Below are 115,343 nucleotides of genomic sequence, written 5' to 3' on the forward strand. Positions count from 1 at the left end.
AATGTTTTTTGATAAGTCAACAACGAGTTTTAACAACGTTTTTTATTATCAACACACCCTCGCTCGAGTGCTTAATTAATATACCGCTTTTCATAATGTTCGTCAACTGCTTTGTTTTCGAAAATTTTTCCGAGCATTTACTGCACCTTCAGTAAATGAAAAAAGCGCTCCATGATAGCTGACTATCACGAAACGCTTTCGTTCCATCTTATTAGAATAGGGCCAATTGATTTTCATCCGGCATGCCAGCAAGCACGCCATTCTCATCTAAGTAATCCATCAACGTCTTTGACACACCACCACGCTGTGCAAGATCTTCCTTTGACAGGAATTCACGTTCAGCACGCGCAGCAATGATCCGCTTCGCAACGTTATCACCCAGACCAGGCACCGCATTAAACGGCGCAATCAACGTATCACCATCTAAGACCCACTGCTCTGAGTCAGACTTATACAAATCAACCATATTGAACTTAATGCCACGCTCAAGGGCTTCATTAGCCAATTCAAGCACAGTCAATAAATCCTTATCCTTAGCTGAAGCTTCATTTCCCATTTTTTTGATTTCTTGAATTCTTGCCTTAGTTGAATTCAAACCACGTGACATGGCAACGATATCAAAGTTGCTTGCGCGCACTGAGAAATATGCCGCGTAATACAACGTCGGGAAGTATACCTTAAAGTAGGCAATTCGCAACGCCATCAAAACGTAAGCGGCCGCGTGAGCACGCGGGAACATATACTTAATCTTCAATCCTGACTCGATATACCACTCCGGTACGCCAGCTGCACGCATTTCGGCTTGGTACTCATCTGAGATTCCCTTACCCTTACGTACCTTTTCCATAATCTGGAATGATGACTCTGGCTGTACCCCGTAGTTAATCAAGTCGGTCATGATCTTGTCACGCGTTCCGATAACCGTACCGATTGTCGCAACCCCACGTTGAATCAATTCATCCGCATTACCACGCCACACGTCAGTTCCGTGAGACAAACCAGAAATTTGTAGCAATTCAGAATAGTTCTTCGGGTGTGTTTCCTCCAACATACCACGAACAAAAGCCGTTCCAAATTCAGGCACACCCAACGTACCTGACTTCGAGAAGATCTGTTCTTCATCTACGCCAAGGGCTTCTGGTGATGAAAATAGACTCATCACCCCTGGATCATTCATCGGAATCGTTTGCGGATCAATGCCGGACATATCCTGTAAGGCACGAATCATTGTGGGATCATCGTGACCCAGGATATCCATCTTCAGGATATTATCGTGAATTGAGTGGAAATCGAAGTGGGTCGTCCGCCAAGTGGCTGACAGATCATCGGCCGGGAACTGAATTGGTGTGAAATCAAAAATTTCCATATCGTCCGGCACAATCAAGATACCAGCCGGGTGCTGACCGGTAGTCCGCTTAACCCCAGTAGCGCCCAAAGCCAACCGTTCAATTTCTGCACCTCGGAAACTAACATCATGATCACGCTCATACGCCTTTACGTATCCAAACGCGGTCTTATCCGCCACCGTCGCAATCGTACCGGCACGGAATACATTGTTCTCACCAAACAAAGACTTCATATAGTTGTGAGCAAATTGCTGATAGTCACCAGAGAAGTTCAAATCAATATCCGGCACCTTGTTACCCTTGAATCCCAAGAAGGTTTCAAACGGAATGTTGTGTCCATCCCCAATCAACTTTGTCCCATCAATTGGACTCAACTTTTCAGGCAAATCATAGCCAGACTCGTACTCACGTGGATCAACGAATTCCACATAGTCACCAGCGACACTACGATAGTGCGGTGGCAAGGCATTCACTTCAGTAATCCCGATTAACAGGGCAATTAGTGAAGAGCCCACCGAACCACGAGATCCAACCAAATAACCATCTTTATTTGACTTAGCCACCAAACGTTGCGCAACCAGGTAAATAACCGAGAATCCGTTAGAAATAATTGAACGTAATTCTTGCTCAATGCGGGCTTCGACGATTTCAGGTAACGGATTTCCGTACAAACGGTAGGCGGTGTCATATGACTTCTGCCGCACTTCATCATCTGCGCCAGGCATGTTAGGTGGATAATTTCCACCCTTAATCGCCTCAACATCGTCAATCATGTCAGCCACAACGTGTGTATTATCAATGACCAACTTTTTAGCTAGCTCCTCGCCCATCCAAGCAAAGTCATCCAACAACTCCTGTGTCGTTCGGAAGTGCATATCTGGCAATGAATAACGATTCAAGGGATTAGCCCCACCTTGTGAGCTAATCAAAATCTTACGGTAAATGGCATCCTCGGGATTGAGATAGTGTACATCCCCCGTCACAACCACCGGCTTACCCAATTCATCACCGATTTGTACTGCTTGCATCATTAGCTCACGCAGGCGGGCTTCATCTTGAATAAGTTCAGCTTCCAAAGCCGGTACATAGTTAGCTGATGGTTGAATTTCAATGTAATCGTAATACGTCGCCTTTTCCTTGGCTGCCGCATACCCCTTCTGCATCAAGGCTTCCCAGAATTCACCAGTGTTATCCCCAGTACCCAGCAACAAACCTTCCCGGTATTTATTCAATAGTGAACGTGGCACACGTGGCACACGCTGCAGATACTTGGTATTTGATTCTGAAATCATCTTATAAAGGTTCTTCACCCCAGTTTGCGTCTGAACTAACACAATCGCATGATTTGGTCGACCGTGACGCCAAGCATCATTGTCCATCATGTGGTCATTCAATTGATCCGCATACTCAATGCCATACTCTTCACGCGCTTGCTCCAAGAAAACGCGGTTCAAATGACCCGTTGTTTCCGAGTCAAAGATGGCACGGTGGTGTTGTTCCAAAACAATGCCAAAGTGCTTAGCCAACGTATTCAAACGATATGACCGCATGTTTGGGTACAAGAATCGCGCCAAAATCAACGTATCAATGACTGGGTTTGTAATTGGTGCTAATTGATGACGGGCATACCCTTCTTGCATGAAGCCCATATCAAATGTCACATTGTGTCCAACCAAAACTGCGTCGCCGTAGAATTCACGGAATTCTTCAAAGACTTGTTTTTCGGGTTTTGAACCGCGCACCATGTCATCTGTAATCGACGTCAAATCTACTGTTGTTTGACTCAATGGGAACCCAGGGTCGATAAACTCTGAGAACTCTGCAATCACATTCCCTTTAACCATTTTGACGGCTGATAATTCAATCACCTTGTCATAAACTGCTGACAAACCAGTCGTCTCCACGTCAAAGACCACAAATTCAGCTTCATCAAGTTTCGTGTGATCAGGGTTAAAGATGATTGGCTCACCATCTTCAACCAAATTCACCTCAACCCCATAAATCATTTTGATGTCATTCTTAGCAGCTGAAGACGCCGCTTCTGGGAATCCTTGCGCACCAGCTGTATCAGTAACAGCGATTGCATCCATGCCCCACTTAGCTGCTTGCTTCACGTAATCGCCAATCCCATTTGTGGCATCCATCGTCGACATCACAGAATGCGTATGCAATTCAATTCGCTTTTGTTCACCTTCATACGGATCGAGACGTGGCGCATGCTTGATAATTTCCATATCATACGCCGTCATCGTCAAATCACGCACAAAGTCATCTTGTTGAATTGGACCACGGGCACGAATCCATGTGCCAGGCTTCATATCAGCAAAGAACGCTTCATCATTTTCATCGCGTGAGAACTTCTTCAAGATAAACGAACTCGTGTAGTCGGTCACCTTCATCGTTAGCAATTGACGCTCAGACTTCAACACGCGGACTTCCACATCAAAAACATATCCTTCGACAATTACAGAACGTTCTTCAGTCTCAATATCGCCCATCTTGGTGATTTCTGCATCTGCGGCAATTTTACGACCCAATGCACCTGGATTATTACCACCACCGCCACCATTACGTGGGGCTGATTGGCGTTGCTTTGCCGCCTGCTCAATTTGAACCTTCGCCATCTCGGCTAACTGTTGATCTTGCGCAGCGCGTTGTGCCATAACCTGAGCATGTGATTCGGCTGCCAACTGTTCATCAACCAAAATGTTGAACGGTAGTTGATAACCAACCCCCAACTTTTTATAGGTTCCTTCAATAATTGGTAACCCTGTTTGCCGCGCATAGTTGGCCCAAACAGCGGTATCGAACGTTAAGTCTAATTGGTTACCAGCGATTTGTGGCAACACATGTGCAAACGCCTGCCGGAAAGCGCCCGGTTCGTTTTGATGCTGTTGCAGTACCCATGTCCAATAATCCACAATTTGTTGTGCCGTTGGTTGTTCAGTTAAATGCAGCTGATAAGTTGTTTGCGCAATATTGGCAAACGCCGTCTGCATCCGGGCAACCAAAGCAGCCATCTCCTGCACTGGAGGTAACTGAGGCATCTCAAAATGGAATTGCCAGATTTTCGATTGCTTGTGCACAGCAAGCTTGGTTAGCGCAGTTTCCTGCAAACTTGCTGGGACTTCCTCATATTGCAATTGCTGCAACAATGTTTGGAATTGTTCTTGTGCGGTCAACGCCATGGATAGGTACTCCCTTCTCTCATTTTCACAGTCTGCAACTATTATACCCTCTTCTGATTACAGGACGATAACTAAAACAAAAAGACCGCTAGTGAACAACACTAACGGTCTTTTCGGATCGCGGTAAATGGGCTTTTACCGCGTTCTATTCTGATGACATGTCTCGCACATCATCGATTTTTAAGGAGTAGGTTGCAGGTTGGTTAAACCTGCGGGTTATGAGTAGTTTTTATGGGCTGTTGACTGGATATCTCTGTATCCCTTATCAACAGTCATAATCATAACGACCCAAACTTAAAATAAGAATAAAGTCGCCTTCAGTTTAAAAATGGGTAAACGCTAAAACAGTCAAGACGGCAATGATGCCCCATAAGAACTTACGCATCGTCATCTCCCCTTTCACTTATCATTCATACAATAAGTATCCCAGAAAAATGTGCCCATTTTATGAAAGCGATTTCGCGCTAACTTTTTCTTAATAAAAAAGCCGAGGTAATTCCCCGACTTTCACGACAGCTAAGATTAAGCTTGTGCATCCACTTCAGGTTGCAACAAGATTTGTAGCGTTGACACCAATTCTTCAGTGCGGACTTCAATCGCCTCATCAGCCTTACGCAACTTCACTTCAACGATCCCTTCGCCGGCCTTCTTACCAATCGTGACACGAACTGGCAAGCCAATCAAATCTGAATCATTGAACTTAACACCAGCACGTTCGTTACGGTCATCAACCAATACTTCGTAACCAGCTTCAACCAGCTTATCGTTCAACTCATCCGTCAAAGCACGTTGTGTTTCATCTGAATACTTCATTGGTACCAAGTGCACGTCCCATGGTGCAACAGACGTTGGCCAAGCCAAACCGTTTTCATCCGCATTTTGCTCAGCAATTGCAGCCAACAAACGTGACACACCGATACCATATGATCCCATAATGACATCTGCTTGGCGACCATTAGCATCCAAAACTTGGGCACCCATTGACTTTGAGTAACGTGTGCCCAACTTAAAGATGTGGCCAATTTCAATACCCTTTGTAAACTTCAAGTGACCCTTACCGTCAATAGCCAAGTCACCTTCACGGGCCGTACGTACATCTGCCACTTCATCAATGCGGAAATCACGGTCAACATTTGCGTTCAAGTAGTGGAAGCCAGATTCGTTTCCACCGACCGTCACGTTAACCATGTCAGTTACCCATTCGTCAGCGATGATCTTGACATCCTCACCAACACCGACTGGGCCTAATGAACCGAATGGTGCACCCAAAATTGATTGGGCTTCTTCTTCCGTTGCCATACGCAATTCATCAGCGTGCAAGTAGTTTTGGACTTTAACTTCGTTCACTTCGAAGTCACCACGAACCAAAATCATCACTGGTTCACCATCAGCGTACATAAACAACGTCTTGACCAATTGATCAGGCGTCGTTTGCAAATAGTCAGCCAACTCATCGATTGTCTTGACTTCAGGCGTTGCAATCTTTTCCAAATCAGCCATTTGTGCGTGTGACTTGTTTGGCGTGTACAAATCCTTCGCCATTTCCAAGTTAGCTGCGTAATCTGATTCATCTGAATAAGCAATGATATCTTCACCGGCTTCGGCAGGTGCTGAGAATTCCTTTGAGTCAGAACCGCCCATTGCCCCAGCATCACCCACGATAACACGGTAATCCAAGCCAATTCGGTCAAAGATATTGATGTATGCTGATTCCATGTTCTTGTATGACTCGTCCAAACCATCTTGATCCACAGAGAATGAGTATGCATCCTTCATGATAAACTCACGACCACGCAAGACACCAAAACGTGGTCGGTTTTCATCACGGAACTTAGTTTGGATTTGGTAAACCGTCAACGGCAAACGCTTGTATGACTTGATGTCATCACGGATCAACGTTGTCATCGTTTCTTCGTGTGTCGGTCCCAAAATCATGTCGCGGTCATGACGATTCTTCAACTTAAACAAGTTTGGACCGTATGTCTCATAACGACCTGATTCTTGCCACATTTCAGCTGGCAAAAGCATTGGTGCTGACATTTCAATCGCATCAATCTTTTCCATCTCTTCACGAATAATGGCGTTGATCTTGTTCAACACACGTTGTGCCAATGGCAAGTATGCGTAGACACCAGCAGAAACTGGACGCATGTAACCAGCACGCAACATCATTTGGTGCGAGATAACTTCTGCATCAGCAGGCGTTTCGCGCAACGTTGGAATAAATACCTTTGACTGTTTCATTGGATAATAACCTCATCCCTATTCTTAGCGCACAAAGCGCACTTTAAAAATTCTTATATTATAGTAACACATATCATCGGGCCCGCGGTTTACAATTCGGGGTCATTTCAGCTGATATATAAAAAGGACCAGCCAATTTGGCCGATCCTATTAATTCATTAGTGTTCACTTGAAGAAATATCGAATAATGTCGTTTCCGGTAACGGCAATCATCAATACGAACAAGAACGCAACACCCGCTAACGTAACAGCCGTTTCAACCCGTTCTGGTAGCGGACGTCGCACAACCGCTTCGACCGCATTCAAGAGCAACTTACCACCGTCCAATCCTGGAATTGGTAGTAGATTCATCATGCCCAAATTAACTGAGAGCAATGCTGTAAATGACACAATTGCCAAGAAACCATACGAGCTTACTTGCTCAGTATTCTTATAAATAGCGACTGGGCCGCCTAACTTATTCAGCGAGAAACCTTGAATCAAATTCTGAATCGCACGGAATATCTGCGTCATGGCTTGGCCGGTCGCACGGAAGGCATATTGGACACGCGGTACAAAGGCCTTAGTCGTTGTCGGCGTCACCCCAATCTGTCCGACCAGCATGCCACCATTTTTAACGGCTTTCGGCGTCAGCGTTGTCGTCTTCGATTGGCCGTTTCGCTCATACGTGACCGTAGTCTGCTCTTTTGGCAAAGCTTGAATCGTCGTTTGCATTTTCTGCCATGACGACATTTTCACGCCATTGATTTTTTCAATCGTATCGCCTTTTTTCAAACCAGCCGTCGCTGCCGGTGAGTTCTGCGCAACATCTTGCAACGTTGTCGTTGTCACTCCCGGCATAGCGAAAGCCAAGCCCATGAACAAGACGACCGTTAGAATAAAGTTATTCATCGGTCCGGCAAAGTTAATTAGGGCGCGTTGCCAAAGTTTGGCCGATTCAAAGTGCGTATCACGTGGGGCAACCAACACTTCAGTACCATCAGCTTCGATGACCGACGCTTCATGATCAACCGGCAGTTTAACCAACGTTTGATCATCGTCTGCCCAGTAACCTTCCACAAACATATCGTCAACCAAATCAACCCGATTAACGGTTAACGCACGACCACCAACCAATTCAGTCTGATCAGACAAGTTTAAGCGGGTTACCACCCCATCTTGCTGCACGACCACAATTGTCATCCCCGGCCGAATTGTTTCTTCTTCAGCCTCAGCACGACCAGCCATCCGCACATAACCCCCGACTGGCAACACACGAATCGTGTACGTCGTCCCGTTACGCCGGGTTTGAAACAGCTTAGGGCCCATGCCGATTGCAAATTCACGGACACGGACACCTGCCTTTTTGGCAAAATAGAAATGTCCAAATTCATGCACAATCACTAAAATACCAAAGACAATAATAAAAGTAATAATCGTTGTCATAATTTCTCCAGCGTTCCCTTTTCAATAGGCCCTAGTATACAACAAAACCCTGGCCGATACGTTAAAATCGCCCAGGGTTTTACTATTTTCTATTAGTTTAGCAAGCCAAACAAGAACATCAATGGCAAAACAATCAACATTGAATCAAAGCGATCCAAAATACCACCGTGGCCTGGCAATACCGTACCAGAATCTTTCACCTTGTAGAAACGCTTCAAGCCAGACTCAATCAAATCACCAAATTGTCCTGCAACTGACAAAATGATGGCAATAACGACCATCACTGGCCAGCTATATGCTTGTGGGAAGAAGACTAGGTAAACGGCTGCTGCAATGACAGCTACAACTGTCCCGCCGATTGAACCTTCCCACGTCTTATTAGGTGAGATGGTGGTCAGCTTGTGCTTACCAAGCTTGCGACCAATCATGTAAGCACCTGAATCCGTAATCCAAACAATTAGGAAGGCGAACATCAAGGTGTCCAACCCGGCATTGCGGGCAGCGACCATCATGCTGAAGCCCATGCCGACATACATCATCGTCAAAGTAAAGACGCCGGCATCCTCAAAGCTGAACTTATTCTTGGCAATCACCGTGTGTAACAACATTAACAAAATAAAGATGTACAACAACGATGTCCGGTGCAAGGCGATTGGTGCATGGATATTATCCCATAGCGTCGCTGGTAGCGTCATTACTAATGCACCCAGCATCGTCAATATTGCACCAAAGTCAACCAACAACGTCTTACGCATCAAGACGACTTCACTCGCTGCAATCACTGCCAACAATGAGGCCGCAGCTTGAATCCACAAGCCCCCGGCAATCAAAATCGGCACAAAGATAATCAGAGCCACAACGGCTGTGATAACACGTGTCTTCATTATTCCACTCCTACTTCTTATCGCTTTGATTTTCAGCAATGCCACCAAACCGTCGATCACGAGCTTGATACATTGCTAATGCCTTTTCAAAGACCGCTGGGGTTACCTCAGGCCAATGTTCGTCAATAAAGACAAATTCGGCATACGCCAGTTGCCAAAGCAAAAAGTTCGACAACCGCATTTCACCACTCGTTCGAATCAAGACATCCGGGTCAGCGAATTCACCCAATGGCGCCGTCATCAGCGCAGCATCAATCGTTGCATCGTTAATTTCTTCCGGTTGTAATTCGCCCGCAGCGACCTGCGCAGCAATCTGTTGCACGCCAGTCACGATTTCGGCACGACCACCATAGTTTAAAGCAAAATTTAGCACCATGCCGGTGTTATTTGCCGTCTGGGCAATGGCGTCATTAACCGCACGTTGCGTGTCCGCTGGTAATTGGTCAATGTATCCCATTACGTTTACACGCACATTTTTTTCGATAAGTTCTGGGACAAACGTGTCAAAAAACTTACCGGGTAGCTTCATCAAAAAGCCAACTTCCGTCTCAGGTCGCTTCCAATTCTCTGTTGAAAAAGCGTAGAGCGTCAATACCTTAACACCCAAATCACTGGCTGCCTTGGTAATATCTTTCACTACTTCCATCCCGCGTTGGTGACCAGCCACACGTGGTAAATTCTGTCGCTTGGCCCAGCGACCATTACCGTCCATAATAACTGCAACGTGGTTTGGGATTCGCGTCTTATCTAATTGTGGCAATTGATCCGTTACGACCGTTTTTTGCTTTTTGAAAAACACGATGCTTCCTCCGCCTCTATAAATGTAAAATACGTGACTGGCTTAAAGTCACGTATGTCAATCCGTCTTATTATAGCAGTTTGTCACATAGCGTGTACGGTAAAATTCCCTGCTTTAACTATTACTTATCAAAAACAGTCTCATCATCGTAAGCACCCGCTAGTAACGCTTCGATAGTGTCTAACACACCATTATGATTGTTATCGTTAACGGCAAGATTTTGCACGCGGACCTTCATGAAGTCTTCTGCATTCGGCATCACAAATGGATACTTCACATAACGCAACATCTCCAAATCGTTACCGTTATCACCAAAAGCAGCCATCTCTTCAGGCTTAATATCCCACTTAGCGGCCAATTGTTCCAAACCAGTTCGCTTATTTACGCCAGGCGCCAAAATATCAACCGAGCCGAAACCAGATCCGGTTGTGTGAAGCTCTTCGCCAAAGACCTCGCGCAATTGTTGCACGTGCTCATGAACATCAACCGAAGGATCCCACACTAATGAGAAACGGAAGATATTGTCGTCAACATCCATAAACTTTTCAACTTGGTGGACAGTTGGGTAGAACGTCTTGACCGCCGCAATCATTTCTGGCGTCGCGTGGTTTGACACATAGGCGCCATCATTACCTGACAGGATAATCAAATTATCCATATTAGCATGTGTCTCACTATTCCATTGCATCACGCGTGCAATCTGGTCGCGAGACAATGACGATTCGGCCAAAACCTCATTATTGTGCGTAATCAAAGCCCCGTTATCCGAAACATACGTAATGCGGTCGGGGTTGACCGGCTCAAAGTATGATCGTAATTGCTTGTATTGATTCCCACTCGCTGCAACAAATCGGATGCCCTTCTCATCTAATTGATCAAGCAAATCTTCCATCCGGGCATAGTCGAATGTGCGGTCATCCCGCAACAATGTCCCATCCATATCTGTTGCAATTAACTTAATTGTCATCGTTCCCATTTCTCCTTTGCTTTGAAAATAATGAGCTTACTCAATACGTAATTAGAGACCACCACGAATACGTTTTGAATAATATTCCATAACATATCGTTTTGGTGGAGCAGACTCGTTCCGAACCACAAAATCGCCATACCGATTAATCCAGTTGCGATTCGCGCAACATAAAACTTAACGGCCTCATTTAGCAATTCACGGAAACCGTGTGCCTGACTATCAAAGACCCACACACGATTTGTTAAATAGGCAAACAGCACCGTGAAGAACCAGGCAATGACGTATGCCACCATAATTGGCATCTGGGTTAAGCGCAACCCACCATACAAAATGATATTAAATACCGTGGTTAAGCCACCGAAAAACAAGTATAAAATTTGGGCGCGATACTTAGTAAAAATTGTCATGACTGACTTCATCAGTAAACTCTCAACTCTCTAGGACATAATTTCGTCACATTTTTATCTTTAAAGCATTATAACAAACTGCCCCGTAATCCGGTTAGTTTGCTACAATTATGTAGTTAGATTTTACAAATTGCCTTAACTCAGCTTGAGTTGGCAGAATAAATATCAGTGAAAGGAGTTCTCATGGCGAACGATTATCAAAATAGTCTTGCCCGTCTTAATCAATTGGCAGACAATCCCACGTCAGCGTCATTCACCAGCTTGGATAATGTTCATCCCCAAACCCGAACAACCCAGCGTAGACAAGACAACCGCCCGCAATGGCAGCAAATTCAATGGGTCTCAATTTTGATTGCAGTCCTATCGCAACTTGCAATTTGGTGGATTTACCCAGCAATCTACTCAAAAAATTTAGCAGGTGGCCAATGGCAACACAATCCACTACTGATGACCTATAGTGTCATCTTGGCCCTGGCCATCTTTTTAACTTTTAACCGTGGGTTCTCACGTTGGTTAAACTTTGGCGTTATTTTAATTCCAATGGTGTTCCTGTACTTTCTCTATCAGCAGGTCACTATGCAGCAGATTATTTTGTTAGCGCTGCTGCCACTTGCATTGCTCCTCATTAATCTCAAATGGTTAAACCTACAAAACATCTTAGGCTTGGTGCTATACTCTGGCATCGCCACCCTTGCCTTGCCGGTTGTGATTTTCTATCAGCAAAACACCTTCCTGACAGCGCCTTTCATTTGGAGCTTGTTACCATTGTTATTTAGCTATTTGTTCTACATGAGCAGTATTTTTGTGACCACTGGACGCGACAAACGGGCGACTTCATTAGCCTTTGGCATCATTTTATTGTTAGATGTGTTGACCTTGCCTTGGAATCCGTGGACGTTGTTAGCCATTATGATCATCGTCTTTACCTGGATGGTGTTAATCAATCTTAATCTCAAGGCTAAGTACCGGATGGGCGTCTTTTCATTGCTCCAAGCAATTACCGTCCTGGTTATCTTCTTGCAACAGAAATAACGCTTAATACTATTAAAAGCCGCAAATCACCCGATTCAATCGAGGATTTGCGGCTTTTAAACTATGTACTGAATGGTTGCATGTTTCATATAATGCCATTCATCTCATACGCCGTTAGTCTGCATCTTCCTGTTCACTCATTGCAAAAAGTGGCTTTTTTAGCCGGTAGACAACCACTGCCAACAAATTTCCGGCCAACAACATCCCAAACAAGAATTGGTACGGATGGTCTTTAACAAAATTGACTGGCATCATCGCAGTTGCCTCAGTACGCCCGGCGTTCACATCCCGGGCCCAACGACGCTCGCTTAACTCTGGTGTTTCCACCGCCCCGACAATCACGGGCTCATCATGTTCATTTTCTGACACTGACACATCCGTCACCTGGGTAGGCTTTGTTTGCCCATCCGGAACTGACACAATTGGTTCGGCATGGTCCGTTTCCGTCCCAGCCAAATTCGACAACGTCTCTTTGATAGATTGTATAACATTTGTAACAATGCTCTGATTATCATCAGTAGTCACATCCCGAGCCGCCACCAGCGTACTGGTCATCAACGATTTCTGCGATAAAATCGTGCTGGCCTGAATGGTCCCGCCATTGACTGCTACCCCTATATACACCGTCATCAATAACGTTGCGATCAGAGATGCCGTCCTTATTTTTTTCATCACTTCATACTCTCCTCTGTAACAACGAACAATGTCCAGTCGTAATCATTGCCTCCCAGTTACTGCAGAAAGTTACATGTTTTACGCTGTTCATTCACGATAAAAATATTGTACCGATGATTTTCTTCTAATTTAGGGCATTTGTTTGCGTTTTGTATGTCCGAACTATCGGATTTTTCGCTTTTTCCATCTGTTTTCCATGCCTATTTCGTGAATGTCCGACGGGTGGGATTTTTTCACAAGCGAGCGCCAGTATTTTGTACAATCAATATGCATATTACATATATAAAAACGCATGCCCACGCTAATCGTAGGCATACGTTTTACTTATGCTTTGTAATTCAATTTCTCATCCGCCACAGCATACCACGCTGCAACACGATCGCTGACCTTGCCGTCTGGGAAGTAAGTTGGATACCAATAGTTAATCATATCCATATCATCCACATGCGACTCTTCATCATTCATCCAGCTATCACGGAATGTCACGACACCAGTTTCGCGATTAATCTTGAACCGTGTCACCAATTGTTGACCATTAAAGTGCAAATACAATTGTCGCATACCGGCCTCGCCTGGGAATGGCTCTGAAGCCAGTTCGGCAGTGGTTTCAGATAGTACTTGCGTGGCTCGCTCACCCAAATATCCATGATCGGCCATTGCCCGCAAAACAACGGCAACAGTAATCTCACGGTCAGACCGTTCTGCTAGAAATGCTTTGTAATCAAACATGATGTAAATCCCCTCTTATCTCATGAAGTCTTTTCTTCACGGATAATAATAGCACTTGTCAGCAGCGATAGGAAAAATTAGGCCCCCAAATTGTACTTGTGCCAACCGTTTTATACCAAAATATATCATCTAGATTCCCACCCCAAAACAAAAAGCACCAGCCATCATGGTCAGTGCTTTAAACGTTATTTTAGTATGTTAGCGCAAGAAAACGTACTTTGTCCAAAATTAATAACATCGCCGTTTGCGTTGCTTCATAGTGCTTCATTTGGTCTTCCGAACCATATTGTTCGTTAAAACCAGCCAAGCCCCCTTTTATGAACGCCAATTCATATTCTGAAATCTCTTCGAACGTCTTCGTGAATTCATCCCACAAATCAGTTTGATCTTCTTGGTCTTCCAAAAAAAATTGGATAAAACGGGCATCCGTATAGCCCATGCTGAATTGCACCCCAATTTGAGGCGCAATTTCATGCTGGTTCTTGATGTGCAAGAAATGGTGCTCCGTGTTCCAGCGAATCCGCTCAATTGCCTTCAAAATTGTCTTGTTCATTGCCATCACCCTCATTTAAGCTGTTATTACTTTGCTAGCAACGGCAAAACCCAGGTCGTCCACGCCCAACTAATTGGCATAATAAACAGCATCGCTGGAATCATGTCAGCCGTCGGGAACATGCGTACCTTAATCATTCGGAACCCCGTTGCTAACATAAGGGTACCACCAACCGCCTTAAAGTCAATTATCATGGCTGGCGTCGTGAGTGGATAGATTACTCCGGCCAACAAAAACAGAATCATCAACACAACGAACTGCGGTACGGCAATCAATGACACAACAAAGCCTAAGTTGGCTGCAAAAATAGCACCGGTGAAGAAATCCAAAATCGACTTTGTAATCAAAATGGTGGCATCCCCAGTCATCCCGTTCACCAACGCTCCATAAATACCGGTGCCAGATGAAACAAACAACACAATAACGGTTAACAAGGATGCCGAAAACTCTTCTTCTGAAAGCGTCTTGTTTGCTGGGACAAACCGGGCAATGATGCGTTGCATTTGGAACGCTCCCCGGTTAATCCACGCACTCACATGCAGGAGCAACCCAACCGCGGTTCCAATAATCAAAGCAAAAATAACCGCGGCCATATTTTTGGTCGGTGCAATCGCGATGATCCCCATCGTCATCGACGCCAGACCAAAAATCATATTAATCTCAGTTTTAAACTTTTCTGATAAGTATTTACCACCAACACCACCAACAATACCGCCAATTAATACGGCTAGTGCATTAACAATAACTCCTGTGGGCATATAACGCTCTCCTCTCAAAAATCACAATATATCCAATATATACCCATTTTGATAGAATTAGCAAAAAAAGCGGTACAGCTAGCTTTCACGACCTGTACCGCTATTGATTAATCTTACTTTTCAAAATCGTCTGACGTCATTGATGCGTTGTACAAAGCCACCACATCAGCTGGTGTCATTGGCACATAACCATTGTCCAAACCGAACGTTACCGCTGATTCAGCCATTTCTTGGAAGTGTTCATCGTTAGTGATTTCAACACCTGGCAAGTTTGTTGGTACCTCCAATGACTTAACCCAGTCATACGTTGCTTGAATAGCCTTTTCAGCCACAACTTGGTCGTCATCATCTTGAATTGACCAGACATTCCGACCGAAGCGGGCAAACTTTGCCACTGTCTTATCAGACAAGACAAACTTCATCCAACGTGGTGTCAAAATACCCAAACCGACACCGTGAGTAATGTCATAGAATGCTGACAATTCGTGCTCAATTGGGTGCACCGTCCAAGCATTTTGCTTACCTGATCCAACCAAACCATTCAATGCCATCGTTGATGCCCACATCAAGTTTGCACGTGCTTCATAGTTATCTGGCGTTGCCAATGCAATTGGTGCCCACTTAATAACCGCACGGTATAGGCCTTCGATTTGACCATCTTGAATATCCGTATCGTTCGCTTGATCGAAATATTGTTCCGTCAAGTGTGAGAAGATATCGATTGATCCAGCTGCCGTTTGCCACTTTGATACTGAATACGTCAATTGTGGATCCAAGAATGAAACAGCTGGCGTGTTTGGACCAAACGTCCCAATCTTTTGGTTCGTCTCAGGGTTTGAAATCACTGATGCCCAGTTCATCTCAGTTCCAGTGGCTGACAACGTCAAAATATCAACCAATGGCAATTGATCGATGGCGTAACGCTTATCCGCATCCAGCACCAAGTCCCAAGGATCACCCTCGTAGAACTTAGCAGAAGCAATCACCTTTGACGCATCGATAACAGAACCACCACCAACGGCCAACACAACGTCAACATTGTGTTCCTTAACAAGGCGTTGTCCTTCACGAACTGAGTCAATCTTTGGGTTAGGTTCGATACCTGACAACTCAACAACATTCAAGCCTGACAAAGCCTTCATCACACGTTCATACAAACCTGAGCGCTTGATTGAACCACCACCGTATGCCAACAAGACATTTTGTCCGAATTGCGCAACCGCATCATGCAGCTCCGTATCAATGTGATTCTTACCAAAACGAATGTCTGTCTTATTCACAAAACGAAAATCTTCCATGGATAGCATCCTCCAAATAAGTTGTTATTTTTCTCATTTATACCTAATACTATACACCCTTAACCGATTAATTGTTACCGTTTTCACGAAAAATTCTAGTTACAGCGGTCTTTTTCATTTGCACTAGTTTTCCTGGCAGTGATAAGGTAGATAAGTTGTTTTTCACGTTACGCCTTTTACACGCAACGTTCAGTTAGATAGAAGTGAAAGGAAGTTCCACCCTATGTCCACACAGACCGAGCGGTTATTTAATCGCCCATTTACGCAATTGTTTTTGATTCAGTTACTTAGCATGGTGACCTTTTATAGTTTGTTTGTTGCCATCAGCCCCTATGCCGTGGCAACCTACCACGTCAGTACCGCGACGGCTGGTTTAGTTGCCGGCATGACGATTATTGGGACAATGATTGCTCGTATTTTTTCTGGTCTCATCACCCAGCATCTCACCGCTAAGCAAATGACCATTCTTAGCATGGCAATCCTCTTACCTTCATTGTTAGCCTACCAACTCGAATTAGGCATCGGTTATCTCCTATTTGTTCGTTTCTGGCAAGGAATTGCGGTTGGGTTTACTGGGACCGTCACGAACACCGCCGTTGTCCGCGTTATTCCCGAAGCGCGCCGCAGTGAAGGCATTGCCTACTTCTCGTTAGCGACAATTTTAGGAACCGCATTTGGCCCATTTTTGGCGCTATTGATCACGCAATACGTGTCTTACCACATCCTCTTCTGGTTGGAAGCTGTGATTGCTTTAATTGCTTTGTTTTTCTCGTTTATGCTCGACGGCGATAAAATCGCGATTGACCGCGGTCATGTAGATGCCAAGACGTCCATTTTCAGTCAGCTATTAGAGCCCCGTGTTTTCCCAATTGCCTTAACGATGGCCTTTGTGGCGCTGGGATACGCTGCCTTGCAAGGTGACTTGGCCTTCTTTGCCAGTTCGTTACACTTGGTGACGTTTGCTTCATATTTCTTCTTGGTCTACGCTTTTGTGATTTTGCTCTCTCGTCCGTTCATGGGCCGGTTAATGGACCAACATAACGAGAACTTCGTCATTTATCCAACCCTACTCGCGACTGCTTTAGGTCTGTTCGCAATTGCCCGAATGCACTCTGGTTGGGGCATGTTGCTCGGTGCCGTACTAGTCGGCCTGGGCTTCGGTAACTTCCAATCAGCCATTCAGGCGACCGTTACCAAAGTGGTGGCTTCCGACCGCTTAGCGCAAGCCACTTCAACCTACTTCATTTTCTTTGATATGGCCCTCGGTTTTGGCCCATACCTACTCGGCTTAGTAGTGCCAACCCTCGGTTACCGTGGTTTATTTACGATGGTTGCCCTATTCGCCATCATCGGCCTGCCACTATACTACCTGGTGCACGGACGCCACATTCAAAAATAAGCAATACAAAAACCCGCCATTCAATTCGAATAGCGGGTTTTCATATTGCCTATTATTTAATCAGACCGTGCTTCACAAGATAAGTTCGGGCGACTTGGGCCGCCTTCTTGTGTTGCACCGTAACTTGATAATTCATTTCAATCATATCTTGGTTGGTAATCTTACCAGATAGCTTATTCAAACTCTTCGCAATCCCTGGATACTTTTGTAACGTTTTATCGTTGACCAACGGTGCGCCCTGATAAGGTGGGAAGAAGTGCTTATCATCTGCCAACGTTACCAAGTGATCTTGTTTCAACTGTGGGTCCGTCGTGTAAGCGTCCGTCACATCGATTTGCTTATTAGCTAACGCTTCATACCGCAAACTCGACTCCATTTGCACGATGTTCTTGAAGTTCAACCCATACGCCTTCTTTAGTCCAGGATAGCCATCTGACAACTTGTAGAAATCCGGGTCAAAACCAGCTGTCATCTGCGCACTTTGACGTAATAAGTCTGAAGTTGTCTGCAAGTGATAGCGCTTGGCATCAGCTTGACGAACCGCCAAACCATACGTATTCTCGTACTTCATTGGTTCCAATAAGTCCAAGTTGTGTTGCTGCTTAATCAACGTCTTCGCTTGCTTGTACGCTGTCTGCTTATCGTGTGAAATTGACCCCTTAACCTTTACTAACGACTGTAAGACCGTCCCCGTAAATTCTGGGTACACATCCACTTGGCCACCTTGGAGCGCCTTAAAAATAAAGGTCGTCCCCCCAAAGTTTGGCTTCAATTGGACATCCATTTTGGGGTTATCGGCTTGAATCAGGTCTTTATACATATTAATCAAAATTTCTGGTTCGCCACCTAACTTACCAGCGATTGTAATCGTTCCTGCTGGTTGGTTAATTGCCCGGTAACCCGCAAAACCACCGATAATGACGATTGCACCGACTAACAGCACCCCAATTCTGCGGACTGATAGCTTACTCAACAAGCGAATGCCCCATGAAAAAGCCAATGCCAAAACCGCCGATAAAATAGCCCCAATCAACAATTCAGCATTATTATTCGTCTGAATTCCCAGCATGATAAAGGTACCCAAACCACCACCGCCAATTAGGGCAGCCAACGTGGCCGTTCCAATAATCATGACCATCGCGATTCGCAACCCAGACATAATCATCGGTAACGCCAATGGTAATTGGACCCGGAATAATTTGAAGCGCTTCGACAACCCGAAGGCATCCGCAGCTTCTAACAAAATTGGATCAATCCCTGTCAATCCCGCATAAGCGTTTTGAAAAATCGGCATAATGGCATATAACACCAACGCAATTACAGCTGGTACCGTCCCGATACCAACCAACGGAATCAACGCCCCTAAAATGGCAAGACTCGGAATGGTTTGAATAACACCCGCTACCTGCAAAACCCACTCGCCAGCACGACGATGATTCATCAACGCAATGGCCAGTGGCAACGCAATCACCGTCGCGATGACAATTGCCATCAATGATAAGAGGATGTGTTCCCGCAAAGCCGTCAAAATATCACCAGACTGGGTCGTTAAAATGTGCATCATATCATTAAACATTCGTCACTACCCCCTTGCGACAAAACGCAATAAATCAGCCGTTGTCAGACTGACATCCGCCACTGTCACAGTATCATGCGTCAACAATGCCTCTGACAGCGTTGCAACAGAATCAGTTGGCACCAATGTCATCGTGGCTGGCGTCGTTATTGCTTGTCCGAAACCAGCATCCAAGACGTCTTGAATAAGTGCAATGCGTCGTTCACTAAACAACGTTTCCACCAATTCGTTTGCGGGATGTGTCGTAATTTCTTGTGGTGATCCGACTTGTTGCAACACACCATCATACATGACACCAATGCGATTTCCCAAACGTAGCGCCTCACCCATGTCGTGGGTCACAAACAAAATCGTCGTCCCTAAATCTGCGTGCAATTCTAGCACCAAATCTTGCAAAGAGCGTCGTGACAAAGGGTCTAATGCACTGAACGGTTCATCCATTAAAATAATATCTGGTTCGGCCGCTAACGCCCGGACAATGCCGACCCGTTGTTGCTCACCACCAGATAATTCATTTGGCATGCGTTGCGCATAATTTGTATGGTCTAATCCGACCCGGTCCAACAGCTCATTCACCCGCGTTTGCCGGTCAGCCAATGTGACCCCGCTAGCTTCAAGCTGAATCCCAGCATTTTGAAAAATCGTCATGTTCGGAAACAACGCCGAATTCTGTAGCACGTATCCAATGCCACCACGGAGATCTTCTAATTTATAGTCAATTGCCCGTGTGCCACGCACATTGGTATCGCCATCTGTCGGCTCCACCAAACGATTAATCAACTTTAAGGCCGTTGTTTTCCCACTACCACTTGGCCCAACTAAGACGAATAGTTCACCTGCATCAATCGTCAAATTCAAATCATTTACCGCCGCTTGGCCTTGGTAAATCTTCGAAATATGTCGAAACTCAATCATCTCATCCACACCCACTTTCCGTTAATCAGTACTCTGATAGTACCGCTAACTCAATTTTCTTACAAATGATTAGAGAAATTCTAATTTGTCAGTTGTCATTTCTTCATATTACAAGACTTGCATCCTCCCAGCAAACCAGTAGAATTGGCACCAAAGGAGCGTGAACATTATGCCTAAATATGATCAAGATGAACTACGAAATCGTTTGACCCCCGAACAATATGCTGTAACGCAGGAAGCGGAGACCGAGGCACCCTTTAACAACCAATATGACGCTTGGTTTGATGACGGGATTTACGTTGATGTCGTTAGCGGTGAACCCTTGTTTAGCTCAACTGACAAGTACGACGCTGGTTGTGGTTGGCCTTCTTTTACCAAACCCATTGAAAAAAAGCGGGTGAAGCGCCACCTCGACACCTCGCACGGTATGTTCCGGACCGAAGTGAAATCTGCTGATGCCGACTCGCACCTCGGCCACGTCTTCACTGATGGCCCAATGGCTGCCGGCGGTCTGCGCTACTGCATCAATTCAGCTGCGATGCGTTTTGTACCCGTCGCCGACCTTGAAAAGTCTGGTTACGGTGAGTACAAATCATTATTCGAGTAAGTAAAAGAGGTTGAGACGTCATTATCCGTCTCAACCTCTTTTTTTAATTTTCTACTTATTGAAGAACACGGTCGAAATAATATACAACACTGCCAAGTGACTTGGATAGAAAATGTAGAAGAACCACTTATCCTTGCGTCCTTGCTTACCGTTATACAACGCCAGTAGTGGCACCGCAAAGATCATCATCCACTGGATATCTGAGAAACCATGTTGTGCACTTTGGAAAAGCATCCACAAACTAAAGGCAGTATACAACAATAAGGCCACAGCTCGCTTTTCCCGGAAAATGTGGAAAATCAATGCCAACAGCAAGAATACGACGCCACCCTCAATATTCATCAAATTCGGTACCGCCACCATATAAATCCGCATTGGCAAGACGTTTCCTGTTGCTGCAAAGCTCAGCATCACAGCCATTAAAGCCGTTGACCCAATTAAATAAATAATCCCCAACATGCTCCAGGCAAAGGCCTTCTTATTCGCAATCGGGTGCTTCAAGCCATCCCAAATCCACATCACCATCACGCCCAAAAACAGCGTGCCGAAAATTGCATTCATCAATACAACGTGTTCATTTGGCAATTGCGTTTGCAAGATAACTTCCATCACGCTGGTAATCCAAAACCCAATCAGAAGGTTACGCATATAGCCAATCCGACTGTGTGTGTAATGGAACCCTTCCGCTGCCAAAAACAGGAAAATCGGCGCGACCACGCGGCCAAGCATTGTCATCCATTCCGGTGCACCAACGTATGCAAACATCTGGTGAATGTGGTCCGAGACCATCAAAATAATACCGATCACTTTTAGCGTAAAACTTGTTAGACCATAACGTTCTTGTAATTTAGCAAGCATTGTACATCCCCTCAAAAATAACTCTTATTAACCAACACACAATACTATACGTTATCTAATATCGTTTGGCAACACAAAAGAGTCATTTCAGAAAAAGGTACGTGCACTAGATAGCATCAACAACTGCCAATAACTCGAGTAATGCCAACGCAACTTCGCTCCCCTTGTTACCGGCCTTACCCCCAGCGCGATGTTGTGCTTGCTCAAGTGTATCAGCAGTTAACACACCAAATACCGTTGGTACACCAGTCTTCAAGCCAACTTGGGCAATTCCAGTCATTGCCCCATTAATCACCAAATCGTAATGATCAGTCTCACCACGAATAACGGCGCCCAGCGTGACAATGCCATCATACTTAGCGGTGTTCGCCACTTTCTCGGCTACTAGTGGAATTTCAAATGCGCCGGGCACGATGTAAACATCGATATTTGCCATGTGCACCCCATGCATCGTCAATGCCTCTTTTGCCCCCGCTAGCAGTGGGTCAGTGATTAGCGTATTAAATCGACTCATCACAATGGCAATATGACGTCCTTCGTGCTTCGTTAGCGTTCCTGTAACTGTTGTCATCTGAATTTACTCCTTTTAAATCATGTGTGAAAACTTATCGCGCTTCGTGGCCATGTATCCGGCATTGACTTCATTAACGCCGACAATCAATGGCACGCGCTCAACCACTTCAATTCCGTGCTTGGCTAAATCATCAATTTTGGCTGGATTATTCGTCAATAAACGTACTTTTTGATAACCAGCATCTTTTAAGATTTGGGCAGCCTGGGCATAATCGCGTTCATCAGGTTGATGGCCGAGGTGTTCGTTCGCTTGGAACGTATCATAGCCATTTTCTTGCAACACATAGGTACGCAACTTTTCAGCGAGTCCAATACCACGCCCTTCTTGACGCAGGTAAACAACGGCGCCACCCTGCTGATCAATCTGGTGGAGCGCTTCGTGTAGTTGTGGCCCACATTCGCATCGGTATGACCCCAACACCTCACCGGTTAGACACTCGGAGTGCAATCTAACTAATGGCACTTCATCTGTCGTCACAGTACTTTGAATTAACAAATCCGGTTCACGGCCAGCCACTGTATAATCCGTTACACGAAATTCGCCGTACGCGCTTGGCAGCTTAATCGTTGGCCCCATCCGATTTGGTCGTTCCACTAACGCTTGGCGGTACGCAATCAGTTCCGCAATCGTCAATGTCACTAATTTTTCCGATGATGCCACATCAGCCAACGCCGTTTCACGTGCCATCCGACCATCTGCGTCTAGAATTTCTATAATAAAGGCGACTGGTGGTACCCCTGCCAACTTAGCCAAATCAACGGCTGCTTCCGTGTGACCAGCTCGTGCTAACACGCCATCAGGAACGGCAACTAACGGAAAAATGTGGCCTGGGCGTTCAAAATCTGTTGATTGCGCTGACAGATTTGCTAATTCCCGCAATGTCTGCGCCCGATCGACCGAAGATACACCCGTTGTCGTCCCTTTATGGTCAACGCTCACCGTGAACTGCGTCCCAAATTTTTCCGTATTAGTTGCGACCATTTGCGGGAGTTGTAATTGTGCCGCTCGTTCGGCAGACATCGGTGCGCACAACACGCCACGCCCAACGCGTAAAGCCCGGTTAACGTTTTCAGTTGTTGCAAATGAGGCTAACCCCACTAAATCGCCCTCATGCTCACGCTGGGCATCGTCCGTTAAAATAATCAATTGGCCTTGTTTAAGCGCCGTAATTGCGCGCTCGACACGCTGTCGGATTTCTTGATTCATTTTGTTTACTCCTTCGTCAAATACTTCGCTAATACATCAGTTTCCAAATTAACGACGTCACCGGTTTGAACAGTACGCAACATCGTATGCGTTAAGGTATGCGGAATTAACGCAATCACAAACGCCGTCGCACTAGCCGTCACGACCGTCAAGCTCACACCATTGACCGCAATTGACCCTTTCGTAACAATTTGGTGCATCAGCCCCTGGTCTGCCGGAGTAATCGTTAAATAGACTGTTTCGTCAGTTTGTGACATTGTTGTAATCGTTCCAGTCCCATCAACATGCCCTAACACAAAATGACCATCAAACCGATCACCTGCCCGTATGGCTTGCTCTAAGTTAACGACTTCACCAACCTGATAGTCTTGCATCCGGGTGACAGCCATTGTTGGCACCATGACATCAAAAGTGGCCTCGTGATCGTTATATGTCGTAATCGTCAAACAAACGCCGTCCACCATGATACTGTCGCCTAGTTTTGCGTCTGCAAAATAAGCAGATGCTGTTTTAATCGCTAAACGGCGTTCTTTTTCATTTCGCTTAGTCAAGGCGACCACTTGCCCAACTTCAGATACGATTCCTGTAAACATTACTTCGCCTCCCTGTAAATGACTTGATGTAGCGCATTACCAACACGTGTCTGTGTTGCAACGGGGCCCTGATTGCCCACCACGCCTTTAATGCCAGTTCCTAACACAGCGTCCGTTTGGTAAATATCAAAACGTTGCCAGAGATTAGTCGCTAGAAAGGCACGCACTAGCGCTCCGCCGCCTTCAACCAGCAATGATTGGATGCCACGTTGTCCCAAATCATCCAACAACGTGTCTAGTTCACCGTCGAAAGACACCGCTTGTGGCACCTGCTGGGCAAACGTGGTGTTTGTCGTATAAATCAACGTCCGATCATCAAAAAAGGCCGGATGATGTTGCAAGCGCCCCCGCCGATCGACAATCACGCGCCACGGTTGTTGGTGTGTGATTGGGACATGGCGCACGGTCAGTTGTGGTGCATCAGTTAAGGCCGTCTCGCTGCCAACCATAATGGCACTCATTTGGGCACGTTACTGATGAATCGCCACATTCGCTTGGTCATCAGTTAATTTAGTGGCTTGTCCCCGTTTGGCAGCAATAAACCCATCGATGCTTTGTGCTAACTTCAGCGTGACATAGGGCCGTTGCGTTTCAAAAAAATGATGAAAGGCTGGGTTTAGTGCCGTACTACCTTGCTGGTTAAGCAGTGTGACTGCGATACCAGCCTGCTGTAATTTGGCAACACCACGGCCACTGACGTGCGGATTAGGATCGCCTTGCCCAATTACAACCCGCCCCAACTTCGCCGCCACGAGTGCATCTGCACAAGCACCGACCTTACCGACGTGCGCACACGGTTCTAACGTGACATACATCGTGGCCCCAACCAGATCCGCCTGATGTTCCACCTGATTCATCGCCGCGACCTCCGCATGCTGATGACCAAATTGGTGATGGTACCCTGTCGCGATAACGGCGCCATCCTTCACTATAACCGCCCCAACCCGCGGGTTTTCCCACGTTGCGGCCGGATCAGCTTGTTGCGCGGCTTGATACGCCAACTGCATCATTGTTAAATCATCCATGTTTCCCCTAACTACTCCGGGTAGTAAAAAAGCCCCAAGTCTGCTATATCAGCAAACTTGGGGCTGTTGCCAGGACCGATCAGGCTTTGATCGGTCTGACACCTCGTTTTGGGTATCGAAAAAACTGCGTAAAGGGGCCAAAAAAATAAGCCACTAACGCGATAAATTTTGATATCTTCTCCCATCCAGACTTTACTGTCGGTTGCAGATTCACACTGCATCAACCGGATTGCTTAATCACAACCCAGGTCACGGACTGAGGCATACGCCATCACCGTCGGTCGGGAATTTCACCCTGCCCCGAAGATTTATTGATTATTTATTTAACACAGCCATCATACAGTTCTCATGAATAATTTGTAAACCCTTATTTTTTGACGCACCTAACAAAAAGTACCGGCATGACCCCTAAAAAGCAGTCATACCGGTACTTCAACGTTATTCGTTATTTTTTAAATTAGTTAACCGCGACCCGTCGTTAACTTCAAGCCAACAGCTCCGATAATAATCATACTAATAAACAAAATGCGCTTCCAATCACGGGACTCGTTGTACAGCAACATGCCGGCAATTGTCCCACCAGCGGCCCCAATTCCGGTCCAGATTGCATATCCGGTACCCATCGAAATATCACGCAAGGCCAGCGTGAGTAAGCCAATGCTAAGTGCCCCGCCTACCGCCATACCAGTAGCGGCCCACCAGGCGCGTCGTTTCTGCCACTCATTAATCATGATGACACCTGACACTTCCATCAAGCCTGCTAAGACTAAAAATACCCATGCCATTACGCCTTTTCCTCCGCCAATAATTTCAGACCAATAATGCCGCCTAATAAAATGACCAAGAAAACTAATTCCGCGATTGTCATACCATCACCAAATGCGACCCAGCCGGTCACCACCGTTGCCACGGTACCAAGGCCGACAAATACTGCGTAGGCGGTGCCAACCGGGAGTTGTTCGCTAGCTGTTAAAAACAGTAACATTGACAATCCTAATGCAATTAGCGTTGCAACCCACATCAATGGGGTGTGCGCATGTTTAATACCCACAACCCAACCATCTTCAAAACCAATTGCCAAGATAATCTTGAGCCACGGATTCTTTAACATGCTTTTGCTCCTAATCACTTACTTAATGTGATTATTATACTAGTTTCTGTGCCATTTCGGATAATTTTGGCCGGAATAACAGAACAGTGCTGGTCAGCTTAGTAAACTTTGCGCTCAACAACGCTCATACGGTGCACATTATTTGAATGCGCCCGCGCAAACATTTCAGCATTACTAATGGTATTCGTTTCGTAAAAATGCGTGCCTAATTGATCACGAACCACGTATGTTGTCATTCCCTGTTTCATCATATCCCCCTACTTACCGAACCGTTCCGCCAAAGCTTGCTCATCTGGATGAAAATAGTGATAGCGCGAAACTGGTAAATAAGCCTCATCGCCCCCAATTTCGATTTGCTCCCCTTCATACACTGGCTTACCATCGTGAATACGTAAATTCATCGTCGCTTTCTTAGTGCCAAACGAATCCAACGTCTTCATTTCTTGTAACTTATCAGCAAAAATCAGCAATGCTTCAGACCCTGGAAAGAGCCGATTTGAAAAATCATTTTTCAAGCCAAACGCCATGACAGGAATGTCCAAATCATCGACCACATTTGCCAACTGAATGACCTGTTGGCGCGTCATGAATTGTGCTTCATCAACCAGGACGATATCTGGCAACTTATCAGCCGACGTGACTAACGCCATTAAATCATCCGTATCATGAATGATGCCAGCTGTCTCACGCAACCCGATACGCGAGGATACTTCGCCAATCTTTGTGCGATCATCCAGTGCCGACGTCAATAACAATGGGCGACGGCCTTGGATTTTATAGTTGTGTGCCACTTTCAAGATTTCGATGGACTTTCCCGAAGCCATCGTGCCATATACAAACGTTAATTGCGACATCCAACTCACCTCAAAAACTATTTTTAACTCGATTTAGTTTACGCGCTTTTGCCGATTTTGCAAGCGCCGTTACCAAACGATAAACCGGACAATTTTCACGAATGTTCGCTTTTGAATTTCAAAAACCGCTTGACATGGTTGGCTTATCGCCAGGCTCCCGCTTAAATAACGAACATAACTTTCCGTTAGGTTGATGAACATGAAACACTTCCGAACAAAAAAGACCGCCAGATATACCAGCAGTCTTTTAGCGTTTATTTAAATTTCAGCTAGCGTAGCGGAGTGGCGTTCGCCATCAAAGTAACGATCCAAACCAGTCACAAATGGTGTCTTATCAGTGGCCACTGCTTCAAACAGAGTCCAAGCTGCTTGCAACTTGCGGGCATCCACATCCCCGAACACTGCTTCGATATCAGTCGTTGTCAGACCCAACACAATATTGGTCACCTTGAGCAAACGCTCTTGCAGCGTATCGTTTGCCAAGTATGCCCGTGCTTCATCAGCATCAGCCAGCCCATAGTAAACCGCGCGTTCGCTGGTTCCCAAGGCCCGTAATTGTGGGAACACCCACCACATCCAGTGTGAGTCCTTTTTACCCGCCGTTAATTCATCTACTGCCGTTTGAAAACTATTGGCCTCGTCTTGCGCTAAAATAAATCGCTTGATATCGTTTGCTAATGCTTCATCCATCACATGTCACCTCATCCGTATTTTGACCCTATTCTAGCACATAATTAGCCCTGTCTTATTGGCGAGTGTCCGACAACTGTTGATAGTCGGTAATGTGTTGCAATTGTTTATGCGTCACCTCATCCGCCTGCGGAGACAGAATCGCGCTCATAATATTATGCCCGTTCATGCTGTGACCCAGGCCAAGTGCATGCCCTAATTCATGCGCCAGTGTTTTAGTTAATGTATTCTGATTGGACAGCGTCAAGATATCACCTGACACGCGCAACTCACCCGACTGTGAATTCATCCATGCCAGTGCATGGGTTCCTGAATCCGTCCCTTCGTCCCCCATCTCACCGGCACGAACAATCACATCCGCATTCTGCGTCACGGGGACTAATTTAATATGAATTTGCTGATCAGATTGTTGGCGCCAAAACTTAATTGCACCGTGCAACGCCTTTTCAACATTTGGGGTCGTCGTTTGAAAATCACTGGTCATGATCGCGACGGTTAGCTCATCATTGTGGCCAACATACATGCCATAACTATCGCTTGTTGGTCCAAATTTACCGGCCTGCCGTAATTGTTGATTTTCCCGGTCGGCCTGCGTAATGGTCACGTCATTTAACTGACGGCGACGCGACTGATAATTAATCGCGTTCATGATAGGTTCGATACTACTACCAAGCGACCCAAACACCAGCAACAAAATAATGGCCGTATAAACAATCTTGCGCCATCCCCGCCGTTTCCGTGGCTCAGGTTGCGGGGCAGCCTGTTCATTAATGCCATACAGTTCATAAATTTTGCGGTCTAATTCATCATCTGGCACGTGTCACACCCCCTCCGAGACACTAATCATAGGTCGTTTGCTGCCATCACGGCGTTAAAAAGGTTCCCCGTGTATGGGCTGCTTGATATCCTACCCTTAATTCTACTGCCGTATCGCACCCGTTTTGGTTATTTTAGGCAACCTTTTTGAATATTCTCCCCAGCAATACGCGCAAAAAAAGAGAACTGTTTATAACCAGTTCTCCTCGTTTGTTATTATGCGTAATTTTTTAGATATGAAATTCCCATCGCACCTGGACCAGCATGGGTTGATTCGATTGGCGTCGTTTCTGCAATATCAACAATCGCCTCTGGGAATTCATCACGTGCCCGGGCAGCTAATTGCTCGGCCTCTTCAGCTGCATCCGCGTGTGAAATACCAATCACTGCAATGCCGTTCGGCTCGGCGTGCATCCGCTCGAAAATCAAATCTTGATATCCCTTAATCGTTTTCTTACCGCGGCCCTTGACTTCCATCGTAATTTTCCCCAATGGTACGTGAGCGCCCAGCTTAATATCCAGCAATGTGCCAATTAGCCCAGACGCCTTCGACAAGCGCCCTCCAGCGACTAAATTCTTCAGTGTCGTCACCGTCAAATACAATTCAGTATTATCCTCAACACGTTGTAATTCGGCCAAAATCTCATCACGCGATGCCCCAGCCTGGGCCATCCGGCCGGCTACCAAAACTTGCGCGGCCAAAGCCCGGTCGATGTAGTTAGAATCGCAGACTACAATGTCATGGGGCACCAAGCGTGCTGCTTGTTCAGCCGCCTGAACTGTCCCAGACAAATGGTGCGTCAAATGTAGTGAAAGGACTTCGACGTCTTCTGGTACTGTTTCGTAAACTTCCGTAAACGCCCCCAACGAAGGTTGCGATGTCGTTGGCAAATTTTTAGATGCGGCCATCTTCTCAATAAATTCACTTGGCGTGATTGACACCCCATCGTGATAAACAGTGCCGTCGATCATCACGGTAAGCGGCACAACTGAAATATCGTACTGCGCGACTTCTTCAGGCGTCAAGCGTGCTGTTGAATCGGTAATAATTTTTACTTTAGTCATCTCGTTTCCCCTCGTTACTAAATATTTGTAAGTTAATTCGTTTTCAAAACTTATTCATCTAGTATCTAAAACTATATCACATAAAGTCCGATTTTTACAACGTTTTTTGTAAGCAAAACCTAGCAACCCACTTTTAAAAAATACGTCAGCACTAAAAACCACCTGATTCGCGCACGCGCCTAACCAGGTGGTTTTTAAATTGTCATTATTAGTACGGCATCTCAATAGCGTCGAGCACGGCCATATCGGCAGCAGTAATCTCAAAATCAACATCCGCATTTTGCGCCACATACTCAGGGTGGTTAGCCTTTGGTAGTGGCAACGTCCCTTTGGCCAACGCATACCGAATCGCCAACTGCGCGACAGAACGATCATAGTGTGCCGCAATTTCCTGCAGTTCAGGCATGCGGAGCAAACGACCCGTTCCAATTGGGCTGTACGCTTGTACTAGCAACCCATTGGCTTCCGTAAACGGTTGGTTCACGTCTTGCGTCATGCCAATGTGGTAAATAATTTGGTTAACAACTGGCTTAATTTCGGCCGCATCCAGAATGTTCTTCAAGTCCTCGTTATTAAAGTTGGACACCCCAATACTCTTGACCTTGCCAGCCTTAACTGCGTCTTCCATCGCACGCCAAACCGCCAAGTTTTCCTCGTAGTAATTATTGCCGGCTACTGGGCGCACGTTTGGCACAGCCATTTGATTCCATGGTCGTGGGGCGTGGATCAACAGCAAATCAATATAATCAGTTCCCAACGCTGCTAACGACTCATCAATTGAGCGGGCCGCATCTTGATAGTTCTTAATGCTGGCATCAATTTTCGTTGAAATCGTCAATGTTGCGCGATCAATGCCTGATTCAGCAATTGCTGCGCCAACCGCATCCTCATTTTGATACATTTGGGCGGTATCAACGTAAAGATACCCGGCCTTTAGGGCAGCAGCCACTGAATCGTGGGCTTGTTGCTTGGTTTGTTGCCACGTTCCTAAGCCGACCTTAGGAATCTGAATCCCATTATTTAACGTGTATGTTTCATGCAAAAATGACATTTCCTTACACCTCGTTACCTTCATTATTCATTGACTGCTTTAACTACAAGCATCATGATACGCCGTCAGGTAAAGGTGGGCTGAAAAAAGTCAGGCTTGCTGATATTTTGCCAAATACGCCTGCAAATAGTGACCGGTCACACTCTCAGGACTGACTGCTAAATCAGTTGGCGTGCCACTGCCCACAATCTGGCCACCATGTGTGCCACCGCCAGGCCCCAAATCAACAATCCAATCTGAGTTAGCGATGACCTCCAAGTCATGTTCAATCGTAATAATCGTCGCCCCGCGCTTTAACAGCAAGTCGAACACGTGCAACAAATTTTCAATATCGAGGGGATGCAACCCCACTGATGGCTCATCAAAAATAAACAGACTGGTTTCCTGCTTCTGATGAATCTGCGTGACCAGCTTCAAACGTTGGGCCTCGCCACCAGATAGTTCAGGCGTACTTTCACCCAACGTCAAATAGTCCAAGCCCAATTCTGATAAGGCGGTCAACGTCTTCAAAATTTTCGGTTCATCTTGGAAAACTGTTAGGGCTTCCGTTACGGATAAGGCCAACAAATCAGCAATCGTGTAGTCATGCCACTTAACATCAAGCACGTCTGATCGATAGCGGGTACCTAAACAAGTTGGGCACACTTCAGTCACGTCAGGTAAATACTGCACGTCCATCGTGATTTGGCCGACTCCGCCACACGTTGGACAAGCCCCAGCCGCGTTATACGAAAAATCACTTGCCGTGAATTGCCGTTCCTTAGCCGCCGGTAAGGCCGCATACATTTTACGCAAGTTATCCAAAATATTTGTGTACGTCGCAACTGTTGAACGGGCATTCTTGCCGACTGGTACAGAATCAACCATCACAACTGTCTGCACGCCACTGTTATCTAAGGCCTGAGTACCATCTGGTAACGCGCGTCCCTCATTTTGAGCCACAATACCAGGGGCCAGCAAATCCAGGATTAACGTCGTCTTGCCGGCGCCACTCATCCCCGTCACACTGGTTAAACGATTCTTTGGGAAGCGGGCAGTAACGTCATGTAAATTATTTTTCTGCGTGACGGCAATCTCGATGCTACCTTCATCAAATAGTGTCTCACTTGGTGCTAGTGTACGCGTCTGCGCTTGCGCCTGACCATTCAAATATGGCGCCACCAAGGTCGCCGATTGTTTAGCAGCGGCCACATCGCCAGCGAAAATAACTTCACCGCCATGTTCACCAGATCCTGGTCCAATCTCGATGACATAATCGCTCGCGCCGATCACTTCCATATCGTGATCAACCACCACCAGTGTATTGCCTTGTTCAAGCAGTGTCTTAAATATCCGAAGTAGACCAGTCACGTTTTCTGGGTGCAGCCCAACAGTCGGTTCATCAAGTACGTACAGAACGCCCGTCGTTTCATTGCGAATCGTCCGGCCTAATTGAATACGCTGCAATTCACCAGTTGATAAGGTGTTACCGGCCCGTGAAAGCGTCAGATAATATAAGCCCAGTTGTGTTGGGGCATCCAGTAATTCCAATAATTCATCGACCAACTTTTGCCCCATTTTTTGCATGTCGATCGGCAATGTGGTGGTTAACTCGCGGGCAAAAGTTACCAAATCTTCAATCGTATAATCCGACAATTCCGCAATATTTTTATCGCGCAAGTGTTGGCTCAGCAACGCCGGATTAAACCGAGTTCCATGGCAAGTTGGGCAGGTTTGAAAGGTATAAAACTGATTCAACCGCTTAATCGTGCGCTCATTGGTACTGCTTTTCATACTATCTGCAATTGCATTATAGGCATTCTCAAAGACTGCGTGGTCCATGTGAAACACCTTACCACTCTTACTTGGAATGTTAATTTCATATTCCTGTCGATCACCGTGGAGGACCTGGTCTTGCTGCTCTTTGGGTAAATCTTTGTAGGGCACATCAATATTGATACCCGCTGCTTCCGCTACCAAGGGCATGAATGTACGGCCTGGTGTCCGCCAAGCGTTCACGGCGCCATCGCGAATCGTCAATTCCTCATTAATCAACAACGCTGGATTGATTTCTCGCACTTCCCCCGTTCCTTGGCAAGTTGGGCAGGCACCAGCTGAGTTAAACGCAAAATCTTCTGCCCCATATGGCATGAAATGCACGCCACAGACTGGACAGTCCATTCCTGTCATATCAGCATCCATCGCTACCGCTAGGGTCGGACCAATGCGGTGACCATTCGGACAGACCATTGAACCGAGTCGTGAAAACATCAAGCGCAACACATTTAACGCCTCTGTCATGGTCCCGACTGTTGACCGAATATCCGGTACTTGCGGCCGTTGGCGTAACGCTAAGGCGGATGGCAAATGTCGGATTGACGTCACATCAGCCTGATTTGATTGACTAATACGGCGTCGTGTATACGTTGATAGTGCATTAAGATACCGGCGCATCCCCTCGCCGTATAACGTCCCCATCGCAAGTGAACTTTTACCAGAACCACTCCGCCCGGTAATCCCAGTCATTTTCCCCAATGGAATATCAACATCAATATTTTTTAGGTTATTTGTTTTCGCCCCACGTACTTCAATCGAAAATGCCATGTTCATCCCCCACATGATTAATTACTTATTTTTTATATGCTCATTGTATCACGTGATCCAGAATCTACTGAGCCGAAACTATGCAAAAAGAGGCTGGGACAGAAGTCTCTGTCTCAGCCTCAAAAGCGTCTTTCGTCTCACGCTCTTTTCATGATTAGTTTTTAGATAAGCGATTAGTTAAGAACACCGCTGGCATGATAATCAACAATGACAGGCCGGCCGTCCAGGCGAATCCTGTTTGGTAACCGGCGGCAATACTGGTGTGCGTCGTCATATAACCAGCGACAATTGTTGCAATCACAGCTGAACCAAATGCACCACCAATATTTTGGAACGTGCGCGACGCGACAGAAATCGCACCCGAATCGCGCTTATCGCCACCGACAAAGGCATCTGTCATCAAAGGTGATAAGATGCCACCCGCACCAATACCGCGTACAAATAAGATAACCGCAACCAACCAATAGGCCGTCTTACCATCAAAGTAAGCGAACGGTATCGTGCCGACCAGCGTAATTGCCAAACTTACAATCGTCACGTAACGGGCGCCGATGCGATCAATCAACTTACCAACAATTGGTCGCGCAACAAGCATACCAACGCCCTGTGGAATCAATGAAAGACCAGCGACAATCACTGAATCACCACGTAAGTTTTGGAAGAACAATGGCAATAGCAACATCGCCCCGTTGGTTGCAACCCCACCAACCACCATGCCGACCATAGCGGCAGTAAAGTTCTTACGCGTGAAGAGACGAATTGGCAAGATCGCATGCTCACCCTTGAAATGCGCATACACGCCGTAGACCACCATCAAAGCAACTCCGGCCAGCACATAAGCGACTGTGGTGGCATTCGTAAAGTCACCCTTTGTACTAGCTTGCACGATACCATAAATAATGGTTGATGAAATTGCAGCAAGCAACGTCACCCCGACAACATCAAAGCGAGCCTGACGATTCTTTGCTTCAAATGTTGGTAATTTCCAAGCAATCAAAATTGTTGCCAAAATGACAATTGGCACATTGATGTAGAAAATCCAGCGCCATGACGCATACTCCAAGACGATACCGCCGATAACTGGCCCCAAAATCGGTCCTAACACAATTGGCAACCCAACCACAGCCATCAACCGGCCCATCGCTGCACTACCAGCCAGGTCCACTAACAGCGTCGTCAACAATGGCGTCAGCATACCAGCGGCTGCGCCTTGGAACAAACGGAACACAATTAAACTATCGATGTTCCAAGCCAAGGCAGAAGCCAACGAGAATACGCCAAACGCAATTTCGGCTGCTAAAAATACCCACTTGCCACTAAACCGGTTGACCAACCAACCGGCAAACGGTACCGCAACCGCTGTCGCTAGGACATACCCCGTAATCACCCACTGGATTGTTGAGAGACTGGCTCCAAAATCACGCGCCAAGTCATTCACCGCGATGTTCACCATCGTTGCATCAAGCATCGGCGCAAACGCACCGAGCACTAATACCCACGCCATGTTCACGACATGCTTTGGCAATGCTGTCGTTTTCTTCTCGTCCATTTCATTTACCTTCTTTTACACTTTGTTTCTTTTTAAGGTACACCGTGTACCTATCGGACAAAAAGTATTATAAACGTGCGATTTTAAAAACGCAAGCATTTTAGATACAACATGTATCTTATTGATTGATAGTCGTGTAAAATAAAGGCATACAAGCGCTTTGGAAGGATGGTAATTTGCTATGGCAACACGTAAAACTGGGGATGACCTCACCAACGTTATTTTTACTGTGACCCGCGACATTATGGCGGCTGAAGGTTATCAAGCCGTCACTTTCGCCCGGATTGCACGTGAATCTGGGACTTCTCGGACTGTGCTCTACCGGCGCTGGTCTTCACCGTTCGCCCTAATGACCGAGGCAATTCAAGCCAAGGCGCACGAAGTCCAAGGGACTTTGGTTGACGCTGATTTTAATACCGGCTCACTACGGGGGGACTTAATTGCGATGTTAACACGCTACAAGCACTCGGCCGATATTATGGGGCGCACCTACAATCGCGCTATTTTGGGAGAAGTCAGCAAAGAAGACAATCAGGATGTCACCACTTTTCTGGCCCAACTGAAACAATCAAACCTCTTCATCATGGAGCGCATCTTATCAAAGGCGCAACTGAACGGCGAAATCAATAACACCACCACGGACTTGGTGAAGTTAATGCCATTTGAGCTACTTCGCTATCGCTTTTTAATTAGTGACGAGCCGATTACCGATGATTTTATCGCTGAAGTCGTTGATGAAATCGTCTTGCCCGCAATTATGCAACAGCAACCACATGCCTAATTAAAAATCCCGTGTTAGCCAAAAACAAGCTAACACGGGATTTTTGCCATTACAACGGCTTTATCAATTCAATTCGATCCATAATGTGGCTCAAATATGACGCCACATGCTGGTCTTGGGCTACTTTGATCAGGTCAACCAGTTCGTCAAAGCGGTCTTTCGTCAGTTCACCCAGTGCCCGAGCATTATCTAAGTAGGCAATTAATAATTGCAAAGCAAAGTACGCTTGACGCATTGTGTAGCGACCAAATAATTCACTTTCAATCAGCATTACGAAATTATCATCAGTCAGCGCCGTGATGGCTTGCTGCCACTGACCACCGGCGGTTTCCATCAAGTCGCCTAACATCGTTTCAGTCCAGCGTAACTGATCCGTTGCCAGTAGGTCACCGAGTTGCATTTGCAGCTTCTCGATAAAAATCGTGACTTGCGCATGATTCATTTCACGCAAATCAGCTGACGGCGTACTCATCAAAACCGGCAACTTTTTAAGTTCTGGTACCGGCGCCTGATCACGCACAATTTGTTGCAAACGCAATTGATCAGCGAAAGCTACGTGTCCCTGCTCATCACCCTGCAGGACCGGACCTAATACATCATTCACCTGTTGCATCCAAACTTGTACGTGCCGTTGCGCCTCGCGCTCGGGTTCATACACAAATGACGTTGCAATGTTCTTAACCATCTGAGCCTTTGTTTGCCCATACAACGCATCTAACACAGCTAACTGCGGGTTGTGCGCCAATGTCGCTTGCCAGTGACTAAAATCATAGTCGGCTTGCCAATCTGGATCCAAACTCTTCAAAAAGAACGGCTCCATATATTGGTAAAACAAGCGTGCATCTTGATCCTTTAACTTCAGTTGCTGGAAGAAGCGCTCATTTTCCAAGTAATCCCACAAGCCGCCAAAACCACGGCCAACCGAGACAAACTTTTCTTGACCTGCCTTGCTGTCCCAGTATTCATCTGCAAAGACATCCAAGGCATCTTTATCATTCAAATTAATCCCAACCGCCATTGCAGCAGTCGCAACACGCTTATCCGCCGAAAAGTACCCGGGATAGGTCGCTTCATGCTCGAACTGCCAAGCTAATTGTTGGACAGTACCGGCAAAGTCAGTTGCATCAACCGCCACAACCGGCGTCGACGCAATCAATGCTGTTAACGCATCTGGCAAGGCGTTTATCTGGTCAGGTGTTAACACAACGGTTGGCACAAAATAGTTAAATAAAATCCGCTTCAAGCCAACCGTCGTCCACTTGCCAACTGGTTCATGGGCAATTTTCTGCATCATACCAATAAACAATGGCAACAAGGTATCTGTCATATCGCGTTGGACGTCGGCAGACAATGCTTGAAAAGTTGCATTGGTGGCTACGTTCGCCATCAACGGTGCGATGGCGCGATTAGGTCGTACCTCATCAGGATCATCTGTCGCCACCATCTGGTTCGCCAACTCTTTTCGATAGGCCACTAATTCATCGCGAACCCAATCGTCAGTCACGGCTGCGGGTAAATCTGGTTGCACCATACCACTGTACATTAAGGATTCGAGCAAATCTGCTGTCATGCCAATGATGGTTGCATCATCTAGTCCTTGGAATTGCTCGTGTGAACCGATGGTAAACGTCAGTCCAAGCAAGACATCATCAATGCCCCACGCAATCGTTGGCTTATTCGTCACCAAATAAATATCATCCAAAATGGCCGCACTCATCTTTTGCGCATCCGCCCACTCGGTCTGCTTGGCAAACGCCGCTGACAATTCCCGGAATTGTTGGCGATTACGCTTCAGCGTGCGCTGATTAACTGGCCCAACCGCATTACCGGCCGTGGACAATCCTGCGCGCACCTCATCCACAAGTGATTCGTCAATAAAACCATCTTGATCTAGTTTGAGTTGCATGATGTTACTGATCTCCTTATGACTTGTTCTTTATTGGTTTGAATTATACACCAGTGACCAATCAAACAGGCGAAATCAGTTGACGGCTTGCCCCTTTCGATAAACTGTCTTTTGACCAGTTAACACAGTGATGTCGGTTAATGGATTAGCCGTTACGATAATAAAGTCAGCTTGCTTGCCAACGGTAATGCTGCCAACCTTGTCGGCAACCCGCAATAATTCAGCAGCATTTTGTGTGGCCGACAGTAACGCTTCAGCTGGCGTCTGACCGGCAGCAACCATATAAGCAAGTTCCTGCGTTGATCCATGACGAAAATCATTAAACGGAGTGCCCGCATCCGTTCCCATAACCAGTCGAACCCCCGCCGAAATTGCCCGCGCAATGCTCTGCTGATGACTCGCAATCACAGCCTTATTCTTCTGATACATCCAAGCTGGCACCGCTTCTGGATGTTGATCGATCGCGTGTGGGGCGCCAAATGTCGGCACCACTGCAATGTCAGCGGCTAACAATTGTTCAATCGCTTCGTCATCAAGAAAAATCGCATGTTCGATTGAATCAACACCAGCTAAGATGGCGTTTTTGATACCTTGATTGCCCTGGGCATGGGCTGCAACTGGGACATTTCGATGATGCGCTTCTGCTACGGCAGCAGCCATTTCTGCCACGCTTAGTTGCACCTGGTCTGGTTGCTCGCCATCACGACTGGTCACACCACCAGTGGCCATCACCTTAATTGCGGTTGCACCAGCTTTAAGTAACTGACGAGTCGCACGGCGCACCTCGTCCGGGCCATCCACTTCGCGGGCAATTCCCGCTGACCCATGGCCACCAGTCATCGTCAACGCGGGACCACTGCCAACAATCAACGGGGCAGTAATCGTCCCTAGTTGTTCAAGTCGCGCTAACGACAAATCGATGTTGGCAAAGCTACCAACATTTCGAATCGTGGTGACCCCATCTAGCAGTAGATCTCGTAGATTCTTTTGGGCAAAGACGGTTACTTCCGCCTCCGTCATGTTCGTCAGCGCAGGTGATTGGTCTGCAGCGACCAAATCCGTCACATGCGTGTGCGCATTGATTAAACCCGGTACCACGTACTGACCGGCCAAAGATACTGTTTCATCGGCCGGTGTGTCTGGTGTCACAAACACACCCTGTGTCGTATCCACCGTAAATGATTGGGCAACAAACTGCCCCGCTTGAAAAATAGCACCGTCTGTATATGTAATAATTGCCATTTGCTAATCTCCTATTTCTTGTAAACCGACTTTAAGTCAAGTGTGCCAACTGGATTTTGAATCACCCCACTAACCGTCGTCCGTTGTAAGGTTGGCAATGATTTATAGCCCAACACAATGACCGGCGCATCACGCTGTAAATACCCATCCGCTTTTTTCAAATCCGTATAACGTTGTTCAGGTTGGTCTGCATGTTGGTTGTCAGCAGTCGCCAATAATTTGTCATAAGCCGCATTTTGGTATTTCACAATATTCAGCCCTGAGGTTGTGGTAAATAAATTCAAAAAGCTCATTGGATCACCATAATCGCCACCCCATGACGTCAACACCATATCGTAGTTTTGTGATAACTGCGCTTTTACACGGGCTGCCTTGGGCTCAGACTTTATCGTCACTTTTAATGCTGGTAACTGGGTTGTTAATTGTGATTGGATATATTGCGCTTCCTTCTTCGACTGATCATCGTCGTCGGAAAGCAAGGTCAACTTAAGTTGTTGACCGGCCAATTCTTTTTGCGCCGTTCTAAAGAACTTTTGCGCTTGTTTCGCTGAAACCGTATTTTGTGACAGTGATGCGTCCTTGGCAAAATCACGCGCCGTTTTAGGATTACGGGCAACGCCATCCGGGGTAAACGTCTGGCCTTGTCGCTCAGAACCAGTCAAAACGCGTTTACTTAATTCAGTGCGATTAATGCTTAGTTGTAACGCCTTGCGTAAGGCCCGGTTTTGTAGCAACTTATTCTGCTGATTCAAGCCAATGAAATCCGTGCGGCCTGTTTTGATAACCTGAAAATCTGCTTTGTGTTGACTGGCTCGCACTTGATCAGCCCCCAAGACTGTATAATCAACATCCCCAGCTTGATATAAGTTATAGCCGGTTGTTGTATCCTTTATCGTGCGAATGGTAATTTTCTGCGTGCGAACTTGTTTTTGGTCAACATAGTGATCATTTTTCGTTAGGGCGTAGGTCGTGTTCGACCCATTCCATTGCTGCAGGACAAATGGCCCATTAGAGATCGAATTGGCGGCTGACGTGCCATATTTAGCCCCCACCCTATCTTCAAAGGCTTTGTTTTGTGGAAAAAAAGCGGTACTTGTCAGAATACTGGGCAATGCTGGCATTGGATGATCGAGTTGTAACTGTAGCGTGTCCTCGTTCAACGCCTTAACACCCAACGATGCAAAATCTTGACTTGCCCCAGTAACTAATGCATTCGCGCCATGAATATTTTTTGCAATTGTGGCACTATTTGAAGCGTTACGGGGATTAACGGTTTGCTGAAACCCATATACATAATCCGCCGCCGTTAACTTAGCACCATTCGACCAACGTAACCCCGCTTTCAATTTAAACGTGACTGTTCGGCCATCCGCCGATGTCACCACTGACTTAGCATCCGCCAAAACTGGTTTCCCTGCCTTATCGTAACGATATAACCCCTGCCCAATTTGCGTCACAATGTCCGCTGCGGTCGCATCGTTGGCAGCCGACGGATTAGTCGTCGTTAACGGCGCACTCACCGTCCAGTTAACTGGTTGACCAACTTTCGTAGCCATTGCTTCACGCGCCGTTGCGCCAATCAAAAGTACTGGCGTTAATGCCAACAGCCCTACGTTACGTCTTAGTTTCATCATGTCTTCATCCTCTGTGATTGCAAATAAAAAACGGCCTAACGATGTTCATCAACATCGTTAAAGCCGTTCAACACATTTCTCGTATTATCCCGGCTAGCTATCAATCGATCAATTCGATAGCCAGCCGCACAAAAAGCCAACTATCGCCGGCGCCACCACGCGATAGTTGAGAAAGCAGTGAATGAAATTGTCATGTTTGCAGTTGTCATGTGCACTGCCTCCTTTTTGTGTATGTGTCATACTTTAAATCACTGAGATTAAAAAATCAATAGTTTGATTAGAATTATCTAATTTTAAAATCTAATCTGTGAACACAAGCTTACCGTGTAATCCACCAGCCTTAATTTTGGCGTACGCGATTCTGACGTTTTCCGCATTTAAAGGCAACGTACTGTCAATAACCGTTCGCAAGGTGCCGTCTGCCAACTTACTAAATAGACCTGCAGGTTAGCCCCCTCTGGCTTATTAATCAAGCGTACAAAACGGGAATCATCAGATTGGCGAGCCACAACAGATGCCAACTTACCACTTGGCTTCAAAATTTTGTATGAATCGGCCAACACCTGATCTGCTCCCACCGTATCAAGAACGCCATCAAAATCGTGTAAACTCGTCGTGAAATCATCTGCCCGATAATCAAACACCTGCACGTTTGGGAACTGTTGCCGTAACATTTCAGCGCCCCAACCAGAAGCGGTTGTCGCTACTTCAGCACCAGCGGCGATGGCCAATTGTACGGCCACGTAACCCACCGCCCCAGAACCACCATGAATCAAAACCTTCTGGCCGGCAGATACGTTAAGGCCACGATTAATGGCTTGTAAGGCTGTCTGACCACCCAAAACGACGGAAGCTGCGTCAACGTAACTCACGTTTGCAGGAATGATGGCTGCAAAATGTGTGGGGACAGCGACCTGTTCGGCGTAGTTAGCGCCACCCCGAACTTGGGCGGCAATGCGATCACCAACTTTGAAATCGGTCACCGCTTCACCAACGGCAATCACTTCTCCGGCCACCGTTGAGCCAAGGATAAGTGGTGTTTCACTTCCCAGCATGCCCGCCGCGATTTTATAATCCACTGGATCAACCGCCTGCGCGTGAGCTTGAACAAGCAATTCATCCCGACCAATTGTTGGTGCTGGTACCTCATCATCAGTCAAAGAATCCAAATTATCAATTTCATGTAAAACAACTGCCTTCATCACAGTTATCCTCCTCGTACTTCCAGTATGTACATTAGTTATACCACTTTATCCGTTAGCTCTGGCTAGCAAAATCCGGACTAAGTTAACCTCCCGCCCGCATAACAATCCTTAATAAAAGGACCAACCAGCACATGATAACTATGCGAGTCGGTCCTTTGCATTTATCGTTTCACATGCCTTTTCTCCAAGATAGCCCTGGTCAGTTACTTTTTTACTAGTTTAATCCCGCGCAGCGTAATGGTATCTTTCGTCAAACGGGCAAACCCCACTCTGCCACCAAAAATATATTCGCCTAATAACTGCCTGACGAATTGAGAAGTAATGATTTCATCCGTCATATCTGTATTCGTATCTGGCATATTCTCAACAAACGATACTTGTTCTGGTTGATTACTGTCAGGCACATAAGTCAACACTAACTTAAGATCAGACCTAAAGAGTGACTGATTGTTGCCATCAGTCGTAGATGACGATACTGGTCCTTTGACAATTTGAAGTGCAACGCTCTGTATATTTGGATACTGAACATCCGCATAAGTTATTTTAGGTAATAACTTTTCAAAACTACTATACCAATCCGTATTTTGGTGTGCGTCTAATACATCTGATTTCACCTGTTGCCGCATTTCCTCATTTGACTTCAACATTTTCTTATCCCCCCATATCTACATTTTTTAAATAAGTCCTGAATAAGCACCACTGTCGCTTGGTCAGTCACCTAGCGAATTAACGCGACAATTTCCCCCGGCTTATTTTTCTCAGTCATATATTGTGAATTTGCGAAAGCTTGCCACAGACGATCCGGATTCTTTGTATAAGCAATCCATCCCACACTTTCATACAAATCATAAATTTCCGTTTGATCTTTTTCGTCCATAATTGCCCCCTGCATACCAGATAATCAAAAAACTGTTTACTGCACAAAATTAATCGAACTTATCCTTCGACCAAATCCACGTTGATACGAGCGCCGGATTCGCCGGATTAATTAACCTGAAAATTTCGGTTGCATCTGCGATTGTATTTTTTTCAGTCGCCGTATATTGTGCTAAAAACCGATTGACATGTGCATCAAGTAACGCCGAGCTTCTGTCCTGTGCCACGATTTTTTGACCGAAATCAATGGATTGAATCAAAATACCCAAGCCGGCCTTTTTGACACTAACGCCATTAAACCCCATTAATTCATTCTGCAAATCACTAAACATTTTGTTAGTAAAGTTCCCCCGCAATGGTAACTCTAACGCAACAAATCTATTCGCCGCCGCAATAAAATAGTCTGCCATTCGACCCGGAAAACGATGCAAGGCTGGCTTTTCCCTAATAATTTCTGCCAAGTCAGATGCATGTTGCAAAACGAGTTCTGGCGTTAGCTGAGCTTGATCCAATCTCTCCGCTAAATAAAACGGCAATGCCCATGCTCTTTCAGAAGAGATAGACTGATTTGAAATGAGGCCAATTACAATTGCAAAATCATTGCTTTTAAGATATTGAAACGTCTGTGCTGATAACAAATTACTGATTACCTGTCGTGGCTTACGTCTATCGAAATCCCTTTTCCATTCATCGATTACACTTTGCTTTATCATCCCTATAATTAGCTTTCAGTTAATTTATAATTAATTCTACTCTCATTTTCAAAACATTAAACAGGCAACATCTGATTAGACAAAAAATTACATATACCACTTTTAAAACAATATATTGCATCCCAACACAACTCATCCAAAATGTTGCACAGTCCACCATCAAAAGCAGTACAATAATAACTATTACCTAGCCAAAGGAGTCGGTTAATGGACATTCGCTTACATCCCGCGTATGAAGCGGCCATCACAAGAATTGAAGATTTAAAATTAACCTTAGCAACTGCCTATTCTCGATTATCTGATTTGCAAACGACCCAAGTCCCCTTCACTGAGGCACGTTATATGGCAACCATTGGCCGTTACGAATTAACGGCTTATGAACTATACATGACGGTTCAGTTTTTGAAGAAACGACGCCAATTAATGTTACAAGCAATTAATCAAGGTGAGACTCCTGATTTGGAAGCCATTGAAATTGAAATTAATTTATTAAACGGTCAGCTTGATGTCAAACGGCAAGAATTGGCCGACCGATTACGCCGAGCACAACACATTTGGGATGCCAAGCTACTTTCCGTCGAAGATACAAAAAGCTTAAAAATGATTTATCGGGAACTCGTCCGTCTGTTGCACCCAGACCTCAATCCCGACCAAACAGCAGTTGAAAGAGAATGGTTTCAAGCTGCCGTCACGGCCTATAAAGCTGGCCAGTTGCAAGAGCTGGCGCTTCTCTTAGAAATTGTGCAACTGAATAACCAAGTGGCGGAGCAACATGAAGTTGTCATGCCTATCGAAGATCTACAGGAACAAGGCGACCAACTCGCTAGTAAAATTGATACTTTACAAGCCGAAATTGATCACATCATGACCAGTTTTCCAATGTATTTGGCCGACGCCTTGCAGGACGAGAACTACATCACTGAACAGGTCTTACGTATTCAGCAACAAACCACGCGACTAATGGCGAAACGTAGTCAATTGCTGACAGATTTAGCGCAAATGGGATGGGTACCGCATGACTGAAAAATTTGAATTAAATCCGTTAAACAGCGGTTCAGCCTTACCAATTGAATTGAAAACGAATTCAACCGCTCTCACAGACTTAGTTGATGACCTATTTGGTGAACGTATTTACTTAACTCATGTGCAAGTGCGCGGCTATTATTATCTCTCAGAGGAAAACCAGGCCTACCACCGCGCTGCTGGGTTACCAGGAAACGCACTGATTTTACGTCGTGATAAGGCCAACCAATTTGACGACTACGCCATCAAGGTCCTTGATTCAGCTGAACATCACATTGGTTGGGTGCCACGGAATCAAAACCATATCGTGGCTCGTTTGATGGACGCCGGTAAAAAGATTGCTGCTGAAGCCCGTGCTGGTAATAATTCTCTGGCCGGCGAGCTTTCAATTGATATCTATCTTGAAGATTAGCAATGAAAAAATCCCCCTAACCAATTTACTGGTTAGGGGGATTTTGCATTAGTAATTTGTTTACTTAACCAACGTTGTTTCCACAAAACTTGCCAAGTGATCAAGACTGCTCAATTGTGCGTTGCAAAGTGAACTGTCACGGCAAATTAGATTACCACGCTTTGTATAATTACCATCTGCGCCACGTGATTTCACCTTTGACAAGAACATTGAGACGGTCCCTAATTGGTGGCAAATTGCACACAATCCGTTCAATGGCTTCGGATCAAAATCACCGTAGATACCAACCAATTTACCATCGCGTGGTGCTACGATGTACTTCTTTTGGCTGCCGTTATCATTCCAGCCCAGATAGGTCATTTCATGACGGTCTAAGTTCTCCCACTTTGGCTCAGGCAGTTTTTTCACCTTTTTGAACAGCTTACCAAGTTGGTTTGAACTTAACTCTGGGAAAGGCGTCACCAATTCCACCAGTTGCTTAAATGCACTTTCGGCCCGCTGCCTAGAGGTTGCAATTTCAGGTAATTGATTCAGGAAATCAGTTGCAATTTCATTGTCTGGCAAAATACCTTTAACTGTTTCAACAACATCAGCCTGAACAACAGCTTTTACATTCTTATCATTAACTGAATTGAATGCTTTATTCAGGATGATGATTTGTTCTTTAATTGCGACGAATTCGTGGGGTTGTAGTTGTTTGTCCATGTTTATGCTCCAACTTTAGAGTACACATCGCACGGACGCTAGCCTGCGATGTTATGACTGAGAATTAACTTTCGTTCGGCGTACAGATAATGATCCAAATACTGGCATCTTTATCATCTCCATTCGTGTTTGATAGTTTAATTAGTATATAGAAAATATTGTAAGTAAGCAAATTTCACGATTGCATGACTTAACACCGGAAAAACGTGCCATCACCACCACTGCAATCATTTAGACCTCAGGTGTGACGTCAATCCCGCGTTTTTCAGACAAAAAAGTTGCAACCCAATGCTGTTCATCGGCTTGCAACTTTCCTTATTCAATAACTTGTTTGCGGTCAAATTCCTTAATTAGGTCAAACGTTTACTTTTCTTCCCGCTTTGACCGCTTTAACAAGAAGAATCCGATGATAAACAAGAATGATAGCAATCCAACCAGGGTTTGAACAAATGAAGCCTTTTGATCAACACCTGTGTTCGGCAATTCTAAATTACCAGACCGCTTGTTTGTACCCAAAATTACACCACCGACAGCAGTGATCGTTTCCCAAACCGCCTGCTTAGCAACCGGCGCGTTTTGAACTGTCTGTGTTTCAACAGCATTTACCCTTGACGCCATGTCTGATCGACTTTCACCACCAACGGTTACAATAACCACTTCAGATGACTTACCAGTCTTAGGGTTATTTTGCGTAGCTGTTAGTTTCACTAAATGCTCAATTGCCAACCAATTGTAACAGGCGCAGCCGGCATTGTGAATTGCAGTGTCGTTTCATTTAAACGTACGATTGGGTAAACAATAGCCTCATCATCCGTGTTAGTTGCTGAAAATGTCATACTTGATAAAGTTCCAGCATTTGGATATACAGAAGCATCAGCCGCTGGCATTTTACTTGGGTCAATTGTCACCGTCACAGTATCTCCAGGCTTTGCATCCGGCTTATCAATACTGTAATAATCTAATTGCATGGCCATACGAGCATTGTACGTTTCCTTTTGTTCGTTAAACGTTGGTGTTACTGCTAATCCGATATGTTCTGGGATTTGCCCACTAGTTACTAAATTATTAAATCGATTTTCATCAAAGTTTGGGAACGTCACCCTATATTCCGTATCTGTAATCCATTCGATTTTTGGCTGTACCATACTATCCTGTGGATGCCATCCAAATACTCGCATCTCATTCTCAGTAAGTACTGATCCATCAGCTTTTGTTGGTGTAAAGTTCAACTTTTCTAGATGTTGACCACTATTTGGATTAACGTGTACATACAGCGTATCAGTAAACGAGAATTGTGTTTGACTCATACTGATGGCCCCGCCAGACGCTGACTTAATATGAATAGGGTTGCCGGTTGTCTTTTCCCAGATTGCATAATAGGTCACGTTATCAGTAATCGCATGTTGCGTAACATCTGTCTTATCGAAATTATTACCATTATCCTTCGTTGACCACCCAACGAAGGTATAACCTTCACGGGTTGGTGCAACCGGCAAACTCTCGGTAGCCAATGTTTCATTCTTAAGCGCTTCGACCGTTGCGGTTGACACACCATCCGCGAAGGAGCCAGCACCGGCGTTAAATGTAACTGTCGACGTTTGCTGGATTGGAATGAAAAGCTTAATGTTTAGCGTGCCACGTAGATGGTTAAAGCCATAGAAGGCAGATTTAATTTGGACGTTAGCCGTATAACCGGTCACTTTCTTACCATTTTCAAGCAATGTCACTTTCGGTGCTTTCTTTAGTTGATCCATGTTGAGAGCCGGTCCGTGTGGATGCAAAGTTTGTGGTTTACCTAGTCCGGTAATGGTATATGCACCAACACCCTTCAACTTATACGAACTAAGTAATTGCGTCATCGTATCGAAAGTAATTGGCTTTGATGAATCTGCCACTAAATACTTAGGCACCTTAATACTGATGTGCTTATTAGTAATCGTCTTAAATGATTGCTTGTGGCAAAGTCGCAACATTGGATAATGCATATGCGCACTGGCTGTCGGTGCTTCAATTGCACCATATGCGGTTCCGCCCAAGGCACCAAGGCAAAGCAACGTGATGGCAGTCTTCTTAATCGTCATGATAAATTCCTTTCTAAAATCGTTCAAAAAATAGCTGTAGTTCGTTAATACAAGGACAGTGTAAATCCAGGAAAGTTCATAAACAAAAATAAGAGACCAAATTCACGAAACGTTTACAAACACTACGAACATAGACATAAAATAGCCACATTTCCCATTAATCCATTAATTATTGCTGGCTAATGCAAAATAACCCTAACCAGCCGATCTGACCAGTTAGGGTTATCCCTTGAAACCGCATGATACCGCGGTTTCTTTCACTTAATTTACTTCTCTAAAATCTTAGTCGCTTAATCTTTGACTTCAAGCACCGCAACGTAAGGTAGATTACGGTGGTGGTTGTTATAGTCCATCCCATACCCGACGAGGAACTCGTTAGGTACCTTCGCGCCAATAAAGTCTGGTGTCACACCACCAGCTGAGGCATCTTCACGCTTATCAACAGCAACCGCAATCAGAACCCGTGCGGCCCCACGCTCTTCGAAATCATGTTTCAGATAGCGCAATGTTAATCCTGAATCGATTACTTCATCGAGGATAACGACCGTGCGACCAGTTAAATCGACTTTCAAATCACGCTGGATGGTAATACGTCCCGTCGATGCATTCCCATCATAACTCGACACATCAATGTAGTCCGTTTCAACATCGCGACCAACTGCTCGTAGCAAATCAGCCATCCAGATGTATGCACCTTTCATCACGCCCACAAATACAGGACGCTCAACGTCTGCCGTTGCGGCGTTGATTTCAGCGGCGACGCGTTCCACCATTGCCGCAATTTCTTCAGTTCCTAAAACAGTCCGTTGTAACGTCATTGTTGGCATGATTTATCCCTCGTTCCAGATATCAAATAGAATAATCGTTTGTTCGTTTGATGGCCCAACCGCAAAGGTATAGAGTGGCACTCCAATCAATTCTTCCACGCGCTTCAAGTAAGCTTCCGCATTTGCTGGCAACTCTTCACGTGTCTTAACTTGTGTAATGTCTTCATCCCAGCCAGGTAGCTCTTCATAAACTGGCGTCACGCGACGGACATCCGCCAAACTCGCTGGATAATGTTCAATGCGTTGACCATCTAATTCGTACGCGACGGCAATCTTAAGCGTCTTCAGGCCTGACAAAACGTCTAATGAATTCAAAGACAAGTGCGTGAAACCACCAATGCGGGCCGCGTGACGTAGTACCACCGTGTCCAACCAACCAATTCGACGTGGTCGCTTGGTCACAACACCATACTCATGACCAACTTCACGAATTGTGGCCCCAACTTCATCAAACAGTTCCGTTGGGAATGGGCCATCCCCAACGCGTGATGTGTAGGCCTTGGCAACCCCTACAACGCGATCAATCTTAGTTGGCCCGATACCGGCACCAATCGTTGCACCACCACCAACTGGTGATGATGATGTTACATAGGGATACGTCCCGTGGTCAATGTCCAGCATTGCGCCTTGCGCCCCTTCAAGAAGCACTCGCTTATCCGCATCCAAATATTCATTCACGATAACCGTCGTATCTGTAATGTATGGTCGTAATGCGTCGCCATAACCCGAGAATTCGGCAACCAATTCATCCAAATCTAATGGGGCATGGTTATAAATCTTCTCAAGAAGTTCATTCTTCTCAGCCAAGACGGTTGTTAAGCGTTCGCGGAGCACGTCTTCATCAAGCAAATCTACGACACGAATTCCTGTACGTGCAGCCTTATCCATGTAAGTTGGCCCAATACCACGACCCGTTGTACCAATTTTACCGTCACCCTTCTTAGCATCGGCTAGTTGATCAATCAAAATGTGGTATGGAAAAATGACGTGCGCGCGGTCTGAAATGCGCAGGTTGTCAGTTGTAACACCTTTATCTTGAATAGCACGTAATTCCTCCAAGAGCGCCTTGGGGTTCACAACTGAACCATTACCAATTACCGCCAAACGAGCTGGGTTAAAGATTCCTGATGGAATTGCTGATAATTCAAATTTTTGTCCATTCACGTAAATCGTGTGGCCAGCGTTGTTTCCACCTTGGTAACGAACAACCATGTCTGATTCCTGTGCGATGAAGTTCGTGATCTTACCCTTTCCTTCATCTCCCCATTGACTACCAACTACTACGATTCCTGCCATGATGGCCTCCCTTTTGCGTTAAATGCGCGAAAACACGAACATTTAAAAACGTTTTATCACAAAAACTATTGTATCAACTAACATTTTTGTTTTCAATGCTTTCACGACACAAAGTTCGACTTTTATTTAAATAAGTCGTCACTGAATAATTTTTATTCGTCTTTTTAATTAACCCTGCTTACTTATTTAAAATAAAAAGACGATATACCGAAGTATATCGCCTGATTGTTATTGTATTTTACGATTGTTCATCTTAATCACTTCCCAAATAATATTCGGAATTATCGATAGAATAATCGTCAATAGCCATTGACCAACCGTCAACGGCATAAAGTGGAAGATGTCTTGGGTCACGGGTACCGTTACAACTAAGATAGTTAACACCAATGACAGAAGCGCCATCATCACCAAACTCCGGTTAGCTGAAAACTTCACGCGGAACATCGAAGCATCACTGCGAATATTAAAGACGTGCAAGATTGATGAAATTGACAAGACGATAAACGCCATGGTGTGCCCCGCTGAATTATTGTCTGTGTAAACGCCGTATCCCTGCGCTGCTAATGTAATCAACGCAAACAAAATGGCGTTAAAAGCAATGCGAAGTCCTAAGCCGTGGGCAAAGACGCTTGCCCGAGGGTTAACTGGCTTATCCCGCATCACATCACCATGGGGTGGTTCCTTAGCAAGCGCAAAGCCTGGTAGTCCATCGGCCACCAAATTAATGAACAATAGCTGGGCGGCCATCAATGGACTACCCCAACCCAAAATCATGGCAACCACAATGACAATAATTTCGGACATATTGGCACTCATCAGGAAGTTAATTGTCTTACGGATATTGCCATAAATACCGCGCCCTTCTTCAACCGCATGTACAATGGTTGCGAAATTATCATCAGTCAAGACGATATCAGCCGCTTCACGGGCAACATCAGTCCCGGTTTGTCCCATTGCAATCCCGACGTTAGCGGCATTCAAGGCTGGTGCATCATTCACACCATCACCGGTCATCGCCACAATATCACCGCGTTTCTGCCAAGCCTTGACGATGCGAATCTTGTCTTCAGGCGTCACACGGGCGTAGACGGCATAGTCTTGCACAGTATCATCCAATTCAGCGTCTGACATATCGTGCAATTCAGCCCCGGTCAGCGCCTTGTCGGTTGGCAACAAAATGCCAATTTCTTTGGCAATTGCACTCGCTGTGGCGACGTGATCCCCGGTAATCATGACCGTTTTAATGCCTGCTTCGCGCGCCTCCGCGACGGCCTGAGCCGATTCGGGACGTGGCGGATCAATAATGCCAACCAAGCCTAATAGTTGCAAGTTTTGCTCTAGTTCTTCGGCAGTTGGTTCTGCTGACAACGTGGATAACTTTGCAATCGCAACAGTGATCACACGTAACGCCTGATCTCCAAACGTTTGATTAACCGCTTTTGCACGTTCCTGCAACTCCAGTGGCAACTTGGGGAGCAGCACATCAAAAGCCCCTTTCGTAATCGCCAAATAACCATCAGCCACCTGATGAACGGTTGTCATGCGCTTACGCGTTGAGTTAAATGGAATTTCATAGACCTTCGGATATTCGGCTTGCAAGGCCTCGTATGCTGAATAGCCCCCGATACCACCAACCAAGGCCATCTCAGTTGGCAACCCCGCCAGTGTGCCGTCTTGATCAGTAACGTTCGTTGACAATGCCCCGAATTTCAAAGCATCCGGCAATGCCTCAGCCCCATCAACTGCCATAATTGTATCAGTCGTGGCATCCCAAACCTGACGGGCTCTCATTTTATTCTGAGTTAAAGTTCCCGTCTTATCCGAGGCAATCACACTCGCCGAACCCAGCGTCTCAACTGCTGGTAGTCGACGCACAATTGCGTGCCGAGCCGCCATCCGTTGCACACCTAACGCTAACGTAATTGTGACAATCACCATCAAGGTTTCAGGTACCACGGCAACGGCCAGCGATACAGCTGTCATAAACAGCTCCATCAGTGGATCACCTTGCATAATCCCCAAAATCATCACAATAATTGCCGCGATAATTGCGACGACAGTCAATTGACGGCCTAATTGGGCCAGACGCTTCTGCATTGGCGTCATTTCGCGCTCTTCACGTCCTAGCAAGCTGGCGATTTTACCCATTTCGGTATTCATCCCCGTTGCCACAACCAACGCTTCACCGCGGCCATTCACAATCGTTGTGCCACGGTAAACCATGTTCCGACGATCACCCAATGGCACTTCCTCGCCAGTGATAAAATCTTCATCCTTCTCAATCGGATGACTTTCACCAGTCAGTGGTGATTCTTCCACCCGTAAATCTGCAGTCGTCAACAAGCGTGCGTCCGCTGGAATCTTCACTCCATTCTCAAGTACCAAAATATCCCCGACCACGATATCCGTCATCGGAATAAATTGTATGTCACCGTCACGTCGGACCTTTGCTTCTTCGCGCTCCAACCCTTTTAATGAATCAAGCGCTTTTTCAGCCCGGCCCTCTTGCACAATCGATAAGACGGAATTGATCACAACAATCGCAATAATCAGAAAACTTTCAAAATAATCGCCATGGTCTTGAATGACCGTCGTAATTAGTGAAATGATGGCAGCGATAATCAAAATAATTGTTGTAATATCGCTTAGACTGCGTAACACCCGTTTTATCAAACCTTCTTTTGGCGGTTCAACAAACTGGTTATCCCCATTTGCTTGGCGGGATTGTACCACCTGTTCTTTCGTTAACCCGTAATCGGGTTGGCTCTGTAATTTTTCAATTACCTTCGTTAACATTTCTTGATATATCATATGTCGGCTCCCCTCTGTTTGCTGTCGGCATATCGCTACCTAGTTAAAGTTTAACAATTTTCGTAACTGAAGCCAAAAAATTTGCTTACAATGACTCAATGGAAAAATAACGTTCGTTTTTTACGTATGTTAAAACTTACGAAACGTAATTTGTTCGGTTTTTGGGTTGACGTTTGAAACTTAATCCCCTAAACTATGAAACGTTAGGAAGAACTTATTATTTTTTTACATTTAAGGGGGCACAGATGAATTCTGTTGCAAAATACTTCCGCTTTGATGAGCTCGGGACTAATTTCCGAACTGAAATCATTGCCGGTTTAACAACTTTCGTTTCAATGGCCTACATTTTGTTTGTTAACCCAACCGTTTTGGGTGCAGCAGGTATGGACAAAGGGGCTGTCTTCACCGCTACTGGTGTTGCCACAGCCATCGCCACAATTTTCATGGGCCTAGTCGCGCGCTATCCAATTGCTATCGCGCCTGGCTTAGGGGTTAATGCATTTTTCGCATATTCTGTTGTCATTGGGATGAAGGTTCCTTGGCAAACAGCAATGGCCGGGGTCTTGGTCGCTGCTATTATCTTCTTGTTGCTCACGTTCTTTAAAATCCGTGAAACTATCATTAACATGATTCCACAAGATTTAAAGGTCGCCATCGCCGCTGGAATCGGCTTGTTCATTGCCTTTATCGGGTTAGCTAACGCTGGCTTGATTGTAGCCAATGACTCAACAATGGTCTCATTGGGGCACCTAACATCGGGTACCTCATTACTCTCAATCTTTGGGATTATCGTGACCTTTATCTTAATTGCCACGCGCGTACCGGCTGCGATTTTTATTGGGATGGTTATTACGGCAATTGTCGGAATTATTTCTGGCTTAATCGATCTGCCATCCCACTTGATTTCATCAGCCCCATCATTGGCCCCAACCTTTGGTGAGTCAATTAACCACATTACAGATATCAATACATTTCAATTGTTTACCGTTGTCTTAACGTTCCTGATTGTGACATTCTTTGACACCGCCGGTACAATGATTGGTCTGGCCACGCAAGCCGGGTTCATGAAGGATGGTAAGATGCCTCGTGCCGGTAAGGCCTTGATGGCCGATGCCATTGGGATGACAGCTGGTGCGGTATTGGGAACGTCGCCTACATCAGCTTACGTTGAGTCTTCTGCCGGAATGGCGGTTGGTGGCCGTTCCGGTTTGACGTCAGTGACGACTGGTATTCTGTTCGTTTTTGCCCTACTATTTTCACCACTTTTGTCGGTTGTTACCTCACAAGTAACCGCACCGGCTTTGATTGTAGTCGGGGTGTTGATGGCTGAAAACTTGCGTAATATTAATTGGGATGATTTTGCAATCGCTGCACCGGCTTTCTTGATTGTGATTGGTATGCCACTAACATATTCAATTTCAGATGGTATTGCCCTCGGCTTCATCTTGTACCCAATCATGATGATTGCCACTAAGCGAGCAGGTAAGGTACACCCACTGATGTACGCACTGGCAGCTATCTTCTTGATTTTCTTATTTATTGTCGCCCATTAATTATTAATCAACACAAAAGCCGCCAATCTCCCGGATTGGCGGCTTTTAAACGTCTTACGTCTCAATATCTTTTTCTACTGATTGCTTTTCAACTCTTGAACAGCGGCAACCAATTCTGGCTTCGCTTCTTCCAACCAATTTGGATCGCGCAATTCAGTCAGCGCAATAACCGATGTCACCAGCTTCAATGATTCCGTCATCCCCGTTGTTTCATAGCTAACCAGGCGTTCGATTGATGTTGTATCAAAATGATCATCCATCATCTTAGCCAATTCAAGCAAAAATTTATGTGTCATATTTTCTTTCCCCGTGAAATGTAGATTTCATATACATCATATCAAATATGATTAATTTGATACCCTATCTTGTTTTCATTATGCCAATAAAAAAAGACCAAACTTTGAACAAAGCGTGGTCTAATTTTAAATTCGTATTATTTGTTAGTGTAATTCGCCTTGGACAGCGTTGGTGTGCTTACCAGGAATCGCCAAACCATAGCGGGTGTTTCCCAATGCTTGGTCGACCGTCATACCGCCAAACGTATCATTGAACGCTTTGACTGTGGCGTCCAAATCCGCAGCATTCACAAAGGCATCAACCGCAGCAGCCCCGTGAACCCCCATACGCACAATATCCTTCAAGCGGGCCACTGTAATACCACCCATCGCAACAACTGGCAACGTGCTGTTTTGAACAACAGTCGTCAAACCGGCCAAGTGTTCAATTGGTTGCGTCTCATCAACGTGCGCGCTTGGGTAAACCGGGCTAACACTGTAAAAGGCCAAACCGGCTGGCACATCTTCCAACAATTCTGTCCGGTTGTTAATTGCCACACCGGTGTACAAACCTGCCACCACAGCTGCTGCCGAAACTTCAGCAACTTGGTGACGATCACTTACGTACACACCATCTGCAGCGACCGCTTCAGCCAACTTCACATCATCAGCAATCAGGAAGGCAACTTGCTTGGCACGCGTAATGTCACGAATGTATTGCGCTAAGTTTTGCTTTTCAACGCCTTCTAAACGAGTTTCATTTAAAATAATCATCGTCACACCGGCATTCACTGCCTTATCTGCAAATCCTGCAACATCTGCAACGTAGTCTGAACCGATGATTAACGTACTTGCTAATTGTTCTGCCTTAAATTCCATGATTTCTGCCTCCGAAGCCTGCTTTATTTATTGCCTTAAGTTTAGTCGTTTACCTATGTACTTACAATAAAAAAGGAACTTATCCAAAATTAAAGACGCCTTGTTAACAAGCGTAACAAGGCGTCTCAGATTGGACAATGTCTTTAATTTTGTTCAGAAAATTCGGCTTGCAATGTTGCCTGCTCTTGACGATAGGCGTTGATAATTCGTGCCGTTGTCTCAGGTTCAACCTGATCCAAAACACTGCCGAGTGTCGTCATTGCCCGCACATAATCATAATCTGTTTCATAGTAGTAACGCGCTTGTTGCGTCGCTTGCACAACTTCTGCGTTATCTCGATATGACAACGCCTTACGGACCAAACGTTCCGTAACTGACGCCGCTTCAACTAAATTATCGGTATTCTCTTGCAATGTATCTAAGTCAGCCGTGACAATGCTCAATTGACGCAAAACATCATCAACATTGATACGTGACAAATCAAGTTGTTGCTTCAAACGACCAAGCTCATCGTTCACCGCAAAGAAAAAGTCCATGTAATCCTTAGGCAAGCCAGGCAAACCTTGACGCTCAAATGACCGTTGGATTTGGCGAATTTTATCGGAAAGCAACGTCACACGATTACGTGATTGTTGCACAGCAACTGGCAATTCCTTAAGGTCTTGCCACATGGCAACCTGCTCATGCTCAACACGTTCCAATTCTTCACGAAGTGCCGTTTGCTTGTCAGCCAAAGTTGAAAAGACAACCTCATGCTTTGCAATCGATTCCTTTAGTTCTTCCAAACCAACCGAAACATTTGATAATTGCATCTCCCAGCTACGCACTTGCCCAACTTCGTCCTTTGTAAAGACAAAATCTTGATTCAATCGATCTAGTTCGATATATAAATCATGATTTTGACGCTTATTGTGCACCACATATGCTGTCAACTGCTCGTTATTTTCCCAAACTTGTTGCGCAGCCGTAGCTTCACCTTCGAAAGTCTCGTACAACACTTCTGTACGGCTTTCCATTTGCGCAATTGACTCACTCACCTTTTTCAAGGTTAATTCAGCTAAATCATCAACCGTTGCAACACGTTGGGCTTCGATATCCGCTAGTTCAGCTGCAATATCCGTTTCAAACTGGAACCCTTCTGCGTCCATCTTGTCGTAGGCATCTTGTAATTCTGCCAGTTGACCAGGAATCGTATCATCCAATGATTGATACAACGCCGGAATCTGTTCAATACGTTGTTCTAGTTGGTTAGTTTCCATCCCCAACGTCTCATAAATCCCAGCTGCTGTTGCGTGATCACCCGCTTCAGTCAAACGGGCAAACTCTGCAAAATCATCTTCCAGCGATCCCAGAATTTCTTCTAGTTTATCAATTGCTGGTCCAAAACTGAAGTTCTGTGACAAGAGCGTCTTACGCAACTCTTGGTACTTGCCTTCTAGTTCCTTAACAGCGGCTTTGTGCGCCTCATCTAACTTTTCTAAGTCAGCCAAGCCCTGCTTCACAACTTCAATAGTCGTTTCAGCATCACGAATTTGTTGTTGCAACTCTTTCAGCTCTTGCGCCGTCTTCACAAAGTTTAAGCCTTGTGATTCAAACAAAACCGCATTCGCTTGCTCTTCAATATCCTTAAACCCAGTCGTTTCTAGGTGTCCATATTTGCCTTCCAACAATTGGAACTGCTTCAAAGATTGGCCAGTCAAACTTAATTGACGTCCCTTCACAAGTCGATCACGCATTGGAATTTCAGCGAGTTTTTCTTTCTTGCGAAGTAATTTGGCAACTTTACGTGCAGTCAATCGTTGCGAGACAAAGATAATCAGGTAAATGGCCGCTACTACAACGATAAGGCCAATTACGATATGTCCAATCTGTGTCATGCTTTATCACCCTGGTGAATCCACTATTCACCAAACTCCTTACTATCGGGAATTATCTACCTACTAGATTATCACGGTAACGACCATTAACTCTAAAAACAAGACAGGCTTTAGGGTTTACTTGGGGTTCTTTAACCTTTTTTAATCGCATTTAGGGTTTATTGGCGTGACAACATTAACCGCTTACAAACGCGACCTCATTTATCCACCAAAATGGGCTAAATTGTGTATTTAACTTTCCCACATTTCCACAGGTGGATTTTTCATAAACATCTGCTTTGTGGATAACCTGTTAATAACTACATTAAATTATGAGAAAACAATGAGTTTATGAACGCGTGTTTTCCACAACTTATCCACAATCAGTCCACATACTTATGAACAAGTTATCCACAGAGCGACCGACTGCATACGAACAAAAACTTGCTTCGCCTTTAATTTCTACGACAAAAATAAAGAGATTCACGTTTTGTAAGCTAGTTATCCACAAAAAAAAACGGTTTTGCCGCCAACTCAAGCGTCAAAACCGTTAGAAATTAAAATAATTCACCATCTGCAATCTCAGCCAGCTTATCTCGTGATGGCACGAAGAATAGTTGACCGGACTGAATAGTTGAGAATGTTAATAAGTAGTCAGACATATCCACCATCTGTTGTAACATCGCTTTGGTAACTGACCAGTATCGTGAATAGCCAATAAAGTACGTCCCTGTTTTGCCGCTGGCTGGATCTGAGAATGGCACATTCATCCGCACAATCTTTTGTTCCTCACCATCAATTTCAACTTTAGCGGCAACATTGTGTGCGTTATGGAACTTCTCATCATCTTCAAGTTCCAAATCATCAAATTTATGACGACCAACGGCCTTTTCCTGTTCCTCAGTCTTCAGCTTGCCCCAGAAGTCCATATCGTGTAACCACTTTTGCGCAAAAGCATACGACCCATTCTCATACTCCGGGTCTTCATCCCCGACCAAAGCATAGTCTGCCGCATCATATTCTCCCGGCGCTTCCGTCCCATCAATAAAGCCGATAATGGCACGCCCTTCAAAGTAACGGAAGCCTTTTGTTTCATCAACTACCGTTGCAATCGGCTCTAAAAAGACCATCAATTGGCGAACAACTTCATAAACCGTCGCCTCAGAACCGGCGCGTACGTGCAAAAAGATATCACCTTCAGACGCCGGCATGTTGTACTTTGGTCCCTGCAATGTGGTATAAGTTTCCAACTGCTTGGGCACCGGTACACTTGGGAATAAATAATCCCATGCCGTGCGACTGAACCCAATTGACACCTTTAATTGGTCATCAGCCGCCCGAATGTGCATTGAGCGGATAATCGCTTGCGAACGATCTGCAAATTCTGCAATGGCCGCCTGGTCACTTGCTAAGTTCTCTCGTCGCAACTTTAACACGACGAACGACACGTTCTTCCCGACGTCCTTCCAAACGTCCTGTGCTTTGACTGGTTCTACTGCCATAATTTTGTCCCCCCGCAAAAAATCTAATTTTAGTATAGACCTAATATGCGAAGATTTTTGGATATCAGAAAAAACGGACACTTCAAATCGAAATGTCCGTTTCAAAGAAATCAGTTAATACGGCGTAATAAGACAACGACTAAAAGAGCCACCCCACCGATTACGGCCCCGACTAATGGCAACATCTGCAAACCAGCATAGCTCATCACCGCATTGCCGACAAACGATCCACCAGCAATGCCAAAATTCAACGCTGACACGTTTAATGCAGATGCAACATCAGTATGTGCCGGCGCTAACTCGGTCGTCGTCATAATAATACGACTTTGTAGCGAAGCATTTCCCATGAAAGCCACTAGCCCAAGTAACGCAATTCCTACCAGATACCAACCTGGCCGTGGTAAAAGTAGCAGCTGTAGTAATTGCACGACAATTTGCGCAACCAGAATACCAGCGACAACTCCTAGCGCTTGGCGATTCGCTAACCGACCACCAATCACGTTTCCGACGGTCACAAAAGCACCATATAGGACCAAGACTCCGACAACACCTGCGGTACTAACACCCGTCACCTGTTGCAAATACGGCCGGATATAGGTGTATAGCACAAATGATGATCCAAATCCTAGTGTGGCCATTAATAATGTTAACGAAATTTTCGGATGACGAATCACCGTAATAATCCCCGCTAATTGATTATCGGTCACTAGCGGTGCAGCTGTTTTAGGCACTTGTGTTAGTACCCCAAGCCACCCAAAGACACCCAACAAACCAACGACGGCAAACGTGGCACGCCAACCAACCGCTTCACCCAAATAGGTCCCAAACGGCACCCCGAAGACTGTTGCTACCGTCAAACCACCGAATAGCCAGGAAGCCGCTTCACCTTTTTTACCAACTGGCGCTAGCTTGGTCAAATACACCGATGCCGTAGCAAAAAATACGCCATGCACAATAGCCGTTAAAGCACGTGTCCCCAGCAAAATGCCATAAGTTGGTGCGATTGCTGATAACAAATTCAACACTGCAAAGGCCATCATCAACCAAGCAAACAATTGTCGTCTTGCAATTCGCCCGACAAAGCTAGTTGCAATAGGTGCGCCCATTGCCTGGGCAATCGCGTAACCCGTGACCAGTAAACCAATCATTCCCGTTGATACATGCATGTCCTGCGCAATATCAGTTAGCATACCCACTGGCACAAATTCGGTTGTCCCTATTGCGAAGGTCGACACCGCCAACGCTATCGCAATTTTATAATAATTACTCATCTCAACACCTCACATAAAGTAACCACTTTAACGTATTTCAACGTTGTACGCTAGTGTTTCCACTATATGATTCTTTACGACTGCACCAAAAAAGCACAAGACATAAGTCCTGTGCTTCTTTGTGAACAACAAGTCCGAAATAATTAAAATTATCCCAACTTGTTGTAGTATTCAACGATAAGGTTTTCGTTGTAATCGTGGTCCAATTCTGAACGCTCTGGCAAGCGAACCAATGAACCCTTCATCTCGTCCTTGTTGAACTCAACGAATGGCAACGTTCCAGCTTGTGCTTCCAATGAAGCTTGGATGTAAACGTTCTTTTGTGACTTCTCACGAACTGAGATCTCTTGACCTACAGTAACTTCGTATGAAGGAATGTCAACACGCTTACCATCAACCAAGATGTGGCCGTGGTTAACCAATTGACGTGCTTGTTGACGCGTTGAGGCCAAGCCCAAACGGTAAACAATGTTGTCCAAACGACGCTCCAACAATACGATGAAGTTTTCACCGTGAGTACCCTTACGGATCTTGCCAGCCTTGTTAAACAAGTTGTGGAATTGGCGCTCAGTCAAACCGTACGTGAAACGTACCTTTTGCTTTTCAGCCAATTGCATACCGTAATCAGAGATCTTTGCACGACGGCCGGCACCGTGATCTCCAGGGGCGTAGTTACGACGAGCAATTTCCTTACCAGTACCTGACAAAGAAACACCCAAACGACGTGAAACACGGAACTTAGGTCCAGTATAACGTGACATATTAAATGTCCTCCAGAATTTTATTATTGTTGAATTCTAGAGAATTGCCTCACATTCGTGCAATTCACCCAAACTTTCACCGCTGCAGCGCGGGTACTGGTGTGTTCTCCGCCATAATTGAAACGGGTCGGTAAATTGTTGACGAGCTTGCGGACAATCCGCTGCAGTTTTCAACACTTCCAATAGTTTAACAAAAAGGAAGGACAGTTACAAGCTGTTCTTCCTTACTTCATCTCTTTAATTTTGCTTTGAGAGCGCGTCAACCAAGACACGGCCAAGAACACCGACGATAAAGATACCCGCAAGCATCGCCCCAGCAATTTGCAACGGCATCGTGCCAAACTTCGCTGGGCCACCATTCAAGCTTAAGATAACGATTGAAATGGCCCAACCAGTTAGCCATGCGGCTGTGTCAACCCAGTTACGAATCCCTGGCATTGATGAAATCAAGACTGCCAGGCCGCCAAGTACGAACAACGTTACGTACAACGTCAACTTGGGCCAGCCCGTCAAACCTGGGAAGGTGACAGCCATCATCCCCCACGGAATACCAAGCCACATACCAAACAACAAACGCCACTTGTTCTTTGGGTCATTACCAGAGGCTACAAAGAAGCCCCCAACAATCAACGTTGCGGCGCCAACAGTTACGCCAATAAAGGGTGCAACGACCGCCCATAATGATGGAATCGCTGCGACAAATAATGCCAATGCAATCGTTGGATTTAACTTATGCATCTCTCAATTCTCCTTACAAAAAGTAAACTTTTATAAAACCAAAATTTATTATACACCTTTCAACTGCTTGTGCAAATTTTAGTTCTAACTCAAAAAAACGCCTATATATAGGCGTTTTCCTTGTGATTATTTTTCCAAAAAGAACTCAAATCTTGACCCAACATATTGGGTACGAACATATTCAAACGGCTTACCAGCTGTATCAAATGTCAATTGGCGCATGACCAAAACTGGGTCACCACGCTTGATAGCTAGGTATTCAGCGACCCGCTCCGTGACGGCAGCAGCCGTCACGGTTTGTTGTGCATGCCCAATCCGTAAGCCCCGTTGTTCCGACAATGTGCGGTACAAAGAATTGGTCAAACTTTCACGAGCCAACCCATCAACCAGACTAGCCGGAATTGAAGCAACTTCAAATGCAATTGGTTCGTCATTACCATAACGCACACGTTCCATACGTAACACTTGATCGTCGTCACCTAATTGCAGTTGTTCTTGTTCTGAATTAGATGCTTTCCCAATGTGGAAAGAAATCGTACGTGACGTGGCAACCTTACCGGCCGCCGCCATCATTTCGGTAAATGACGTCACACCGTTCAACTGTTCTTGCACTTTACGTTCTGCGACATAGGTTCCTGATCCGACACGTCGTTCCAGAATGCCTTCGTCGACTAACATCATGACTGCTTGGCGCAAGGTCATGCGTGAGACACCGAATTGTTCAGCTAATTCACGTTCAGCCGGGATTTTATCTCCTGGGACCCAGCGCCCAGCTTCAATAGCTTCATGAATTTCGTCATGAATTTGAATGTAAACAGGTGCTGCCATACATTATGCCTCCGCAGTCGGTGCGTCCGCCTTTGAGAAATGACGTCCTAGACTATAAGTTGCTTCCAACGCTGACAAATCAGCGCTAAAGACGTTCAAGTCAGCGTCTTTGCCAATCCGCAACGTTCCCTTTGTATCAAGCCCAAACTCGACAGCTTGGTTAACTGAGGCCATTTGGATAGCTTCTTCAATCGATGCACCGGTGAAGGCCATGATGTTGCGGAAGGCGTCATCAAACTCAAGCACAGAACCAGCCAATGTTCCGTCAGCCAAACGGGCTTGCTTATCCTTAACCCAAACCTTCTGGCCACCCAATTCTGATTCACCATCCCCAAGTCCCTTGGCACGCATTGAATCAGTAATCAAATCAATCCGGTTAGCCGTCTTAAGCTTGTAAGCGACGTTGACCATATCTGGATAGACGTGGAACCCATCGACAATCAACTCCGTGCGAATGTTGTCTTCTAACATCGCGTGGCCTGTAACTCCTGGTTCACGGTGTGACATTGGCCGTTGTGCATTATATAGGTGGGTAATGTGGCTCGCCTTTGAATTGTGCTGTAAGAAATCACGGGTTGCATTTGAGTGACCCACTGAACCAATGATGTTGTTATCTGCCAAATAATCTTCGAAGGCCCGAACGTCCGCTGCTTGTTCGGGTGCATACGTAATCAAACGAACACGGTTACCTGACAATTCATGCCAGCGCTTCACCAAGTCAATACTTGGCGCAATAATGTGTTCTTCTGGTTGAGCCCCCTTAAAGTGCGGGTTGATGAATGGTCCTTCCAAGTGCACACCAACAATTGCTGGTTCTTGTTGAGCCGCCTCATTAACAGCCGTCATCGACTTTGAAATATTCTCAACTGATTGGGTCATGGTTGTTGGGAAAACAGCCGTAATTCCCTCTGAAATTTGCCCATGCACCATCTTAACGATATCTTCTGTCACACCGTCCATGGTATCAAATCCATAGGCACCGTGCGTGTGGACATCAATAAAGCCAGGTACAATAACTTTACGATCGGCCCGGACAACGTCATCCGTTGCCGTCAAAACCAATTCAGCCATTGGCCCCATTGCTTCAATTTGCTTATCAAAACGGATGTAAGCATCCTTGATAACTGGATTTTCTTGTTCCCCGGTATAGATGGTTGCGTGGGTCAAAACTGTGCTCATGATTAACTCCCCTTTAAGTGAAATACTAAATTGGTACAGGCGGTAATTAGCCGTCTCTATCATGTTCTTATCGCTTACAAGTTTACACGGTCTAGGTCACTTTTTCCAGTGACAGTTAAAAGCCACCATCCCCTGTACATCGACTGGGGATGGTGGCTTTTAAAGTTAACTATTAATCTGCTGACAAAGCATCAATTGGGTTCAACTTTGCTGCACGACGAGCTGGCAACAAAGCTGCCAAGAATGAAATGACCAAAGCTAAGATCAATGTCATCACGACATTGCCCAATGAGATTTGAATCATATCAAACTTCGCGATTTGGTAAAGGGCACTGTTCAACCCAGCCCCAATACCGAATGCCAAAATCACTGCCAAAATGAAACTTGCCAATCCAATCAACAATGATTCTGACGTGAACAAGTTACGAACGTCCTTCTTGCTTTCACCCAAAGCACGCAAGATACCAATTTCCTTCGTTCGTTCTGAAACGGACATGAACATCGTCACAATAATCATCAAGGCTGACACAATCAATGAGATGGCCGCAATCGCTGCCAACACATTTGTTGCCAATGACACAATCGTGTTAATCGTATCCAAGATTGAACCAACCGTTACCGCTTGGTACAAACGCTTGCCATCTGCATCCTTCATCTTGTTGACTGCCTTTTGGAAGGCCTTCACATCATCGGTATGCTTCACACGAACCGTCACGAACAACGCACGCGTATCCGCACCAGCTTCCTTGTAGGCATCTTCGATGGTGCCGGCCGTTGTCACGTTAGCTGTACCGGCTTGGCCAGCATCGATAACACCTGCAACCTTGAATGTCTTGTTAATCTCAACTGGTGTCATTCCGTCTGACTTAACTGTCATCCACTTAACCGTCATCGTCTTACCAACAACTGATTGCCAATCCTTGGTATTGAACTTCTTCGCAACCGTCTTCTTGTCGACCAAGATTTCGTTCTTGCCCGGCACATGACCAGCCTTGATCAACTTCTTTTGATAAGTTGCTGACCACGTTTGCACTGTGCCAAGTGAGTAAGCCTTACCATCCAATGTTGCTTGCACGTTACCGGCTTGATAACCCTTTTGCAACGTCTTCACGTACTTGTTGGCCTTAATCTTCTTGATTTGGTCATCTGAAATCGTCGTCTTATCCATGTCAACGCCGGCTGTGGCCCCAGAAGTTTGACCAACGCCGCCGTTATCACCTTGATGACGGGCAACCGTTACCGCCGTTGGATTAGCCAAAGAATTGACCTGGTCATTAATGTAGGCCTTAACACCATTTCCTAACCCGGTAAACAGCATCACCGCAAACAAACCAATTGCCGTTCCAATCATAATCAACGAATTACGCCAGAAGTTATACGTTAAGTGCTTAAACGCATTGCGGAATGACGCTGACGCTGGCAATGGTCGGTCAGCTAAACGCGTATCATCGGCTGGAAGTTCGAATGCTGGTCGCAAACGTTGGTCGTCATCAATTTGACCATCTGCCAAATGAACAATTCGTGTCCCGTGGTTCGCCACATCTTGTGAGTGCGTTACCGCGATAACCAACTTACCATCCTTGGCAATGTCTTCTAGGATTTCCAAAACTTCAGCCGTGTTTTTACCGTCCAACGCACCCGTTGGCTCATCAGCAATAATCACCTTAGGGTCTGATGCCAACGCACGGGCAATTGCCACACGTTGCTTTTGTCCACCTGACAATTGGTTAGGGTGCTTCTTAATTTGTTCTTGCAAACCAACCTTTGTCAGTAGTTCAGTTGCGCGGGCCACTTTCTCCTTTTGACTCAACGTCGTCATCTCTAATGAGACCAATACATTTTCCAAAACCGTCAAGTGACTAATCAAATTGTAGGCTTGGTAGATGTAACCAATCGTCCCCCGACGGTAAGCATCGAGTTGCTTTTCTTTTTTGTGGTCCAAAACTTGACCGTCAATGGTAACTTGACCCTCAAATTCACGATCCAAACCACCAATGATATTCATCAGAGTCGACTTACCGCCACCTGATTCACCAAGAATTGAAACAAACTCGCCCAATTCAAAGTCCAAGTCAATTCCCTTCAAAACAGGGAACTCTTCTTTACCCAAAAAGTATGACTTGCGGATATTTTGTAATTCCAAAAATGCCATTGTTCTTCCTCCGGCCTTTCATATTCATATTTTCATTAAGTTAAATATAAGTGTACCGCCACCCCATACCCACGTCAAGAAAACTTTAATATAACACTTGCTGATTAAACTTTTTGTGGTATATTAAAATTAAATCAAGGAGGTACATCATGAACCGAGAAACCAAAAAAGCGCTCACGAAACAACAATTAATCGCGAGCGCTACGGCTTTGTTCCGTGAGAACGGCATTCACAATACTGACTTAAAAAGTATCGCAGCTGATGCCGGTGTTTCAGTGGTGACCTTCTACAAGTATTTCGATAGTAAGGATACCCTTGTCCGGGAAATTGCTAACGATGAACTCAATAACCTTTTTGACCGTATCATGGCGATTGCAGATTCACCTGATCTAACGATTTTAGATAAGATAAAGGCTTTTGCCACACTCACGGCCACTGCCCAAAAGAAAATCGCCACCACATACGGCCCAGAAATGATTACCTTGCTTGAGACAGATGATGCACACATTCGGGCAGTTGCTGACACACGCCGAGATACTTTTTTTACGACCATTATTGAACAAGGACGGTCTGAAGGCTTCTTCAATGCTGACGTCAGCACCGCTGCTATTCGCGTATACATCGATATGTTCATGTCGTACGATCGTCAAAAAACCATCGCTCTTGCTCAGGGTGAAATCGATATCAAAACAATCGATCAGCAACTTGAACAACTCTTTTTCTACGGCTTAATGGGTTATATCAACGTTGACAAGCGCGCCCAACTAGACCAAATTCGCCAACAAAATAGAGAGTGAGACAAAAGGCTTTTAAGGCTGAGACAGAAACTTCTGTCCCAGCCTTATTTTTCTACACTCATATTAGTTCTTGCCAAGTTTGCAACACACCGTCGTGATTATTGTCAGCGACAGCGATGGCATAATCATACGCGAATAATCGCTTATCAGCATTAGGCATAATAATTGGTTGCCCTGCGATTGCCAGCATTTCTAAATCGTTCATACCATCCCCAAAGACAGCTAATTCCGATGGCGTACCACCAAGTGTCTCCAATAATTGCTGGAGGCTGGCCGCTTTATTAACACCTGGCGCCATGACATCCACGACACCATTTCCGGGTGTCGTTGCATGCACATCGGTCTGATTTTGGCGGACTTGGGTCACAAATGTTTCGCTTTCAGCTAGCGTCCAAAACACCGTCACCTTCATGACCGGTACGTCGACTTGCATTAACGAATCCACAAAGCGTGGCTGCCCATATAAGCTAGCCATCATCGTTAAAAAACCACTTGGGATGGCCCCATAATCGCGGACGACTAATAACTCATCCGGACTGAACACTAGGATACCACCATGCGGTTTAACTGACATACGATCGATTTCGTGTTGTAGACTACTTAATTGTTCTTGCGTCATCATGTGTCGTTCTTGAATCTGACCGTCAGCAGAAAGAATTGTTGCGCCGTTATCCGCCACAATATTCACCCGGTCTAAGAAACCACCAAATAACATTTGGACGTGTTTTAAATCGCGACCACTCGCCACGATGAATTCCCCGCCCGTTGCTTCATATGCTTTTAGGACCTGCGCAAATAAATCCCGATTAAATCGTTTCTGATCATTTAAAAGCGTACCATCTAAATCAGTTGCCACAAATTTTGTTTGCTTCATCATGTCACCTCACTCAAAAATTAATCTAACATAGAATTTTGAAGTTGGTGTTCAAATGCGAGTAAGTTTTGCTTCCAAGTCACGCCGGCCCGATAATTTCCCAACGTGCCATCTTGACGGACGATGCGATGACAAGCGCCTAAAATCAGTAATGGATTTTTCGCAACCGCTGTGGCAATGGCCCGGACAGCATTAGGTCGCCCAATCGCCGTGGCCAACGCTTGATAACTCATCGTCGTACCTGTCGGAATAGTTTGCAAGTATTGCCAAACTTGCCGTTGTAAATCGGTGCCATGCGATTGCCAATCCACTTGATATGGTGGTAAGGCCCGTCCTGCTAAATACGCAGCCACCAGATTGGCATAGCGCTGCTTGGTTGCCGACGTTGGCTGACCGGTTGGATACCAAGATTGATATTCAGCAACTGGGTCATCGGCCAACGAGACAAATTGCACGCCCATTGGTGAATAAAATAGCGTAATTGTGCCATTTAACAATGGATAACTTTCATAATTAATCATCAGCTAATCCCCCTACGCATAAGTTTAGCAAAAAGGAGCGAACCTGCGCTCGCTCCTATAATCAGTTAAATAATTGTTTCCAGCGTTGCCAAGACACCATCATGCTCATTATCAAATAGTGCCTCACGGTAGCCGCGGCCAAAGAGACGTTCATCTGAATTCGGCATAATGTACACTTCGCCCGCCAACTGCATCATTTCCAAGTCATTCATACCATCCCCAAAGACCGTCAAATCTTCAGGCGCTAATTGTAATTCGGCAATCATCGCTGATAGACTAGTCGCTTTATTGACACCTGCTGCTAAAATATCAACCGCCCCATAGCCTGACGTCGTTGGGTGCAAAGACAATGTTGTCGCTTGAATACGGGCAATCGCCTCATTTGAATGGACAACATCAAAAATCGCCGTCACGCTAGCCAATGGTTGGGGGATGTCGCGCAAGTGATCAACCATATGAATTTGACCATAGACCTGTGTCATATAGTCTTGCAAGTCAGCACGTAGCTCGCCATACCCATTTAAGCGGTACATGCTGTCCGCAGAAAAGGCAATAATACCGTCCTTTGGTGAAACATCTACCAAAATTTGTTCCAACTCAGTTAGTGTGGCTGGGTCAATCGTGCGCAAAGTCGTCGTTTCCGTCCCACGCACGTGCCATGCAGCACCGTTATTGGTCACCAGATGAACACGGTCAGCTAAAGCCCCAAACTTTGTGCGCACCCACTTCGCTTCTCGCCCAGTAGCAATGGCAAATTGGTCGCCTTGCGCATCCAACTTATCCAAAATAGTCGTAAAACGATCAGCATCAAACGTCTTATCCTCGTGTAGGAAAGTTTGATCTAAGTCAGTTACGTACAATCGTGTCATCTATGTTCACCTCTACTTATCATTTGTCACTTACAGTGTATCAAAGGTATTTGGGGATAGATACCCAAAAGTACAAAAAAGGCGATTGCTTTCGCAATCGCCTTTTTAATCAGTATAGCTCATCAGGGAGTCGAACCCTGGATGCCGGTGTGAAAAACCGGAGTCTTAACCGCTTGACCAATGAGCCATTATGTCGCTTCGTTGCCTCAACAACATAATATATATTACCAGGATAATCATCTCTTGGCAACCCTTTTTTTAAATTAATTTTCACCCCATGTACGTGCCGTTTTATTGATAACTAAAACACCCCGCCCTGGTACTGTAATTGTCGATAGTTGATCACAATCTTCAAATTGTGACAGAGCCGTCACCCAAATTGCCGCATCCGTTAAATCTGGCAACATCACTGCCGCTACCCCATCGATTAATTCATGCGTTGCAATGGCCCCCGAATGAATTGGTACTTCTAGATAAGGATCGACATCATCCGTCTTATCAAAAACTTCGAACGTCCAAAACCAATCTGGATCCTCCGGCTTTGTCTCAACGCGACGCATACCGCCACCTTCCAACGAGACAGCTGCGACTTCAGGTAGCGCCAACAACGGCCGTAAATGTTGTTCAAACGCCTGTTCAACTGCCCACCCCTGCACTAATGCACCCGGATGATAATTTGGCATTTCACCAGCAGCATATAACTGATTAGTCATCTGCTCCCCATATGTTGCCGCTGCTAAGACCGTCCGAAATTGAGGCGACACCTCATGAATCGACAGTTCACCTGCATTGAATCGATTCAAAGTCGACATTGGTCGCTTTTCTGAAAACTCACGAAAGATCCAGTCAAACCAATACTGCATTTGCACTTCGGCCAAATTGCCGTGCTCAGCAATCGCTTGTCGTGCCGGTTCACCACCTTTAAACGCTATCTTCGCCTCATACATGACACCGTCTTTTTCCACTGACAAACCTGCAAGCCAATACTTTGCATTAATTGGTTGTACAAACATTTGGTAGCCCCCTTCATTTGGTTACTAAAAGTTTAGCTGTTCAGGCTTAACCCCACCTTGATTTAAACTTACCGGTTCTTCACGTATAATGAAATAGACAAGAGGATAAACAATATGACAACTAAACAATTAGCTCATCCGAAGCTACTGCTATTCTTTGAAACGTTGACGGCTATCGGAGTCGTTGTTGCACTATTACGTTTTCTCGCCAGTATCATTAATGCGATTTATAAGCATACAACTGGCAATGAATTAACGTTTGTCACAACTATTCGTGATAATGCCTGGCAAAATTATTTAACGCTAGCGCTATTAATCATTGGTATTATTGGCACTCGCATCTTAAAGCGTCGTTTCAAGTAAAACAAAGCCGCAACCTCATCTGAAGTTGCGGCTTTTAAGCGTGTTCCGAAAGGCAAATCCTTACCATAACGCCATTCATCTCGCTCTTTTTGTTTTATTCAAACTCGGCATTCTTTTTCATAGTTGCTTGAATGGCGTCAGCCACCAAACCATTTAAGTTGCCTTGTTCAAGTGCTTCCCAACCAGCAGCTGTAGAACCGCCCGGTGTCATCACTTCATGGGCCAAGGTCATGGGGTCCTTCTTTAAATCACCCATGTGACGAGCCGTACCAACAACTGTTTGTTCTGCCAAACGCGCGGCTGTATCCGGCGCGATACCTGCCTGAATCCCCGCTTGCGTCATCGCTTCCGCAAATGCTGCAACAAAGGCTGGTCCCGAACCTGCTAATGCGCTAACAGCGCCAAACTGTTCTTCTGGCAATTCGTCTGTCCGACCCAACTCCAGGAACAACGCTGCGATTGCGCCCTTCACATCTTGATCCATATCCGTATCAAATGCCAACGCTGTGTAGCCATACTTCAATGCCACATTCACATTTGGTAACGTGCGTGCGACCATAACGTGCTCACCAAAGGCTGCATGCAAGGTTGCCAATGACACACCACCCAACACAGATGCCACAATCACACTTGGCTTCATCATAATCCCAAGTTGCAACTCTTTTGCGACAGCTTCAAGCTGCGCAGGTGGCATAGCCAACACGACCATATCTGATTCAGCCCAGACATCCAAGGCCGACTGCTTCGCTTCCAAGCCTAATTCCGCAGCCACTTGGGCACCGGAATTAGGTGAATAAACTACTTGACGAATATCTGCATTGCCTGACCAGCCTTGCATCATCGCTTTGGCCATATTACCTGCGCCAATAAAACCGATTGTTAACATCTCACACCTCATTTATCACATTGTTATTAGTCATATCATAACATAGCCAAATCACTCGCACCGGCTCAAAATAGTTTTAAAATTTCGGATAAAGAAAAAGGTCTAGCAATTGCCAGACCTTTATTATTGACTCTATGAGAAACCTTGTCGTTCTGATAATGAGAATGACCGGTTATGATAGCGCATCGACATTATCAGACCGATGCCAATCATATTTCCGACTAACGCCGAACCACCTTGCGAAATGAATGGCAATGGAATACCCGTCAATGGTACCAATCCAATGTTCATCCCAATATTTTCGAAAATGTGGAAGAGTAGCATCATCACAACGCCAGCTGCAATATAAGCATAGAATTGATTTGACGTATCGTAAACAACTTGGAAGATTTGGTAAATCAACAAGAAGTACAAAATCAATAACAAGATACTACCTACGAAACCGAAGTTTTCTCCAATAACCGAGAAAATCATATCAGATTCACGCACTGGCACAGCCACGTGTGATACGTTGAAACCTGTACCACTCAAACCACCCGAACCAATTGCTTTCATTGATTGCCACAACTGGTACGCACTGTTTGATGTATCACCAGATGGCTTCAACCAAGCATCGACACGCGCAAACTGGTAAGCTTCAAATCCCACCTTTTCCAGAATATGGCGTCCCCAGGTTTGGGTAACGAACAGAATTGCTGTCGTTCCCAGTGCCCCGGCAACCCCCATAATTGGTCCAAGGATTTTCCAACTCAAACCAGATACAAGCGTCATACCAAAAACGATTGCCAAGAACACCATCATGGTTCCAAAGTCGTGTTGGGCAAGCACCAAAACAACAACCGGTGCCGACCAAGCAATGATTTTTAACAGCAACATCTTATCTGAACGCCAATCGTGAACTGGATTGTTTAGATTGTGTTGCGAAATAGCGCGGGCCAACATCACGATGAAGGCCGGCTTCATAAATTCAGCTGGTTGAAAAGTTAACGGTCCAAAGGCGAACCACATACCACCAGTCCTTGCATAATACGCACGTGAATAAAACACCAACACGGCCAACATCAAGAAAACACCAAATCCAAAGATGTAAGGTGCTACTCGCCATAGCTGTTCCGAGTCAAAGCGCATAATAATCATGACGACTACAATACCTGCAAAATAGTAGGCCGCCTGCATAATTACCATTCGCGTCACGTTCACACCAACTGTATCGTGTGTTCCCGCCACATATAAGGATGCCAAACCAATCAACGCTAGCATCATGACAACGAAGATGATCGACCAATCGACCTCACCTTCGTGTGCAAAAAAGCGTTTGATCATGTTTTACCTCTTAACCTGCAATTAGTGGTGCAAATTGAATTCTGCAATCAACATTTCCATTGCATCATCAAAGTCCTTAGCCGTTACTGAACGGTTATCAGAAAAACGCACCGTCAATGGTGTCGTTGATTCATCAATCGTTCCCAAACGAACCTTGTTAATCTTTACTTCTGAGAGGTTATCTCCCATATCGTTAATTTCTACTGAAACTGGCTTATTATTCCGTGACATAATTACTTCCCTTGTGATCCGTGCATGTGTTCTAGCAACTTTCCAGCACCCTTGGCAACATTATCCAATGGGCTTTCTGAAATCATAACGGGCACACCTAAGTGATCTGAAATCAACTTATCCATCCCGCGTAGTAGGGCACCACCACCAGTTAGCACGATACCACGATCAATGATATCAGAAGCTAATTCTGGTTGAATGCGGGCCAATACTTGGTGCGCCGCATCGACGATTTGCGCCAATGCATCGTGCATCGCCGCCTCAACTTCATTAGCATTCAACGTAATTGTACGTGGCATACCTGAGAAGTTATCACGTCCACGGACTTCCATCTCTTCTGGCTCGTCTAATGGTGTTGCCGTTCCAATCTTAATCTTAATTGTTTCAGCTGTACGCTCACCGATTTGCAAACCGTGGTCACGCTTAACCATGTTGGCAATATCTGCGTTCATCTTATCACCGGCAACTCGAATTGATTCAGATGCCACAATATCGCCAAGTGACAACACGGCAATATCAGACGTACCACCACCCATGTCGATAACCATTGACGCAATTGGTGAGAAGATATCCAAACCAGCACCAACCGCCGCAACCTTTGGCTCGTACTCTAGGTAGACCTTACCACCACCAGACTTTTCGGCAGCCCCGATAATCGCCTTACGTTCAATTTCTGTGATATTCGTTGGGGCGCACACCATAATGTTTGGTCGTGACATGATGCCCTTTGCGTTCAACTTTGACATAAAGTATGACAACATCGCTTCCGTCATATCGAAGTCTGAAATAACACCATCCTTCAATGGACGAACTGCGCGAATGTTACCTGGCGTACGACCAACCATTTGGTAGGCTTCAGTTCCCACAGCCAAAACCTTATCTGTTTTGGTATCAATTGCGACAACAGAAGGTTCGTTAAGGACGATTCCTTCACCCTCAACATAAATTAGGACATTTGCCGTTCCTAAATCAACGCCGATTTCCTTGGCCATGATTTTCCACCTCTTATTTTACTTGCGCATACTCGCTTTAATTCTTAAATATGTATCTTTAATAGTATACAACAAAATCCGCCTTAAATTGACCCCAGTTTGCTTTCCAGCGTAAAATAGGGGTGACAAAAAATAAAGGACATTATTACCTATGAAACTGACATTGCAAGAAATGGCAACGGCCATCAACGCGGAAATTATCAACGCGGCCGATGTCGCTGTTACCAGCACCACATTCGATTCACGTAAAGCTGAAGCCGGTAGTTTATTCGTCCCCCTTGTTGCTGCAAATGATGGTCACGATTACGTTGCTAGCGCTGTTGCTAATGGTGCCACAGTTACCTTATGGCAAGCTGACCACCCTAATGTACCAACTGACGTGCCAACATTGGTTGTTGCCGATACGCTCGTGGCCTTCCAACAATTAGCCGTCTACTACTTGAAGCAAGTTCAACCAAAAGTTGTTGCGATTTCAGGTTCAAACGGTAAGACAACGACAAAAGATTTCGTTGCCGCAATTGGTGCTTCAACATTCAAAACTGTCAAAACACCAGCCAACTTCAATAACGAAATTGGCGTCCCAACGACCATCCTATCGATGCCTGCGGATACCGAATTGTTAGTCATCGAATTCGGTATGGATCGTCCTGGTGACCTAACCTTCCTATCTGAAATGGTTCACCCCGACATCGCTGTCTTAACGATGATTGGTGAAGCCCACATTGAATTCTTCAAAACTCGCGAACGCATCGCCGACGGTAAGATGGAAATCATTGCCGGCCTGCAACCGAACGGCGTCCTCGTGTACAACGGCGACGAACCATTACTCCGCGAACGCGCTGGTCAACACGCATTCTTGCATACTGCAACTTTTGGCCTTAATCCTGATAATGATTTGTATGCGTCAACAATTGCTATGAATCCCGTCGGTGCCACCTTCCAAACGGATAAATCAGCGATGACTTACCACATTCCATTGACGGGTCGCTACAACGTTTCTAACGCCTTGGCCGCCATTTCAGTCGGCATCTTGTTGGGGATTTCAGACGACAAGATTGCACAAGCACTTGCAGAAGCCCCCATCACTGAAAACCGCACTGAATGGTTAGCTGGTAATTTTGGTGGTAAGATTTTGTCTGATGTTTACAACTCAAATCCAACCGCTGCCAAGGAGGTCTTGCACTTCTTTGCCGAGACACCTGTCACAGGTCGACGTATTGCTGTTTTGGGTGATATGCTCGAACTTGGTGAAGCTGGCCCAGCCTTGCACGCTAGTCTTGCTGAAAAGCTTGATCCGGCCACGATTCAACACGTGTACCTCGTGGGTGACATCATGGCGAGCCTCGAAGATGTCTTGAGCGTTAATTACCCAGCTGGTACCGTTAAACGCTATAGCAAGGATGACAAGGCAACCCTGATTGCTGATCTTCAAGCTGATTTAACGGCTGATGATGCCGTCCTTCTGAAAGGGTCACATGGCATTCACCTTGAAGAAGTGGTAACTGCCTTGGTCTAATCAAACAACAGAAAAAAGCGATGCAGACATTCGAATGTCGCATCGCTTTTTATTGTCATTAGACTGACTTAATATAGTTCACACCGTCTGCCGCTGGGGCCTTTGACTTGGCGAAGAAGACAACCAAAATCAAAACCGTGAAGACGTATGGCGCAACTTGTAGGTAAACTGCTGGCACTTGGTTCAATAGTGGCAATTGTGCACCGACGATTGCCATTGATTGTGAGAAGCCGAAGAACAACGCAGCTGCCATGGCACCAACTGGATTCCAGCGACCAAAAATCATGGCCGCCATTGACATAAATCCTTGTCCAACAATCGTTGATGCTGAAAAGTTACCCGCGATTGATTGGGCGAACAACGCCCCACCAATTCCACCAAGGACACCTGAAATCAGCACACCGGTATAACGCAAAGCATAAACATTCAAGCCAAGCGTATCTGCAGCTTGTGGGTTTTCACCAACTGAACGCAAGCGCAACCCAAAACGGGTCTTAAACAATACCCATGAAGCTACAAAAGCTACGATAATCGCAACCCACGCTGTGGCAGAAGTCTTCGTGAAGAAGATTGTGCCGATAAATGGAATCTTTGCCAAACCAGGTACATTCCAGTAACCAAAGTTTTCTGCAATCATTGATGTTTGACCCTTACCGTACATCAACTTAATCAAGTAAACACCCAAGGCTGGGGCCATCAAATTCATCACTGTACCTGACACAATGTGGTCAGCGCGCAAAGTCACCGTTGCGACCGCGTGTAGCAATGAGAAAATCAGACCAATGACTGCACCAGCAATCAAACCAAGCCATGGCGTCAAAGCCCCAAATTGGCTTGCAAATGTTAAATTAAAGACAACGCCGGCGAAAGCTCCCATAATCATGGTTCCTTCTAGCCCAACGTTAACAACTCCAGCACGTTCTGAGAACGTACCCCCTAATGCAGTGAAAATCAAAGGCGCTGAGTAAACCAACGTACTTGAAATCACCAATTGCAAGATCGTTTCCAAACTCATGGTTACTCTGCCTCCTTCTCTACCTTCTTGTCGTTACGACCCTTTTTCTGAGGGCCGGCCAACTTCTTGGCTTTTTGTTTTGCATCGTCTTCATCGATCTTAACCAAAATCAAACGAATCAAGTAGTTCGCACCGATAAAGAAGATAATTGACGCTGTCACAACAGAAACCAATTCAGTTGGGACACCTGAAGCCAATGGCATTCCTAATCCACCAACAGACAAAATAGAGAACAACAAAGCAGCGAAGAAGATACCCAAGAACGAACCTGATGCCAACAAGGCAACCGCCATACCATCGTATCCAACTTGTGGTGCACCAGTTTGCGAGAAGATGTTCAAGTACGTTCCCAAACCTTCAGTTGCACCAGCCAACCCAGCTAACAAGCCAGAAATCGTCATGGCTGTAACTGCCGTGCGCTTTGCTGACATACCCGCATAACGAGCAGCATCGGGGTTCAACCCAACTGCACGGATTTCAAAACCAAGCGTTGTCCGCTTCATAATGAACCAAATGGCTACCAGCGCCACAATCGCAATGATAAACCCAATGTTCAAACGAGACCCACCCGTTAAGTTCGCAAGCAAATCCCAACGTAGCGAATCCTCCGTTGGCAACGTAACCGTCATATCAGTTGTCGTCATCAACTTCTTAGGTAACCCTTGCACAAAGGCATTTCCACCATATAAGGCAATGTAGTTCAACATGATTGTTGTAATAACTTCTGATGCACCAAACTGAGCTCGCAGCCAACCTGGCAAGGCACCCATCAAAGCACCAGCGAGCGCCCCGATGATAACTGCCAACGGAATTGACAGCCATGGTGTCATTGATTGGTTAACCAACACAAACCACGTTGATGCAATCCAACCAACCCAAACTTGACCAGCAAGTCCGATGTTGAAGAAACCGGCTGATTGTGCAACCAAGAAACCGGCCGCCGTTAGAATCAGCGGCGTCATCGATCGCAACACTTCACCGATATTCAATGATGACCCGAGCGCTGATTGCACCAAGCTCACATAACCAGTCACTGGATTAAAACCAGAGACCAACATGATGATCGCACCGACCATCAAACCAAAGAAGACAGCCAGGCCTGCAACGAGACCTGTACCGTATGAATTAATTTTATTCACCAGTCTACTCCCCCGCTAATTGCGCACGCGCTTCAGCCAATGACATTCCTGCCATCAACAATCCAAGCTCATTCTTTGACGTTTCATTTGCGTCAACGACACCTGTAATCTCACCATGTGAAATAACGGCGATGCGGTCAGCGACATTCAAAATTTCGTCCAATTCAAAGCTAACCAACATGACAGCTTTACCAGCATCACGTTGATTAATGAGTTGCTGGTGAATATATTCAATTGCACCAACGTCCAAACCACGTGTTGGCTGAGCTGCGATTACGAAGTCAGCATCACGATCCAACTCACGCGCGATAATGGCCTTTTGTTGGTTACCACCAGACAAAGCACTAGCCGGTACTAATTCGTTCACCGTACGAACGTCAAACTTTTCAATCAACTCACGAGCATGCGCGTTGATTTTGTCATAATCCAACACACCCGCCTTCGACATCGGTGCCTTGTAATACGTTTGTAGGGCAATGTTCTCAGCCAACGTCATATCCAATTCCAACCCAAAACGGTGACGGTCTTCTGGAATGTGGCCGACACCACTTTCAGTGATTTGGCGAGGCTTCTTATTGGTAATATTCTTACCCTTAAGTGTCACCTTACCCGATGCTGATGGCATCAATCCGGTCAAAGCAGAAATAAATTCTGATTGTCCGTTACCATCAATACCCGCGATACCCACAACTTCACCAGCTCGGAAATCCAAACTCAAGTTTTTCACAACTTCAACACCACGAGCGTCCTTAACCGTCAAATCCGACACGGACAAAATCGTGTCAGTTGGGTGAGCAGGCTCCTTTTCAGTTGAGAAGAGTGATACTGAGCGACCAACCATGATATCAGCCAGTTCTTGTGATGACACACCGGCAACAGGGAATGAGTCAATTGACTTTCCCCGACGAATAACCGTCACTTGGTCAGCCACCGCCTTGATTTCATCAAGCTTGTGCGTAATCAAAATGACTGACTTACCTTCAGCGGCCAAGCCCTTCAAAATTGTCATCAACTCATCAATTTCTTGTGGCGTCAACACGGCTGTTGGCTCATCAAAAATCAAAATATCAGCGCCACGGTACAACGTCTTCAAAATTTCTACACGTTGTTGCATACCGACCGAAATGTCCCCTGCCAAGGCGTTCGGATCAACATCCAGCCCATATTGTTCAGATAACTTTTTAATTTCAGTCGCGGCAGCTTTCGTATTTAACTTCAGCCCATTAACGGGTTCTGATCCCAAAATAATGTTTTCTGTAACTGTAAATGCATCAATCAACATAAAGTGTTGGTGCACCATTCCAATTCCTAATTCAGCGGCTTTTGAAGGGCTATCAACAATAACCTTTTGACCATTAATCAAAATATCGCCGGCAGTCGGTTGTAGCAACCCTGACAATTGATTCATCAGCGTTGACTTTCCAGCTCCGTTTTCCCCTAACAAGGCATGAATTTGGCCTCGCTTCACTTGCAAATTAATTTGATCATTCGCACGGAATTCACCAAATTGCTTCACAATGTCGCGCATTTCTAGCACGATTGGCTGATCTGCCATAGCACATTTCTCCCAGACATTTTTCTCGTCACATCTTCATCAAGACTATGACGTAATAGGTATATTTTACCTACTTTTTACTAAATTTTCTAGTCTATGCAATCGTTATTATTCGTCTATTAACATGGTTGTAATACAAAAATCGATTAACTAGAATTTTTCAATACATAAAAACAGGACATTCAATTAAATGTCCTGTTTTAAGTTCGTTTTTTAAACGTTTTACTTCATCGTGCTTGGCACAGTCACATCGCCAGACTTAATTGCCTTTTCAGCCTTCTCAACCGCAGACTTCTCTTCAGCATCCAAGTTCTTCTTTGTGATTGCAACACCGCCATCCTTCAAACCGTAAGTCGTTGTCTTACCACCAGGGAACTTACCGTCCATTGATTGGTTAGCAACCTTTTCGATTGAGCTAGCAATTTCCTTAATTGCTGACGTCAACGTGAAGTTGTCGCTCTTGCCATCCTTTGTCTTGTAGTTTCCTTGGTCGTTTTGATCCATATCAACACCAATGACCCAAGCCTTGTCCTTTGAACCAGCATTCAAGCCCGTATTAATGTCCTTGGCAGCTGTAAATACCGCGTTACCCGCAGGACCAGCAGCTTGGAAGATAACGTGCGCACCTGACGTGTAAATAGCGCTGGCGATTGTCTTAGCCTTCGCCGTATCAGTAAATGACTCCGCAAATTGGGCATCAACCTTCATATTTGGGTCAACTGACTTTACACCGGCGATGTAACCCGCCTCAAATGATTGAATGACTGCTGAATTCATTCCACCGATGAACCCAACCTTGCTGTCACCCAACTCCTTAGCCTTCGTTGCTGCAGCAACACCAGCTAGGTATGACGCTTCTTGTTGCTTAAACGTCAATGAAGCGATGTTCTTATATTGCTTTGATGCTACATCGTCGACCAACACGTAGTCAGTCTTTGGGTTTTGCTTAGCTGATGCAACCAACGCATCATTCGTCGCGTAACCCACACCAATCAACATGCTGTACTTTGCTGATACACCTTGTTGGAAGTTCGTTGCAAAATCAGCATTTGTCTTTGAAGCAAAGTAGTCATAACCATTTGCGCCCTTCTTCAAATCGTGTGACTTTCCCCAAGCTTTCACACCATTCCAAGCTGACTCGTTAAATGACTTATCGTCGACACCACCAACGTCAGTAACCATCGCTACTGAGAAATTCTTCTTGTTTGAATCTGATCCGTTGTTTCCGGCGACTGCGGCCCCAATACCCACAGCAGCAACAACAACGACACCACCAATAATCAAATTACGACGTGAAACCATTTCTCATATCCTCCAAAGTAACAAACTGTATGTTCCTAGTTTAATCGCTTGGTTAACAAAACGTTTAACTGTTAACCTAACTTGCTGTGATTAGTATATAAGGTTCTTTTAATAAAAACAATGAATAAAGTGTGAATTTCGTTCGTTTACACCCTGAAAAGTTAAACGTTTTACTATATTTTAGACCTATTATAGCCCCAATAAACGAACAATAACGTCTAAAAACAATAAAACGTTTTTAGTAAAAACGTTTTACTTTTAAATTATCCATTGGTTAAATGGCGTATTTTCGTCACAATTTTTTCTTTACAGTTTAATGACAAAAAAGCTATCTCGCGTAAATACAACACGAGATAGCTTTTTATCGTTAATACTATTTAAAGTTCACTTTACTGAAATCCATTCAAGTTATCGTCACCATCAACGGTGTTACGATCGATCGCTTTACCGGCCGCACGCTTGGCTTCAGCGATTACACCCATCTCGCCCAATCGGTTTGCCACTGAGTATGGCAAATTGATTTCTGATTCGAAGTACGTGTCCAGGAATGCTAATTCTGTAACCGTTAACCCTGAAGAAACGGCGTGTGACAATGTCGTAATCACTTCAGCTGCCGCTGGTGCGTTCGTTGAAATTTGTGCGCCATACACGATGCCTGACTCATAGTCATAAATCAACGATGCCACAATGTCCGTTTGTTCACCCAAGGCATGAATCGTGGCGGGCGTGTGAATATCGGGACGCTCGATGTGGTCACCAATACGTTCCTTCGCTGCTTCAACAGTCAATCCCGTCTTATAGAAGAAACGATCAAAAATCGAGAATCCAATCGTACGCAAAATTGGTTGAATTTTAACATCCAAACCTGCCACCGCATAACCTGCCACGCGGCCCATCTTCAACGCAGCGGACATCAACGGGAAGTATTGATCAAACTTACCATCAACCACAGCTGAATCGCCGATAGCGTAAATATCAGGGTTTGATGACTTCATCGTGTCGTCGACTACAATCGCGCCGTTTTCACGCATATCAACCTGACCAGCTAACAACATCGTGTTAGGCTGCAACCCGGCTGCAATGGCCATGAAGTCGAACACTTCTGACGTGCCATTGTTAAAGTTAACTTCAATCTTCTTCCCTTGATTATCAACTGAAACCACTTCTTGGCCCTTACGCAAGACGACCTTGTTATCAGTCAACGTCTTTTCCAAATCTTCTTGAATGGCTTGGTCAAAATAGCGCGTCATCAAACGCTTTGAACGGGTCACAAATGTGACATGAACACCTGAATGCGCCAAAGCGGCCGCCAATTCAGGTGAAACTGGTCCACCACCGTAAACCAGGGCCCGCTTGCGGAAGCCCTTAGCAAACTTATTGATGTCCACAGCATCTTGCTCGTCCTTCACGAAGACAACCCGGTCCAAATCAGCCCCCACAAATGATGGTACGCGTGCTGATGATCCCAAGGCATAAATCAACTTATCATATGATTCCTCGATAATCGATCCGTTATCAATGGTACGGGCATAAACCTTCTTGGCTGCAGCATCAACTCGTTCAACCAAAACGCCTGAGCGATACGTTGTATTGGGTTGACCCTCAAAATGCTCGAAATTTACTTGTTCAGCACTTGTCACGCGTCCATTCAACGCCAACTTGATACCCGCCGAAATAAATGGTCGTTCGCGTAAATTCTTTTCTAAGATGACAACTTCATCTGTTTCATTCACTTGACGGAACGCATTGACGGCCGATAAGCCAGCGTGCGCCCCTCCAATCACAACAATTTTCATACTTAATATCTTCCCTTTTAACCAATTCTACCTATTAACTAAGCACGCTTTTCGGGGAAACTTGCCCCAAACAATCGGAACCACTCTGACGCAAACAATGATTGACGACGTGTACGTTGCAACATCAATTGCGTATCCAAGCGACGTTCAATCTCAACCCATGAAATTTCAGGTTCAGCCACAACCATCTCGTGCGCTTCTGCCAATAATTGCTTATCAATCAAGCGTGCATCCAATGGTATCGCGTCCAAAAATGACGCTGATAATAATGACCGAATTTCTGTATCCATGCGTGAAATTTTCGTGTTAACCGGTTGTAACCGCTTTTTTACCCACTTCTGTCGTGAAAAACGATCACGATTCAAAATTGAGTAATAAATCAATAAGTACAGCGTCGTAAAGAACGCCACCGCAGTTCCCACAACATAGGCTATAATCTTATCAATCGGCAAGAATGGCAAGCCAAAAAATGCCAAAACAGCTGCAAGCGCCGTCAACACGAATGAGAGAATAAACGTCACTGTATTCTTGAGTTGGCCCAAACGAACGCGACGTTCAGCACGCAGCCGTCGGCGCCGTGCTGACAATCGGGTAAGCGTATCATTCAGCTGGCGCAAGTGCTCCAGCAAAACAAGCTTTTCGTTATTGCCATCCATAACTCAAACAATCCTCATCTCACTATAATTCAACATACTATAAGGTAGTATAGCGGGTTTATTTAACAAAAACCACCATAACGGCTTCTTTCGCTTACTTTTAATGTGTGCATTTTTACGAACGAATGCGGTAAACTATGAAGTATGGAATTATCAGAAGAAATATTTTTAAAAGAGCAAGAGGCTCTCAAAATTGCCAAACTCCTCGCCAATGATTTGCGTCTGCAAATTCTTTGCCTATTGCAGGAAAACGGTGCTGCTACTGTCACTGAAATCATGACTGCCTTACACGCTGAACAATCCCGGGTGTCACACCAATTGTCAGCTTTACGCGAATATCAAATGATTTCTGCCACTCGCGAAGGCCGCACTATCACGTACGCTTTAACCGACCCGCACATGATGGAATTGCTCCAAGATTTGCTTGATCACGCTAATCACGTGCGCCTTCACCGCAATCATAATGACATTTAAAGCGTAACCATGGGTTGCGCTTTTTTTGTGATTTATGACTATAATAGTAGAAACCACAAAAAGGAAGTAACAATGAAAGAAGTCAAAGCGTTTATTTTGCGCAATGATGTCCAGCGGTATATTGCCCTGGCCTTTATCGTGCTCTTATTGTTTATTGTCCATGACCTCATCAGCATCTTGCTGCTAACAGCCATTCTTGGCTACCTCGCTGTAAAAGGTGCCAACAATGTCCAACGGTGGACTAAAATCCCCTACGGATTCTCAGTGTTGATCGTGTACCTATTGAGTATCTTCGTGGTTGTGATGGCATTTGTCTACATCGTACCAGCTTTGGTCGATCAATTCGCCGTCATCCCCAACGAGGTCAACAAGCTCATCAAAGAGTATCCGGTCATTAAGCAGTACTTCAATGAAACCTATCACAAGCTAGACCTACTGAGTGAATTTTCAAAAAATTGGAAGTCCCTTTTGGCTAGCGGGTGGGATACTATCAGCACTGTCTTGACCGCATTCTCACAAATCATTCTATCGATTTTCTTGAGCTTCGTGCTCGCGTTGACTTGGCAACGCCTACGCGTCTTTGGATCACAATTTCTCCACTCAAGCTACCCTAAGTTTTTCAAGAATGTCTATGAACTTGGTAGCACGTTCGTTCTCATTTTAGGTAGCGTCATCGAGGTCCAATTACTAATTGCCTTCATCAACACAATCTTAATGATGATCGGTTTGAGTATTCTGGGCGTGCCAAGTGTCTTGGTCATGGGGTTGATGATTTTCATCCTAGGCTTAATTCCAATTGCCGGTGTGATTATCTCACTACTACCACTCAGCGTTATGGCTTTCGCAGCTCTCGGCTGGGTCGGCATGATTGAGGTCTGGATTCTAATTGCTGTTATTCACATGTTTGAATCTTATTTCTTACACCCACGTTTGATGGCTAGCCGAACAGAGTTACCAGTGTTCTTCACATTTGCAACAATCATCGTGATGGAGCATCTGCTTGGCGCCTGGGGCTTGATTATTGGTGTCCCAATCGTCGCCTTTATCTTGAGCGTACTTGGCGTGCAAGATGCTAACATTACCCGTAGTACAAAATCAGAATAATCAAAAAAGCAGCGCATCAATTTGCGCTGCTTTTTGGTTAGTTATGATTAAATACCAAATGTGCCACCATGAACCTCGTGTACATTGGTCGTCACAATAAACGCATTCTGGTCAATATCGTGCACGCGACGCAACATACGACCGTAATTAGCGTTATCCACCATAACCATGAGCATTTCTTTATTGTTATCAGTGTAGCCACCACGCACATCAAAGACGGTTAAACTCTGATCTTCTTGTAGCAACATCGTTTGAATGTCAGCCAAACGTTCATTACTCATAATCGTTACCTGGTGCTTTAAATCAAGTCCAGTTTCAATATAACGCATCACAATCGACGTAATGACTAATGAAAAAGCAGCCAAAAAGAATGCATTGGTGCCTGAAACTAACAAATTAAACAAAGTCACCACCATATCAATGGCTAACAATGACAAGGCAGAATTAATTTTAAAATACTTTTTCAAAATCATTGGTGGTACCGTTGTGCCACCACTTGACGCTTCAAGCCTGTATAGAATGGCGATGCCCGATGCAAAAACAGCGCCACCAATAATGACAGCTAAGACCGCATCTTCAACAAGCCGATGACTAGGTGTTATGTACATTAATACTGGTAATAAAAAACTACCAAACGCAATATTTCGCACTGTACTTTTATCTAAGAAAATAGCAGCTAAAATAATCATGGCAATATTAATGATCAACACCGTTAGCGCTCGGTTAATACCAAACGCAGCATCCAGCAAAATGGCGACCCCGGTTGCGCCACCAGCAGCAACGTTAATCGGGGCATAGAAAAAGTTAATAGATAGTGCAATAATTTCGAGCGCAATCACAAGCATGACTACTCGAAACCAGCCCTGTTGACTCAGTCTTCTCGGCATATGGGTCTCCTTTGGGTTGGAAATGTATATCTGTTACCTTTCTAGCATACCATTTAACGATATTTCATGTATGACACTTGTGTGAATTCATTCCGTTTCGGCATACCATTCATCTACCAGTTTTGTTCGGAGTGGAATAAAATGCGCTTCATCACGCTGCCCAACTGACTCACCGTCGATAGAGACAACCCGACCAGCCATCATCGTTGAACTCGTGATGAACACCTCATCAGCCGTTTTTAACTCCGCCACCGTGAAGGCACGTTCCTCAACCGGCATCCCCAATGAACGGGCGACCTGCAATAAATGTTGCCGAGCAATGCCCGGTAAAATCAACTTATCCGTCGGCGCCGTAATTAGCTTGCCTGCCTTAATCATATGGACATTCGTTTTAGATCCTTCAGTCACTCGTGTGTCACCGTTCTCAGTCATCCGGTAAAAAACAGTTTCATCAACTGATTCTTGCATCGCACGTTGCGCGGCAAGCACATTTGGCAGTAAGTTAATCGTCTTCACGTGCGTTAGTCCTGAGCGAATATCCAATTCGGTCCGTAAACGATATGGACGTTCTTGTTTGCCCCGATCTAACGACATAGGTGTTATCATCACTGCCAAATTAGGCGTCGCATCTAGCGGGAAACTATGGCTACGTCGCCCCGTTCCTCGGGTTACCTGCCAATAAATCATATAAGCTTCCCCAGTCACGTTGGTGAGTAAATCATTCAAAATGTTGGTTAACTCTTCACGTGTGAAGTCAGGCGTTATCAGCACTGCAGCCATACTCCGCCAAAAACGCTCTAAGTGCTCATCTAACGCAAAAATCTTTTGATTACGCGCCATGGTCGCATCGTAAACACCATCACCAAACGTAAACCCACGGTCAGTCATCGGAATCATCATGTCATCGATTTCCGATATCTTACCGTTATAGTAAGCTACAGTTTCCATACTATCCCCACCGTTCCTAATCTTTTACTCATAATAGCACCTTTTTGCGCACAAAAAACGTCCGAAGTGCAATTAGCATTCGGACGTTCATTAACTATTTCTTTTGCAATTTAACAGCCGTACCGTAAGCAGCCACCATGTTCATATCAGCACCCATTGATCCTGAATCAAAACGCATCATAATCACTGCATCTGCACCCATTTTAGCTGCGTTATCACGCAACCGCTCCAAAGATGAATTACGTGTCTCTTCAAGCAATGACGTATAGGCTTTAATTTCACCACCCACGATGGTCTTCAAACCAGCCCCAATATCTGCAACAACGTTCTTTGAGCGTGTCGTTAGTCCGAAGACCTCACCTAGTGTTTCCACCACTTCATAACCCGCAATATTTTCTGTCGTCGCAATGATAATATCATTTGCATTTGCCATGTTTGTTTATCCCCCCTTGGTTTTTCTATTGTAATCATACCGATATAGTCTGGTCAGTGGCAACCAAATTTGTGTTTAATAATTAATTGTTCCAGCAGCCATCCCTGGATTAGACGAAGAATCCATCGTGACGGTTGCTTCGTGTGGCGTCATATGGAATTGGTAACGTACTGACGTCGTACTGTTTGGGTCAGTGGCCTGAACATGATACCCACCGTCTACATAACGAATCCCGCTCAAAGCCCAAGATGACAAGTCTGTTTGTGTATATTGATTGACTACTTCACGTGCCGCTTGCGTCACCTGCTCAATCGATGCATTTGGATCACTAAAAATATCATACTGAGATGCCGTTGCAGTCGATGCCGCCGCACTCGCCGATTCAGCCCCAGCTTCAGCTACCGACGTATCATTGCTGGTCGTTGCGTCAACACTTGATTGGCTAATTGACGATGCCGTTTTTTTATCACTTGTCGCTTGCTTTTCACTTTCAGATCGCAACGAACTTAAAGCGTGCTCAGCTTTACTAAGTCGTCGCTCCTGTTGCTGTTGTGAATCATTATGTTGTTGCCATGCGTAGTACCCACCGGCACCACCAAGTGCCACAATTGGCACCGCGATAATCGTCGCAATCGTTCCTTTCTTAACCATCTGCCAAATACCTCCTTAGTTAAACCTGCGCTCATTACCTTGGATACTACCAAAGAAATGTGACCAAATTTAACAAGAGCTATTTGTCGTTGATTATCAATTACTTCGTAGCCGCGAGCGCACGTTCAATATCCTTAACCATCTTGCTTGGCGCTGTCGTCGGTGCATAGCGTGCAATAAGTTGGCCATCGCGCCCAACCAAAAATTTCGTGTAATTCCACTTAATGCGACCGTGACCAGACTCAGTCTTCAAGTAGTCGAACAACGGTGCTGTCTCATCCCCGTTAACTGCCATCATTTCTGTCATTGGAAATGTGACGCCATAATTTTTTTGGCAAAATGCGCCAATTTCAGAAGCATCATCCAATTCTTGTTTGAATTGATTAGATGGGCAGCCAATAATCGTAAAGCCTTCATCCTGATATTGATCATACAGCGCTTGGAGCTCTGTTAATTGCGGTGCTAGGCCACACTTGCTTGCCGTATTAACAATCACCATCACGTCCCCTGCAAATTGTTGCAAGTCTAGTTCTTGGCCCCCTTGGGTACGTTCTTTAAAATCGTAAACAGTCGTCATATTATTTCCCCCATATAATCATTCCTGTGCAATCGCTTCTACAATTATTGTAACCGTTTTCCTTTGGCAGATTTATTATATTTTTGGCACCATTATTAAATAATGTAGATTAAAAAAAGACGCCATCAACATCACTGTCGATAGCGTCTTTTTCAATTACTTATTAAGCTTCTGGCTTCAAAACCTTCTTTGAAACAACTGACAAATCATCTGCCAAGTCGTATACCAAAGGCTCACCGTTAGCGATTTCAACACCCAAGATATCATCATCTGAGATACCTTCGATGTGCTTTACCAAGGCACGCAATGAGTTACCGTGGGCGGCAATCACAACGTTCTTACCTGCTGCCAAGTCCTTTGAGATGTTTGACTCCCAGAATGGCAATACACGTTCCAAAGTAACCTTCAAGTTTTCGCCGAATGGCAATTCACCTTCAGGTACATCAGCGTAACGACGGTCGAAGGCTGGGTATTCCTTACCCAAAACTTCAACAGTCTCCGTTTGCTCTTCTAGCAATGGAGGCAAAACGTCGTATGAACGACGCCATTGCAAAACTTGCTCGTCGCCCCACTTTTCAGCGGCGTCGGCCTTGTTCAAACCTTGCAAAGCACCGTAGTGACGCTCGTTCAAACGCCATGACTTCATTTCAGGAATCCACAATTGACCAGCTTCTTCCAAAGCGTAGTGCAATGTCGTGATCGCACGCGTCAAAACTGACGTGTATGCTTGGTCAAATTGGATGCCTTCCTTAGCCAACAATTCACCTGCAGTACGAGCTTGGGCAATACCCTTGTCGCTCAACTTCGTGTCTACCCAACCATTGAACAAGTTCAATGCGTTCCATTCACTTTGACCGTGACGGATCAAAACCAACTTTGCCATTGGTGATACCTCTTTTGTATTAGAATATTTCGTTACTATTGTAACAAAATTTCAGCATAATTAGTAGTGATTAATTAGTCCCCTCTAGAATCTTGTATAGCATAAACATCATAGGCACCGCATACACACCGGCAATCCACATCATCACGCGCATTGACTTATCGACACTTTTACTCAACGAATCTACCTTGTCAGTCAGGTGATCAATTCGCAAATTAACCGCCTTTAATTCACCCCGAACTTCTTCACGAAAACTGACAAACTCTACTTGCAGCTCACGCACATCGACTTGGAGTTCACGTACATCGACCTGTAGCTCACGAACATCCGAGCGTAGTGCCTCAAACTCACCATCCCGAAACGCTTGAAACTCTAGTTTTGTGACGTACTTTTCATCCATAATCAATTAGTCCCCACTAGAATCTTGTACATCATAAACAGCATTGGCACTGCGTAAACCGTCGCTACCCACATCATGACCTTATTCGACTTTTCAAAGTTGCGTTCCATGTTATCCATACGCACGTTAAGCACCTTCATGTCCCCGCGCATTTCAGCGCGGAACTCAGTAAACTCAGTCCGCAACTCACGCACATCATCTTGTAGCTCACGCACATCGACTTGTAGTTCGCGTACATCCGAGCGCAAAGCATCAAACTCCCCATCCCGAAACGCTTGAAACTCTACTTTTGTCACATACTTTTCATCCATTTTGAGTCCTCCGTTAATTGGTTAACATTGGTAACATTTCCCCTAATACGACAACAGAGGCACCGCATAATTGCGATACCTCTGCTAAAAATCGTTTTAATTGTTATATCCAATATAACGGATTATCGATTGATTAACAAGCTTTTAGCGCTTGATTTCACCATTCTCAATAACCAAACCTGATGAGTGAACGGGACCTTGGCGATCTGGGTAGATACGCTTGATAATACTGTTCACAGCCGTTGGCACTTCACCGAAACCAGTTGCAATCAATTCCGCCTTACCAGGGTATTCGGCCACATCACCAACCGCAAACAAACCTGGCACCGTCGTTTCCATCTCTTGGCTAACCGTAAACTTCTGACGTTCTACTTCAGGTTGGACGGTCCAGCCAGCCACAATCTTGTTCTCTGATGTAAAGCCGTAATTAACCATCAAATCATCGACATTCAAGACCTTCTTTTCATCTTCACGGACCTTAGCCAAAGTCACATTCAATGAACCATCTTCAGCCTTTTCAACCGTTTCGATGTTATATGGTGTCTCAATTGCAACACGTGACTTTTGCAACTCAGATACGGCGTGCTCCATCGCACGGAACTTATCACGGCGGTGCGTCAAGTGAACCTCTGCTGCAACCGTATCCAACAACGTTGACATATCAACAGCTGAATCACCACCACCAGCAACCAGCACGCGGTGATCACGGAAGTCTTCAACGTCGTTCAAGAAGTAGTGGATGCCTTGACCTTCAAGACCATTTTCAACTGCTTCTGGCAAACGGCGTGGCTCAAAGGCGCCCTTACCGGTTGCAACAATCACAGACTTCGTGTGGAATGATCCCTTATCAGTCGTAATATCAAATTCAGTCCCATTAGGTTGAACATCAATAACCGTTGTATCAAGATACAAATCTTGTGGGAATTGACGCATTTGCTTGTCCAATTCCTTGATAATCTCAGCACCTGTCGTGTTCACATAACCAGCGATATCCAAAATCGTCTTTTGTGGGTAAAGGTTAGCCACTTGGCCACCAACACTCTCCAAGCTTTCGATAACTGTGACATCCAATTCACGCAAACCAGCGTAAAAGGCGGCAAACATTCCTACTGGTCCCGCACCAATAATTGTTAAATCTGTATCCTTAAATTCCGTCATGATTGTTTCCGTTCCGTTTCTATCGGTTTCATTATTTTTCTTAATTACGAGTGTTATTATACGCCAACAAAAAATCCCCTGCACGGTATAAAGGAACCAGCAGGGGCATTTCAATTACAAATTACGGTCGTACAAACTCGTGAATTCTGACAAATCCACGTCAAAATCAGCTGCCGCGACAATATCGACCGCACTGCCTTCTTCGCCAGCCTTCTCTTCAAACGCCTTAGCAAAACGTGGGTATAGCTCTTGGAATGCATCCTTGTCAGGACCATCCACGACCAACAAATAATTAGCTGCGTTTGTCGCCCCATTCGTCAACCACAACAAGTGCATGTGCTCTACTGCACCCATGGCGTCATCTGCTAAACCAATCAATTCGTAACGCAATGGCGTTGGAATGATGTCTTCAGCAGATGCAATTTGCATCTCGGCATCGCCATCCCCTTCTTGCGCTGCCACCATGCCGGCAATGTAAGCCAAGTTATCACGAGTGATTGGCATACCATTCGTGAATGGGTTCAAGGCCAAACCTTCAATATTCTCTGAATCATCGTTTTGCAACAATGGCAAGTAGTCAGCCAATGACATCGCCCAAGGGTGTACCGGATCTTCTGAGTCAATTGGCCCAGCATTGAAGGCATCCAAATCAGTAAAGATTGGAAATACGGAATGGCCGTTTTCCATCTCAAACGTCAACAAGCGCATCTCTGATCCTTCTGGAATCTCAACGTCACCGTTTTCCTTAATAATTGGTGCTTCAGTGAAGTTAACTGGCGCAACAAAAACTGCCTCTACAAGTCCTTGAACAAATGCTTGTTCATTAGCTGGATTCTGTTCTTCGCGGAAAGCTTCCAACGCAGCTAAAAGCTCGTCGTTACGCAATACTTCTTCTTGGTTATCCATTGTCGTACTACCCCTGTTAGTTCTCGTTATTTGTTACTAAGTATAACGGATATTCACCCCTTTGTCAGTGAAATCCGATGTCTAACAAAAAACCGCATCTCAAGTGGATGCGGTTTTTTGTATAAATTAGTTAGCCTTGTTGTAAATTGGCGTAAAGGCGGCTGCACGTGGGTAACCGATTTCTTCAACGCTCAATACATTTGAAAATGCTGGGGCATTGTTAATCGTTGCAAATGCAAAGAATTGTGCCTTAGCTTCTTCTGGATCACCTTCAGTGTGGATCACGTAAATCAATGTACGTTCTGGTGCACGAACCAAATCGATTGCCCATACTGTGTTCATCTCTGGCATGTTTTCTGGCAATTGCTCAGCCAACTTTGCCGCAAAGTCTGATTGGTCATCAACTGGCTCTTCCAGCGTGATTGGGTCTTGTTCGCGCATTTGCGTCAACGTTGCCATCACATAGTTCATGTTGTCTTGGTTCATCACAACATTTTGACCAAATGCATTAATTACCAAACCAGTATCTGGGTTAGCTGACATCAAAGCTGCGTAAGTTTCCAATGAAACCGTCAAGCCCACAACACCTTCAACATCAGTTGACCACTTGTTGTACTCTTCAGTGCTCGTAAATGCTGGGAAGAAAACTTCTTCCTTTTGGTTTTGGATAACTTGGTAGTTCAATTGTGCAGCTACTTCAGAATCAATTGAGAAAGTACCATCACCATTGTCAGTCAATTCTGCATCAACTTGAACTGGCGCAAGCAATTGCGCAGCGCCCAGCATCGCAATGAAATCATGCTCTGTTTCAGGGTTTACATCTTTCTCGTAAGCATCAAGCGTTGCTTCGAGATCTTCATTTTGTAGTGGACGGTTGAAAATCACATCTGCCATGTTCAAATTCCTCATTCGTTTATTTTTAGTTAGTATAACCCAACCCTAAATAAATGTGGTGGAAAAAGGGTTACTACTTAGCTGGTACTTTAACGTCCCCGGCCACAATAGCCTTTTGCGCTTTTTGCACCGCTTGCCATGCCCCGGCTGACATCTGACCACGGGTCACCGCAACTCCCTTGTTTTTCAAACCATAGACTAGGTGTTGGCCGCCTGGAAACTTATCCGTCGCTGCACGTTCCGTGACATCCTTGACCGCCGTGCCAACGCCCTTCGTTGCTGACGTTAGCGTGAAGTTACTCTTACCATCAGTTGCTTGATAACCCCCATCAGATGCTTGATCCACGTCGACACCGACAACCCAAACCTTATGCGCCTTAGTTTGCTTCTCATTCAAATCCTTTGCTTCAGTGAAAACACCAGCACCGGCGCCACCGGCCGCTTGATAAAGCACATCTGATCCGTTTTGGTACATTGACGCCGCTATTGTTTTAGCCTTACCGGCATCCGCAAAATCACCGACATACTGAACATCGACCTTAATATTGGGATTGACAGACTTGGCCCCAGCAACAAAGCCTGTTTCGAATGTCTTAACAACGGCTGATTCCATCCCACCGATAAAGCCAAGTTGATTTGTTTTAGTTGTCTTCGCAGCCGCAACACCGGCTAGGTAAGAAGACTGTTCGGTATGGAACGTAACCGAGACAACATTTTGACGTTTCTTAGCAATGTCATCAATAATCATGAAGTTATTTTTAGGATACTTTTTTGCGGCTGCATTAATCGCAGGCGTCTTTGGGAACCCAATCCCATAAATATTTTGGTAGCCATTAGCAACTGCTTGATTGATATTTGTTTCAAAATCGGCTGATGTCTTTGCTTGAAAATAAGTGTAACCACCCTTACCTTGCTTCACATCATTTGCCTTAGCCCAACTTGTTAGCCCTCGCCAAGCCGATTGTTGAAATGACTTATCATCGATACCTGCTGCATCCGTAATCAAGGCAACCGAAGCTTTACTAGTTGCTGCATCCCCTTTATTCGCACTCGCATACACTCCAATTGCAACTGCTGCAACTACAACAACACCCGTACCCAAAACAACCTTACGATTCATGATTAACCCCTATTTTGTAAAATAAATTAATTTAAAGTTCGCGTTTTACGTTAATTAAACGTTTTAATTAACCAACTCCACAATAATAACCCGAACAAAACGTTTTGTAAACACAATCATTCGTTTTTAGATAATAAATAGAAACGCAAAACATATAAAGAGGTGCAAAACACGAACAAAAAGCGCTCATCGCGTTTTGTGATGAGCGCTTTTCGAACTTTAAATTACTTAGCAGGTACTTCTACCTTGCCGTCAATGATTTGCTTCTTAGCCGCTTGAACAGCATCCCAAGTTGCTGCTGACATGTGACCACGCGTCACGGCAACACCCTTATCGTCTAGCCCATAAACCAAGTGCTCGCCACCAGGGAACTTATCCTTAGCTGCCTTTTCAGTGACATCAACAACAGCCTTGCCGACCTTCTTTACTGATGACGTCAATGTAAAGTTTGACTTGCCATCCTTAGCCGTGTAGGCACCGTCCGCGTTTTGATCACGGTCAACACCGATAACCCAAACCTTATCAGCCGCCTTCTTTTCACTGTTCAAATCCTTAGCTTCTGTGAAGACACCGGCACCAGCTCCACCAGCCGCTGCGAAAATAACATCAGCGCCGTTTTGGTACATTGATGCGGCAATCGTCTTACCCTTACCGGCATCAGTAAAGCTACCAACGTATTGCGCATCGACCTGAATGTCCGGGTTAACTGACTTCGCTCCAGCCGTAAAACCAGCTTCGAAAGTCTTCACTACAGCTGATTCCATGCCACCGACGAAGCCTAACTTATTCGTCTTAGTTGTCTTAGCGGCTGCAACACCAGCCAAGTATGATGACTGTTCAGACTTGAACGTTACTGACACCACATTCTTTTGCGTCTTCGCAACATCATCGACAATCATGTAGTTTGTCTTGGGGTGCTTCTTAGCTTCCTCATTAATGGTTGACGTCAATTGGAAGCCAATCCCATAAATATTTTTGAATCCGGCTGCTGCCGCTTGATCGTAGTTCGTCTTGAAGTCAGCGTTCGTCTTTGACTGGTAGTATGTGTAACCACCCTTCCCCTGCTTAACGCCGTTCTCCTTACCCCACTTTTTCAAGCCTTCCCAAGCTGATTGTTGGAAAGACTTGTCATCGACACCCCCACCATCAGTTACCAAAGCCACTGATGTCTTGTCGGATTCGCCTGAAGCTGACTTGTTTCCAGATAGAGCGGCATAGGCGCCACCAGCAATAACCAGCACCGCAGCACCAGCAAGCAACATCTTTACGTTTGAAGCCATGTTTATTATTCCCCTTTATGAATAAAACCCTATAATTTTCGATAACTTTGTCATCTGTGTGAATAATATAACTGACTTTCGTGACCTTGTAAACCCTCTTGTTCGTGTTTTATCCAAAAATAACACGTTAACTTTTTGTAATGTTCATTTTTAAAAGGTTAAACGTTTAAATGTCGAATGTTCGTTCGTTAAATGAATGTTTAGCGAGAACAAAAAAGAAGCAATCATATCTGACTGCTTCTCAATGACTTAATTTACAAGTCGCACCATATACGTTTCGGGAACAAACCCCCGGACAGCATTGTAAATCCGCTTTGCACGTGACGCTTTATCTGTAATCGCGAAAACGGTCGGCCCAGTCCCCGACATTTGAACCGCTTCAGCCCCAAATTTAAGCATTTTTTCTTTTAATTTGATAATTTCCGGATACTTCGAGGCAGTCACCGGTTCAAGCACATTGAACATGTTATGAAAAGCCGTCTTAAAGTCACCAGCTTCAACTGCTGCCATTAAGCCGCCCATATCACCATGCACTAAACTATCATAATCAATCATTTTCAAAATTTTCGGAGTTGAAACACTTACAGCTGGTTTAGAGACCACTAGCCAAAGTGGCGGGAATTTTTGCGTTAGCGGATCAACCACTTCACCACGGCCGGTCACTCGAGCAGGGCGCGAGTAGACACAAAAAGGCACATCGGCATCAATCTTCAAACCGATTTCGGCCAACTGGGCTTCTGTTAAGCCCAGTTGCCAAATTTTATTGAGTCCTCTTAAGACAGCGGCCGCATCTGAAGAGCCCCCGCCCATTCCTGCCGCAACCGGAATATGCTTATCGATATGAATTTCCACACCGTCCGCAACGCCAGCCCGCTGTCGCATCAGTTCTGCTGCTTGATAGGCCAGGTTTTTCTCATTCAACGGCAACAAGCCACTTGTCGAATCGACGATGATATTCGTATGCGCCGTAGTCGTTCTGATTGTCACCGTATCGGCCAAATCAATTGCGACCATCAACATGTCCCACTCTTGTTCACCGTCTGCGTGGGCAAACGGGGTATCAAGGCTAATATTGAGCTTTGCGTAGGCACGTTCCAATATCTCCATGGTCATGGCATCCTTTCGAGTCTTTTGTTTCATTATAGCAACTTTATAAGGGTTTGCGAAATTCTACCGTACCGGTTGGTTTTCCCTTTTGTCGGACTGTTATCCTTGCTATACTGAAACTACTATCCAAAAGGACATTGATTTATGCGCTATTTATATATATTGGCTGGTCTGATTACCTTTGGTATCGGAACCGTCACAATTTGGGTGCCTGGGATACCAACCACCCCATTTTACTTACTAACCGCCTTCTTTTGGGGTCGTTCATCAGAGCGGCTACACAGCTGGCTGATTAACAATAAACACTATAAGACGTACATTCATGAAGGTATCTATCAACGCAAACTCTCGCAACGAGGGCGCATTGTGATTTACTTGGTGACCGCTGCGATGATGAGCATTCCGTTCTTTACATCCGGTAAACTATGGCTCCAAATCACCTTGGTTCTTGCCTCATTGTCACAGATTATTTCCATGGAAGGCTTCTACCGTGGTTGGTGGATGAACAACTGGTTCCTTGTGAAAGAGGACGACGAAGCTTAAAAAGCCGTGTCACTACGACACGGCTTTTTAAGTTAGCATTACATATCAAAACGACTCTTCAAACTGGTCACCACATCAGGTGTCAATCGCATACTATTTTGTTGGATAAACTGTTGTACATCCGCAAACGTGTCAAACCGCTGTCTAACTGGTTGTACCAAGTCAGCTTGCAACAATGCTTCCGCAAACTGGACATCAGCCATATTAATTGTTGTCATCCCCCAGGGTTGTGATAACAATAAATCTTCCCAAGCCCCCTTAATTAACGCCTCCGCCCGTTCATAACGGCGATCCTTATTAATAAATGATCGTAAATCAATTGGGTTCAAATCAGTTTCGGCCATCAGTCCACTCCTTTATCCAAACAACAGCTTCATCGCTTAGCCATTGTTGATTTGTTTCTAAAAATTCTGCTGACGTATCGCGCAATGCCGCTTCCGCAACCAAATCAGCATCAAGCAAAGCGGTTGCAAATTGCGCATCATCAAGTGCAATCGTCGTTGGTGAAATCGGATGACTGACAACAAACCGATTCCACTCATTCCATAATAGCGCCACTGCGCGTTCGTATTGTGGTGCTCGTAAAATGACGGCACGCAACATCAATGGATCTAACACACTAGTCCTCCCACTTTGTTAATCGCACGACCTGACCGAACGGTTCGGTTAATGATAAAGTTACGTCCTCGGGCAGTACCCAGACCAAACGGCGATACTTAGGCTGTGCCATCTCATGCTCGCCATCACCGTCCGTAAATATGACGACAACCGTACTTTCAGGACGATAACGATCTTGGTGTAGTTGTTCAAATATCGGTGCAAATGCAGTACCACCACCCGCACGGCGTTGACCATTGGCCAACCATTGTTTATCAATTGGTGTTGCAACTGTATCAAAGGCGTAAAAATGGACACTCGCCGCTAATTGCTTCTGCATTTGAGCAACTTCAGCCATAAAGCGCATCGCCGTATCGTCTGAGATTGATGCTGAATTGTCAATAAATACAACGACATTGGTTTGCGTGGCATCAATTTTTCCCGCTAGTTCCATCCGATATGGTTGGCGTCGATTAAAACGTGCACGACTATCTTGTTTATCGGCCGGCACATTACTAATGGCCTTCCGCAATAAGCCTCGCCAATTACGACGCGGTGCTAATAGTTGTTCAATTTGCCGTTCAACTTCGCCTGACATCGTCCCACGGCCAGCAACCAAGGCATCATGATTAGCATCTGCAACCACATTCCGCAAAGCAGCTTCTGCTTCTTCACCAGCCTCTGCCCCGGTTGACCAGCCCTTATGATCATCACCTGGCAACTGCGAACTTGCGCCTTCATTGTCGATTGTATCCATCAACGGATGCAACAAATTATAATAGGTGCTTGAATCTGCATATTCCGGCAGTTGCAAGTCAATCATATCTGTCACCTCTTGCAAGGTATGTGCCCCGGGGAACCCACCACGGATATATTGGTTAACCGCTAAGTCAGTTGCTAGACCAACCATTTTTGCTTCAGCTGCATTCTCATTCATTTTATCTGCGTATCGAATTGGGTGTTCCCACACCATGTGTAGCACCTGATGCGTGAGGGCTCCCTTTACTTCGGCAACCGTATGATAAACTTCTTCAAATAAAATCGGATTAATTCGCAATTCCCAAAACGGCGCCTGCCATGACAACCCCATCGTGCCCCCAACCGTTTCATCGTAGACCCGATTTAAGCGCAAAACGACTTCACCATAAAATCGGCTTTCGTCAAGCAATTTCATCGTGGCCTTCTGAACCAGTTCATCAATCTTCTGATAAGTCATAGGCCGCAACCTTCGTAATCAATTGATACAACGTCTTCGCTGATTCATCATCTGCGCCATAGAGCTTTTCTAAGACCTCGCCAGCAGCCAATTGCTTCACAATCGCATACTGACCATCCTTGGCCGTTGCCGTTAAAATTTGGGCAAATCGCCCTGCATTATCTGACTGGGCAACATCAATTGCAACCAAAGTTGACTTAAGCAAGGCCAATTTTTGAACTTCTGGCAAACCTCGGTACGTTTGCATCACCTTTTCGGGCACTACTGGCCCCCAAGGTTGACTCACAAAAACATCCATTGGCGTCAACGTTTCTTGATTGGTTTGCATGAATTGCACAAAACGTTGCGCTGCAACTTCACCCAAATCACCCGCGACCAAATCAAAAACCAAAGATCGTTGCGTCTCCTCAGGCAATACCAGCAACTCAAACAAATTATCCGAGACACGCTGCCAAGCACGAGGGGTTGGATTCAAATCGTCACCGCGCTCAGCTGGATACAATTGGGTCGCATCCTCTTGGAGATAACGCTGTATCAAATCATGAATATGTGGACGTTGCTTTTGTGTATCTTCTTCCGCAGCCCAAGCAAGCCAATCTGCTACATCAACCTTCATCACCAGTCGTACCGTGCGATCTTTGATAGCCGCATCACCAGCAACAACCCCATAATCTGCATTTTCAAATCCAGTCATCGTTTCATCAGGGTTCTCAGCAATCACTAACTTCACTTCCTCAGGCAATACCAACGAATTGATTTGCCGTTGCAAAACTAGATTCATTAATTCACTTTGCACTGCTTGTGACCCACGGTTAAATTCATCCAAGAACCATAAAATTGGGCGACCTGGGTGTGCTTGTGCGGTTTCAATAATTTCAATCAATGTGTGGGTGTAGCCATACTGCACATCGGCTAGCGAACCATACTTTTCTGTTTCGACATACGCCTCGCTTGTCAAAGGTGGCACAGGAATTGCCAAGTCACCTTTTTCTGACAATGACACAACCGTCGTAAACAAAGTTGCTCCCATTTGACGGGCCACCTCAGCAACTAAGGCTGACTTACCAATTCCTGCTTCACCGACAATATTTGGAACGTTACCACCCCGCAATACCACGGGTACCGCCGTTAATAACTCTTTAAATGATAATGCCATTTGTGCCACCTCAACCCTTTTAATCTTGCTTCTAGTTTACGCTGTTTAATCGGCTTTTGCTTATGAAAAGTTATTCTATCCGTCGTCGCGTTGCGACGAGGCATGGGTGTGGAGCCGTTCGCCTTATCTAACCGGCGGTCGGCCGAACTTGTGAGTTCCCCACCTGTCATCGCTACGCCAATCCCCCACACCCATGCCAACAGCCGAGATGTTCTCTATTTTGCACGCAACACTGGTCCTTTGATGCCATTAAAAATGCAGTCATTGCCTTGAACATGCTTTGACTTCATAAACAACATAGAACAACTCGGCTGCTACAACAGGCGTGGCTGGTATCCGGAGCGTTCAAAAATCGGCAACATGCCGCATGGCCGGCGCTATTCAGAAAAGCCCACACAGACCTTGAGGCTTTAGGGGGAATTATTTGCCCCGCTGAATGGCGTCCGCGCCATTCGGTTGCCGAGTTTTTGAACAAAGGCGTAGGATACCAGCCACACCTGTTGTTCGTGCGCTAGCACGACACCACCACACCACAACCAACAAAAAAACCAGCAAACGTCTAGCTGGCGTTTGCTGGTTACCATGGTGTTTCGGTTGTCTTTCAGTCTGCAATCGCTTAATCATTCACCAAGAACAAGGACACAGGTTCGTCCATCTGTTCGCTTCTTATCCAAGGAAGGCCTCGTCTTGATAAATAATTAGGTTTAGGCACTCACGTTTGCGCGTTTGGTGTGAGTGGCCGACATATCGATTGGCAATCAAAGCATCAATTCATAAATGAATTATACAGACCCCATCCATATTCGCCTATCAAAAAGGGAACTTATTGGAGATATTGTTTTGCAATTGCTTCGTATAGGCCAACCATATCCAAATAGGCCTGACGTTCAACGTACTCATCAGCCTTGTGTGCTGTCGCGTTACCCGGTCCGATTACTGCAAGTTCTAAGTTCGGATTGGCTTTGATAAACTGCGAAGCGTCTGTTCCCAAGGATACCGCAATAGCTGGTGCAGCCAATGGTTCGGGCAAGTAGTCTGGCACCAACCGTTGAATCAATTGAATCAGTTGACTATCTTTTGGTGTCACCACAGCATCGTCATAAGCGCTCACATGCAAGGCCAATTGCATAGTTTCATCAGTCGCATTTACATCCGCAACCAGCTGCTCTAATCGTGCAATCAATTCTTTTGGTGGTAACTCTGGAATGATTCGGGTTAACACCGTTAAGGTTGCCGAGTCAGGCACTGAATTCTGTTGTTGCCCACCTCGAATGACATCCGGTCCGTACAATGTCCGATCCAATACCGGACTAACCTCTGGCAAGGCGTCGTAGAATGCCTTCTCAGCTAAGTAATACGTTACCAGGTGGTCAATCGCATTCACGCCAAGCTTGGGCATTGAACTATGCGCAGCTTTTCCCGTCGCCGTTACTTCATACGCCAAAAAGCCCTTGTGCGCGTGAAAGATGAAGTGTTGTTCCGGTGCTGTTGCAGTTTCAATAGCTGCTTGCAAATCCGTCAAGGTCGCTTCATCAATTACCGCGCCACCACTTTGGAAATAGTCTGTAATATCTGGCAACGCAACCCCTGTTGGCTCGGCAATGACCATCGCATCGATATTATCCGCATAACCCCGCTCAGCTAACAAGCGTGCGCCAGCTTCAGTCTTTTCCTCATCAACCGTCACTAACAACCGTAAAGTGCCATGGAGTGGAACAGCTTGTTCATGCAGTTCAATCATTGCAATCACATATTCTGCCAAACCGCCCTTCATATCAGTTGTACCGCGACCATACAAACGGCCATCTTGTTCAACCAGCGTAAACGGATCTGTTGACCAGGTCGTTAAATCACCTTCGTGAACCGTATCTGCGTGCCCAGCAAATGCCAATACTGGGCCTTGACCATCCCCAATTTCGGCCACCAAATTGGCACGCTTCGTATTATCGTCTGTCACCAATTGTGCATCAATCCCATTCTTACGCAATAGATCCTGTAAATAGATTGCAACCGATGTTTCATTATCCGCAACTGTATTCAGCGCAATCAAATCACGCAAAATGGTTAACTTATCTTGTTCCCGCATACTTGTATCCCCACACACTTAGTTTTCTCATGTAATTCTAATATAAGTTGCGGTAATATGCAAAAAAAGCCTGGATTAACAACCCATTCAGGTCACTAAGCCAGACTTTTCGATCATCATTTTTTACTATGCCGTTGGCGATCAGCCAAATCAGCAGCAATCGTAGCTGCGTCACGCGGATGAACGCCAATGTTCATCACAATGGCAATCACGGTACCTAAGAACGTATCAAAGACACGTTCGATAGCATACATATAGCTGGCTCCTTCAGGAATCGTTAACGAAATCATCAAGAAGGCCGCTACAGAACCAATTAATCCCTTATTGTTATTCAAGCCATCATTAATTGAAATCAATAGCATCAATAATAGCGGTACCACGATAATTGTGACCCACTGCGATTCATGCAGTAAATCAAAAACGAAAAAATAGGTAATCGCAAAAATACCACCAATGGCGTTTCCGATTACACGCGACTTACCAAATTCTAACGTTGTTTCAAAGTCCTGTCGCAATGAAAATACGGCAGCCAATGAGGCAATCATCGGATTACCACGATGTAAAAACGCAAACAAAGCGATGATAACCATCACCGATAGTCCCGTTTTAAACGTCCGCATCCCCAATCGGAACATCCCTAATTTCATTGCAGACCCTCACTTTATTCATATTGCGTGGCGTGGCGATAGCCGATCATTATCATGACTGCTACCCCAATAAAGGCAATAAACACAACGCCTGCCCCACCATAGAACATAGTACCATATCCGCTTTGTTCTATGACAGCACCACCAATCAACGGTCCCACTGCGCGACCAACAGATGGGGCGGCAGCCGTCATCCCCTGATAACGCCCCTTCAACTCTATTGGCGATAACTCATTAACTAATGCTGGAATCATTGGGAAGGCCGTTGCTTCACCAATGGTTGTCACAACCATTGCAATCGCAAAGCCAGTAAACGTCTTTGCAAACGGCAAAATCATAAAGGCAAGGCCAAACATAATCAGCCCGGCATAAATTTGAATGAACATTGATTTACGGTTTGCCGATAGGTTCAGGGCATTCATTCCCAATTGAATAATTGCAATCAAAATACCGTTAATGGTCCACAGCATTGAATACTGCCAAACCGGCAGTTTCAGGATACTCGACATGTAAATTGACAGATTTCCCTGCCACTGCGAATAAGAAATCCACAGAACACCTAACCCAATAACCCCTGTGTAGATTAAGCGAACATTCCACTTAGGCAAGCGCAGGGTCTGTTTTTGCTCAGTTTGTTGGGTGCGTGCCACCTTAATTTTGAAGGTGAACTGTACAATTGCCATTAGTACTAAATACATGACGAGCGCCAACCAGAATAGCCAGGTAATACCAAAATTATAAATTGGCCCAACTGCAGCGGTCGCAAACACCATGCCAAAATTACTAATAAAGTACAACATATTGAAGACAAAACGGCCATCATGACTCCGTACATATGTCCCGTAAGAATTAATCGTTGCCGTATTCCAACCACCGAAGAAACCGGCTAACGTCAAAATAACGGCATAACTTGGCCAGCCATGGAAGAAGATGAAGAGCAAATTAATGACAATCATCATCAGCGTACCGAACTGCATCAATTTACGGGGTTCAAATCGGTCAAACAATCGGCCACTTACTAGTGAACCAACCGCCTGGCCAATCGCGTTAGCCATCATGACCCAACCGATAACAACCAAGGTCTGATACAGTTGGTCATGTAGATAAATTGAAGTTAAGGGCCAGATAAATCCATAAGCCACGTTATTAATAAAACTTGCCGTTAATAACCAGCGAAGTGACATGCCGGCTTGTTGTGTTTGCATGATAACTGTATCTCCTTTTTTCCAAAAATAAGAACGAGGTTACCAAGTTGGTAACCCCGTTAATAACCGATATTGTTTAACCGAATCCGCCCGGTTCTTCAGCGTGGAACTCAATGTTTGAGAACTTATTGTATGACTTAACAAACAATAAGCGTGCCGTTCCACGCGCACCAGAACGGTTCTTTTCCAAGATAACTTCAATTTCTCCCACGTCCTGTTGTTCTTCATCGCGCGGGTCATTGGGGTTATCTGAATCATCGTTGGCCTTCTCATAGTAGTCTTCACGGTACAAGAAAGCAACGATGTCGGCGTCCTGCTCAATTGATCCAGATTCACGGATATCTGACAACATTGGGCGCTTATCTTGACGCTGTTCCACACTACGTGACAACTGCGATAGCGCAATAATCGGCACATCCATCTCCATCGCCATCATCTTGATGGCACGTGAAATGGCTGACACTTCTTGCTGACGACCTTCACTACCCGTGCCTTCAATCAGCTGCAAGTAATCAATAATGACCAATCCCAGCTTACCTTCACGCTTATAAAGACGGCGTAACTTTGAACGGATTTCTGTTACCTTAATTCCAGCCGTATCATCGATATAGATTTTTGTATTCGCCAACGATCCCATCGCGACCGCCAACGCATTCCATTCTTCAGAATCAAGTTGACCAGTACGCATATGCTGTGAATTAATATTTCCTTCAGCCGCCAGCATACGGTTAACCAGTGACGTATCCGGCATTTCCAGCGAGAACACAACAACTGGTAAATCTGGATCAGCCACAGCCACCTTCTGGGCAATATTCAAGACGAACGCGGTCTTACCAACGGCAGGACGCGCAGCCACGATAATCATTTCGCCACCGTGAAAACCAGTTGTTAGATTATCCAAAGCCGGATAGCCTGACGCCAATCCCGTCACAGTTTCTGTCGTGCGTGAGTTTTGCTCAATTTGTTCAAATGACTTCTCAACCACGTCCGCGATATTCTTAAAATCGGCGCTCTTTTCGCCACCGTTAATCATATCCAACTTGGTTGATAACTCGGCAACCGCGTCATCGACCGAATCAGCGCCTTCATACGTTTGCGTCAAACTGCTTTGCAACGTATCGATCATATTGCGACGAATTGACTTCTCACGGACAATTCGGGCGTAGTACAATGCATTACCAGCAACCGGCACCGTCGAGGCCAGTTCCGCCAAATAGGCCATTCCACCAACGTTCTCGACTTGATTGTCTTTATTCAATTCATCGACAATTGTCAATATATCGATTGCACGTTGCGATTCATCAAGCTTCAAAATTGCCGCATAAATCAAACGATGGGCCGTGCGATAGAAATCAGACGGTTCCAAAATCGTCATCAAATCGGCAATTAAATCTTGCGGATCCGTCGACAATAAAATTGATCCCAAAACCGCCTGTTCAGCTGTGATATCTTGCGGCACGCTCAACGCGACAGTTTCTGTTTCATCTGCCATGGAATGACCTCCTTTTTTATCAGTACTAACTATTGTAACAGATATCGCCATATCTATCCGCGTTAACATCAAGAAAAAAGCACCAAGGCCGTTTAGCCCAGTGCTTTTACATGTTTCTTACAATTCGTCGGTGTGGATACGAATCTTGGCTTCAACCTCGTGGTGCAACTTCACCGTCACGTTACGGTAGCCCAAGGCACGAATTGGTTCCTTCATATCCATCTTACGCTTATCGATCTTCAAACCGAATTGGTCGTTCAAAGCTTCAACAACTTGCTTTGATGAGATGGCCCCAAACAAGCGACCGTCAGTTCCGGCCTTTGCCTTCAACTCAACCACCGTCTTATCATCTTCCAACTTCATCTTCAATGCTTCAGCAGCAGCCTTTTCTTCAGCCGCTTCACGATCAGCAGCCTTCTTTTGGCCACGCATCGCTGACACATTCGCATTTGTTGCTGGTTCAGCCTTCTTGTTTTTAATCAAAAAGTTGTTCGCGTAGCCATCAGGAACTTCTTTAACTTCGCCCTTCTTACCGCGACCCTTAACATCTTCTAAGAAAATAACCTTCATGATTATCGACCTCTACTTTATTAATTTTCTTCTGCTTCACTATCATCTGATGCTTCAAGTATCGACAATAGTTGGCTGTAAACATCGTTTGTTGCGACGTCTGCAACCTGGGTAGCTGCGTTACTTAAGTGACCGCCACCACCCATTGCTTCCATTACTAATTGTACATTAACTGACCCTGTTGAGCGCGCTGAAACGGCAACCATTTTATCATCGCGTCGCGTAATGACGTATGATGACTCAATACCAATCATCTGCAATAATGCATCAGCCGCTTGAGCTGCCACCACCGAATCATATTGTACATCATTCTCACCAACAACAATCGCCGCGGTGTCATGAATCTCTGCCCGTTCAATCAAGTGGGCCCGCTTGCGGTACGATGAAACAGTTTCCTTCATAAAGTCTTGTAACATCTTACCATCAGCCCCCACCGAACGTAGGTAACTAGCCGCGTCAAACGTACGCGTACCTGAACGAAGGGTAAAGGACTTTGTATCCACTTGAATACCCGCCAACATAGCTGTTGATTCAATCTTCGACAAGCCCTTTGCCCGACGAGGCTGGTACTCAAACAACTCTGTCACTAATTCTGACGTTGATGATGCATATGATTCTATGTAAACCAATTGTGGCTCTTCAGGGAATTCTTCGCCCCGTCGGTGGTGATCAATAATCACCACTCGCCCGGCCAAATGATTGTACACATCTCGCGATTCAGAAATCGATGGCTTCGAGTGGTCCACCATCACCAGCAAACTGCGCTCAGTCGCTTCAGTAATTACTTGGCTTGGTGTCATCATCGCCGTCTCATCTGCAGGGTCATGCTTTAACTCATGCAATAATAGCTGAATATCCGAGTGCTCATGCCCGGTTTCTTCGTACACAACCCAAGCTGGCTTGCCTAGCATCTGGGCCAAACGACGCACACCCAAAGCCGCCCCAAACGAGTCCATATCAGACCGTTTGTGACCCATGATAAAGATTTGATCTGCTTGCGTCATCAAATCCGCCAACGCCTGAGAAATCACACGCGCTCGAACACGCGTACGCTTCGCCATTGGATTAGTATTACCACCATAGAAGCGGGCATCCCCCGTTGGTGACTTGACCACAACCTGATCACCACCACGGCCTAATGCCAAGTCCAAATTAGCTTGGGCATTTTCGGCCAGCACACTAATCGCCTCTTCTTTATAGGCAATTCCAATACTCAACGTAATTGGTGCGTTTTGCATTGACGTCGCTTCACGGACTGTCGTCAGGACATTAAACTTATCTGACTCTGCAGCTCGTAGACCACTACGGTAACCAATCAACATATAACGATCAACCGCTAAACGACGTACATATATCGCATGGTCAGCCATCCAATCCGAAAGGGTCTTCGTTACGAATGTACGCAACGCTGACGCATCTGAATCGCTCATGCCTTCAGTCACTTCATCATAATTATCCAGCGACACAATTCCCACGAAGAGACGGTGCGCTTCATAATCTGATGATAATTGCACGGAAGCCGTCGCATCAAGCAAATAGACTGCCCGTAATTCAGGTTGAACTTGCACATCAAAAGTGCGGTCTAACCAAGTTAAGCGGGTTACCCGCTTATCTTCATCAGGCCAACGCTTAATTACATCGGCAAGCTTGGTTGAAACATCTGTTAGCGTGCGACCAACAATAATTTCTTCCCCAAGATAACTCTGCAGATATGGATTAACCCAATCAATCTCGGCTTGTTCATTAAACAAAATCACCCCAAGTGGCATTTGAATAATGGCTTCTTGTTCACCACGATTAACTCGGTATGACAAATTTTCAATATAATGCGCGGTATCTTCCCCAATAATTTGCAACGTTTTAAAGATGACGATTAAGGCAAAAACTACCAGCCCTAACCAGACTAATCCAATTAGCCAATTGACCATGAACCCTAAAATCGCGCCCATCAATGCCATCAATGAAACTAAGACGGCAACCCAAGCAAGGCGCCGATTTTGAAAGAATGCCGGCAAAGCATCCAACTTTTTCACGTGATTCACCTAACCTAACTCCGTTTAATTTAATACTTTCTTAAGTATACCATGAACGACCATATGACTTATACCGCTATTCAATGAGTTTTCTATGTTTAATTGATGGATAAGAAAAACGATTCGATGCTCGCCGTCATCGAATCGTTTTGCTAGTTAATCGATCAAGCCAGCCTCACGGGCACGCTCTTGATACATTTGAATTTCATTTTCCGCCGCCCAAACAAAGTGGTCAGGTGCGATTTCAACCATCGTACGGTCGCGACCATCCATCTCATCAGTTGGGTCATACACAATTGGCTCACGAGCCGTTTCAACTGATGGATCTGGTACTGGAATCGCACTCAACAACGAGCGCGTGTAATCGTGCAACGGTTGGTTATAAACCTCATCCGCTGGTCCGATTTCAACCATCTTTCCCCAGTGCATCACCCCAATACGGTCTGAGATGTACTTCACCATCGACAAGTCGTGGGCAATGAATAGGTATGTTAAACCCTTATCCTTTTGCAGTTGCTTCATCAAGTTAACAACTTGTGCCTGGATAGAAACGTCCAACGCCGAAATCGGTTCGTCAGCAATAATAAACTTAGGTTGCACTGCCAAAGCACGTGCGATACCGATACGTTGCCGTTGGCCACCTGAGAATTCGTGTGGGTATCGGTTTGAGTGGTCACGGTTCAAGCCAACGATTTCAAGCAAGTCTTCAACTCGTTGTGAGCGTTCCGCATCCGACTTAGCCAAATGATTCACATCAATTCCTTCAGCAACAATATCCTTAACCTTCATACGGAGATTCAATGATGCTTGTGGATCTTGGAAAATCATTTGCACGTTTTGCCGGAAGTTTGACAAGTCACTCTTCTTTTTCAACTTCGCAATATCTTGCCCGTCGAACAATACCTCACCGGCAGATGGATCATACAACTTCATAATCGTACGTCCAATTGTCGTCTTACCTGAACCTGACTCACCGACCAAGCCAAACGTTTCACCTTCATAAATATCAAAAGTGGCATTTTGAACGGCTTTCGTCTCATTACTACGGCCCTTGTTAAAAGTGATATCAAGTCCTTTGATTTCAACTAACTTCTTCTTTGCTTCAGCCATTAGTTGTTGTCCTCCGTTCCAAGAACTGCCGTTGCGTCGACGGCGACTGCCTGCTTACGGTCAGCCTCTGGGTGTGCCGCTTGATAACGGGCCCAACGCTTTTGTACTTCCAATGGTGGCACAACTTCTGGTGCTCGTTCATCCAACAACCACGTTGCCGCAAAGTGTGTTGGTGACAATTGGAAGAATGGTGGCTTCTGCTCTTCATCGATTGCCAAAGCATACTTGTTACGTGCCGCAAACGGATCACCAACAGGTGGCTCCAACAAATCTGGTGGCGTACCAGGAATGGCTTCCAATTCACCACGTTCCGTCTCTGTCGTTGGCATTGAATTTAGCAAGCCCCATGTATATGGGTGTTGTGGGAAGTTAAACACTTCATCCACTGTACCAATTTCAATAATCTGACCCGCATACATAACTGCAACACGGTCAGCCATTCCAGCCACAACACCCAAATCGTGGGTGATGAAGATGATCGAAGAATTGATTTCCTTTTGAACCTTCTTCATCAAGTCCAAGATTTGCGCTTGAATTGTCACGTCCAACGCGGTTGTTGGTTCGTCGGCAATCAACACTTCTGGTCGGTTAATCATCGCAATCGCAATCACGATACGTTGACGCATACCACCTGAGAATTGGTGTGGATAATCATTGATGTGCGCTTCGGCATTTGGAATACCAACTAGCTTCATCATTTCCAACGCCTTGCCCCAAGCTTCCTTCTTGCTCATCTTCTTGTGCTTGATGAGCGGCTCAGCAATTTGTTGACCAATCTTCATCGTTGGATCCAATGATGTCATTGGGTCTTGGAAGATCATCGCAATTTCAGCTCCACGCAACTTTTGCATTTGGTCTTCTGACTTACCGATAATTTCATCGCCACGGAACTTAATTGAACCGTGTTCCACTTCCGCATTCTTGGCTAGCAAGCCCATTAGTGAACGTGTCGTGACAGACTTACCTGACCCAGACTCACCAACGATAGCCAATGTCTCACCCTTGTACAAATCAAAAGAAATGTCGCGGATGGCTTGCACCTTACCGTTGTAAGTCCTGAAATTAATTTTTAGGTCTTCAACCTCAAGAATTTTTTCTGCCATTTGCTAACTCTCTTTCATTAATCCTTTGTACGAGGATCAAAGGCATCACGTAATCCATCACCCAACAAGTTAAAGGCAATCATAATAACCGCCAAAATTACCGCTGGAATAATCAATTGATATGGATAGAATTGTAGCGCCTTTTGACCATCGTTAAGCAACGTTCCCAAAGATGCCATTGGCACTGGAATTCCCAACCCAATAAATGACAAGAGGGCCTCGAAGAAGATTGCTGATGGAATCGTGAACATCAATTGCACGATAATGGTTGAACTCAAATTTGGCACCAAGTGACGCAAACCGATACGCCATGCTGACGATCCCAGGGTGCGGGCAGCCAAGATGTAATCTTGCTCTTTAATCGTCAACACCTGCGCTCGAATCAAACGCGCCATCGATGTCCAAGATGTCATGGCAATTCCCAAAGCAATTGAGAACATACCTGGCTTCAAAATCAAAATCAACAAGACGAACACAACCAGGTTCGGAATTGATGAGATGATTTCGATGATTCGTTGCATCACAACGTCGGTCTTACCACCACGCCAGCCGGAAATGATTCCGTATGTCACACCGAAGACCAAGTCCATTGCAGCCGCAATCAACGCCACTTGCAATGAGATACGCGTACCGTACAACACACGCTTGAAGATATCACGACCAAATTGGTCAGTTCCAAACCAGAAGTTCTTCTTCTTTGAAACACCCGCTGAGTCATATGAATCAATCTTCACACCATCTAACTTTGCGTGTCCCGTAAATCCTGGAATATCACCCAAAACACCTGGCAAACGTGGTGGTAGGTTTTGCAATGTCACATCTTGGTGTGATGTAGCTTTTGAATTTGCAATTGGTGTTGAACCAAAAGCAACGACGAACACAGCAACCAGTACCCACAATGAGATAAAGGCACCCTTGTTCTTCTTTAGTCGACGCCAAGCGTCTTTTGCGAAGCTCAATGAAGGCTTCATAATTTTTTCGTTATCAACATGACGATCAGCTGGGAGCAGCTTAAAATCATCTGCCGTCAAATTTACTTGTTCAGCCATGCGCTTCTCCTTACTTAGCCAAACGGATACGTGGATCAATCAATCCATACAAGATATCCGTAATCAACAACACAACCATCAACATCATGGCGTAGACGATTGTTGTTCCCATGATGATTTGATAATCGTTCGTCAAGATTGAACTAACAAATTGACTACCAATTCCAGGGATTGAAAAGATTTGCTCGATAACGATTGAACCCGTCATCAAGTTAACTGCCATCGGACCAATCAACGTTACCAACGGAATCAATGAATTACGCATTGCGTGCTTCCAAATAATTTCACGTTTTGACAATCCCTTGGCACGTGCCAATTCAATGTAATCAGATCCCAAGACATCGACCATTTCAGTTCGAATGAATCGCGCTGACACAGCCAATGGGCTCATCCCCAAAGCAATTGTTGGCAAAATAGTTGATGCAAAGCCCTTCCAACCGGCGATTGGCAACCAACCCAACTTCAAGCCAATCCAGTATTGGAGCAATGCAGCGAAAACGAATGATGGAATTGAAATTCCCAAGACGGCCAAGATTGACAACGCCGTATCCGTCTTTGTGTTACGACGTACCGCCGCAGCTGAACCCAAACCGATTCCGGCAATCACACCGAAAATCAAAGCTTGGATACCCAATTGTGCTGAAGGTCCCATACGTTGTGCAATCAACGTTGAAACTTCTTGGTTAGCAAATTGGAATGAGACCCCAAAGTCGAAGTGCAAGGCATCCCACAAGTATGTGACGTATTGAATGAAGATTGGCTTATCCAAGCCGTATTGTGCTTCAATCAACTTTCGTTGCGCTTCAGACAAGCGCTCGGCGTTAGCCAATGGTGATCCTGGCATCAACTTCATCAAGAAAAATGTCGCTGAGATAACCAGCACCAGCGTCAGCAAGATGATTGCTAGACGCTTTAGAATATATTTGATCATAGCGATGACCTTCCCCTACTATTTTGCTTTCTACTTCTAATATGAAAGAATCGTGTTGCTTATGAGATATAAGCGTTTGGTTTCTTACAAAACTTGTATCTTTTATTAGACTTTTATCATTTTAACAGAGATATCTACAATGTAAAAGGCTTTGTTAGCTAATATCACATGAGACTCTCATTTTCTTAATAATTTTGAAGTTGTTTGCGTTTACATACGTTCGATATCATAAAAACATTCATTCTTTGTTTTGAACGGGCACAGTGGTGTCGTGCTATCGCACGAGGCATGGGTGTGGGGGATTTGCTCCGGCAAAGATGACAGCTGGGAAACTCCGCCGGCGCGAGCACCGGCTAGCACCCAAATAATTGTGCTAAGGGTCTGGGTCCGTTCGCCTTATCTAACCGGCGGTCGGCCGAACTTGTGAGTTCCCCACCTGTCATCGCTACGCCAATCCCCCACACCCATGCCAGCAGCCGAGATATTCTCAATTCGTTTGATAGACATCGTTAAGTTGGCTGTTGCATGTTGTCCTACCGTTATATTTAGTAGCACGTTGACAAACTTCACCATCAGAGAACATCTTGGCTGCTGCAACAGGCGGGGCTGGTATCCGGAGCGTTCAAAAATCGGCAACATGCCGCATGGCCGGCGCTATTCAGAAAAGCCCACACAGGCCTTGAGGCTTTAGGGGGAATTATTTGCCACGCTGAATGGCGTCCGCGCCATTCGGTTGCCGAGTTTTTGAACAATGGCGTAGGATACCAGCCCCGCCTGTTGCTCGTGCGATAGCACCAAACACTAAAAGAAATCACATCGCAGCAAATGCTCCGATGTGATTTCTAAAAGATTTAGTTCTTGTATGCCCACTTCCAGTCGTATGGTGCACCAGCTGGGTTTGTGACAACACCCTTAACTGATGTACGGAACAACGTTGCATATGAACGGTAGTACAATGGCGCCACACCGACTTCCTTGTCGATGATTTGCTCTGCTTGCTTGTAATCGTCATAACGCTTCTTTTCGTCGTTCACGTCAGTCGTCTTAGCAGCTGACATCAACTTGTTGTATTCAGCGTTATCCCATGAACCGTTGTTGAATGAAGAATCCTTCGTGTACAAGTCCAAGAACGTTGATGGATCACCGTAATCGGCACCCCAAGCAGTGATTACCAAATCAAACTTCTTGTCTTGTGACAAAGCCAAACGTTGCTTAAATGGTACGACCTTAACGTCGATATCCAAGCCGTCCAACTTTTCCATTTGTGATTGCAAGAATTGGGCTGAACGCTTAGCTGCATCAGTGTCATCTGTGACCATTTGCAACTTCAACTTCTTCTCGCCGACTTCCTTCATACCTTCCTTGAACAACTTCTTGGCCTTAGTCTTGTCGTAAGCAATGGCACCCTTTACTTCAGCTGCCTTAGCAAAGTCCTTACCAGTATTAGGATCTTGCGCCAACTTAGTTGAAGTAAACGTTGTCGCAGGTGTAGCCGTTCCCGTCAAAATCTTATCTGACAACGTCTTACGGTCAATTGCGTATGACAAAGCTTGACGAATCTTTGTGTTGGCCAATGCCTTCACCTTCTTCTCGTTAAACTCCATGTAGAACGTTGACGCTTGTGGGATAACCTTATAAGCCTTGTTCTTCTTTGAAGCCTTCACTTGGTCAGGTGACAAGTTCGTAAAGTCGACCTTGCCTGACTTGTACAAGTTGTAACCTGTGTTTTGATCCTTGATTGTTTCCACAACAACCTTAGGCGTCTTCACAACCTTGGCATCATAGTACTTGTCGTTCTTAACCAATGAGTACTTGTTGTTTGACCCAGTCCAGCCCTTCAAGATGAATGGACCTGAAGACAACGTGTACTTTGCAGCTGTACCGTACTTCTTACCTGACTTCTCCACAAACTTTTGGTTTTGTGGGTAGAAAGGTGCCATCGTCAAAACTGATTCAAGTTGTGGCATTGGCTTTTCCAACGTTACTTCCAACGTTGTATCGTCAACGGCGTTAACCCCCAACGTTGACAAGTCCTTTTCTTCACCAGATTGAATGGCATCTGCATTCTTAATTCCTGAGAACAAGTAGGCATATTGTGATGCCGTCTTAGGGTCATTCGTACGTTGCCAACCATAAACAAAATCGTGCGCTGTCAAAGCGTCACCGTTTGACCACTTCAAACCAGAACGCAACTTGAACGTGTATGACAACCCATCATCAGACTTCTCAACTGATTCAGCCAAAGCAAGCGCAGGCTTGTTTGACTTGTCGTTACGGTACAAACCGTCACCAGTTGCTTGCAATGCGTCAAAATCAACCGCAGCTGTAGACTTTGATGGATCCATCGTGCCCAAATCAGCCCCTTCAGTCCAGTTGATTGTCTTGTACTTAGCTGCGTCAGCCGTGATTGGTGCCAACGTTGAGCCCAAAATCAACGCTGTCGACAACAATGCTGATGTCTTCAATACCTTATTCATAAAAAACTCCCCATTTCGAAAATAGTAAATAATGCCTTTCAATGTTTAGTATCATAGCCTGGACAAAAATGAGAAGCAACGCCATTTTTTAATACAAACTGTGAACTAAATTTGAACACGATCCATTAAAACGTTTAAACCATGCGTTTTTACTACGTTTCTTAAAATGAGAATTTCACTCATTTACAGGCAAAAAATCCAGGAAACCATCCGTATTTTTCTTGCTGTTAACCGGTTCTGCTTTGAGTCTCACAAATAATCTAAAACCGTTCGGCTGCCGACATGAGTGTGATAGCACGACACACACCAACACAACAAAAAACCACCAGCACAAAAGTACTGGTGGTTTAGTCAGTTTAAATTAAGCTGCCATTCGACGGTCCAAAATACGACCAATCTTTGAAATCACGTAATTCAACGCGAAGTACAATACAGCCAACGCAAAGAACATCGCCACAATGGCATTTGGCTCTTGCGCATAAATGATTTGTGCACGGTATGTCACTTCTGGCAACATGATAATCGTTGCCAAAGACGTATCCTTAATCAATGACACAAATTGTGACACGATTGGTGGAATCATCTTCTTGTAAGCCTGTGGCAAAATAATGTGCCACAAGGCTTGCTTGAAGCTCAATCCGTTCGACAATGCACCTTCTAATTGTCCCTTTGGTACGGCGACAATTCCTGATCGAATAACTTCTGCCAACATCGCTGACTCAAAAATTGTCAAAGCGAAAATCGTTGACGTCATAACGCCCAAGTGAATGCCAATCTTTGGCAAGGCAAAGTACGTAAAGAAGATAATCAACAACAGTGGTAGGTTACGAATCACGTCAATGATAAAACCAACAATGCGTGATAGGTACGGAATCTTGACGTAACGGATAACACCAAGCAATGACCCAATAATAAAACTCAAAATGACTGAGACAACCGCTACTTCGATAGTGACCCATAGTCCCATCAACAAGAAGCGGATGTTAATCCATGAGAACGCTGATAAGAATTCTGCCATGATTATCCCTCCTTATTCAACTTGTTTTCCAAGTAGCGCATGTAGTAACTCATTGGCATCGTCAAAATCAAATAGAAGATAGCCACGATGATAAATGGACCAAACGTATCAAATGTCTCTTGCGAAATCATATTTGCTTGGTACATCAAATCCATACCGGCCACGAAAGCCAAGACTGATGAGTTCTTAATCAAATTAATAAATTGGTTTCCAAGTGGTGGAATAACTAACTTAAACGCCTGTGGCAATACCACGTAACGCATTCCTTGCCACCAAGACAATCCATTGGAAAGCGCACCCTCCAATTGACCATTTGGCACAGCATTAATTCCGGCGCGCACGGTCTCAGCAATAAAGGCTGACGTATATAGCGTTAGGCCCAACGTTCCAGCCGCGAACCCACTAATTTTTACAACGTTCGCAATCACCACATAGAAGAACATCGTAATAACCAACAATGGAATATTACGAAGCACTTCAATATAAATACGCCCAATAATATTGGCCGCCTTATTTGGCACAACTTCCATCAAAGCAAAAACAGTTCCTAGAATCAGTGAACCAATCAACGCCAATACTGACGAGGCGATCGTCCAACCAAATCCAGTTAGGAAGTCATGAGCGTGTGTTTGAAATAATGACAACATTACTTAGCCAACTCCTTCCAATCCATTCCCTTAACACCAGCGAACCACTTCTTGGCTAGCTTGGCGTAAGTACCGTCTGATTTGATATCATCAATCGCCTTATTAACAGCCTTGACTAACTTAGGGTTGTTTTCATCCATAGCAACGCCATATGGTTCCTTAGTAAAGGGACCACCGACAACTTCCAAACTCTTCG

112 protein-coding genes, 1 tRNA gene and 1 riboswitch (1 of these 114 running past the window's edge) are annotated in these 115,343 nt (G+C 45.3%); of the genes, 13 read left to right on the forward strand and 100 right to left on the reverse strand.

From position 1 onward, the window contains the following. Positions 1-211: 211 nt before the first annotated feature. From ESE_RS0103345 to ESE_RS0103375, 7 genes are all read right to left on the reverse strand, one after another. Positions 212-4,534, reverse strand: coding sequence for a PolC-type DNA polymerase III (locus ESE_RS0103345; protein ID WP_010371211.1), 4,323 nt, complete (start codon positions 4,532-4,534; stop codon positions 212-214). Between the two features lie 522 nt (positions 4,535-5,056). Continuing rightward, a complete protein-coding gene (locus tag ESE_RS0103350) occupies positions 5,057-6,778 on the reverse strand; it encodes a proline--tRNA ligase (RefSeq protein ID WP_010371214.1) in 1,722 nt (573 codons plus the stop codon). 165 nt (positions 6,779-6,943) lie between these two features. Further along, a complete protein-coding gene (rseP, locus tag ESE_RS0103355) occupies positions 6,944-8,203 on the reverse strand; it encodes an RIP metalloprotease RseP (RefSeq protein WP_010371217.1) in 1,260 nt (419 codons plus the stop codon). Between the two features lie 92 nt (positions 8,204-8,295). Beyond that, positions 8,296-9,087 (reverse strand): phosphatidate cytidylyltransferase, encoded by a 792-nt coding sequence (locus tag ESE_RS0103360; RefSeq protein ID WP_010371220.1) that lies wholly within the window; start codon positions 9,085-9,087, stop codon positions 8,296-8,298. Positions 9,088-9,097: 10 nt separating this feature from the next. Beyond that, entirely contained in the window at positions 9,098-9,886 is a 789-nt protein-coding gene (locus tag ESE_RS0103365) for an isoprenyl transferase (protein ID WP_010371222.1), read from the reverse strand. A 121-nt stretch (positions 9,887-10,007) separates the two neighbouring features. Beyond that, complete coding sequence (locus tag ESE_RS0103370) at positions 10,008-10,853, reverse strand: Cof-type HAD-IIB family hydrolase (protein WP_010371232.1); 846 nt, start codon at positions 10,851-10,853, stop codon at positions 10,008-10,010. Then, positions 10,850-11,275 carry a GtrA family protein gene (locus ESE_RS0103375; RefSeq protein ID WP_010371235.1) on the reverse strand — a complete coding sequence of 142 codons (426 nt, stop codon included), beginning with the start codon at positions 11,273-11,275 and terminating at the stop codon, positions 10,850-10,852. Before ESE_RS0103375 ends, ESE_RS0103370 begins: the two co-directional genes overlap by 4 nt. A gap of 171 nt (positions 11,276-11,446) precedes the next feature. On the opposite strand from ESE_RS0103375, the gene ESE_RS0103380 reads away from it, so the two are divergent. Beyond that, positions 11,447-12,295: a hypothetical protein gene (locus tag ESE_RS0103380; RefSeq protein WP_010371238.1), complete on the forward strand. Its 849-nt coding sequence runs from the start codon at positions 11,447-11,449 to the stop codon at positions 12,293-12,295. 114 nt (positions 12,296-12,409) lie between these two features. Here the strand turns inward: ESE_RS0103380 and ESE_RS0103385 are convergent, their stop codons facing one another. The 5 genes from ESE_RS0103385 to ESE_RS0103405 form a co-directional block, all read right to left on the reverse strand. Continuing rightward, positions 12,410-12,967 carry a hypothetical protein gene (locus ESE_RS0103385; protein ID WP_010371241.1) on the reverse strand — a complete coding sequence of 186 codons (558 nt, stop codon included), beginning with the start codon at positions 12,965-12,967 and terminating at the stop codon, positions 12,410-12,412. Between the two features lie 327 nt (positions 12,968-13,294). Then, complete coding sequence (locus tag ESE_RS0103390) at positions 13,295-13,699, reverse strand: hypothetical protein (protein WP_010371244.1); 405 nt, start codon at positions 13,697-13,699, stop codon at positions 13,295-13,297. A gap of 190 nt (positions 13,700-13,889) precedes the next feature. After that, a complete protein-coding gene (locus ESE_RS0103395) occupies positions 13,890-14,252 on the reverse strand; it encodes a hypothetical protein (protein ID WP_010371247.1) in 363 nt (120 codons plus the stop codon). A gap of 26 nt (positions 14,253-14,278) precedes the next feature. After that, entirely contained in the window at positions 14,279-15,010 is a 732-nt protein-coding gene (locus ESE_RS0103400) for a DUF554 domain-containing protein (RefSeq protein WP_010371250.1), read from the reverse strand. A 113-nt stretch (positions 15,011-15,123) separates the two neighbouring features. Next, positions 15,124-16,308, reverse strand: a complete 1,185-nt coding sequence (locus tag ESE_RS0103405; RefSeq protein ID WP_010371253.1) for an iron-containing alcohol dehydrogenase — start codon at positions 16,306-16,308, stop codon at positions 15,124-15,126. Between the two features lie 223 nt (positions 16,309-16,531). On the opposite strand from ESE_RS0103405, the gene ESE_RS0103410 reads away from it, so the two are divergent. Continuing rightward, entirely contained in the window at positions 16,532-17,707 is a 1,176-nt protein-coding gene (locus ESE_RS0103410) for an MFS transporter (protein WP_010371257.1), read from the forward strand. Positions 17,708-17,759: 52 nt separating this feature from the next. Here the strand turns inward: ESE_RS0103410 and ESE_RS0103415 are convergent, their stop codons facing one another. Together ESE_RS0103415 and ESE_RS0103420 are read right to left on the reverse strand one after the other, a co-directional pair. Next, the gene (locus ESE_RS0103415; protein WP_010371259.1) at positions 17,760-19,283 is read right to left on the reverse strand and encodes an ABC transporter permease/substrate-binding protein; all 1,524 of its coding nucleotides are present in this window, start codon (positions 19,281-19,283) and stop codon (positions 17,760-17,762) included. 6 nt (positions 19,284-19,289) lie between these two features. Then, positions 19,290-20,198, reverse strand: a complete 909-nt coding sequence (locus ESE_RS0103420) for an ATP-binding cassette domain-containing protein (RefSeq protein ID WP_010371265.1) — start codon at positions 20,196-20,198, stop codon at positions 19,290-19,292. 169 nt (positions 20,199-20,367) lie between these two features. Here ESE_RS0103420 and msrB point away from each other — a divergent pair, with 169 nt between their 5' ends. Beyond that, positions 20,368-20,805, forward strand: coding sequence for a peptide-methionine (R)-S-oxide reductase MsrB (gene msrB / locus ESE_RS0103425; RefSeq protein WP_010371269.1), 438 nt, complete (start codon positions 20,368-20,370; stop codon positions 20,803-20,805). A 51-nt stretch (positions 20,806-20,856) separates the two neighbouring features. Here the strand turns inward: msrB and ESE_RS0103430 are convergent, their stop codons facing one another. The 16 genes from ESE_RS0103430 to ESE_RS0103500 all read right to left on the reverse strand — a co-directional run bounded on the left by ESE_RS0103430 (position 20,857) and on the right by ESE_RS0103500 (position 34,780). Continuing rightward, the gene (locus tag ESE_RS0103430) at positions 20,857-21,663 is read right to left on the reverse strand and encodes a TraX family protein (RefSeq protein WP_010371272.1); all 807 of its coding nucleotides are present in this window, start codon (positions 21,661-21,663) and stop codon (positions 20,857-20,859) included. Between the two features lie 106 nt (positions 21,664-21,769). Continuing rightward, positions 21,770-22,234, reverse strand: coding sequence for a 6,7-dimethyl-8-ribityllumazine synthase (ribH, locus tag ESE_RS0103435; RefSeq protein ID WP_010371275.1), 465 nt, complete (start codon positions 22,232-22,234; stop codon positions 21,770-21,772). A gap of 15 nt (positions 22,235-22,249) precedes the next feature. Next, positions 22,250-23,443, reverse strand: a complete 1,194-nt coding sequence (locus tag ESE_RS0103440; RefSeq protein ID WP_010371276.1) for a bifunctional 3,4-dihydroxy-2-butanone-4-phosphate synthase/GTP cyclohydrolase II — start codon at positions 23,441-23,443, stop codon at positions 22,250-22,252. 5 nt (positions 23,444-23,448) lie between these two features. Continuing rightward, positions 23,449-24,036: a riboflavin synthase gene (locus tag ESE_RS0103445; protein WP_010371279.1), complete on the reverse strand. Its 588-nt coding sequence runs from the start codon at positions 24,034-24,036 to the stop codon at positions 23,449-23,451. Further along, complete coding sequence (locus tag ESE_RS12455) at positions 24,036-24,497, reverse strand: RibD family protein (RefSeq protein ID WP_235048785.1); 462 nt, start codon at positions 24,495-24,497, stop codon at positions 24,036-24,038. Before ESE_RS12455 ends, ESE_RS0103445 begins: the two co-directional genes overlap by 1 nt. A 9-nt stretch (positions 24,498-24,506) precedes the next feature. Continuing rightward, positions 24,507-25,061 (reverse strand): bifunctional diaminohydroxyphosphoribosylaminopyrimidine deaminase/5-amino-6-(5-phosphoribosylamino)uracil reductase RibD, encoded by a 555-nt coding sequence (gene ribD, locus ESE_RS12460; protein ID WP_174855493.1) that lies wholly within the window; start codon positions 25,059-25,061, stop codon positions 24,507-24,509. Between the two features lie 169 nt (positions 25,062-25,230). Beyond that, positions 25,231-25,373, reverse strand: a riboswitch (FMN riboswitch). Between the two features lie 149 nt (positions 25,374-25,522). Beyond that, positions 25,523-25,846, reverse strand: coding sequence for a DMT family transporter (locus tag ESE_RS0103455; protein WP_010371280.1), 324 nt, complete (start codon positions 25,844-25,846; stop codon positions 25,523-25,525). After that, complete coding sequence (locus tag ESE_RS0103460) at positions 25,846-26,172, reverse strand: DMT family transporter (protein WP_010371283.1); 327 nt, start codon at positions 26,170-26,172, stop codon at positions 25,846-25,848. The genes ESE_RS0103455 and ESE_RS0103460 overlap by 1 nt, the downstream gene beginning before the upstream one ends. Before the next feature lie 98 nt (positions 26,173-26,270). Continuing rightward, the gene (locus ESE_RS12260) at positions 26,271-26,423 is read right to left on the reverse strand and encodes a hypothetical protein (RefSeq protein WP_153280279.1); all 153 of its coding nucleotides are present in this window, start codon (positions 26,421-26,423) and stop codon (positions 26,271-26,273) included. Positions 26,424-26,429: 6 nt separating this feature from the next. Further along, on the reverse strand, positions 26,430-27,026 hold the full coding sequence (locus ESE_RS0103470; RefSeq protein ID WP_010371288.1) for a thymidine kinase: 597 nt from the start codon (positions 27,024-27,026) through the stop codon (positions 26,430-26,432). 258 nt (positions 27,027-27,284) lie between these two features. Beyond that, entirely contained in the window at positions 27,285-27,716 is a 432-nt protein-coding gene (locus ESE_RS0103475; RefSeq protein ID WP_010371289.1) for a DUF1810 domain-containing protein, read from the reverse strand. Between the two features lie 55 nt (positions 27,717-27,771). Then, the gene (locus tag ESE_RS0103480) at positions 27,772-28,533 is read right to left on the reverse strand and encodes a matrixin family metalloprotease (protein ID WP_010371292.1); all 762 of its coding nucleotides are present in this window, start codon (positions 28,531-28,533) and stop codon (positions 27,772-27,774) included. 215 nt (positions 28,534-28,748) lie between these two features. After that, positions 28,749-29,597, reverse strand: a complete 849-nt coding sequence (locus tag ESE_RS0103485; protein WP_010371294.1) for a DegV family protein — start codon at positions 29,595-29,597, stop codon at positions 28,749-28,751. Between the two features lie 208 nt (positions 29,598-29,805). Next, entirely contained in the window at positions 29,806-30,648 is an 843-nt protein-coding gene (locus ESE_RS0103490; RefSeq protein ID WP_010371298.1) for an aldo/keto reductase, read from the reverse strand. A 90-nt stretch (positions 30,649-30,738) separates the two neighbouring features. Continuing rightward, on the reverse strand, positions 30,739-33,231 hold the full coding sequence (locus tag ESE_RS0103495; protein WP_010371300.1) for an ATP-binding cassette domain-containing protein: 2,493 nt from the start codon (positions 33,229-33,231) through the stop codon (positions 30,739-30,741). Positions 33,232-33,385: 154 nt separating this feature from the next. Then, the gene (locus ESE_RS0103500; protein ID WP_010371302.1) at positions 33,386-34,780 is read right to left on the reverse strand and encodes an MDR family MFS transporter; all 1,395 of its coding nucleotides are present in this window, start codon (positions 34,778-34,780) and stop codon (positions 33,386-33,388) included. A 181-nt stretch (positions 34,781-34,961) separates the two neighbouring features. Between ESE_RS0103500 and ESE_RS0103505 the strand changes: the two genes are divergently transcribed. Beyond that, entirely contained in the window at positions 34,962-35,561 is a 600-nt protein-coding gene (locus ESE_RS0103505) for a TetR/AcrR family transcriptional regulator (RefSeq protein ID WP_010371305.1), read from the forward strand. 49 nt (positions 35,562-35,610) lie between these two features. Here the strand turns inward: ESE_RS0103505 and ESE_RS0103510 are convergent, their stop codons facing one another. The 7 genes from ESE_RS0103510 to ESE_RS11820 form a co-directional block, all read right to left on the reverse strand. Beyond that, positions 35,611-37,467, reverse strand: a complete 1,857-nt coding sequence (locus tag ESE_RS0103510) for a hypothetical protein (RefSeq protein ID WP_010371307.1) — start codon at positions 37,465-37,467, stop codon at positions 35,611-35,613. Positions 37,468-37,542: 75 nt separating this feature from the next. Continuing rightward, entirely contained in the window at positions 37,543-38,709 is a 1,167-nt protein-coding gene (locus ESE_RS0103515; RefSeq protein WP_010371309.1) for a metal-dependent hydrolase family protein, read from the reverse strand. A gap of 11 nt (positions 38,710-38,720) precedes the next feature. Then, positions 38,721-40,343, reverse strand: coding sequence for a peptide ABC transporter substrate-binding protein (locus ESE_RS0103520; protein ID WP_010371313.1), 1,623 nt, complete (start codon positions 40,341-40,343; stop codon positions 38,721-38,723). A gap of 377 nt (positions 40,344-40,720) precedes the next feature. Then, a complete protein-coding gene (locus tag ESE_RS11370) occupies positions 40,721-41,545 on the reverse strand; it encodes an NADP-dependent oxidoreductase (protein ID WP_010371316.1) in 825 nt (274 codons plus the stop codon). Positions 41,546-41,751: 206 nt separating this feature from the next. Next, entirely contained in the window at positions 41,752-42,195 is a 444-nt protein-coding gene (locus tag ESE_RS0103530; RefSeq protein WP_010371319.1) for a hypothetical protein, read from the reverse strand. A gap of 71 nt (positions 42,196-42,266) precedes the next feature. Further along, positions 42,267-42,425, reverse strand: a complete 159-nt coding sequence (locus ESE_RS12265; protein ID WP_010371322.1) for a hypothetical protein — start codon at positions 42,423-42,425, stop codon at positions 42,267-42,269. Positions 42,426-42,474: 49 nt separating this feature from the next. Further along, positions 42,475-43,062 (reverse strand): hypothetical protein, encoded by a 588-nt coding sequence (locus ESE_RS11820; protein WP_158004766.1) that lies wholly within the window; start codon positions 43,060-43,062, stop codon positions 42,475-42,477. A 282-nt stretch (positions 43,063-43,344) separates the two neighbouring features. On the opposite strand from ESE_RS11820, the gene ESE_RS0103545 reads away from it, so the two are divergent. Together ESE_RS0103545 and ESE_RS11825 are read left to right on the forward strand one after the other, a co-directional pair. Beyond that, positions 43,345-44,160, forward strand: a complete 816-nt coding sequence (locus tag ESE_RS0103545; protein WP_010371328.1) for a J domain-containing protein — start codon at positions 43,345-43,347, stop codon at positions 44,158-44,160. After that, complete coding sequence (locus ESE_RS11825; RefSeq protein WP_010371331.1) at positions 44,153-44,572, forward strand: HIRAN domain-containing protein; 420 nt, start codon at positions 44,153-44,155, stop codon at positions 44,570-44,572. The genes ESE_RS0103545 and ESE_RS11825 overlap by 8 nt, the downstream gene beginning before the upstream one ends. A 60-nt stretch (positions 44,573-44,632) precedes the next feature. On the opposite strand, the gene ESE_RS0103555 is transcribed toward ESE_RS11825, so the two are convergent. The 6 genes from ESE_RS0103555 to ESE_RS0103580 all read right to left on the reverse strand — a co-directional run bounded on the left by ESE_RS0103555 (position 44,633) and on the right by ESE_RS0103580 (position 52,292). Then, positions 44,633-45,277 (reverse strand): FusB/FusC family EF-G-binding protein, encoded by a 645-nt coding sequence (locus ESE_RS0103555; RefSeq protein WP_010371335.1) that lies wholly within the window; start codon positions 45,275-45,277, stop codon positions 44,633-44,635. A 363-nt stretch (positions 45,278-45,640) separates the two neighbouring features. After that, positions 45,641-45,985 (reverse strand): LPXTG cell wall anchor domain-containing protein, encoded by a 345-nt coding sequence (locus ESE_RS0103560; RefSeq protein WP_010371339.1) that lies wholly within the window; start codon positions 45,983-45,985, stop codon positions 45,641-45,643. Further along, positions 45,985-47,358, reverse strand: a complete 1,374-nt coding sequence (locus ESE_RS0103565) for an InlB B-repeat-containing protein (RefSeq protein ID WP_010371342.1) — start codon at positions 47,356-47,358, stop codon at positions 45,985-45,987. Before ESE_RS0103565 ends, ESE_RS0103560 begins: the two co-directional genes overlap by 1 nt. A 290-nt stretch (positions 47,359-47,648) precedes the next feature. Then, positions 47,649-48,185 carry a phosphoribosyltransferase gene (locus ESE_RS0103570; protein ID WP_010371345.1) on the reverse strand — a complete coding sequence of 179 codons (537 nt, stop codon included), beginning with the start codon at positions 48,183-48,185 and terminating at the stop codon, positions 47,649-47,651. A 3-nt stretch (positions 48,186-48,188) separates the two neighbouring features. Beyond that, positions 48,189-49,481, reverse strand: a complete 1,293-nt coding sequence (locus tag ESE_RS0103575) for an adenylosuccinate synthase (RefSeq protein ID WP_010371348.1) — start codon at positions 49,479-49,481, stop codon at positions 48,189-48,191. 228 nt (positions 49,482-49,709) lie between these two features. Next, positions 49,710-52,292 carry a cation-translocating P-type ATPase gene (locus ESE_RS0103580; RefSeq protein WP_010371350.1) on the reverse strand — a complete coding sequence of 861 codons (2,583 nt, stop codon included), beginning with the start codon at positions 52,290-52,292 and terminating at the stop codon, positions 49,710-49,712. 245 nt (positions 52,293-52,537) lie between these two features. Here ESE_RS0103580 and ESE_RS0103585 point away from each other — a divergent pair, with 245 nt between their 5' ends. Continuing rightward, a complete protein-coding gene (locus tag ESE_RS0103585) occupies positions 52,538-53,845 on the forward strand; it encodes an NCS2 family permease (RefSeq protein ID WP_010371353.1) in 1,308 nt (435 codons plus the stop codon). A 74-nt stretch (positions 53,846-53,919) separates the two neighbouring features. On the opposite strand, the gene ESE_RS0103590 is transcribed toward ESE_RS0103585, so the two are convergent. The 10 genes from ESE_RS0103590 to ESE_RS0103635 form a co-directional block, all read right to left on the reverse strand. After that, entirely contained in the window at positions 53,920-54,141 is a 222-nt protein-coding gene (locus tag ESE_RS0103590; protein WP_010371354.1) for a hypothetical protein, read from the reverse strand. Positions 54,142-54,285: 144 nt separating this feature from the next. Continuing rightward, complete coding sequence (locus tag ESE_RS0103595) at positions 54,286-54,999, reverse strand: thiamine phosphate synthase (protein WP_010371355.1); 714 nt, start codon at positions 54,997-54,999, stop codon at positions 54,286-54,288. A gap of 143 nt (positions 55,000-55,142) precedes the next feature. Beyond that, complete coding sequence (locus ESE_RS0103600) at positions 55,143-56,876, reverse strand: septation ring formation regulator EzrA (RefSeq protein ID WP_010371356.1); 1,734 nt, start codon at positions 56,874-56,876, stop codon at positions 55,143-55,145. A 536-nt stretch (positions 56,877-57,412) separates the two neighbouring features. Next, positions 57,413-58,357: a Dyp-type peroxidase gene (locus ESE_RS0103605; RefSeq protein WP_010371357.1), complete on the reverse strand. Its 945-nt coding sequence runs from the start codon at positions 58,355-58,357 to the stop codon at positions 57,413-57,415. Between the two features lie 110 nt (positions 58,358-58,467). Then, entirely contained in the window at positions 58,468-59,628 is a 1,161-nt protein-coding gene (locus ESE_RS0103610) for an MFS transporter (protein WP_010371358.1), read from the reverse strand. 149 nt (positions 59,629-59,777) lie between these two features. After that, complete coding sequence (gene rpsD, locus ESE_RS0103615; RefSeq protein WP_010371369.1) at positions 59,778-60,389, reverse strand: 30S ribosomal protein S4; 612 nt, start codon at positions 60,387-60,389, stop codon at positions 59,778-59,780. A gap of 237 nt (positions 60,390-60,626) precedes the next feature. Continuing rightward, entirely contained in the window at positions 60,627-61,127 is a 501-nt protein-coding gene (locus tag ESE_RS0103620) for a DUF1097 domain-containing protein (RefSeq protein WP_010371372.1), read from the reverse strand. Between the two features lie 126 nt (positions 61,128-61,253). After that, the gene (locus ESE_RS0103625) at positions 61,254-61,955 is read right to left on the reverse strand and encodes a GntR family transcriptional regulator (RefSeq protein WP_010371375.1); all 702 of its coding nucleotides are present in this window, start codon (positions 61,953-61,955) and stop codon (positions 61,254-61,256) included. Between the two features lie 3 nt (positions 61,956-61,958). Continuing rightward, a complete protein-coding gene (gene nagA / locus ESE_RS0103630) occupies positions 61,959-63,134 on the reverse strand; it encodes an N-acetylglucosamine-6-phosphate deacetylase (protein ID WP_010371377.1) in 1,176 nt (391 codons plus the stop codon). A 172-nt stretch (positions 63,135-63,306) separates the two neighbouring features. Beyond that, a complete protein-coding gene (locus ESE_RS0103635; protein ID WP_010371381.1) occupies positions 63,307-65,286 on the reverse strand; it encodes an ABC transporter ATP-binding protein/permease in 1,980 nt (659 codons plus the stop codon). 149 nt (positions 65,287-65,435) lie between these two features. Here ESE_RS0103635 and ESE_RS0103640 point away from each other — a divergent pair, with 149 nt between their 5' ends. Beyond that, positions 65,436-66,083, forward strand: coding sequence for a TetR/AcrR family transcriptional regulator (locus ESE_RS0103640; RefSeq protein WP_010371388.1), 648 nt, complete (start codon positions 65,436-65,438; stop codon positions 66,081-66,083). A 58-nt stretch (positions 66,084-66,141) separates the two neighbouring features. Here ESE_RS0103640 and ESE_RS0103645 read toward each other — a convergent pair whose 3' ends face one another. The 5 genes from ESE_RS0103645 to ESE_RS11830 all read right to left on the reverse strand — a co-directional run bounded on the left by ESE_RS0103645 (position 66,142) and on the right by ESE_RS11830 (position 69,360). Further along, complete coding sequence (locus ESE_RS0103645; protein ID WP_229103710.1) at positions 66,142-66,960, reverse strand: HAD hydrolase family protein; 819 nt, start codon at positions 66,958-66,960, stop codon at positions 66,142-66,144. Between the two features lie 17 nt (positions 66,961-66,977). Further along, the gene (locus ESE_RS0103650) at positions 66,978-67,478 is read right to left on the reverse strand and encodes a methylated-DNA--[protein]-cysteine S-methyltransferase (RefSeq protein WP_010371392.1); all 501 of its coding nucleotides are present in this window, start codon (positions 67,476-67,478) and stop codon (positions 66,978-66,980) included. Positions 67,479-67,543: 65 nt separating this feature from the next. Continuing rightward, the gene (locus ESE_RS0103655) at positions 67,544-68,347 is read right to left on the reverse strand and encodes an HAD hydrolase family protein (protein ID WP_010371394.1); all 804 of its coding nucleotides are present in this window, start codon (positions 68,345-68,347) and stop codon (positions 67,544-67,546) included. Between the two features lie 115 nt (positions 68,348-68,462). Next, positions 68,463-68,534 (reverse strand) — tRNA-Glu (locus tag ESE_RS0103660). Positions 68,535-68,610: 76 nt separating this feature from the next. Beyond that, entirely contained in the window at positions 68,611-69,360 is a 750-nt protein-coding gene (locus ESE_RS11830; protein ID WP_010371396.1) for a hypothetical protein, read from the reverse strand. A 114-nt stretch (positions 69,361-69,474) separates the two neighbouring features. On the opposite strand from ESE_RS11830, the gene ESE_RS0103670 reads away from it, so the two are divergent. Next, positions 69,475-69,723 (forward strand): hypothetical protein, encoded by a 249-nt coding sequence (locus tag ESE_RS0103670; protein ID WP_010371399.1) that lies wholly within the window; start codon positions 69,475-69,477, stop codon positions 69,721-69,723. 94 nt (positions 69,724-69,817) lie between these two features. On the opposite strand, the gene proC is transcribed toward ESE_RS0103670, so the two are convergent. The 4 genes from proC to mreB all read right to left on the reverse strand — a co-directional run bounded on the left by proC (position 69,818) and on the right by mreB (position 73,155). Continuing rightward, on the reverse strand, positions 69,818-70,609 hold the full coding sequence (gene proC / locus ESE_RS0103675) for a pyrroline-5-carboxylate reductase (protein WP_010371402.1): 792 nt from the start codon (positions 70,607-70,609) through the stop codon (positions 69,818-69,820). A 132-nt stretch (positions 70,610-70,741) separates the two neighbouring features. After that, a complete protein-coding gene (locus ESE_RS0103680; protein ID WP_010371405.1) occupies positions 70,742-71,932 on the reverse strand; it encodes an FtsW/RodA/SpoVE family cell cycle protein in 1,191 nt (396 codons plus the stop codon). 21 nt (positions 71,933-71,953) lie between these two features. Further along, positions 71,954-72,163 (reverse strand): DUF2969 domain-containing protein, encoded by a 210-nt coding sequence (locus ESE_RS0103685; RefSeq protein ID WP_010371407.1) that lies wholly within the window; start codon positions 72,161-72,163, stop codon positions 71,954-71,956. A 2-nt stretch (positions 72,164-72,165) separates the two neighbouring features. Next, positions 72,166-73,155 carry a rod shape-determining protein gene (gene mreB, locus ESE_RS0103690; RefSeq protein WP_010371409.1) on the reverse strand — a complete coding sequence of 330 codons (990 nt, stop codon included), beginning with the start codon at positions 73,153-73,155 and terminating at the stop codon, positions 72,166-72,168. A 151-nt stretch (positions 73,156-73,306) separates the two neighbouring features. On the opposite strand from mreB, the gene ESE_RS0103695 reads away from it, so the two are divergent. Further along, entirely contained in the window at positions 73,307-74,671 is a 1,365-nt protein-coding gene (locus ESE_RS0103695) for a UDP-N-acetylmuramoyl-tripeptide--D-alanyl-D-alanine ligase (RefSeq protein WP_010371411.1), read from the forward strand. Positions 74,672-74,729: 58 nt separating this feature from the next. Here the strand turns inward: ESE_RS0103695 and ESE_RS0103700 are convergent, their stop codons facing one another. The 6 genes from ESE_RS0103700 to ESE_RS0103725 form a co-directional block, all read right to left on the reverse strand. After that, positions 74,730-75,686, reverse strand: coding sequence for an ABC transporter permease (locus ESE_RS0103700; protein WP_010371413.1), 957 nt, complete (start codon positions 75,684-75,686; stop codon positions 74,730-74,732). A gap of 2 nt (positions 75,687-75,688) precedes the next feature. Beyond that, positions 75,689-76,825 carry an ABC transporter permease gene (locus ESE_RS0103705; protein ID WP_010371423.1) on the reverse strand — a complete coding sequence of 379 codons (1,137 nt, stop codon included), beginning with the start codon at positions 76,823-76,825 and terminating at the stop codon, positions 75,689-75,691. 4 nt (positions 76,826-76,829) lie between these two features. Next, positions 76,830-78,380, reverse strand: a complete 1,551-nt coding sequence (locus ESE_RS0103710) for an ABC transporter ATP-binding protein (RefSeq protein WP_010371425.1) — start codon at positions 78,378-78,380, stop codon at positions 76,830-76,832. A 222-nt stretch (positions 78,381-78,602) separates the two neighbouring features. Continuing rightward, positions 78,603-79,682, reverse strand: a complete 1,080-nt coding sequence (locus ESE_RS0103715; RefSeq protein WP_010371428.1) for a BMP family lipoprotein — start codon at positions 79,680-79,682, stop codon at positions 78,603-78,605. Positions 79,683-80,071: 389 nt separating this feature from the next. Next, the gene (locus tag ESE_RS0103720) at positions 80,072-81,478 is read right to left on the reverse strand and encodes an FAD-dependent oxidoreductase (protein ID WP_010371430.1); all 1,407 of its coding nucleotides are present in this window, start codon (positions 81,476-81,478) and stop codon (positions 80,072-80,074) included. Positions 81,479-81,516: 38 nt separating this feature from the next. Then, positions 81,517-82,134, reverse strand: a complete 618-nt coding sequence (locus tag ESE_RS0103725; RefSeq protein WP_010371445.1) for a hypothetical protein — start codon at positions 82,132-82,134, stop codon at positions 81,517-81,519. A gap of 144 nt (positions 82,135-82,278) precedes the next feature. Between ESE_RS0103725 and ESE_RS0103730 the strand changes: the two genes are divergently transcribed. Continuing rightward, positions 82,279-82,608 (forward strand): ArsR/SmtB family transcription factor, encoded by a 330-nt coding sequence (locus tag ESE_RS0103730; RefSeq protein WP_010371446.1) that lies wholly within the window; start codon positions 82,279-82,281, stop codon positions 82,606-82,608. 72 nt (positions 82,609-82,680) lie between these two features. Next, complete coding sequence (locus ESE_RS0103735) at positions 82,681-83,712, forward strand: AI-2E family transporter (protein ID WP_010371447.1); 1,032 nt, start codon at positions 82,681-82,683, stop codon at positions 83,710-83,712. 47 nt (positions 83,713-83,759) lie between these two features. Here the strand turns inward: ESE_RS0103735 and ESE_RS0103740 are convergent, their stop codons facing one another. The 14 genes from ESE_RS0103740 to ispE form a co-directional block, all read right to left on the reverse strand. Further along, the gene (locus ESE_RS0103740) at positions 83,760-84,599 is read right to left on the reverse strand and encodes a YitT family protein (RefSeq protein WP_029237447.1); all 840 of its coding nucleotides are present in this window, start codon (positions 84,597-84,599) and stop codon (positions 83,760-83,762) included. Between the two features lie 87 nt (positions 84,600-84,686). After that, positions 84,687-85,547, reverse strand: a complete 861-nt coding sequence (locus tag ESE_RS0103745; RefSeq protein ID WP_010371449.1) for an aminotransferase class IV — start codon at positions 85,545-85,547, stop codon at positions 84,687-84,689. Positions 85,548-85,641: 94 nt separating this feature from the next. Continuing rightward, positions 85,642-85,980: a heavy metal-binding domain-containing protein gene (locus tag ESE_RS0103750; RefSeq protein WP_010371450.1), complete on the reverse strand. Its 339-nt coding sequence runs from the start codon at positions 85,978-85,980 to the stop codon at positions 85,642-85,644. A gap of 75 nt (positions 85,981-86,055) precedes the next feature. Beyond that, positions 86,056-86,631, reverse strand: coding sequence for a hypothetical protein (locus tag ESE_RS0103755; protein ID WP_010371453.1), 576 nt, complete (start codon positions 86,629-86,631; stop codon positions 86,056-86,058). Between the two features lie 100 nt (positions 86,632-86,731). Then, complete coding sequence (locus tag ESE_RS0103760; protein WP_010371455.1) at positions 86,732-87,208, reverse strand: glutathione peroxidase; 477 nt, start codon at positions 87,206-87,208, stop codon at positions 86,732-86,734. 163 nt (positions 87,209-87,371) lie between these two features. Further along, complete coding sequence (gene gpmA / locus ESE_RS0103765; protein ID WP_010371458.1) at positions 87,372-88,091, reverse strand: 2,3-diphosphoglycerate-dependent phosphoglycerate mutase; 720 nt, start codon at positions 88,089-88,091, stop codon at positions 87,372-87,374. Between the two features lie 70 nt (positions 88,092-88,161). After that, positions 88,162-88,491 carry a hypothetical protein gene (locus tag ESE_RS0103770; RefSeq protein ID WP_010371460.1) on the reverse strand — a complete coding sequence of 110 codons (330 nt, stop codon included), beginning with the start codon at positions 88,489-88,491 and terminating at the stop codon, positions 88,162-88,164. A gap of 2 nt (positions 88,492-88,493) precedes the next feature. Continuing rightward, positions 88,494-88,802: a hypothetical protein gene (locus ESE_RS11395; protein ID WP_010371463.1), complete on the reverse strand. Its 309-nt coding sequence runs from the start codon at positions 88,800-88,802 to the stop codon at positions 88,494-88,496. Between the two features lie 144 nt (positions 88,803-88,946). Beyond that, positions 88,947-89,960, reverse strand: coding sequence for an NAD(P)/FAD-dependent oxidoreductase (locus ESE_RS0103780; protein ID WP_010371466.1), 1,014 nt, complete (start codon positions 89,958-89,960; stop codon positions 88,947-88,949). A gap of 114 nt (positions 89,961-90,074) precedes the next feature. Next, complete coding sequence (locus ESE_RS0103785) at positions 90,075-90,866, reverse strand: SseB family protein (protein ID WP_010371468.1); 792 nt, start codon at positions 90,864-90,866, stop codon at positions 90,075-90,077. A gap of 126 nt (positions 90,867-90,992) precedes the next feature. Then, positions 90,993-91,760, reverse strand: coding sequence for an SseB family protein (locus tag ESE_RS0103790; protein WP_010371481.1), 768 nt, complete (start codon positions 91,758-91,760; stop codon positions 90,993-90,995). A gap of 73 nt (positions 91,761-91,833) precedes the next feature. Next, a complete protein-coding gene (locus tag ESE_RS0103795) occupies positions 91,834-92,880 on the reverse strand; it encodes a BMP family lipoprotein (protein ID WP_010371483.1) in 1,047 nt (348 codons plus the stop codon). A 224-nt stretch (positions 92,881-93,104) separates the two neighbouring features. Beyond that, the gene (locus tag ESE_RS0103800) at positions 93,105-94,160 is read right to left on the reverse strand and encodes a BMP family lipoprotein (protein WP_010371485.1); all 1,056 of its coding nucleotides are present in this window, start codon (positions 94,158-94,160) and stop codon (positions 93,105-93,107) included. Positions 94,161-94,409: 249 nt separating this feature from the next. After that, positions 94,410-95,267, reverse strand: a complete 858-nt coding sequence (ispE, locus tag ESE_RS0103805; protein ID WP_010371487.1) for a 4-(cytidine 5'-diphospho)-2-C-methyl-D-erythritol kinase — start codon at positions 95,265-95,267, stop codon at positions 94,410-94,412. Between the two features lie 144 nt (positions 95,268-95,411). Here ispE and ESE_RS0103810 point away from each other — a divergent pair, with 144 nt between their 5' ends. Then, entirely contained in the window at positions 95,412-95,810 is a 399-nt protein-coding gene (locus ESE_RS0103810; RefSeq protein ID WP_010371490.1) for a YbaN family protein, read from the forward strand. Between the two features lie 38 nt (positions 95,811-95,848). On the opposite strand, the gene ESE_RS0103815 is transcribed toward ESE_RS0103810, so the two are convergent. The 18 genes from ESE_RS0103815 to ESE_RS0103905 form a co-directional block, all read right to left on the reverse strand. Continuing rightward, positions 95,849-96,154, reverse strand: a complete 306-nt coding sequence (locus ESE_RS0103815; protein ID WP_010371493.1) for a hypothetical protein — start codon at positions 96,152-96,154, stop codon at positions 95,849-95,851. Further along, positions 96,141-96,428: a hypothetical protein gene (locus ESE_RS0103820; protein WP_010371496.1), complete on the reverse strand. Its 288-nt coding sequence runs from the start codon at positions 96,426-96,428 to the stop codon at positions 96,141-96,143. The genes ESE_RS0103815 and ESE_RS0103820 overlap by 14 nt, the downstream gene beginning before the upstream one ends. A 1-nt stretch (position 96,429) precedes the next feature. Further along, positions 96,430-97,623 carry a VWA-like domain-containing protein gene (locus tag ESE_RS0103825; RefSeq protein WP_010371499.1) on the reverse strand — a complete coding sequence of 398 codons (1,194 nt, stop codon included), beginning with the start codon at positions 97,621-97,623 and terminating at the stop codon, positions 96,430-96,432. Then, positions 97,604-98,779 carry an ATP-binding protein gene (locus ESE_RS0103830; protein ID WP_010371501.1) on the reverse strand — a complete coding sequence of 392 codons (1,176 nt, stop codon included), beginning with the start codon at positions 98,777-98,779 and terminating at the stop codon, positions 97,604-97,606. The genes ESE_RS0103825 and ESE_RS0103830 overlap by 20 nt, the downstream gene beginning before the upstream one ends. A gap of 823 nt (positions 98,780-99,602) precedes the next feature. Continuing rightward, positions 99,603-100,865, reverse strand: coding sequence for a M20/M25/M40 family metallo-hydrolase (locus tag ESE_RS0103835; protein ID WP_010371505.1), 1,263 nt, complete (start codon positions 100,863-100,865; stop codon positions 99,603-99,605). A gap of 116 nt (positions 100,866-100,981) precedes the next feature. Further along, a complete protein-coding gene (locus ESE_RS0103840) occupies positions 100,982-101,512 on the reverse strand; it encodes an FUSC family protein (protein ID WP_010371508.1) in 531 nt (176 codons plus the stop codon). 14 nt (positions 101,513-101,526) lie between these two features. Continuing rightward, entirely contained in the window at positions 101,527-102,717 is a 1,191-nt protein-coding gene (locus ESE_RS0103845) for an MDR family MFS transporter (RefSeq protein WP_010371511.1), read from the reverse strand. A 76-nt stretch (positions 102,718-102,793) separates the two neighbouring features. Beyond that, positions 102,794-104,209, reverse strand: a complete 1,416-nt coding sequence (gene dnaB / locus ESE_RS0103850; protein WP_010371515.1) for a replicative DNA helicase — start codon at positions 104,207-104,209, stop codon at positions 102,794-102,796. 117 nt (positions 104,210-104,326) lie between these two features. Beyond that, the gene (gene rplI / locus ESE_RS0103860; RefSeq protein WP_010371519.1) at positions 104,327-104,779 is read right to left on the reverse strand and encodes a 50S ribosomal protein L9; all 453 of its coding nucleotides are present in this window, start codon (positions 104,777-104,779) and stop codon (positions 104,327-104,329) included. Positions 104,780-104,799: 20 nt separating this feature from the next. After that, a complete protein-coding gene (locus tag ESE_RS0103865) occupies positions 104,800-106,812 on the reverse strand; it encodes a DHH family phosphoesterase (RefSeq protein ID WP_029237449.1) in 2,013 nt (670 codons plus the stop codon). Between the two features lie 156 nt (positions 106,813-106,968). Continuing rightward, complete coding sequence (locus tag ESE_RS0103870; protein ID WP_010371525.1) at positions 106,969-107,922, reverse strand: ABC transporter ATP-binding protein; 954 nt, start codon at positions 107,920-107,922, stop codon at positions 106,969-106,971. Beyond that, the gene (locus ESE_RS0103875; protein WP_010371527.1) at positions 107,922-109,025 is read right to left on the reverse strand and encodes an ABC transporter ATP-binding protein; all 1,104 of its coding nucleotides are present in this window, start codon (positions 109,023-109,025) and stop codon (positions 107,922-107,924) included. Before ESE_RS0103875 ends, ESE_RS0103870 begins: the two co-directional genes overlap by 1 nt. Positions 109,026-109,042: 17 nt before the next feature. Then, the gene (locus ESE_RS0103880) at positions 109,043-110,074 is read right to left on the reverse strand and encodes an ABC transporter permease (protein ID WP_010371530.1); all 1,032 of its coding nucleotides are present in this window, start codon (positions 110,072-110,074) and stop codon (positions 109,043-109,045) included. A 10-nt stretch (positions 110,075-110,084) separates the two neighbouring features. Then, positions 110,085-111,005 (reverse strand): ABC transporter permease, encoded by a 921-nt coding sequence (locus tag ESE_RS0103885; RefSeq protein WP_010371533.1) that lies wholly within the window; start codon positions 111,003-111,005, stop codon positions 110,085-110,087. A gap of 851 nt (positions 111,006-111,856) precedes the next feature. After that, positions 111,857-113,482, reverse strand: a complete 1,626-nt coding sequence (locus ESE_RS0103890; RefSeq protein ID WP_010371537.1) for a peptide ABC transporter substrate-binding protein — start codon at positions 113,480-113,482, stop codon at positions 111,857-111,859. 361 nt (positions 113,483-113,843) lie between these two features. Beyond that, positions 113,844-114,500: an amino acid ABC transporter permease gene (locus tag ESE_RS0103895; RefSeq protein WP_010371540.1), complete on the reverse strand. Its 657-nt coding sequence runs from the start codon at positions 114,498-114,500 to the stop codon at positions 113,844-113,846. Positions 114,501-114,502: 2 nt separating this feature from the next. Further along, positions 114,503-115,147 carry an amino acid ABC transporter permease gene (locus ESE_RS0103900; RefSeq protein ID WP_010371543.1) on the reverse strand — a complete coding sequence of 215 codons (645 nt, stop codon included), beginning with the start codon at positions 115,145-115,147 and terminating at the stop codon, positions 114,503-114,505. Next, a protein-coding gene (locus ESE_RS0103905) for a transporter substrate-binding domain-containing protein (RefSeq protein ID WP_010371546.1) crosses the window boundary here: on the reverse strand, positions 115,147-115,343 show its 3' end. It continues 649 nt past the right edge of the window; the window shows 197 of its 846 coding nt (coding positions 650-846); the start codon falls outside the window, past its right edge; it ends in the stop codon at positions 115,147-115,149. Before ESE_RS0103905 ends, ESE_RS0103900 begins: the two co-directional genes overlap by 1 nt.

This window comes from Weissella cibaria KACC 11862, from assembly GCF_000193635.1.
GTDB lineage: Bacteria > Bacillota > Bacilli > Lactobacillales > Lactobacillaceae > Weissella > Weissella cibaria.

Coding starts and splice junctions, on each gene's coding strand:
- ESE_RS0103345 (WP_010371211.1), bottom strand. CDS start 4,534: ATGGCGTTGACCGCACAAGAACAATTCCAAACATTGTTGCAGCAATTG.
- ESE_RS0103350 (WP_010371214.1), bottom strand. CDS start 6,778: ATGAAACAGTCAAAGGTATTTATTCCAACGTTGCGCGAAACGCCTGCT.
- rseP (WP_010371217.1), bottom strand. CDS start 8,203: ATGACAACGATTATTACTTTTATTATTGTCTTTGGTATTTTAGTGATT.
- ESE_RS0103360 (WP_010371220.1), bottom strand. CDS start 9,087: ATGAAGACACGTGTTATCACAGCCGTTGTGGCTCTGATTATCTTTGTG.
- ESE_RS0103370 (WP_010371232.1), bottom strand. CDS start 10,853: ATGACAATTAAGTTAATTGCAACAGATATGGATGGGACATTGTTGCGG.
- ESE_RS0103375 (WP_010371235.1), bottom strand. CDS start 11,275: ATGAAGTCAGTCATGACAATTTTTACTAAGTATCGCGCCCAAATTTTA.
- ESE_RS0103380 (WP_010371238.1), top strand. CDS start 11,447: ATGGCGAACGATTATCAAAATAGTCTTGCCCGTCTTAATCAATTGGCA.
- ESE_RS0103385 (WP_010371241.1), bottom strand. CDS start 12,967: ATGAAAAAAATAAGGACGGCATCTCTGATCGCAACGTTATTGATGACG.
- ESE_RS0103390 (WP_010371244.1), bottom strand. CDS start 13,699: ATGTTTGATTACAAAGCATTTCTAGCAGAACGGTCTGACCGTGAGATT.
- ESE_RS0103395 (WP_010371247.1), bottom strand. CDS start 14,252: ATGAACAAGACAATTTTGAAGGCAATTGAGCGGATTCGCTGGAACACG.
- ESE_RS0103400 (WP_010371250.1), bottom strand. CDS start 15,010: ATGCCCACAGGAGTTATTGTTAATGCACTAGCCGTATTAATTGGCGGT.
- ESE_RS0103405 (WP_010371253.1), bottom strand. CDS start 16,308: ATGGAAGATTTTCGTTTTGTGAATAAGACAGACATTCGTTTTGGTAAG.
- ESE_RS0103410 (WP_010371257.1), top strand. CDS start 16,532: ATGTCCACACAGACCGAGCGGTTATTTAATCGCCCATTTACGCAATTG.
- ESE_RS0103415 (WP_010371259.1), bottom strand. CDS start 19,283: ATGTTTAATGATATGATGCACATTTTAACGACCCAGTCTGGTGATATT.
- ESE_RS0103420 (WP_010371265.1), bottom strand. CDS start 20,198: ATGATTGAGTTTCGACATATTTCGAAGATTTACCAAGGCCAAGCGGCG.
- msrB (WP_010371269.1), top strand. CDS start 20,368: ATGCCTAAATATGATCAAGATGAACTACGAAATCGTTTGACCCCCGAA.
- ESE_RS0103430 (WP_010371272.1), bottom strand. CDS start 21,663: ATGCTTGCTAAATTACAAGAACGTTATGGTCTAACAAGTTTTACGCTA.
- ribH (WP_010371275.1), bottom strand. CDS start 22,234: ATGACAACAGTTACAGGAACGCTAACGAAGCACGAAGGACGTCATATT.
- ESE_RS0103440 (WP_010371276.1), bottom strand. CDS start 23,443: ATGAATCAAGAAATCCGACAGCGTGTCGAGCGCGCAATTACGGCGCTT.
- ESE_RS0103445 (WP_010371279.1), bottom strand. CDS start 24,036: ATGTTTACAGGAATCGTATCTGAAGTTGGGCAAGTGGTCGCCTTGACT.
- ESE_RS12455 (WP_235048785.1), bottom strand. CDS start 24,497: ATGAGTGCCATTATGGTTGGCAGCGAGACGGCCTTAACTGATGCACCA.
- ribD (WP_174855493.1), bottom strand. CDS start 25,061: ATGGATGATTTAACAATGATGCAGTTGGCGTATCAAGCCGCGCAACAA.
- ESE_RS0103455 (WP_010371280.1), bottom strand. CDS start 25,846: ATGGCATGGGTATTTTTAGTCTTAGCAGGCTTGATGGAAGTGTCAGGT.
- ESE_RS0103460 (WP_010371283.1), bottom strand. CDS start 26,172: ATGTTAAAGAATCCGTGGCTCAAGATTATCTTGGCAATTGGTTTTGAA.
- ESE_RS12260 (WP_153280279.1), bottom strand. CDS start 26,423: ATGATGAAACAGGGAATGACAACATACGTGGTTCGTGATCAATTAGGC.
- ESE_RS0103470 (WP_010371288.1), bottom strand. CDS start 27,026: ATGTCGCAATTAACGTTTGTATATGGCACGATGGCTTCGGGAAAGTCC.
- ESE_RS0103475 (WP_010371289.1), bottom strand. CDS start 27,716: ATGGATGAAGCATTAGCAAACGATATCAAGCGATTTATTTTAGCGCAA.
- ESE_RS0103485 (WP_010371294.1), bottom strand. CDS start 29,597: ATGACTAAAGTAAAAATTATTACCGATTCAACAGCACGCTTGACGCCT.
- ESE_RS0103490 (WP_010371298.1), bottom strand. CDS start 30,648: ATGTCATTTTTGCATGAAACATACACGTTAAATAATGGGATTCAGATT.
- ESE_RS0103495 (WP_010371300.1), bottom strand. CDS start 33,231: ATGGCATTTTCGATTGAAGTACGTGGGGCGAAAACAAATAACCTAAAA.
- ESE_RS0103500 (WP_010371302.1), bottom strand. CDS start 34,780: ATGGACGAGAAGAAAACGACAGCATTGCCAAAGCATGTCGTGAACATG.
- ESE_RS0103505 (WP_010371305.1), top strand. CDS start 34,962: ATGGCAACACGTAAAACTGGGGATGACCTCACCAACGTTATTTTTACT.
- ESE_RS0103510 (WP_010371307.1), bottom strand. CDS start 37,467: ATGCAACTCAAACTAGATCAAGATGGTTTTATTGACGAATCACTTGTG.
- ESE_RS0103515 (WP_010371309.1), bottom strand. CDS start 38,709: ATGGCAATTATTACATATACAGACGGTGCTATTTTTCAAGCGGGGCAG.
- ESE_RS0103520 (WP_010371313.1), bottom strand. CDS start 40,343: ATGATGAAACTAAGACGTAACGTAGGGCTGTTGGCATTAACGCCAGTA.
- ESE_RS11370 (WP_010371316.1), bottom strand. CDS start 41,545: ATGAAGGCAGTTGTTTTACATGAAATTGATAATTTGGATTCTTTGACT.
- ESE_RS0103530 (WP_010371319.1), bottom strand. CDS start 42,195: ATGTTGAAGTCAAATGAGGAAATGCGGCAACAGGTGAAATCAGATGTA.
- ESE_RS12265 (WP_010371322.1), bottom strand. CDS start 42,425: ATGGACGAAAAAGATCAAACGGAAATTTATGATTTGTATGAAAGTGTG.
- ESE_RS0103545 (WP_010371328.1), top strand. CDS start 43,345: ATGGACATTCGCTTACATCCCGCGTATGAAGCGGCCATCACAAGAATT.
- ESE_RS11825 (WP_010371331.1), top strand. CDS start 44,153: ATGACTGAAAAATTTGAATTAAATCCGTTAAACAGCGGTTCAGCCTTA.
- ESE_RS0103555 (WP_010371335.1), bottom strand. CDS start 45,277: ATGGACAAACAACTACAACCCCACGAATTCGTCGCAATTAAAGAACAA.
- ESE_RS0103565 (WP_010371342.1), bottom strand. CDS start 47,358: ATGACGATTAAGAAGACTGCCATCACGTTGCTTTGCCTTGGTGCCTTG.
- ESE_RS0103570 (WP_010371345.1), bottom strand. CDS start 48,185: ATGCCAACAATGACGTTACAACGGACTGTTTTAGGAACTGAAGAAATT.
- ESE_RS0103575 (WP_010371348.1), bottom strand. CDS start 49,481: ATGGCAGGAATCGTAGTAGTTGGTAGTCAATGGGGAGATGAAGGAAAG.
- ESE_RS0103580 (WP_010371350.1), bottom strand. CDS start 52,292: ATGATATATCAAGAAATGTTAACGAAGGTAATTGAAAAATTACAGAGC.
- ESE_RS0103585 (WP_010371353.1), top strand. CDS start 52,538: ATGAATTCTGTTGCAAAATACTTCCGCTTTGATGAGCTCGGGACTAAT.
- ESE_RS0103590 (WP_010371354.1), bottom strand. CDS start 54,141: ATGACACATAAATTTTTGCTTGAATTGGCTAAGATGATGGATGATCAT.
- ESE_RS0103595 (WP_010371355.1), bottom strand. CDS start 54,999: ATGGAATTTAAGGCAGAACAATTAGCAAGTACGTTAATCATCGGTTCA.
- ESE_RS0103600 (WP_010371356.1), bottom strand. CDS start 56,876: ATGACACAGATTGGACATATCGTAATTGGCCTTATCGTTGTAGTAGCG.
- ESE_RS0103605 (WP_010371357.1), bottom strand. CDS start 58,357: ATGGCAGTAGAACCAGTCAAAGCACAGGACGTTTGGAAGGACGTCGGG.
- ESE_RS0103610 (WP_010371358.1), bottom strand. CDS start 59,628: ATGAGTAATTATTATAAAATTGCGATAGCGTTGGCGGTGTCGACCTTC.
- rpsD (WP_010371369.1), bottom strand. CDS start 60,389: ATGTCACGTTATACTGGACCTAAGTTCCGTGTTTCACGTCGTTTGGGT.
- ESE_RS0103620 (WP_010371372.1), bottom strand. CDS start 61,127: ATGCATAAGTTAAATCCAACGATTGCATTGGCATTATTTGTCGCAGCG.
- ESE_RS0103625 (WP_010371375.1), bottom strand. CDS start 61,955: ATGGCAGCACCTGTTTACATTCAAATTCATGACGAAATTCATGAAGCT.
- nagA (WP_010371377.1), bottom strand. CDS start 63,134: ATGAGCACAGTTTTGACCCACGCAACCATCTATACCGGGGAACAAGAA.
- ESE_RS0103635 (WP_010371381.1), bottom strand. CDS start 65,286: ATGGCATTTTTGGAATTACAAAATATCCGCAAGTCATACTTTTTGGGT.
- ESE_RS0103640 (WP_010371388.1), top strand. CDS start 65,436: ATGAACCGAGAAACCAAAAAAGCGCTCACGAAACAACAATTAATCGCG.
- ESE_RS0103645 (WP_229103710.1), bottom strand. CDS start 66,960: ATGATGAAGCAAACAAAATTTGTGGCAACTGATTTAGATGGTACGCTT.
- ESE_RS0103650 (WP_010371392.1), bottom strand. CDS start 67,478: ATGATTAATTATGAAAGTTATCCATTGTTAAATGGCACAATTACGCTA.
- ESE_RS0103655 (WP_010371394.1), bottom strand. CDS start 68,347: ATGACACGATTGTACGTAACTGACTTAGATCAAACTTTCCTACACGAG.
- ESE_RS11830 (WP_010371396.1), bottom strand. CDS start 69,360: ATGTTTGTACAACCAATTAATGCAAAGTATTGGCTTGCAGGTTTGTCA.
- ESE_RS0103670 (WP_010371399.1), top strand. CDS start 69,475: ATGACAACTAAACAATTAGCTCATCCGAAGCTACTGCTATTCTTTGAA.
- proC (WP_010371402.1), bottom strand. CDS start 70,609: ATGTTAACAATCGGTTTTATTGGCGCAGGTAATATGGCCAAAGCGATG.
- ESE_RS0103680 (WP_010371405.1), bottom strand. CDS start 71,932: ATGATCAAACGCTTTTTTGCACACGAAGGTGAGGTCGATTGGTCGATC.
- ESE_RS0103685 (WP_010371407.1), bottom strand. CDS start 72,163: ATGTCACGGAATAATAAGCCAGTTTCAGTAGAAATTAACGATATGGGA.
- mreB (WP_010371409.1), bottom strand. CDS start 73,155: ATGGCCAAGGAAATCGGCGTTGATTTAGGAACGGCAAATGTCCTAATT.
- ESE_RS0103695 (WP_010371411.1), top strand. CDS start 73,307: ATGAAACTGACATTGCAAGAAATGGCAACGGCCATCAACGCGGAAATT.
- ESE_RS0103700 (WP_010371413.1), bottom strand. CDS start 75,686: ATGAGTTTGGAAACGATCTTGCAATTGGTGATTTCAAGTACGTTGGTT.
- ESE_RS0103710 (WP_010371425.1), bottom strand. CDS start 78,380: ATGGCAGATCAGCCAATCGTGCTAGAAATGCGCGACATTGTGAAGCAA.
- ESE_RS0103715 (WP_010371428.1), bottom strand. CDS start 79,682: ATGGTTTCACGTCGTAATTTGATTATTGGTGGTGTCGTTGTTGTTGCT.
- ESE_RS0103720 (WP_010371430.1), bottom strand. CDS start 81,478: ATGAAAATTGTTGTGATTGGAGGGGCGCACGCTGGCTTATCGGCCGTC.
- ESE_RS0103725 (WP_010371445.1), bottom strand. CDS start 82,134: ATGGATGGCAATAACGAAAAGCTTGTTTTGCTGGAGCACTTGCGCCAG.
- ESE_RS0103730 (WP_010371446.1), top strand. CDS start 82,279: ATGGAATTATCAGAAGAAATATTTTTAAAAGAGCAAGAGGCTCTCAAA.
- ESE_RS0103735 (WP_010371447.1), top strand. CDS start 82,681: ATGAAAGAAGTCAAAGCGTTTATTTTGCGCAATGATGTCCAGCGGTAT.
- ESE_RS0103740 (WP_029237447.1), bottom strand. CDS start 84,599: ATGCCGAGAAGACTGAGTCAACAGGGCTGGTTTCGAGTAGTCATGCTT.
- ESE_RS0103745 (WP_010371449.1), bottom strand. CDS start 85,547: ATGGAAACTGTAGCTTACTATAACGGTAAGATATCGGAAATCGATGAC.
- ESE_RS0103750 (WP_010371450.1), bottom strand. CDS start 85,980: ATGGCAAATGCAAATGATATTATCATTGCGACGACAGAAAATATTGCG.
- ESE_RS0103755 (WP_010371453.1), bottom strand. CDS start 86,631: ATGGTTAAGAAAGGAACGATTGCGACGATTATCGCGGTGCCAATTGTG.
- ESE_RS0103760 (WP_010371455.1), bottom strand. CDS start 87,208: ATGACGACTGTTTACGATTTTAAAGAACGTACCCAAGGGGGCCAAGAA.
- gpmA (WP_010371458.1), bottom strand. CDS start 88,091: ATGGCAAAGTTGGTTTTGATCCGTCACGGTCAAAGTGAATGGAACGCA.
- ESE_RS0103770 (WP_010371460.1), bottom strand. CDS start 88,491: ATGGATGAAAAGTACGTCACAAAACTAGAGTTTCAAGCGTTTCGGGAT.
- ESE_RS11395 (WP_010371463.1), bottom strand. CDS start 88,802: ATGGATGAAAAGTATGTGACAAAAGTAGAGTTTCAAGCGTTTCGGGAT.
- ESE_RS0103780 (WP_010371466.1), bottom strand. CDS start 89,960: ATGACGGAATTTAAGGATACAGATTTAACAATTATTGGTGCGGGACCA.
- ESE_RS0103785 (WP_010371468.1), bottom strand. CDS start 90,866: ATGGATAACCAAGAAGAAGTATTGCGTAACGACGAGCTTTTAGCTGCG.
- ESE_RS0103790 (WP_010371481.1), bottom strand. CDS start 91,760: ATGGCAGATGTGATTTTCAACCGTCCACTACAAAATGAAGATCTCGAA.
- ESE_RS0103795 (WP_010371483.1), bottom strand. CDS start 92,880: ATGAATCGTAAGGTTGTTTTGGGTACGGGTGTTGTTGTAGTTGCAGCA.
- ESE_RS0103800 (WP_010371485.1), bottom strand. CDS start 94,160: ATGGCTTCAAACGTAAAGATGTTGCTTGCTGGTGCTGCGGTGCTGGTT.
- ispE (WP_010371487.1), bottom strand. CDS start 95,267: ATGGAGATATTGGAACGTGCCTACGCAAAGCTCAATATTAGCCTTGAT.
- ESE_RS0103810 (WP_010371490.1), top strand. CDS start 95,412: ATGCGCTATTTATATATATTGGCTGGTCTGATTACCTTTGGTATCGGA.
- ESE_RS0103815 (WP_010371493.1), bottom strand. CDS start 96,154: ATGGCCGAAACTGATTTGAACCCAATTGATTTACGATCATTTATTAAT.
- ESE_RS0103825 (WP_010371499.1), bottom strand. CDS start 97,623: ATGACTTATCAGAAGATTGATGAACTGGTTCAGAAGGCCACGATGAAA.
- ESE_RS0103830 (WP_010371501.1), bottom strand. CDS start 98,779: ATGGCATTATCATTTAAAGAGTTATTAACGGCGGTACCCGTGGTATTG.
- ESE_RS0103835 (WP_010371505.1), bottom strand. CDS start 100,865: ATGCGGGAACAAGATAAGTTAACCATTTTGCGTGATTTGATTGCGCTG.
- ESE_RS0103840 (WP_010371508.1), bottom strand. CDS start 101,512: ATGAAATTAGGGATGTTCCGATTGGGGATGCGGACGTTTAAAACGGGA.
- ESE_RS0103845 (WP_010371511.1), bottom strand. CDS start 102,717: ATGCAAACACAACAAGCCGGCATGTCACTTCGCTGGTTATTAACGGCA.
- dnaB (WP_010371515.1), bottom strand. CDS start 104,209: ATGGCAGATGAAACAGAAACTGTCGCGTTGAGCGTGCCGCAAGATATC.
- rplI (WP_010371519.1), bottom strand. CDS start 104,779: ATGAAGGTTATTTTCTTAGAAGATGTTAAGGGTCGCGGTAAGAAGGGC.
- ESE_RS0103870 (WP_010371525.1), bottom strand. CDS start 107,922: ATGGCTGAAGCAAAGAAGAAGTTAGTTGAAATCAAAGGACTTGATATC.
- ESE_RS0103875 (WP_010371527.1), bottom strand. CDS start 109,025: ATGGCAGAAAAAATTCTTGAGGTTGAAGACCTAAAAATTAATTTCAGG.
- ESE_RS0103880 (WP_010371530.1), bottom strand. CDS start 110,074: ATGGCTGAACAAGTAAATTTGACGGCAGATGATTTTAAGCTGCTCCCA.
- ESE_RS0103885 (WP_010371533.1), bottom strand. CDS start 111,005: ATGATCAAATATATTCTAAAGCGTCTAGCAATCATCTTGCTGACGCTG.
- ESE_RS0103890 (WP_010371537.1), bottom strand. CDS start 113,482: ATGAATAAGGTATTGAAGACATCAGCATTGTTGTCGACAGCGTTGATT.
- ESE_RS0103895 (WP_010371540.1), bottom strand. CDS start 114,500: ATGGCAGAATTCTTATCAGCGTTCTCATGGATTAACATCCGCTTCTTG.
- ESE_RS0103900 (WP_010371543.1), bottom strand. CDS start 115,147: ATGTTGTCATTATTTCAAACACACGCTCATGACTTCCTAACTGGATTT.